Raw genomic sequence first — 111,882 nt, 5'->3', positions numbered from 1 at the left:
CCGACGTGCCCTATGGCGACAAGGTCTTCCATTTCGGCGAGCCGTTCGCCCGCCTGTCCGTGTTCGATGCCATCCTCAAGTACAACCCGGAAATCACCGCGGCTGACCTGAACGACATCGAAAAGGCCCGCGCCATCGCCAAGAAGGCCGGCGCCAAGGTCCTCGGCCATGAAGGCCTGGGCAAGCTGCAGGTGATGATTTTCGAAGAGCTGGTGGAGCACAAGCTGGAGCAGCCGCACTTCATCACCCAGTATCCGTTCGAAGTGTCGCCGCTGGCGCGCCGCAACGACAACGATCCGAGCGTCACCGACCGTTTCGAGCTGTTCATCGGTGGCCGCGAGATCGCCAACGCTTACTCCGAGCTCAACGACGCCGAAGACCAGGCCGAGCGCTTCATGCTGCAGGTCAAGGAGAAGGACGCCGGTGACGACGAGGCGATGCACTTCGACGCGGATTTCGTCAACGCGCTCGAATACGGCATGCCGCCTACCGCCGGCGAAGGCATCGGCATCGACCGCCTGGTGATGCTGCTGACCAACTCGCCGTCGATCCGTGACGTCATCCTGTTCCCGCACATGCGCCCGCAGGCGTAAGCGCTGGAACCGGTGAGAAAGGCCGCCTCGGGGCGGCCTTTTTCGTTTTTGCGATGTGGCGGCGGGGCTGCTCCGCGTTGCCGTTCCACTGCTGGCCTGGCGAGCCGACGAGATGCAGGTGCTGGCGGGTGGCTCGAACGCTGTGTAGCACGTCATATGGCCAAGCCGGAGCTTCAGCCGTCCGCTGCGCCGTATCCACCCTGCGGTGGCTTGCTGTCGCACGGGAGTGGCGGCGATTGATTCCCTGTCCAAAAGCCCGAACAATGCCCCATCAGGCCGCGCCGCCGGAGGTAATGCCAGTGTCCCACGTGTCCCCGCGAGACAGCGCCGCGCAAGTCGCCAGCGCCATCGCCGAAAGTGTGAAGTACCAGGGCCGCAAGGCCAGCCGCCAGGGTAGCGAACAGCGTCGCCAGGCGATCCTAGACGCTGCGCTGCGGATCATCGTCCGCGACGGCGTGCGAGCCGTTCGCCACCGAGCCGTGGCAGCCGAGGCCGGCGTGCCGCTGTCGGCCACCACCTATTACTTCAAGGACATCCAGGACCTCATCACCGACACCTTCGCGCTGTTCGTCGAGCGCAGCGCCGAGGCGCTCTCGGCGTTCTGGGCAAGCGTGGAGGGTGACTTGCAGGCGATGGCCGCCAGCCTCGGCCAGGATGACCCGCAGGCGCGCCGCGCGCTGACCGACAATATCGTCGAGCTGGCGATCAAGTACGTCCACGTGCAGCTCACCGAGCGCCGCGAGCATCTGCTGGCCGAACAGGCGTTCCGCCAGGAAGCGCTGCTCAACCCGAGCCTCAACGACCTGGCGCAGCGCCATCGGCGCATCCTCTCCCTTGGTGTGGTGCATTTTTTCGAAGTGCTCGGCTCCCGGCAGCCGGAACAGGATGCCAAGGTGTTGACGGCTATCATCCTGCAGATGGAGTATCAGGGCCTGCTGGATGGGGCCGATCACCTGAAGGTCGACGAGATGCGCGCGATTCTCAGCCGCTATCTCGATCTGGTGATGGGCCTCTAAGCGCAGCAGCATTCCAACCCCGCCGGCCGGCGGGGTTTTCGTGTGGGAACTCCCGATGCCTTTTTCCATCGCATGTGAAGGGCTTCGGGACCTAAGGAGGGCGTGATGAAAGTCTGGCGTGCACTGCTGCTGTTGAGCATCTGCCTGCTCAGTGGCTGCCTGGTGACGTTCAAGGACCCGATTCCGGCCAACGAGGCCGCGCCGGCCCACCTGCTGGGCCAGTGGTCGCGGGTGAACGAGTACGGCGAGGAGCAGTTCCTCGAAGTCACTCGCTCCGGCTCCAACCTCTACCGCGCGGTCAGCTACGTCGACAGCAAGGACAACACCGACAGCGTCGAGGACTTCGGCTTCACCGTTGCCCACCACGGCAAGCGCTGGTACCTCTCCGCCGGGCTGCCCAGGAGCATGGGCGGCAATTTCGCCCTGGCCGGCTTCGAGATCACCGACAAGGACGAACTGGTGATCTATAACCTGGATGTCGAGCAGGTCCTGCAGGACATGGGTAAGGGAGCGTTGAAAGGGCAGAAGGTTGACTCCGAGCAAGGTGCCGGTGCCCTGGTCACCAGCCCGCTGGCCGAGGTGGTCGCCTACCTGAACGATCCGGCCAACTCGGATGTGTTCGTCGAAGCCCTGCGTTTTTCGCGCGTGACTCCGGGAGAACGGCAATGACGCCGCGCCGCAAGAAGTCCTCGCCCAGCGAGTACCAGCAGATTATCCGCGGTCTGTCCGACCGCATCGTCGAGGCGCAGACGCCGATCCGCGTGCTCGATGCCATCAAGTGGGACGACGGCATCCGCGACGACTTCCTCAAGGGCCGTGGCAAGCACGCGCCCAAGGTCGACCGTGCCTATTACGACGGCCGGCCGCTGTCGTTCGACAGCAGTGCCAAGAAGCAGGAATTCCAGAACATCGAGCGCGACATCACTCGCCACCTGGGGCAGTTCAACCCGGTCGGGCAGATCATGCGGCGCATGTGCAAGGAATACCGCATGGTGATCCGCATGCTCGAAGCGCGCGGCACCCAGGACTTCGGCCTGATCTCCCAGGAGCTGTACGGCTCGGCCTCCGATGCTTTCCATGCCGGCGACCCGACGCTGGCCGACCTGGGCCTGATGCTCTCGGACTACCTGAACAACATCGCCGACCGGGGCGACCTCAAGGACGAGCCGAAGACGCTCACCGCCGGCGATGTGGTGACGATGCTGCAGGAGCGCCTGAACAAGGTGTTCGGCGAGGAGGAAGACACCATTCGCGTGTTCGAGTCCGACGGTATCGTCGCCGACGCGGCGGCGGGCGCGGACTACATCAAGGTGCGCGCCGACGCGTTGTTCAATGAACGGGACGTGCGCGCACTGGAAGTGCACGAAGGGCTGGTGCATGTCGGCACCACGCTCAATGGCCTGAACCAGCCGATCTGCACCTTCCTCGCCAAGGGGCCGCCGTCGTCCACGGTGACCCAGGAGGGCCTGGCGATCCTGATGGAAGTGATTGCCTTCGCCTCCTACCCGACCCGCCTGCGCAAGCTCACCAACCGTACTCGCGCCATCCACATGGCCGAGGAGGGCGCGGATTTCCTCGAAGTGTTCAACTTCTACCGCGAGCAGGGCTACAGCGTGGAAAGCAGCTACCAGAACTCCAGCCGGGTGTTCCGCGGCTCGACGCCTTCCGGCCTGCCGTTCACCAAGGACCTGTCCTATCTCAAGGGTTTCATCCTGATCTACAACTACATCCAGCTCGCGGTTCGCAAAGGCAAGCTGGAGCAGATCCCGCTGCTGTTCTGCGGCAAGGCGACCCTGGAAGACATGCGCACCCTGCGCCAACTGGTGGACGAGGGCCTGGTGGTACCGCCCAAGTACCTGCCGCCGCAGTTCCGCGATCTCAACGCGCTGTCGGCGTGGATGTGCTTCTCCAACTTCCTCAACCACCTCAGCCTCGACCGCATCGAGGCGGACTACGCCAATATCCTCTGAACCAAGCCGCCCGCAGGGATCCGCTCGGGCGGCCAGGAGTGCCCGCAATGCCCAGCCATGACCTCGATTACCGCATCCTCGGTGAATCCATGCAGACCGTGGAGATCGAGCTGGACCCCGGCGAGACCGTCATCGCCGAGGCCGGGGCGATGAACTACATGACCGGTGGCATCCAGTTCACCGCGCGCATGGGCGATGGCTCCGACAGCGGCCTGCTGGGCAAGCTGTGGAGCGCCGGCAAGCGCAAATTCAGCGGCGAGTCGGTGTTCATGACCCACTTCACCAACGAAGGGAACGGCAGGCAGCAGGTGGCCTTCGCCGCTCCCTACCCTGGCAGCGTGGTGCCGGTGCGGCTGGGTGAAGTTGGCGGCAGGCTGATTTGCCAGAAGGATTCCTTCCTGTGCGCGGCCTATGGCACCAAGGTCGGCATCGCCTTCGCCAAGCGCCTGGGCGCCGGCTTCTTCGGTGGCGAGGGCTTCATCCTGCAGAAGCTGGAAGGCGACGGACTGGTGTTCGTGCATGCCGGTGGCACGGTGATCCGCCGGGAACTGAACGACGAAACGCTGCGGGTCGATACCGGTTGCCTGGTGGCCTTCACCGATGGCATCGACTACGACGTACAACTGGCCGGAGGCCTGCGCAGCATGCTGTTCGGCGGCGAAGGCCTGCTGCTGACCACGCTCAAGGGCACCGGTACGGTCTGGTTGCAGAGCCTGCCGTTCTCACGCCTCGCCGAGCGCATCTACGATGCCACCTTCCGCGCTCGTGAAGAGGTAAGGACCAACGCCGAATGAGTATCCTGCGCCTCGCCATCCTGGCGCTGCTGGTCAGCCTGAGCGGCTGCAGCTCGCTGCTGTTCTATCCCAGCCCGGATGTCGCCATTACGCCCAAGCGCGCCAGCCTGGAGTACCGCGATGTCACCCTCACCACCGCCGACAGCGTGAAACTCGCCGGCTGGTGGCTGCCGGCCAAGGCCGGCGTGCCGGTCAAGGGCACCGTGCTGCACCTGCACGGCAACGGCGGCAACATGGCCTGGCACCTGGGCGGTGCTTTCTGGCTGCCCGAGCAGGGCTACCAGGTGCTGATGATCGACTATCGCGGCTACGGCAACTCCGAGGGCGAACCCAGCCTGCCGGCGATCTACCGGGATATCGATGCCGCGTTCGCCTGGCTAGACAAGGCGCCCGAGGTCCAGGGCAAACCGGTGATCCTGCTCGGCCAGAGCCTCGGTGGCGCAATGGCCGTGCATTACCTGGGCGAGCACCAGCAGCGGCAGAAGCAACTGCATGCCGTCGTGCTGGACGGCGTGCCTGCCAGTTACCGTGACGTGGCGCGCCATACCCTGAGCAACGCCTGGCTGACCTGGCCGCTGCAAGTGCCGTTGTCGTGGTTCGTGCCCGATGGCGACAGTGCGATTCGTTCGATCCCGCGACTTTCTGGCGCACCCGTGCTGTTCTTTCACAGCATCGACGATACCATCGTGCCCCTGGACAACGGCCTGAGCCTCTACAAGGCCGCGCCGCCACCCAAGGTCTTCCAGTTGACCCGCGGCAATCATGTGGAAACCTTCGGCGAGCCGGTGTGGCGTGAAGTGATGTTGCGTTTCCTCGACGATCCGCAGCGCTTCAGCGGGTTGCGCAGGCTGGCCGAAGTCCCGAATTCGTCAACGCCGGAACCCGCCAAGGCGGACTCCACACAACAAGGCAAACAATGAACGACCGTAATCCGATCTCGTACATCCTCACTGTCATCGCCACCATCTTCGTTTCGGTCGGCGCGCTCTGGTACTACGGCTACCTGCATTTCGCTAAGCCCGAGGACGCGCGCCTGCTGGCCGAGTTCACCATGCTCAAGAGCATCCCCGGCGAGGACGTCAAGCTGGCGCTGGAGCCGGCCGACCAGCAGGCCCAGTGCGTCGATGGCGTGCTGGTGATGTTCGACATGAGCCAGAAGGGGCTGACCGGCGTGCTGGTCGATAGCCGCAAGCGCGCCGTGCGCTGCATGGGTCAGGAGACTCCCCAGGAAGTCAAATGACCAAGCCAGCGGCGGAGGTATCGCAATGAGCCACCCGCAAATCCGTGTCTGGCTGGGCGACATCACCCGCCTGGATGTCGACGTCGTGGTCAATGCCGCCAATAGCTCGTTGCTCGGTGGCGGGGGTGTCGACGGTGCGATCCATCGTGTCGCCGGCCCCGAGCTGGTCGCTGCCTGCCGCATGCCGGGCGGCTGCAGGACCGGTGAGGCGAAGATCACTCCCGGTTTTCGCCTGCCGGCGCGTTTCGTCATTCACACCGTCGGGCCGGTCTGGCGCGGCGGCGAGCAGGGCGAGCCCGAGTTGCTTGCCGACTGCTACCGCAACAGCCTGCTGCTCGCCGAGCGGCGTGAGCTGTCAAGCATCGCCTTTCCCGCCATCAGTACTGGTATCTATGGCTATCCCGCCGAGGCGGCGGCACAGATTGCCGTCGATGAATTGCGCTGCCTGCGTCCGCCGGCCAGTTCGCTGAAGGAACTGGTGCTGGTGGCATTCTCGGAAGAGATGGCCGAGTTGTATCGGCGCCTGTTGGGCTGAGGGGGATACGCCGGCCGTTCCTGCCGGCGCCGAAGGCCCTCGAACGCAGGATGGCGTGGAGCGAAGCGATACCCACCGCGGCGGATAACGCTGCGCGTTATTCGCCCTACAGGTTGTGCTCTTCGTAGGAGCGATGGCGTCCCCCTCGCTCCTGCCCAAAGGCAGGAGCGAGCGTAAGGCCGAGGAAGCTCAGCCCTGATGACGCAGCAGGCGCAGGCCGTTGAATACCACCAGCAGGCTGGCGCCCATATCGGCGAACACCGCCATCCACAGGGTGCCTTCGCCGGCCAGCGTCAGGGCGAGGAACACCGCCTTGATGCCCAGAGCGAGTGTGATGTTCTGGATCAGCACGCGGTGAGTCTGGCGCGACAGGCGGATGAACGACGGCAGCTTGCGCAGGTCGTCGTCCATCAGCGCCACGCCAGCGGTTTCGATGGCCGTGTCGGTTCCGGCGGCGCCCATCGCAAAACCGATGTCCGCGCGGGCGAGGGCCGGGGCGTCGTTGATGCCGTCGCCAACCATGCCCACGCGGCTGCCACCAGCCTGGCGCTGTTTCACTTCGCGCAGCTTGTCTTCCGGCAGCAGGTTGCCCTGTGCAGCATCGATGCCCACCTGAGCACCGATGGCGGCGGCGGTGTGCGGGTTGTCGCCGGTCAGCATCAGCGTCTTCACGCCCAGCTCATGCAGTTGGGCGACGGCCTCGCGGCTGGTTTCCTTGACCGCGTCGGCCACCGCGAAGAGTGCCAGCGCGCCGCCGTCGTCCAGCAGCACGATGACTGTCTTGCCCTGCTGTTCTAGGGCGTCGAGGCGTGCCTCCAGCTCCTTCGAGCACAATTGCAGCTCTTCCACCAGGCGGTGGTTGCCCAGGTGATAGGTGCGTCCGTCGATCTCGCCCTTCACACCGCGCCCAGGCAGGGCTGTCAGTTCACCCACGCCGTATAGCGCCAGGTTGTCCGCTTCGGCCGCCCTGGCCACCGCCTGCGAAACGGGGTGGTCGGAGCGTGCCGCCAGGCTTGCCGCGAGGGTGCGTACGTCGACGCCGGGCAACTCGCGCAGGGGGGCATAGTCGGTCTGGCGTGGGCGGCCCTCGGTCAGCGTGCCGGTCTTGTCCAGGGCGATCCAGCCGAGCGACCGCCCCAGTTCGAGGAACACGCCGCCCTTGATCAGGATGCCCATGCGCGCCGCCGCCGAGAGCCCGCTGACGATGGTGACCGGTGTGGATATCACCAGCGCACAGGGGCAGGCGATCACCAGCAGCACCAGCGCGCGGTATATCCAATCCAGCCAGGCCCCACCGAAGAACAGCGGCGGCAGGAGGGCGGTGGCGATGGCGATGAGGAACACTACCGGTGTGTAGATGCGCGAGAACTGATCGACGAAGCGCTGGGTCGGTGCCCTCGAGCCCTGGGCCTCCTCCACGGCGTGGATGATCCGTGCCAGGGTGCTGTCGTCCGCCACGCGGGTGACGCGGTATTCGAGTGCACCTTCGCCGTTGATGGTGCCGGCGAACAATGTGTCGCCGGGCTGTTTCTCCACGGGCAGGCTCTCGCCGGTGATGGGCGCCTGGTTGACGCTGGAGCGGCCATCCAGCACTTCGCCGTCCAGCGCGATGCGCTCGCCTGGACGCACGCGCACGCGGGCATCCAGAGCCACCGATTTTGCCGGCACATCGCTCCACTGTCCGTCGATCTGTATGGTCGCCAGTTCAGGCGCCAGTTGCAGCAACCCGCGGATGGCGTTGCGGGCGCGATCGAGGGATTTCGCCTCGATCAGTTCGGCCACCGCGAACAGCACGGCGACCATCGCCGCCTCCGGCCACTGGCCGATCAGCATGGCGCCGGTCACCGCGATGCTCATCAGTGCGTTGATGTTGAGGTTGCGATTCTTCAGCGCGATCCAGCCCTTCTTGTAGGTTGGCAGGCCAGCGCCGAGAATCGCCGCGATGGCCAACGCAGCCACCAGCCACTGCGGGCCGACGGCGAACCACTCGAAGAACTCCGAGGCTGCCGCTGCGACACCCGCCAGCGCCAGCGGCCACCACGGCTTGTGCTGGGTGGGCGGTGCGCTAGACGGGGTGCTTTCGTCGATGGGCTCGGCCTGCATGCCCAGCGAGGCGACCAGCTTCTGCAGTGGATCGATGCTGTCGAAGCGATGCTGTACGCGCAGCAGGCGCTGCATCAGGTTGAAGTCGAGATTTTCCACCGCCGCGACCCGACCCAGGGCGTCGCGCAACAGGCGCTCTTCGGTAGGGCAGTCCATCGCTTCGATGCGCAGGCTGGTCCAGCGCAGTTCACCGCCAGCCGCGCCGCTCGCCGCACTGGCGGCGTCACGGGCCAGCGCGCTGCGATCCTTGCTGTGGTCATGGTCATGGTCATGGTCATGGTCATGGTCATGGTCGTGACCATGCTCATGGGTATGCTCTCGGGCCGGTGCTTGCAGCAGCGCGTCTTTGTCGCAGCCACAGCCGCTGCCGGCGCTGTGTTCCTGGTCCTGGACGGGACCGTGGATGATCGGGCCCTGGCGATTGGCAGTCATGTCGTCCGTTCCTGTTTGACGAGTTGCTGCTGATTGCACACCCTGTAGTAACTACAGAGTCAAGCCTGTCTTTCGAGGAGAGCGCAGATGAAGATCGGTGAACTGGCAAAGCTGACCGGCTGCCCGGTGGAAACCATCCGCTACTACGAGCGCGAAGGACTGTTGCCGGAGCCGTCGCGCAGCGAGGGCAACTATCGGCAATACGATGCGGCCCATGTGGAGCGCCTGTCGTTCATCCGTCATTGCCGGTCGTTGGACATGACCCAGGAGGAAATCCGCATCCTGCTCGGCCTGCGCGATCGTCCGGAGTCCGACTGCGGTACCGCCAACCGGCTGATCGACGAACACCTGCATCATGTCGAGGTGCGCATCGCCGAGTTGCAGTCGCTCAGCCAGCAGTTGCGCGACCTGCGCGCCCGCTGCCGTGGCGAGGGCAACAGCGAGGACTGCGGCATCCTGCGGGAACTGGAGCAGCCGGCGGAGCCGTCGGTGACTCCGGAAGCCTGTGCCGAGGCCGGGCATCTGCATGTTCCCGGGGTGCACGGCCGCCACTGAGCGAGCCTGTTCCGGCGCCGGGCCGGGGCATGGGGCATCGGCGAATGCCGGGCGCCGGTTGCAGCCTATGTGGGGCTCTTCTGCCCGTCCGCTTCGGTCAGCTCATGCAGGTACTTGCGCGATAGCTGCAGGAAGCGCGGCGTAGGGCCGATGTCCTCGTAGATCGGGTCGCCCTGTTCATCCTGCGCCACTACCTTCTGGCCCTTCACGTAGGGGAAGCTCGCTTCGAGTTCCTCCAGCGCCGAACCGACCAGTTCCCCCAGTATCTCCTCGACGCTGCGCTTGGGATACATGTCGTGCAGCGCCGCCAGCCGTGCAGCGGTCTCCACATCCAGCGGGATGCTGTAATGGTGGCTGGTCATGCGCCCCCTGGCGCTTTGCTCCCAATGGCGTACCAGATCGCGGATTTTCATGATCACCTCGTTGGCCTGCCCGTAGCGGGCTGGTGGGGCGCCCCTCGTGGGAGCGCCTGCCGGTTTTCCCGATACCTTCGGGATATCTTTGAGCCTAGACGCTGTCGGAGCTGCAATGCTGGCGTTCGTCGCGCGCTTGTCAGCCGTGGCCGCCGGCGGCACTGTAGAACTCTCTAGCTAGGAGACTCCGTCATGCCGGATATCGACGCGCGCCTGCGCGAGGACGTTCACCAGTTGGGCGAGTTGCTCGGGCAGACCATCCGCGACCAGTACGGCCAGGGCTTTCTCGACAAGATCGAGCTGATCCGTACCGGAGCCAAGGCGGCGCGGCGAGGGTCGGCGGACGGTGCCCGGCAACTGACGGCAACGCTGGACGCGCTGGGCGAGGACGAGCTGCTGCCGGTTGCGCGGGCGTTCAACCAGTTCCTCAACCTGGCCAACATTGCCGAGCAATACCATCGCATCCGCCGGCGCAAGCCGAACGAGGCGGAGGCCTTCGAGAACCGCGTGCTCGGCGAGTTGCTCAGCCGCCTGCGCAAGTCCGGCCTGAGCGCCGAGGGGCTCGCGCGTCAGGTGGCGGAGCTGGAGATCGAGCTGGTGCTTACCGCGCACCCGACCGAAGTAGCTCGCCGCACCTTGATCCAGAAGTACGATGCGATGGCGGCGCAACTGGCCGCCGGTGATCACAGCGACCTGCTGCCCGAGGAGCGCGAGGCTGTGCAGGAACGCTTGAAGCGTCTGGTCGCCGAGGCGTGGCACACCGATGAGATTCGTCGTACCCGACCGACGCCGGTGGACGAGGCGAAGTGGGGCTTTGCGGTTATCGAACACTCCTTGTGGCAGGCACTGCCGGCGTTCCTTCGGCATGTCGATGCGACCTTGCAGCAGACGCTGGGCGAGCGTCTGCCGCTGTCCGCCGCACCGATTCGCTTCGCTTCCTGGATGGGGGGCGACCGCGACGGCAATCCCAATGTCACCGCCGCAGTCACCCGCGAAGTGCTGCTGCTGGCGCGCTGGATGGCGGCGGACCTGTACCTGCGCGACGTCGACAGCCTGGCGGCGGATCTTTCCATGCAGCAGGCCAGCGGTGAGCTGCGCGCGCAGGCCGGTGATGTCGCCGAACCCTACCGGGCGTTGCTCAAGCAACTGCGCGAACGCCTGCGGGCTACGCGAGCCTGGGCCGAGCGGGCGATCCAGAGCGGCGAGGCACCGTGCGCGCAGGTGTTGCAGGACAACCGCGAACTGCTCGAACCCCTGCAGCTCTGCTATCGCTCCCTGGTGGAGTGCGGCATGGGAGTGATCGCCGATGGCGCGCTCCTCGATACGTTGCGCCGCGCCGCCACCTTCGGCCTGTTTCTCGCGCGCCTGGATGTGCGCCAGGACTCCAGCCGGCATGCCCGGGCAATGAGTGAAATCACCGGGTACCTGGGGCTGGGCGACTACGCCCAATGGGATGAAAGCGTGCGCCAGGAGTTTCTCCTGGAAGAGTTGGCCAGCCGCCGCCCATTGCTGCCGGCGAACTTCCAGGCCACGGCGGATACCGCCGAGGTACTGGAAACCTGCCGGGTAGTGGCGCAGGCTCCGGCTGCGTCGCTGGGCTCCTACGTGATCTCGATGGCAGGGCAGCCTTCGGATGTGCTAGCGGTGCAGTTGCTGCTCAAGGAAAGCGGTCTGCAGCGGCCGATGCGTGTGGTGCCGCTGTTCGAGACGCTGGACGACCTGGACAACGCCGGCCCCTGCATCGACCGCCTGCTCAGCCTGGACAGCTACCGCACCGGCCTGGCCGGCCCGCAGGAAGTGATGATCGGCTACTCCGACTCGGCCAAGGACGCCGGCACGCTTGCGGCGGCCTGGGCGCAGTACCGGGCGCAGGAGGCGCTGGTGGAAATCTGCCGCCAGCACGGTGTCGAACTGCTGCTGTTCCACGGTCGCGGCGGCACTGTTGGCCGGGGCGGCGGCCCTGCCCATGCGGCGATCCTGTCGCAACCGCCGGGCTCGGTGGCGGGGCGCTTCCGCACCACCGAGCAGGGCGAGATGATCCGCTTCAAGTTCGGCCTTCCGGGTATCGCCGAGCAGAATCTCAACCTCTACCTGGCCGCCGTGCTGGAGGCCACCCTGCAGCCGCCGCCCGTACCGGAAACGGCCTGGCGCGAGGAAATGGACCGCCTGGCTGCCGATGGCCTGGCGGCCTACCGGGCCGTGGTGCGGGATAATCCACAGTTTGTCGCTTACTTCCGCGAGGCCACGCCGGAGCAGGAGCTGGGCCGCCTGCCGCTGGGCAGCCGTCCTGCCAAGCGTCGCGAGGGCGGGGTGGAGAGCCTGCGGGCGATTCCGTGGATTTTCGCCTGGACCCAGACTCGCCTGATGCTGCCGGCCTGGCTGGGATGGGAGAGTGCGCTGCTCAACGCCATCGAACGTGGCGAGGGGGCGTTACTGGGGCGCATGCGCAAGGAGTGGCCGTTCTTCACCACTCGCATCGACATGCTGGAAATGGTTCTGGCCAAGGCCGACCGGGAAATTGCCCAGCTATATGACGAGCGCCTGGTGCAATCGGAACTGCGACCATTAGGTGCATATTTACGCGACCTATTGTCGCAGTCGGTGCGCGTGGTGCTCGGATTGACCGGCCAGTCCCAGCTTCTCGGTCACGCTGCGGAAACCCGCGAGTCGATTGGCGTGCGCAACACCTATCTCGATCCGCTGCATCTGCTCCAGGCCGAATTGCTGGCACGCTCCCGACGCTGCACCGGAGAAGCCTGCGGCGGTCTGGAACAGGCCATGCTGGTTACGGTGGCGGGTATCGCGGCGGGGCTTCGCAATACCGGCTGAGGCGCCGCCACCCCCACCAATGGCGGATTGCACGGTGGTGGAATGGTATTACCTTTGAGGGCTGATCGTGGGAGATTCGACCTCCAGCGATCGGCCCTTGCGGTCGCCAACCGCGTCTTGTGTGGTGTGGGGCCGCTGTGTATCTTGGACACCCTTTCGGCGCAGGTCTGCGCCATTCCAAGCATGATGAGATTGGCCCCACGAGGCGGATCCGTGATTTCGCTTAACAAGTATTAAGGAGCATATCGATGCGTGTGATTCTGCTCGGGGCGCCCGGTGCCGGCAAAGGTACCCAGGCTCGCTTCATCACAGAGAAGTTCGGCATTCCGCAGATCTCCACCGGCGACATGCTGCGTGCGGCGGTCAAGGCAGGCACCGAGCTGGGCCTGAAGGCCAAGAGCGTGATGGATGCAGGTGGCCTTGTATCCGATGACCTGATCATCAACCTGGTCAAGGAGCGCATCGCTCAACCCGACTGCGCCAATGGTTTCCTGTTCGACGGCTTCCCGCGCACCATTCCGCAGGCCGAAGCCATGAAGGAGGCCGGTGTCACCATCGACAACGTCGTCGAGATCGCAGTGGATGACGAGGAAATCGTCAGCCGCATCGCCGGCCGCCGCGTTCACCCGGCCTCGGGCCGTGTCTACCACGTCGAGCACAACCCGCCGAAAGTGGCCGGCAAGGACGACGAGACCGGTGAAGACCTGATCCAGCGCGAAGACGACAAGGAAGATACCGTGCGTCACCGCCTCTCGGTCTACCATTCGCAGACAAAGCCGCTGGTCGACTTCTACCAGAAGCTGGCCGCTGCCGAAGGCACCCCGAAGTACACCTGCGTCGAAGGTGTCGGCTCGGTGGAGCAGATCACCTCCAAGGTGCTCGCTGCCCTCAGCTGATTGCTCCGCGCAATGCCAAAGGCCCGCACAATGCGGGCCTTTGGCGTTTATAATGCCCGCCCTTTCTCATCACCCTGGATTAGCCCCATGCCCACGCTGCTGGCCCTGGATACCTCCACCGAAGCCTGTTCCGTCGCGCTGTTGCACGACGGTCGGCGCTACAGCCGCCATGAGGTGATCCCGCGTCTGCACGCCCAGCGCCTGCTGCCGATGGTCCAGGACGTTCTCAGCGAGGCGGGCATCGTGCTGTCTGCGCTGGATGCCATTGCCTTCGGTCGCGGCCCGGGTGCGTTCACCGGCGTGCGCATCGCCATTGGCGTGGTCCAGGGCTTGGCGTTCGCGCTGCAGAAACCGGTATTGCCGATCTCCGACCTGGCCGTGCTGGCCCAGCGCGCTTACCGCGAACATGGCGCTAGCCAGGTGGCCGCAGCCATCGATGCGCGCATGGATGAGGTGTACTGGGGCTGCTATCGCCTGGAGCAGGGCGAGATGCGCCTGGCCAGCGCCGAAGCGGTGCTGCCGCCGGAGCGCGTGGAGCTGCCTAGCGACGCCGCTGGCGAGTGGTTCGGTTCCGGCACTGGCTGGGGTTTCGAAGCGCGCCTGGCGGTAAAGGTGGCTGCCCACGATGCCAGCCTGTTGCCCCACGCCGAAGATCTGCTGACGCTCGCCGAGTTCGCCTGGGCGCGCGGAGATGCCGTTGACGCAGAGCAGGCCCAGCCGGTTTACCTGCGCGACAACGTGGCGACCCCCAAGGGTGCCTGACTCATCTCAATTGACCGGCTCGGCGCCCGGTCGCTAGAGTTACAGGCATTCCCACCGAGTTTTTGCCATGCGTATCGACGGTCTCATCTCCACCTCCCAGGCGCCAGAGCGCGGAACCCGCACGGGGACTGCGGTTACGCCGTATCGGGACGTGCAGCGCGACGTCGAAGCCCGCCGCGAGCAGCCCGCACCGGCCTCGGCGACCCAGGGGCTGGAGTCCCAGCCACAGGCGCGCCGTGTCGAAGCGTCCGGTGCCAGCAGTTACGGCGTTCCTGCGAACCTGCGTGACGCCAGCCTCGAGTACCAGCGCCCACTGAGTTCCCGCGCCGCCCAGGCGCTGGCCAGCTACACCAGCACCGCCGGTATGGTCGGCCAGTACGAGGGCCAGGAAGTCCTGGGTCTCGACCTCTACGCCTGATCCGATGTCGCTGCCGTATTTCCTCGGCTGTCCTTCCTGGAACGAGCCTGCCTGGCGTGGCACGTTCTACCCCGCCGACCTTCGCCCGGCCGATACCCTGGGTTTCTACTCCCAGGTCTTCAATGCCGTCGAAGGCAACACCACCTTCTATGCCCGCCCCAATGCCGACACACTGGCGCGCTGGGCGCAGACCATGCCGGAGAACTTCCGCTTCTGCGCCAAGCTGCCGCGCGATATCAGCCATGAAGGCGACCTGCGCGGCCAGTTCGAGGCCACCCGGGATTTCCTCGACCTGCTGAGCCCGCTGGGCGCGCGCGTGGCTCCGCTGTGGCTGCAGGTTTCCGCCGGCTTCGGCCCGGATCGCCTCGGCGAGCTGGCCGCCTGGCTGGATGCTTTCGCCGAACGGCGCATCGCCGTGGAAGTCCGCCACCCGGCCTTCTTCGCCAAGGGCGACGAGGAGCGGGCGCTGAACCGCCTGTTGCTGGACCGTGGCGTCGAGCGCATCTGCCTGGATTCGCGCGCGCTGTTTGCCGTGCAATCCGACGATCCGGCCGTACTCCATGCCCAGTCGAAGAAGCCCAAGGTGCCGGTGCGACCGGCGGCATTCAGCGGCAGCCCGCAGGTGCGCTTCATCGGCGGGCCAGACCTGGAGGCCAATGCCACCTTCCTCATGCCGTGGGTCGCCAAGGTGGCCGAGTGGATCGAACAGGGCCTCACGCCCTATGTGTTCCTGCACACGCCGGACAACCAGCGCGCCGCCGAGCAGGCGCGGCGCTTCCACGCCTTGCTGCGCGAGCGCTTGCCAGGACTGCAGGCGCTGTTGGAACCGAAGCCGGAAGTGGAGCAGCTCGGCCTGCTGTGAGCCGACAGCGGTGCATGGCGGGGGAGCGCCGGTGGGACTAACCTGCTCCTTCCCCCGATCGGCAAGGAGACCGCCATGACGACTCAACAGCAACGCGGTGAAGCGTTCCGCGACCTGCACCGCCGCGACGGTCTGTTCGTTCTGCCCAATCCCTGGGATGCCGGTTCGGCCAGGATGCTCGCCCACCTGGGTTTCGAAGCGCTTGCCAGTACCAGCGCCGGGCTTGCCTTCTCCCTCGGCCGGCGCGATGCCGAAGGCGCGGTGAGCCGCGAGGAAACGCTGGCCAATGCACAGGCGATCATCGAGGCGACGCCGCTACCGGTGGCCGCCGACCTGGAAAATGGCTATGGCGATACGCCGGAGGATTGCGCGGAGACCATTCGCCGTGCCGCCGCGTGCGGCCTGGTCGGAGGCTCCATCGAGGATGCGACCGGGCGCGTGGATGCGCCGATCTATCCACTGGAACTGGCGGTGGAGCGGATCAGCGCCGCAGTGGAGGCGGCGCGCCAATTGCCGTTCCCATTCACCCTGGCGGCGCGTGCGGAGAATTTCCTGCATGGTCGTGTCGACCTCGATGACACCATTCGCCGCCTGGTGGCATTCGCCGAGGCTGGCGCCGACGTTCTTTACGCGCCGGGCCTGAAGACCCGCGCGGAGATCGCCGCGGTGGTCGCCGCCGTGGCGCCGCGTCCGGTGAATGTGCTGGTGGGTTCGCCGGCGCTGGAGCTGGATCTCGTACAACTGGCGGAGCTGGGCGTGAAGCGCGTCAGCGTCGGCTCGGCCCTTGCCCGGGTGGCCTACGGCGCATTCTTCCACGCCGCCCAGGCGTTGGCCGGCAGCGGCGACCTGCGGCCAATGGGCGAGGCGATTCCGTTCGACCGGATCAACCAGTTGTTCCGGCGCTGATCCGGCACCACCGCCATTCAGCCGATACCCGGCGGGCTGCGCTAGAATCGCGGTTTTTTCCAGGATCTGCCGCCATGACTGACTCTTCGACTCCGCCGCGTATCGTGGTCCAGGCGCTGCAGCCCGCCTGGCAGGCTGGCGCCGAACAGTGGGCGCAGCGCCTGGGGCTGGAGCTGGGAGAGGGAGAGGGAGATGCTGACTTCGCCCTGCAACTGGGCGAGCACGGCCTGCAGTTGCTGCAGTTGGGGCCGGACTCACCCGGTCCGGTACGGGTGGACTTCCTCGAAGGCGCCACGGCCCATCGCCGGCAGTTCGGCGGTGGCAGCGGGCAGATGATCGCCAAGGCGGTTGGTGTGCAGTCCGGTGTTCGCCCGCAGGTGCTGGATGCCACGGCGGGCCTGGGGCGCGATGCGTTCGTGCTGGCGACTCTGGGCTGCGAGATGCAACTGATCGAGCGCCAGGCGATCATCGCCGCGCTGCTGGAAGACGGCCTGAGACGCGCTGCGGGGGATTTCGAAGTCGGCACCATCGTCGCGCGGATGCGCCTGCGGCAGGGCAATGCCATCGAGCTGATGCGCGCGTGGGCAGGTGACGCGCCCCAGGTGATTTACCTCGACCCGATGTTCCCGCATCGCGACAAGAGTGCGCTGGTGAAGAAGGAAATGCGCCTGTTCCGTCCACTGGTGGGCGATGACATGGACGCGCCCGCGTTGCTGGAAGCGGCGCTGAAACTGGCCAGCCATCGTGTGGTGGTCAAGCGCCCGCGCAAGGCGCCGATCATCGAAGGGCAGAAGCCGAGCTATAGCCTGGAAGGCAAGTCCAGCCGCTATGACATCTATCCGCTGAAAAGCCTGAAGGGCTAGTTCAGCCTCGCAGCGTACCCCGCCAGACGGGCAGCTCCAGGCGAACCCCTTCCCACCGCACGGTCAGGGGCGGAATGCCTTGAGGAACAGCGCCACCACTTCTTCCACGTGGCGTTCGCTCACCACTTCGTCTTGCGGCACGTCGCAGCCGATCATCAGCCGGAAGTGCACGCAGCCCTGTACCAGCATGAGGAAGTGCTCGGCGGCGCGGCGCGGGCAGTCCATCTGCAATTTGCCCTGCTGGCGGGCTTGCTCCAGCAGCCGTTCCATCTGGTCCAGCACGCGTTGCGGGCCGGCTTCGAAGAACAGTTGCGAGAGGTGCGGGTTCTGCCCGCCCTGGGCGACCATCAATCGGCTCAGGGCGATGGCCTCGGGGCTGTTGATCAATTGGTTGAAGCCGCGCGCCAGGTTCAGCAGCAGGATTTCCAGCGGCGCGTCGGCCGGTGGCTCGGCGAACAGCTCCGGCATGCGTTCGGCGCACTTGGCCTGCACGGCCTCGGCGAACAGCGTCTCCTTGTCGGTGAAGTGGCTGTACACCGTGAGCTTCGATACGCCGGCTTCGGCGGCGATGGCTTCCATGCTGCTGCCGTCGTAACCGTTGCGGACGAACAGTTCCTTGGCGGCTTCCAGGATGGCCTGGCGCTTGGCCGGGTCCTTCGGGCGACCCGGTCCATTGGAAGAGGACGATGGCGACATGATTTTACAATTCAAATACTGGACTGATGGGTTTTGTATTTTTACTATACCGCAGAGTATAAGAATTCAACCGCGCTTTGCGAAAGGTCACACATCATGTTCCGCCATGCTCTGTCTGTCGCGCTTCCTGCTGTCCTTTCCCTTTCTCTCGCTGCCTGCGGCTCCGGCGAACCGCCCAGGCCGGCGATACGCCCTGCGATGGTGGTCCAGCCGCTACCGGCGCGGGATGTCACCGAGGCCTATCCGGGCGAAGTGCATGCTCGCCACGAGCCTGAACTGGCGTTCCGCATCGGCGGCAAGGTCAGCAAGCGTCTGGTTGAAGTCGGCGAGCGCGTGAAGAAGGACCAGCCTCTGGCAGAGCTGGACCCCGAGGATGTGCGCCTGCAACTGGAAGCCACGCGCGCCCAGGTGGCCGCCGCCGAAGCCAACCTGCAGACCGTTCGCTCCGAATACACCCGCTACAAGACGCTGCTCGAACGCCAACTGGTCAGCCAGTCGCAGTTCGACAACATCGAGAACACCTACCGCGCCGGCGAGGCGCGAGTGAAACAGATTCGCGCCGAGTACGACGTGGCCCGCAACCAGGCGGACTATGCGGTGCTGCGTGCGCCCCAGGACGGTGTGATCGCCACCCGCCGGGTGGAAGTCGGCCAGGTGGTCGCCGCCGGCCAGACCGTCTTCACTCTGGCCGTCGACGGCGACCGCGAGGTGCTGATCAGCTTCCCCGAACATGCCATCGATCGTTTCCGTGTCGGCGAAGCGGTGAGTGTCGAGCTATGGTCGCAGCGCGACAAGCGCTTCAGCGGCAAGATTCGCGAGCTGTCGCCGGCGGCCGATCCGCAGTCGCGCACGTTCGCCGCGCGGGTAGCGTTCGACGACGCCAAGGTGCCCGCCGAGCTGGGCCAGAGTGCGCGGGTCTACATCCATGCCGAGGGCTCGGTGCCGCTCGCGGTGCCGCTTGCCGCGCTGACTGCGGAGGGTGGCCAGCCCTTCGTCTGGGTGGTCGACCCGAAGAGTTCCACCCTGCAGCGCCGCCCGGTGCGCATCGGGCCCTACGCGGAGGACCGCGTGCCGGTGCTCGAAGGGCTGAAGAGTGACGACTGGGTAGTGGCTGCTGGCGTGCAGGTACTGCGTGAAGGGCAGGAGGTGCGCCCGGTCGATCGGGAAAACCGTTCGGTCAAGCTGGTGGCGAAGGAGTAACGCCCGATGCAATTCAACCTCTCCGCCTGGGCGTTGCAGAACCGCGCAATCGTCCTGTACCTCATGTTGCTGCTGGGTATCGTCGGCGCACTGTCCTATACCAAGCTGGGGCAGAGCGAAGACCCGCCGTTCACCTTCAAGGCGATGGTGGTGAAGACCAACTGGCCGGGCGCAACCGCCGAGGAGGTTTCCAGGCAGGTCACCGAGCGCATCGAGAAGAAGCTGATGGAGACCGGCGACTTCGACCGCATCATCTCCTTCTCCCGTCCGGGGGAATCCCAGGTGACCTTCGTGGCCCGCGAGGATTTCCATTCCCGCGACATCCCCGAGCTCTGGTACCAGATCCGCAAGAAGGTCAGCGATATCCGCTATACGCTGCCGCAGGGTATCCAGGGGCCGTTCTTCAACGATGAGTTCGGCACCACCTTCGGCAACATCTACGCGCTGTCAGGCAAGGGCTTCGACTATGCGGTGCTCAAGGACTACGCCGACCGCCTGCAACTGCAACTGCAGCGGATCAAGGATGTCGGCAAGGTCGAGCTGATCGGCCTGCAGGACGAGAAAATCTGGATCGACCTGTCCAACACCAAGCTGGCGACTCTCGGCCTGCCGCTGGCGGCGGTGCAGAAAGCACTGGAAGAACAGAACGCGGTGACCGCCACCGGCTTCTTCGAGACTGCGACCGACCGCGTGCAGCTACGGGTTTCCGGGCGTTTCGATTCGGTCGAGGACATCCGCTCCTTCCCGATCCGCGTGGGCGACCGCACCTTCCGCATCGGTGACGTGGCCGACGTGCACCGCGGCTTCAATGAACCGCCGGCACCACGCATGCGCTTCATGAGCGAGAACGCCATCGGCATCGCCGTGGCCATGAAGGACGGCGGCGACATCCTGGTACTGGGCAAGGCGCTGGACGGCGAGTTCGAGCGTCTGCAGCAGACCCTGCCGGCAGGCATGGAGTTGCGCAAGGTTTCCGACCAGCCGGCGGCGGTACGCGAAGGCGTGGGCGAGTTCGTCCGCGTGCTGGCCGAGGCACTGGTCATCGTCCTGCTGGTGAGCTTCTTCTCTCTCGGCCTGCGCACCGGCCTGGTGGTGGCGCTGTCGATTCCGCTGGTGCTGGCGATGACTTTCGCCTGCATGTACTACTTTGGCATCGGCCTGCACAAGATTTCCCTTGGCGCCCTGGTGCTGGCGCTGGGGTTATTGGTGGACGATGCGATCATCGCCGTGGAAATGATGGCGGTGAAGATGGAGCAGGGCTACGACCGCCTGAAGGCGGCAAGTTTCGCCTGGACCAGCACGGCGTTCCCGATGCTCACCGGCACGCTGGTCACCGCCGCCGGTTTCCTGCCAATCGCCACCGCGCAGTCCGGCACTGGCGAATACACCCGCTCGTTGTTCCAGGTGGTGACCATCGCCTTGCTGGTGTCGTGGATCGCCGCTGTGGTGTTCGTCCCCTACCTCGGCGCGAAGCTGTTGCCCGACCTGGCCAAGCGCCACGCCGAGAAGCACGGTGGCAGCGGCACGGGGCACGACCCGTATTCGACGCCGTTCTACCAGCGCTTCCGTAGCCTGGTGGAGTGGTGCGTGCGCTACCGCAAGACGGTGATCACGCTCACCGTGCTGGCGTTCATCGCCTCGATCATGCTGTTCCGCCTGGTGCCGCAGCAGTTCTTCCCGCCGTCGGCGCGCCTGGAGCTGCTGGTCGACCTCAAGCTGGCCGAGGGCGACTCGCTCACCGCCACCACCGAGCAGGTCAACCGCCTGGAGAAAATGCTTGCCGAGCATCCGGGCATCGACAACTACGTGGCCTACGTCGGCACCGGTTCGCCGCGCTTCTATCTGCCGCTGGACCAGCAACTGCCGGCGGCGAGCTTCGCGCAGTTCGTGGTCCTGGCGAAAAGCCTGGAGTCGCGCGAGGAAGTTCGGCAGTGGCTGATCAAGCACATGAACGAAGACTTCCCGACGTTGCGCACCCGCATCAGCCGTCTGGAGAACGGTCCGCCGGTGGGGTACCCGGTGCAGTTCCGCGTCTCCGGCGAGCACATCCCGGAAGTCCGCGCGCTGGCGCGCAAGGTCGCCGACAAGATGCGCGAGAACCCCCATGTGGTGAACGTGCACCTGGACTGGGAGGAGCCGAGCAAGGCGATCTTCCTCGACATCGACCAAGAGCGCGCCCGCGCCCTCGGCGTGAGCACGGCGGATATCTCGCAGTTCCTGCAGAGCTCGCTGACCGGCTCGACTGTGAGCTACTACCGCGAGGACAACGAGCTGATCGAAATCCTCCTGCGCGGCGATGAGCGTGGCCGTCACGACCTTTCGCAACTGCCCAGCCTGTCTATGCAGACCAGCAGCGGACGCAGCGTGGCGCTGTCGCAGGTGGCGACCCTGGAATACGGCTTCGAGGAAGGCATCATCTGGCGGCGCAACCGTCTGCCAACCGTGACCGTGCGCGCAGACATCTACGACGACTCGCTGCCGGCCACCCTGGTGAAGCAGATCTCGCCGACCCTCGATCCGATTCGCGCCGAGCTGCCCGACGGCTACCTGCTGGAAGTCGGCGGCACGGTGGAGGATTCGGCCAAGGGCCAGAACTCGGTGAATGCGGGGATTCCGCTGTTCATCGTGGTCGTGCTCAGCCTGCTGATGATCCAGCTGCGCAGCTTCTCGCGGATGACGATGGTGTTCCTCACCGCGCCGCTGGGGCTGATCGGGGTGACGCTGTTCCTGCTGATCTTCCAGAAGCCCTTCGGCTTCGTGGCGATGCTCGGCACCATCGCGTTGGCGGGGATGATCATGCGCAACTCGGTGATCCTGGTAGACCAGATCGAACAGGACCGCGCCCACGGCCTGGATACCTGGCATGCGATCATCGAGGCGACGGTACGGCGTTTCCGTCCGATCGTGCTCACCGCACTGGCGGCGGTGCTGGCGATGATTCCGCTGTCGCGCAGCGTGTTCTTCGGGCCGATGGCGGTGGCGATCATGGGTGGCCTGATCGTCGCTACGGCGCTGACCCTGCTGTTCCTGCCGGCGCTGTACGCGGCGTGGTTCCGGGTGAAGAAGGAAGTCTGACAGCGGGCGAGGGCTCGATGGCGCAGGAGCATCGCGCCTGAGTCCGCCTGCGAAAGCAACGCACATCGGAGTCGAAGCCTGAGTTCAGACGTGCCCATGCGAGCATGCCCCCGCCCATGAAAAAGCCCGGCAGATGCCGGGCTTTTTCATGTCGCTGTGCCGCTGGGCTCAGAGCACCCCGAACACCTTCTTCGCCAGGCCGGTAGCCGCGGCGGTCGGGTTCTGGCGGATGTTCTTTTCCTGCTCGCCGATCACTTTGAACAGTCCGTCCAGCGCCTGTTCGGTCACATAGCCCTCGACGTTGGCGCTCTTCGCGTCGACCACGCCGAACGCCGCCGCCTGGCTGGCGAAGGCGTTGTACTGCTTGGCCAGGCCGACCTGGTCGGTGGCCTGCTTGATGATCGGCAGGAACTTGGCGCGCAGTTGCTCGCGGCTGCTGCGGTCGAGGTATTCGGTCGCGGCGTCGTTGCCGCCCTGCAGGATGCCCTTGGCATCCTTCACGGTCATTTTCTTCACTGCATCCACCAGCAGTGCCTGGGCCTGCGGCATCGCAGCTTCGGCGGCCTTGTTCATGCTCGCTTCGAGCTGGTCGACCTGTGCGCCCATGCCGAACTGCTTCATGGTCTTGGCGGCTTTGCCCAACTTGCCCGGCAGCTCGATACGCACCTGCGGGTCATCGCTGAAGCCACCGGGCTGGCTGAGCTGGCGGACGGCGATCTGGGCGCCCTGGGTCAGCGCGTCCTTCACGCCGCCGGTGGCGTCGCTCTGGCTAAGGTCGGAGAGGGACAGGGCGAAGGCGTTGGCCGACAGCAGGACGCCAGCCAGCAGAGCGGGAATTCGCAACATCGAAACTTCCTTGAACGGGGCGCGGCGAGCGGATCGTTCGCCGTGGTGGAGAATGGAACGGGGAGATTAACGGACCAGGGCCGCCGGGGAAAACCCGGCGGCGCGGTCAATCAGCGCACCGGGTCGACGCGAACGCGCAGCGGCTGCGGGTCGCTGCCGTCGAGTTTCACGCTGTGGCGCTCGGTGCTGATGAACAGCAGGCGGCCATTGTCTTCGACGCGCGCGCTGACGGCGTAGCTGTGGCCCGGCTTGACCTGGGCGCGGTCGTACTCCAGATGGAAGGCCAGCGGCACCTGGCGACCCGACTCCAGCGTCTGCCGGGCCAGCTCCTGCGAGGGGGCATCGGCCAGGGAAACATCCTGCAGGCTGACGGTGACTTGCGCGCTCGGTGGCAGCGCGATGCGCTGCAGGTAGAACACTTCGCCATCCAGCGCGGCCTTGCCGGCCGGCGGTGTGGAGCTGCAGGCGGCGAGCAGGCCGGCCATCATGAGGAGGGGAAGGGCTTTCATCGAGTGGAACTCTCCTTGGAACGGTTCGCCTTGGAAACAGGCGGGGTATGACAAGCATGCCCAAGGATAGTTGCAGCCGTGCTGATCCCGGTCGGGATTAACTGTTGCAACAATCGTCAGCGGCTTGGCCGGGCCTCAGCGCGATGCTCGCAAAGGTTCAGTGTGCGGTTGTAGAACGCCGACAGGTCGCGGGCGAAGCGATCCGGTGCGAAGCGCTCGCGGACAAACTCGTGCAGCGCCTCGGGCGTGTGGCGGGCCGGCATGCCGAGCGCGTTGCGAACCTGCTCGACGATTTTCTCCGGCGAGGACAGGTCGGCGACCAGCCCAACGGGGGCGACGATTTCCGGCAGCGAGCCGGTACGGTTCACCAGCACCGGCGTTCCCCTGGCCAGCGACTCGATCGCCACCAGCCCGAAGCCTTCCCAGCGCGACGGCATGATGGTCAGCGCGGCGCGGCCGTAGAGCTCGAACAGGCTCTGTTGGTTCTGCCAGCCGAGGAAGCGGATGTTGGCGGTTTCGGCGTAGGTCGAGTCGGCCAGCACCGACGAGCCCGCTACCAGGAGTTGGCAATCTTTCAGCGCCGGATCGAGGAAGGCGCGATAAAGCACGTCGAACCCCTTCTGGTAGTCCAGGCGGCCCACGAACAATACGCTGTTGGCGGGGCGTTCGGCGGTGGCTGGCGGCGCTGCGATGTAGTGGGGATCGATAGGGTTGTAGACGATGGCCTGGTTGGCGTTGGGGATGAACGCCGCGCGCTCCTGTTCGGTGCCGGAGATGTGGATGATTCCACCTGACAGCCTCCCGGTGAGGTAGTCCAGGGCGCGGCACAGCCAGTGTTCGAGGCGTGAGGTTTCACGCAGGAACGACCAGCCGTGGGCGCAGTACACCGCCGGCGGAGACGGCAGCAGCATCAGTCGGCGGGCTGTGTAGACGTAGCCGGCCAGCGAGCTGTGCAGGTGCAGCAGGTCGTAGCGATCCCGCCGCAGGCTCTCGTGCAGGGCCTTGAAGAGGTGTATGGCGCGGCTGAGCCTGCCGTTACCCTTGAAGGTCAGCAGTTTCGCCGGGGCAATGGCCGTGCACTCGACCTGGCCGCCGGGAATCAGGAATCGGTTTTCGTGGTGCGATGTCTTGTCCAATGTTTCCAGGTAGGTGGCGACGCCGCCCTTGATGGTCTCGGCGACATGCAGTACCCGCAGCGTGCGCGCAGCGCTGGCGGCGCCGTCCGCCTGGGCGGCCCCGGCCTCGCTCGCCGGCGGACGGTGACTGGCCGGGCCAGGGCTGCCAAAGGACTCGGTGGTGTGCTGGATTTTCATGGACCGCAGTGGACTCCTGGAACTTCATGCACCGGGTGGCGACCAGTCAACCGTGCCTGGCCCTGTGAATGTAGCGCGGCTAGCCGGACGCCTGTTGCCTGCGCGGGCGCAGGCGGTCGGCCCAACTGGAGACCGCCTGCTCGATCAGCCCGAAGGTGCGCTCGAAGGCTTCCGGGCCCTGGCGGTAAGGGTCGGGGATTTCCATGTCATGCAGCCACTTGCCGAGCAGGAAGGTCTTGCCCCGCGCTTCGGGGGCCAGGCGGATGACCTCCTGGAGCTGGGCCTGCTCCATCACCAGCACGAGGTTGGCGTCGTGGACCTGTTCGGCGGTCAGTTGGCGGGCATGGTGTGGCTGTGGGCGCTGGCCGTGGCGGCCGAGAATGGCCAGCGCGGTGCTATCGATGGGATGGCCTACCAATGCGCCGAGGCCGGCCGAGGATACGGCGATGCCGCTGTCCTGCAGGGCTTCGCGCAGCAGGTGTTCGGCGGTGGGGCTTCGGCAGATGTTGCCGACGCAGACGAGCAGAATCCTGTTGAACACGGGAGCATCCCTGGCCGCGATCGATGGATGATGTGTCAGAAAACTATCGATCACGGCAGGGTGCGTCAAGTATTCGGCGTTCTTCGCCGACGGGCGCGCTAGCCCTTGGTGGCTGGCGGCGCTTCGGGGGGAGCGGGTTCTTCCTGGTTCGGGCGCTCCAGCGCCACCTGGCGGATCGACAGCCGGATTTCAGCAGGCAGCACACGCTTCGCGGCGCCTTCGGCCAGCTCGCCGAGCAGTTCGTGGTAGCTCAGCTTGCCATGCTCGTCCTTGCGCAGCACGCGCTCCTCCAGCAGGGTCTGGATGAAGTGGCGGAACAGGCTCTTGTCGAAGAACTCCGGCGCGTTCAACCCATGCAGGATCGACACGCGCTGGGCCATGACAGTACAGAGGTTCTCCAACTCCTCGGCGGTGAGCTGCTTCTGGCCGGCATTGAGCAGCAGGGCGATGGCCATGTAGAAGCGCTGCAGGGTCTGGGCGATGGAGCGGGCCAGCAGGGTCAGCAGCACGTACTGGCGGGAGCTGGGAGCCGGGCGCACATAGGTATCGTTTTCGCGCTTGAGCAGTTCGCGCTCCACCAGGGCGTCGAGCCACTGATCGACCACCGCGTCCAGCTCGTCCAGGTTCCAGCGAATGAACAGTTCGGCCTGCAGGTACGGATACAGCGCGCGGGTGTAGCGCAACAACTGTTCGCGGCTGATCCGCGAGTTGCTCTGGAAGAAGCTCGCGAGCAGTGCCGGCAGGGCGAAGATGTGCAGCACGTTGTTGCGGTAGTAGGTCATCAGCACCGCGTTCTGTTCGTCGAGATAACAGATGCGGCCAAGGGCGTCCTTCTGCTCGCTGAGCAGGTTCATGCTCTTCACGTATTCGATCTGCTGCTGGCCATCACCGTCGGGCAGGGTCGCGCTGGGCGAGTAGGGCACCTTGCGCAGCAGGTCCAGGTAGAGGTCGATCAGCCGCGCCAGCGCGGTCTCGTCCAGCGCCAGGCGCGTGGTGGAGAGCAGTGCCAGGGCCACCAGGTTCACCGGGTTGATGGCGGCGGCGTCGTTGAGGTGACGGGCGACGTCGCGGGCCAGCAGGTTGGTGGTGTCCGACAGCCATGCCGGACGGTACTCCGGGCCGAGTTCCTGCTGGCGCCATTCTGGCTGCTGCTGGTCGAGGAAACGGTCGAGGTGGATCGGTTCGCCGAAGTTCACCCAGACCTGGCCAAAGCGCTGTTTCAGCGCGCCGATGACCTTGAAGATGTCGAAGATCGACTCTTTTTTCTTCTCCGCGCCGCGCAGTTCGCCCAGGTAGGTGCGGCCTTCGAGTACGCGCTCGTAGCCGATGTACACGGGTACGAAGACAATGGGCCGGCGCGAGTCGCGCAGGAAGCTGCGCAGAGTGATCGCCAGCATGCCGGTGCGTGGGTGCAGCATCCGGCCGGTGCGCGAGCGCCCGCCCTCGACGAAGTACTCGGTGGAGAAACCACGGCTGAACAGGGTGTGCAGGTATTCGTTGAACACTGCGGTGTAGAGCTGGTTGCCCTTGAAGCTGCGGCGCATGAAGAAGGCACCGCCACGCCGCAGGATGGAGCCGACCACGGGCATGTTGAGGTTGATGCCGGCGGCGATGTGCGGTGGCGTCAGGCCGTTGCGGAACAGCAGGTAAGACAGCAGGAGGTAGTCGATGTGGCTGCGATGGCAGGGCACATAGACGATCTCATGGCCCTGGGCGACTTCCTGCACGCGCTCGATATGATTGACCTTAACGCCCTCGTAGAGCTTGTTCCAGAACCAGGTCAGGGTCACTTCGAGGAAGCGGATCACCGGGTAGGAAACGTCGGCGGCGATCTCGTTGGCATAGCGCAGGGCGGCGGCTTCGGCCTTCTCCTGGGAAATCTTCTGAGTATCGCACTCCTCCTGAATCGCCTGGCGCACCAGCGGGGCGCGTAGCAGGCCCTTGACGAGGGTACGGCGGTGGGAAAGGTCGGGACCGATCACCGCGGTCTTCTGGTTGCGGAAGTGCACGCGCAGGATGCGCTGCACCATGCGCTGGGTACGCTCGTGGCCCTTGCCCTGTTCGACCAGCTCGCGCAGGTGGATCGGCGCGGAGAACTGCACGCGGGTCTTGCGGCCGAGAATCAGGATGCGCGCCAGCTTGCGCAGGCGGCCAGTCACTGCCCAGTTGTCGGCGAACAGCAGTTTCCAGGCGCTCTTCTCGCTATCGGGCGACTGGCCCCAGAACACGCTGACCGGGACGATCTGCGCGTCGTCGATACCGTTCTGGCCAATGGCGCCGAGCATGCGCACCAACGCCGGCGGCGCGCCGCGTTTGTCCTGGCGGCCGAGCCAGTCGGGCTCCGGCGTCAGGTAGAAGAAGGCCGAGGGCTCGATGGATTCGCCCACGGCGACCGGCATCACCGGCCGGGGCAGGCCGGCCTTGCGGCATTCGGTGTCGACGACCGCCAGGTCGCTCACCGAGGGCTGCTGCAGAACGTAGAGGACCGGTTTGCTGCGGTCGATCTTCAGGCTGAAGGCCGACTGGTTGATGGTTTCCGAGCGCACCCAGAGGTACAGCAGGCGGCGCAGGGCACCGAAACCGAAGCGGCGGAACGGGTAACGAGGCATACAGGCCCTATAACTGGCAGAAGTAAAACGAGCGATTGCTCAGGTCCGATAGTGTGCCGGATCGGGCGGCAGGCGGCAAAGCGCGGTCGTTTGGTCGGCGCCGGGCGGGCATTGCGGCAGGCGGGACTATCCTGCCATTCATGGGGGTTCCATCGACGGAGGTGGAGCGATGCACAGATCGATGCTCGGATGCCTGCTGGCGCTGCTGGTGACGGTGCCAGTCCAGGCTCAATCGGTGGTTCCGCTCAATGGCCAGGGCAGCCAGCAGATGCAGCAGGACATGGACTACTGCAACGGTGTCGCTGCCAGTGCCGGAAGCAGCGCGGCCAGTTCCGACCCACATGTGGGCGGACGCGTACGCGGCGCGGCGAAGGGCGCCGCCGCCGGCGCGGTGGCCGCCGAGGTGCGTGGACGGCAACATGACGAGGTGTATGACCGCGTCAGCGACGATACCAAGCAGCAGTATCGGCAGAATCGCGCCGGAGAAGTCGCGGCCGCCGGTGCGGCGGTGGGTGGCATGCGCCAGCGCCAGGATCGTCGCCAGGATCGCCGCAGCGACCGTAATGCGCAGAGTTCTGCTACCAGTAGCGCTTACAGCAGTTGCCTGCAGGGGCGCGGCTACCAGGTCAGTCCCTGATGCCGGCGGCCGCCCGCCGGGTGGCCGTTCCCCGAGGTTTCCCACGTGCCCTGTAATTTTTCGTAAGGCACGCTGCCTTGCATTGCCCCGCCTGGCCTTCCTATAGTCCCCCGGCCATTTGGAGAGCCCGTCTCACTCCAGCGTTTCCGAGTTCCCGGGACGGGCGCACGGTGAGAGACCATGATCGAAATAACAAGACTCACAAAACGCTTCGGCCAGCAAACCGCCGTCGATGACCTGTCGTTCAGCGTGGCGCAGGGGGAGGTGCTGGGTTTTCTTGGCCCCAACGGCGCCGGCAAGTCCACCACCATGAAGATGCTCACCGGCTTCCTCGCGCCGACGTCCGGCACCGCGAGCATCCTCGGCCATGACATCCTCCGCCAGACGCTCAAGGCGCAGCGGCAGATCGGCTATCTGCCAGAAGGCGCGCCGTGCTATGGCGACATGACGGTGCGTGCATTCCTCGAATTCATCGCCGAGATCCGCGGTTTCCGTGGCGCGCAGAAGCGCGAGCGGGTCGGCCGGGTGGTCGAGCAACTGGAGCTTGAGCGCGTGGGCGAGCAGTCCATCGAAACCCTTTCCAAGGGCTTCAAGCGCCGCGTCGGCGTGGCTCAGGCGATCCTCCACGATCCGCGGGTGCTGATTCTCGACGAGCCCACCGACGGCCTTGATCCGAACCAGAAGCATCAGGTGCGCGAGCTGATCCGCAGCCTTGCCCACGAGCGCATCATCATCATTTCCACGCACATCCTTGAAGAGGTCGCGGCGGTCTGCACCCGCGCGGTAGTGATTGCCAACGGCCGCCTGGTGGCCGACGGCACGCCGCTGGAGCTGGAAAGCCGCTCGCGCTATCACCAGGCGGTGACACTGGTGGCCGAGGGCGAGCTCGACCGCGCAGCGCTGGCGGCGCTGCCGGGAGTGGCGGATGTCGAGCAGAACGCCGGGGACGGCAGCCTCACCGTACTGGCGCAGCCGGGGCAGGTGATCTTCCCGCAGGTCAACGCGCTGATCGCGGAGCGCGGCTGGCGCGTCCGCGAGCTGGATGTCGAGCGCGGCCGCCTCGACGAGGTGTTCCGCAGCCTGACACGGGGAGAAGCGGCATGACGCAGTTGCCAGTCATCTTCAGGCGCGAACTGGCGAGCTATTTCGCCACGCCGCTGGCCTACGTGTTCATCGTGATCTTCCTGGTGCTGTCGGGAGTCTTCACCTTCTATCTGGGCAGCTTCTACGAGCGTAACCAGGCCGATCTGAACGCCTTCTTCAACTTCCATCCGTGGCTCTACCTGTTCCTCATCCCGGCCATCGCCATGCGCCTGTGGGCGGAGGAGCGCAAATCCGGGACCATCGAGTTGCTGATGACCCTGCCGATCACCCGTGCCGAAGCGGTCACCGGCAAGTTCTTCGCTGCGTGGGCTTTCGCTGGGCTGGCATTGCTGCTGACCTTCCCGATGGTCATCACCGTCAACTATCTGGGCGAGCCGGACAACGGCGCCATCCTCGCCGGTTACCTGGGCAGTTGGCTGCTGGCTGGCGCGTACCTGGCCATCGGTTCGTGCATGTCGGCGCTGGCGAAGAACCAGGTGATCGCCTTCATCCTCGCGGTAGCGGTGTGCTTCGTGTTCATCGCTAGCGGCTTCCCGCTGGTGCTGGATCTGTTCAGTGCCTGGGCGCCGCAATGGCTGCTGGATGCGGTGGCTTCGATGAGCTTCCTGACGCGCTTCGACGCCATCAGCAAGGGTGTGATCGACCTGCGCGATCTGCTCTATTTCGCCAGCCTGATCACCGCCTGGCTGGCCGCCACCGCTGTGGTGGTCGACCTGAAGAAAGCCGACTGAGGACGCCCAGATGAAAAAGGTGATGTATTCCGGGGCCGGACTCGCGGTGATCGCGCTGCTGTTCCTGGCCTTCAACATGGTCTCCAGCCTGCTGTTCACCAGCGCGCGACTGGACCTGACCCAGCAGAAGCTCTACACCATTTCCAGCGGCACCAAGCAGATCCTCGGCGCCCTGGAAGAACCGGTGAACCTGTACTTCTTCTACTCCGACAAGGGCAGCCGCGACCTGGTACCGCTGCGCAACTATGCCAAGCGCGTCGAAGAGTTGCTGCGGGCCTACGAGCGCCAGGCCGGCGGCAAGATCCGCCTGCACCTGATCGACCCGCAGCCGTTCTCCGAGGACGAGGACAAGGCTACCGAGTTCGGCCTGCAGGGCGTACCGCTGCCGGGCGGTGGCGACTCGCTGTACTTCGGCCTCGCCGGTACCAACGCGCTGGACGACGTGCAGGTGATCCCGTTCTTCCAGCCTGACCAGGAACAGTTCCTCGAATATGACGTCAGCCGCCTGATCCAGGGGCTGGCGCAACCCAGGCGGCCAGTGGTCGGCCTGATCAGCACGCTGAACATGAACGGCGGTTTCGACATGCAGACCCAGCAGCCGACCTCGCCCTGGATGCTGCTGGAGGAAGTGCGTCAGCAGTTCGACCTTAAGAGCCTGAAGCAGGATGTCGACCGGATTCCCGATGACGTCAGTGTGCTGATGCTGGTACACCCCAAGCACCTGCCACAGCCGACGCTGTACGCCATCGACCAGTTCGTGCTGCGCGGCGGCAAGCTGCTGGTGTTCGTCGATCCCTACAGCGAAGCCGACCAGGCATCGCCGATGGCTGCGCTGGACGGTGGCGGCGAGCCGGCTTCCGACCTGGAGCCGCTGTTCAAGGCATGGGGCGTCGAGTTGCTGCCCGGGCAGGTGCTGGGCGACGGCACCTACGCCATGAATATCAGCATGGGTCAGGGGCAACGTGCGGCGCACCATCCCGCCTGGCTCAACCTGGACCAGCGTGCGCTGGACCCGGATGATGTGACCACCGCCGGCCTGAGCAGTATCACCCTGGCTACCGCTGGCATTCTCAAGCCGCTGGCGGGAGCAACGACTCGCTTCACTCCGCTGCTGCAAAGCTCGACCATCGCCATGCCATTCGAGGCCCGGCGCTTCGCCACGCTGCTGGAGCCGGGCATGCTGATGCGCGAGCTCAAGCCCAGTGGCGAGCGTTACACCCTCGCCGCACGTATCCAGGGCCCGGCCAGCAGCGCGTTTCCGCAGGGTATCGAAGGCATCAGGGATGGCTTGAGGAGTGCGCAGAACATCAATGTGATCGCCGTCGCCGATACCGACCTGCTCACCGATCGCATGTGGGTACAGGTTCAGGACTTCTTCGGCCAGCGCCTGCCGCAACCCTGGGCAGACAATGCCAACTTCGTGATCAACACCCTGGATAATCTGGCTGGCTCCGACGCCCTGATCAGCGTGCGTTCCCGTGGCCGCTTCAGCCGGCCTTTCACCGTGGTGGATGAGCTGCAACGCCAGGCCGAGTCGCGCTTCCGCGAGAAGGAGGACGTGCTCAAGCAGCGCCTGGCGCAAACTGAACAGAAGCTGGCGGCGTTGCAGAACCAGGATCCGAGCAAGGTCACGGAGCTCACGCCCGAACAGCAGCAGGCTGTGCAGCAGTTCGTCCAGGAGCGCGTGCGCATCCGCAAGGAATTGCGCGACGTGCAGTTCCAGCTCAATGCCGATATCGATGCCCTCGGCACGCGTCTGAAAGTCATCAATATCGCCCTGGTCCCGGTGCTGCTGACGGTCGCTGTTCTGGCCCTGTGGCTCTGGCGCCGCCAGCGCCGGCACGCCTGAGGAGGACACCATGCAGCGCAGGAGTCTGTTGTTGCTGATGGCACTGGCGGCGCTTCTGGGCGGGCTGTTCTTCTGGCTGCAGCGCGCGCCCGAGCCGCTGCCGGAGCAGGACACCCGCTATCTGCCGGGGCTCGACCCGCAGCAGGTCAGCGCCGTACGCATCGAGCGCCCCGGCCAGCCGCCCATCGAGGTGGCGCGCAAGGACGGTGGCTGGGTGATGCCGGCCAAGGAAGACTACCGGGCTGCAGGACGCCTGATCGGTGACCTGCTGCTGGAGCTGGCGCAAGCCCGCAAGGTCGAACCCAAGACCCGCGATCCGGCCAACTTCCCGCGGCTTGGCCTGGCGGAAAAGGGGGAGGGCGCCGCCGTGCGCCTCACCGTGCTGCGCTCGTCCGGCGCACCTGTCGACCTACTGCTGGGCAAGGCGGCGCAGCAGGGCGGGCGTTTGGTTCGGCAGCCGGGAAACGACCAGGCGTGGTTGATCGACCAGCCCCTGAACCTGCCGCCCGATGAGCTGGACTGGCTGGATCGGCGAATCACCGCCATCGCTTTCGAGGACATCGCCGAGGTATCGGTGCGCTATCCACAGGGCGAAACCCTTACCGTCTTCCGCGACCAGCCTGGCGAGCCCAACCTGCGGGTGCGGCAGTTGCCCAAGGGTACGAAACTGCCTGTCGAGGCGGCTGCGAACGGCATGGCGCTGCCGTTCGGTGATTTGCGCTTCAACGAGGTGGCGCCGCTGAGCCAGGTGCAGTTCAAGGGGCCGCCGCAGCTTTCTCTGACCGTGAAGACCCTGGATGGTGCACACCTTCTGGCGCACCTGCAGCGTCAGGGCGACCAACCCTGGCTGTTGCTGGATCGGATAGAAGGATTTGCCGAGGGGCAGGTCCTCGCGCGCAGCGACTGGGCATATCGCCTCGAGGCGGAGCAGGCCGACGCGTTGGCGCGCCGTCTGGCCGATTTCAAGGGGGAGCGCTGAGATGGCTCAAGGTGTTGCGAAAACGCCCGGAACCATCGTCCAAAATTGCGAGCAAGTCCACGTTCGAAACACTTTCGTTACGCAGGGTAACGAGCACCAAAATGGCTCTGCAGGCCCCGAAAAATGGCACTTTGGCTTGTTTGGTCATAGGGTCGCGGAGTTGATGAAAAAGTGCTTTCCACCTGTAACTTTTGGTTTATATACTCGGGATGGCGGTCGCCTTCTGGCGTTATTCGAATTACCTCCAACGAGGCTTTTGCCTGGGGCGGGATGAGGAAAACGTACTGACGGACGAACCGTTGAAGTCCTCATTCCCGGGGGCCATCCAAAAATAATAGGCAAGTTGGAGAGTGTGGTAATGGCTGATCGTGAGGTCGGAACCGTCAAGTGGTTCAATGACGCCAAAGGTTATGGATTCATTCAACGCGATAGCGGTCCGGACGTTTTCGTTCACTACCGTGCCATTCGTGGCGATGGTCACCGCTCCCTGGTTGAAGGCCAGAAAGTGGAGTTCTCGGTGATCCAGGGTCAGAAAGGCCTCCAGGCGGAAGACGTCGCCAAGGTCTGAGCCCCCGAAAACAAAGGCCCGTCCAATGGACGGGCCTTTGTTTTTCAAACCTTGCCAGGGGCGATTCAGCCCGTGCGCCAGGTGATCTCTTCGACGCCCGCGGCAGTCACTTTCAGCCAGCGGTCCGCGTCCTCTTCGCCTTGGTCCTCGCTCCAACTGCCTGGCGCGCAGCGTACTTCCACCTCCAGGGCCGCGCAGGCATCGCGCGCGCAGGCAACATCGTCGTCCCACGGGGTCTTGGCGCTGTCCAGGAACAGGCTGTTCCACTTGCCCACGGCTTTCGGCAGCCAGGTCACTGGAATGCTGCCGGCGGTGCACTTGAGCGTCTCGCCCTGGGCGCGCCATTCGGAGCAGGGGCCAAGTGCCCTTTCCAGCCAGGCGCTGACGGCGGCCTGGTCGGCGTCCTTGATATAGATCTCGATGTCCGGTTGGCGCATGGCGTCCTCGTAAGCCTGTTCAGGGCCGGTGTCGAACCGGCTTCAGGGTTTTTGGCGTTCCAGCCAATCGTAGCGTACCGCGACCGTGACCTCGAAGGGCTCGGCGAGGATGCGCTCGCGTCGCTCGGCGTTCACCCGCCAGCCGTGCGGGGTCATGGCCAGCAGGTGCTCGCGGGATTCGCGGGTTTCCAGCGGCAGCTTGAAGCTCAGTTGTTCGGTATGTGCCAGCTTGAGCTCTTCGGGCAGGTCGGCAAGGTGCTTGTCTTCGACGTACTCGCGAACTTCGTCGTACAGGCGCTGACGCAACTCCAGCAGATGATCGCGCGCCGGGCCCAGGCGCAGTACGCCGCCGCCGGGCGCGAGCAGGCGAGCCGCTTCCTTCCAGTCGATCGGGCTGAATACGCTGGCCAGTAGTTGGCAGGAAGCATCGGCCAGCGGCACGCGGGCCATGCTGGCGACCATCCAGGTCAGTTGCGGGGCGCGTTTGCAGGCGCGTTTGACGGCTTCGCGGGAGATATCCAGGGCATAGCCATCGGCGTCGGGCAGGGCTTCGCCCAGTTGCGCGGTGTAGTAGCCCTCGCCGCAACCGATGTCCAGCCAGTGCGACGGAGCGCGTTCGGCGGCCAGTTCGGCCAGGCGCCCGGCCAGCGGCGCGTAGTGGCCGGCACCGAGGAAGTAGCGGCGTGCCTCGACCATCGCGGCGTTGTCGCCCGGGTCGAGACTCTTCTTGTGCTGCACCGGCAGCAGGTTCAGATAGCCCTGGCGCGCGCGGTCGAAGCGGTGGCCGGCGGGGCAGGCCACGCCGTTGTCGACCACGCCGAGCGCCTCACGGCAGAGCGGACAGATCAGCATCATTTCTTTCCCTGGGATGGCCCCAGCGGTGGCGGCAGGTCGTTGCGCAGCACGGTCGGCAGCGAACGGCGGCGCTGGGCGATCTGGTAAACGCGCAGCGCATAGCGGCGCTCGGCGGCCGGGGCAGGGGGCGGGGTGTCGGGCTGGATGGCGCCCAGGCAGAAGCCTTTGTTCGGTCCACTCATGCCAGCAGTCGCACCAGGGTCTGGTAGTAGATTTCGGTCAGCACGTCGAGATCGCTGGCCAGTACGCGCTCATCCACCTGGTGAATGGTGGCGTTCACCGGGCCCAGCTCGACCACCTGGGTCCCCATCGTGGCGATGAAGCGGCCGTCGGAGGTGCCGCCGGAGGTGGACGGCGTGGTCTCGCGGCCGGTGACCGCGCGAATCGCCGCCGCTACGCCGTCGAGCAGCTCACCCGGTTGGGTGAGGAACGGCAGGCCGGACAGCGCCCAGTCGATGTGCCATTCCAGTCCATGCTTGTCGAGGATGGCGGCAACGCGCTGCTGCAGGCCTTCGACGGTGGATTCGGTGGAGAAGCGGAAGTTGAAGATCACCTTCAGCTCGCCGGGAATCACGTTGGTGGCGCCAGTGCCGCCGTTGATATTGGAGATCTGGAAGCTGGTCGGCGGGAAGTAGTCGTTGCCATCGTCCCAGTGCTCGGCGGCGAGCTCCGCCAGGGCGGGCGCGGCCAGGTGGATGGGGTTCCTGGCCAGGTGCGGGTAGGCCACGTGGCCTTGCTTGCCGCGCACGGTCAGGGTGGCGCCGAGGGAACCACGACGCCCATTCTTGACCACATCACCCACCAGGGTGGTGCTGGACGGCTCGCCGACAATGCACCAGTCCAGACGCTCGTTGCGCGCCTTCAGGCGTTCGACCACGGCCTTGGTGCCGTGGTGGGCCGGGCCTTCCTCGTCGCTGGTGATCAGGTAGGCGATGCTGCCGCGATGGTCAGGGTGGTCGGCGACGAAGCGCTCGGTAGCGATGATCATCGACGCCAGGCTGCCTTTCATATCTGCCGCGCCACGGCCGCAGAGCATGCCGTCGGCATCGATCAGTGCGTCGAATGGCTGGTGCTGCCAGGCCTGTTCGGGGCCGGTCGGGACCACATCGGTATGGCCGGCGAAGCACAGCACGGGGCCGTTGGCGCCGTCACGGCCCTGGCGCAGGGCCCAGAAGTTGTCCACCTCTTCGATGCGCATGGGTTCCAGGGTGAAGCCGCAGGCGTCCAGGCGCTGCATCATCATTTGCTGGCAGTCGGCATCGACCGGTGTGACGGAGGGACGGCGAATCAGCTCGCAGGCGAGGGCCAGTGTCGGCGAGAGGGACATTGAGGGCATCCTGGGGGTGGAACGGAAAGGCGCCCATCTTAAAGCAAAAACGCCGGCGCATGGCCGGCGTTGCTGCGAGGAGACGGATGGTCGGGCGCAGGAGCAGAGACCGCTACGCCCGCTTCGCCTTATGTGGTTGCCGGATTGGCGGCCGGCGCCAAATGCGGCTTGGGCGCGGACGACAGCAGCGCCATGACCAGCGCGGCCAGATAGGGCAGGGACTGCACCAGCAACATCGCCACCCAGAACATCATGTCGCGGCTCGGTACGCCCTGCACCAGCACGATACCCAGCGCAGCCCCCCACAGCAGGAGCATGATGAAGACTTCCTCCCGCGCTTCGGCGAGGGCGACGAGGATGCCATGGGTGGAGGCCATCTTCGGCGTACGGATGAACGGAATGGTCTTGGTGAACGCCCCGTACAGCACCGCCTTGGCAATCGTGTGCGAGAGCGCCAGCCCTGCCACCGCCGCCTGGAACGAGCGCAGCAGGTTCACGCCCACCGCGCGGCGGTAGAGGAACATGATCTTGCCGAACTTGAAGAAGAACAGCGCCAGCGGCGGGATGGCGAAGATCAGCAGCGGCGGGTCGACCCGTTTGGGCACGATGATCATCGCCGACGACCAGAGCAGTGCGCCGATGGTGAAGAAGATGTTCATGCCATCGGCTATCCACGGCAGCCAACCGGCGACGAAGTGGTAGCGCTGGCCGGTGGTCAGCTTGCTGTCCTTGCCCTGGAACAGCGCGCGGGCGTGGCCCTTCATGATCTGGATGGCGCCGTAGGCCCAGCGGAAACGCTGCTTCTTGTAGTCGATGAAGGTGTCTGGCATCAGGCCCTTGCCGAAACTCTGGTGCGAGTAGGCCGCCGAATAGCCTTTCTCGAACACCCGCAGGCCCAGTTCGGCGTCCTCGCAGATGGTCCAGTCGGCCCACTTCAGCTCGTCCATCACGGTGCGGCGGATCATGGTCATGGTGCCGTGCTGGATGATTGCGTCGCGGTCGTTGCGGGTGACCATGCCGATGTGGAAGAAGCCCTTGTACTCGGCGTAGCAGAGTTTCTTGAAGGTGTTTTCCTCTCCGTCGTAGTAGTCCTGCGGCGACTGCACCACGGCGATCTTCGGATCGGCGAAGTGCGGCACCATGTGCTTGAGCCAGTTAGGCTCGACGCAATAGTCGGCATCGATTACCGCGATGACCTCAACGTCGGGCGCGGTGTGCGGCAGGATGTAGTTCAGCGCGCCGCCCTTGAAGCCAGCCAGCGGTGCGACGTGGAAGAAGCGGAAGCGTGGGCCGAGCACTTCGCAGTAGTCGCGCACCGGCTCCCACACCGCCGGGTCTTTGGTGTTGTTGTCGATGATCAGGACTTCGAAGTCCGGATAATCGAGCTTCGCCAGGGCGTCCAGTGTCTTCTTCAGCATCTCCGGCGGTTCGTTGTAGCAGGGAACGTGCACCGAAACCTTGGGCCGATAGCCCTGGTCGGCGAGAATCGGATCGAACGGCCTGCGGCGCTTGCGGACCCAGACGGTCTCGGCCAGTTCATGGGCCTCGGTGAGCAGGACGATGAACACACCCAGCGCGCCGATGCCCAGCAGCCCGCCGACGGTCATGCTGAACCAGGTGCTGTATTGCTGGCTGTAGTCGTAGGCGATCCACACCAGCACCGAGCCGCCGGCGAAGGCGACTACCGAGAGGAATGTGCGGCCGCGCTGGCGCAAGGCGCTGCTGTCGATCATCAGCAGGGTCAGGGCCAGCAGCGCCATCACCACCGATGCTACCGCCAGGGCGCGCCATTGCGGGATGTTGACCACAGGGCCCTCGAAGTTGAACTTCGGCTGGCGCTGGGCGTTGTATACGCCCCAGTAGGCGCCGACCGAGCCTTCGTCGCTGACTTTCCACGGCTGGTCGAAGGCTTCGACGACGAAGTAGTTGTAGCCCTTCTTGTTCAGGGCATTGGTCAGGCGCCGCAGGTAGATGGCCTGGTCGGCCTGGGTGGCGTCGGCACCGCCGCGCATACGGCCGTTGCTCGGCCAGCCCACTTCGGCGAGCAGCAGCGGCTTGCGCGGGAACTTGGCGCGCAGTTCGCGGGCGCGGTCGAGGACGAACTGCACCGACTCGTCCATCGGGGTGAATTCCCAGTACGGCAGCACGTGGGCGGCGATCAGGTCGACGTGCCTGGCCAGTTCCGGGTACTTCTCGTAGATGTGCCATTGCTCGGCGGTGGTCACCGGTACCTTCACCGCCTTGCGCACACGGTCCAGGTAGGCGGTCATCTGCTCCACCGTGACCTCCCGGCGGAACAGTGCCTCGTTGCCGACGATCACCCGCACCACGCTGCGCGAGTTGTTGGCGATTTCGATGCCGCGGGCGATTTCCGCCTCGTTCTCCGCTTCGTCCGGGCCTATCCAGATCCCCAGGCTGACGCGCATGCCCAGTTCCTCGGCCAGGCGCGGGATGTCGGCCAGCGAACCTTTGACCGAGTAAGTACGGATGTTGTCGGTCCGCTTCGACACCAGTTCAAGGTCCGAGCGGATTTCGTCGTCGCTGGGGAACTGGTTCTTCTGCGGATTCTGGTTCAGGCGGAATGGCGAGAAGGAGAAACCGGAAATGCTTTCCGGCCAGTCGGGAACGCTGACAGGGCGGTTGTACAGGGCCCAGAAGCCGGTGAAGAGCGCCGCGAGGGCGACGAAGACCACCAGGTTGAGGCCGAACTTGCGTGCAGGCATGGTGCGATCGGGTTCCAAAGGGTGGAACGGGGAAGGCCGGAACGGCATCCGGTCGGGGCGCATCCTACCCCGCACTCCACGGGCTGTACAGGCTGCCGGCCGGGGGCGGGCAGGCTTGTTCCGCGAGTTTAGAATGAGGTCTGGATGCGTGCCTGGGGCTGCGCCGGATCAGCTTTGTTGCATGGCCTGGATGTGAAGAGGACGGCAGGTGGTCCGGCATCTCGATGCAGGGTGCGCCAAACGCGGGCAGACCCTATAGAATGCCGGCCGTTTCGATGCGAGGGCAGGGTGATGGAACTGGATGAACAGCGTTTCGGCGGCATTTCGCGGCTTTATGGCCGTGAGGGCCTGGAGCGGCTGGCGGCCAGCCACGTGGCGGTAGTGGGAATCGGCGGCGTTGGTTCCTGGGCGGCCGAGGCCCTGGTCCGTAGTGGCGTGGGCAAGATTTCCCTGTTCGACCTCGACGATGTCTGCGTCACCAACACCAATCGCCAGGTCCATGCCATCCAGGGCGCCGTTGGCAGGCCCAAGGTGGAGGTAATGGCCGAGCGCCTGAAGGCGATCAACCCGGCCGTGGTCGTCCATGCGGTTGCTGATTTCGTCACTCGTGAAACGATGGCGGAGTACATCACCACCGAACTGGATTGCGTGATCGACTGCATCGACAGCGTTGCCGCCAAGGCCGCGCTGATCGCCTGGTGCAAGCGCCGCAAGCTGCAGATCATCACCACCGGGGGCGCCGGTGGCCAGGTCGACCCGACGCAGATCCAGGTCGCCGACCTCAACAAGACTTTCAACGATCCGCTGGCCGCCAAGGTTCGCTCGACGCTGCGCCGCGACTACAACTTCTCGCGCACGCCGGGCCGCCACTACAGCGTGCAGTGCGTATTTTCCACCGAGCAACTGCGCTACCCGAAGCCGGACGGCACGGTCTGCCAGTCCAAGAGCTTCGTCGGCGAAGGGGTGAAACTGGACTGTGCCGGCGGCTTCGGTGCGGTAATGATGGTCACCGCTACCTTCGGCATGGTCGCGGCGGCGCGGGCAGTGGACAAGATCGTGGCCGGTGCACGGCGGCCGTCGGAGCGCTCTGGCGGCTGAATGCTTTGTGTGGGAGCGGACTTCGTCGGCAACGTGCCGGAAACGTCGTGGATGGAATCCGCTCCTGTGCATATGCCGTCACATCAGGTGCCGATCAGCTCCTGCATCCGCCTCAGCACGGCATTCAGCCCGTTGCTGCGTGATGGCGACAGTTGCCGGCCCAGGCCCAGTTGCTCGAACCAGCCTGGCAGATCGATGGCGGACAGCTCCTCCGCCGGCAGGCCGTCAACCCGGGCCAGCAACAGCGCCAGCAGGCCGCGCAGCAGGCGGGCGTCGCTATAGGCGCGGAAGTGCCAGCGGCCGGCGCGGGGTTCGGCGACCAGCCAGACATTGCTCTCGCAGCCGTGCACGCGCTGTTCGTCGCTGCGTTCGATGTCGCTCAGTGGTTCCAGGCTATCTCCCCACTGCATCAGCAGGCGTGCGCGCTGTTCCCAGCCGCCCAGCGCGGTGAAGGCCAGCAGCGCTTTTTCGGCAGCGCTTGGCAGGGTCATCGCAGCAGCTCCAGCGCGCCATCGAGGGCATTGAAGAAGCGTTCCAGGTCGCTGCCGTCGTTGTACAGGCCGAGGGAGACGCGCAGGGCGCCGGCGACGTCCAGGGTCTTCATCAGCGGCATGGCGCAGTGGTGGCCGGCGCGCACGGCGATACCCTGTTCGGTGAGCAGGTGGCCGAGGTCGGCGACGTGCACACCTTCGACCGTGAAGCTGGCCAGCGCCACTTCCGGTTCGCCCAGTACCAGTACGCCGTCGCGGGCACGCAGTCCGGCAAGCAGGCGGGCGTGGAGCAGGTCTTCGTGGGCGGCGACTTCAGCGCCGTCCTGCCCTCCGAGCCAGTCCAGGGTGGCGCCGAGGCCGATCACCGCGCCGATAGCGGGGGTGCCGGCTTCGAAGCCGATGGGCGCGTTGTGAAACTGGGCGTCGAAGTAGTCCGCCACGCGAACCATCTCGCCGCCGAACTGCCAGTGCGCCAGGCGCTCCAGCGCTTGCGGGCGGCCCCAGAGCAGGCCCAGTCCGTCCGGCCCGTAGAGCTTGTGGCTGGAGCAGACGTAGAAGTCGCAGCCCAGCGCCGACAGGTTGTGCCGTCCGTGTACTACGCCCTGGGCGCCATCCACGACGGTCAGCGCACCATGCTGTCGGGCCATCTGCAGCAGATCCGGCAATGGCTGCCAGGTGCCGAGCACGTTGGACAACTGGCTGACGGCGAGCAGCCGGGTGCGCGGGCCGATCAGGCCGGCGGCGCGGTTCAGGTCGACGCGCCCGGTGCTGTCCAGCGGGAGCACCACCAGCTTCAGGCCGCGGCGCTGCGCCAGTTGCTGCCAGGGCAGCAGGTTGGCGTGGTGTTCCAGGGCGCTGATGGCGATTTCGTCGCCCGCCTGGAACTGGCTTTCCAGCCCGTAGGCCAGCAGGTTCAGCGCTTCGGTGGCGCCACGGGTGAAGATGATCTGAGCCGGGCTGCCACCATTGAGCCAGTTGGCCGCAAGGGTGCGGGTCGCCTCGAAGGCGCGGGTGGCGCGTTCGCCGGGCAGGTGTTGGGCGCGATGCACGTTGGCGGCGCCGCTGGTGTAGTAGCCGGCCAGGGCGTCGATCATGGCGCGCGGTTTCTGCGCGGTGGCAGCGCTGTCGAGGTAGGTCTGGCCTTCTGCCTCGAAGGCGGCGAGGGCCGGGAAGTCGGAGCGCCAGGGCGAGGGAATGGACATGGGCGTGCGGCCGGTTGTGGAGAATGGAAAACGGGGGCCGCAGCCCCCGCTTCTCAAAGCTTAGTGCGTACCCCGCGCGAGCGGGGCGCCAAGCTTAGTTGTGTGCGTGCAGCGCTTCGTTCAGCTCGATCGCGGTCTTGTTGGTCTTGCACTCGACCGCACCGGTCTGGGAGTTGCGGCGGAACAGCAGGTCGGCCTGGCCGGCCAGGTCGCGCGCCTTGACCACTTTGACCAGGTTGTTCTGGTCGTCCAGCACGGCGACCTTGGTGCCGGCGGTGATGTACAGGCCGGACTCGACGATGTTGCGGTCGCCCAGCGGGATGCCGATACCAGCGTTGGCGCCGATCAGGCAGCCCTCGCCTACGCTGATGACGATGTTGCCGCCGCCGGACAGGGTGCCCATGGTGGAGCAGCCGCCGCCAAGGTCAGAGCCCTTGCCGACGAACACGCCAGCGGAGACGCGGCCTTCGATCATGCCGGGGCCTGCGGTGCCGGCATTGAAGTTGACGAAGCCTTCGTGCATCACAGTGGTGCCTTCACCGATGTAGGCGCCCAGGCGTACACGGGCGGTGTCGGCGATGCGCACACCAGCCGGCACTACGTAGTCGGTCATCTTCGGGAACTTGTCCACCGAGAAGACTTCCAGCAGCTTGCCTTTGAGGCGTGCTTCCAGTTGCAGTTCGGCCAGTTCGGTCAGGTCGACGGCGCCCTGGTTGGTCCAGGCGACGTTCGGCAGCAGCGGGAAGATGCCGGTCAGGTTGAGGCCGTGGGGCTTGGCCAGGCGGTGGGACAGCAGGTGCAGCTTGAGGTAGGCCTCGGGGGTGGAGCTGAGGGCGGCGTCTTCTGCCAGCAGGGTGGCGACCAGCGGCTTCTGGCTCTCGGCCAGGCGGTTCAGCAGAGCTGCCTGGGCAGCGTCCACGCTCTCGACAGCGTCGGCCAACTGATAGGCCTGGTGGGCGGTGAAGGCGATCGCCTGGTTGCCGCCTTCGTAGTTCAGCAGCGGGGTGATGGCGGCGACCAGTTCGGCGCTGGGGTTCAGCAGCGGCTGCGCGTAGAAGACTTCCAGCCAGTTGCCCTGGCGGTTCTGGGTGCCGACACCGAAGGCCAGGCTGAACAGGGATTTCGACATGTGGGGATTCCTTAAAAAGATATTCTCTAAGAACGAATTCGGTCAGGCCGGACGGCGGCTGAGCAGCAGGCCCAGCCCGGCGCTGCCCAGCAGCGCGGCACAACCACGGTTGAACAGACGCCGGACGCGTGCGCCGGCGAGCAGCTTGCCGAGGCGGACCCCGGCGAGCCCGTAGAGGGCAATGGCGAGCCATTCCAGCAGCAGGAAGGCTGCGCCAAGTTGGGCGAACTGGACACCCACAGGCTGGTGCGGGTCGACGAACTGCGGCAGGAAGGCGGTGAAGATGAGAATCGCCTTGGGATTACCGGCGGCTACCCAGAACTCCTGGCGAACCAGGCGCCAGAGGCTGGCGGTTGGCGCCGGGGCGCCGTCGACACCGAGGTTGGCGGCCGGTGCGCGCCAGAGCTGGATGGCGAGCCACAGCAGGTAGCCTGCGCCGACCACCTTGATCGCCAGGAACAACCAGGCCGAGGTCTGCAGCACCAGAGCCAGGCCCGAGGCCGCCAGTGCCAGCATCCCGGCGAAGGCAAGCAGGCGCCCGCCGCCGGCGAGGGTGGCCCGCAGCAGGCCGAAACGCGCGGCGTTGTTCAGCGACAGCAGGTTGTTCGGTCCCGGCGCCAGGTTCAGGGCGAAGCAGGCGGGGAGGAACAGGGCCCAGGCAATGCTCATGGCGGACGGCCTCAGGCCAACGCTGCGGCGTAGTTGTCGGGCTTGAAGCCGACCAGGGTACGACCACCGAGGTCGAGTACCGGGCGCTTGATCATCGACGGCTGGGCCAGCATCAGTTCGATGGCCTTGGCCTGGTCGAGATCGGCCTTCTGGGCGTCGTCGAGCTTGCGGAACGTAGTGCCGGCACGGTTCAGGATGGTCTCCCAGCCATGCTCGCCACACCATTGTTCCAGGTGCGCGCGGTCTATTCCGCTAGTCTTGTAATCGTGGAACGCGTACTCGACGCCATGCTCGTCCAGCCAGGTGCGGGCTTTCTTCATGGTGTCGCACGCTTTGATTCCATACAGCGTCCGCTGACTCACGGGGCGCATCTCCTTCTCGTGCTTTTTTACAGGCGCGGGATTATGCCATTTCCGCAGCGCTTGGGGGACGCCGGTGGGAGGCTGTCCGATTGCAACAATCTTTTGCCCGCCTTGCGGCTGATCCGTCGCGCGGGCGATGGTTCAATGGAGCGCTGTGCTGGGAGTTCGTCGATGCAAACCGTTTACACCGTGCTGATCCTGCTGTTGACCGTAGGGGGCACGCGGCTCGCCGCGCAACTGATCCCGTTACCTCTGCCGCTGATCCAGATCGCCGCCGGCGCAGCGCTGGCGTGGCCGAGCCTGGGCCTGCACGTGGCGCTTGATCCCGAACTCTTCATGTTCCTGTTCATTCCGCCGCTGCTGTTCGTCGACGGCTGGCGCATGCCAAAGGGCGAGTTCTGGAAGATGCGCGGGCCGATCCTGGCGCTGGCCTTTGCGCTGGTGCTGATGACGGTAGTGGTCGGCGGTACCTTCATCCATCTGATGATTCCGGAGATACCCTGGGCCGCGGCCTTCGCCCTGGCGGCGGTGCTGTCACCGACCGATGCCCTAGCCGTCTCGGCGATCGCCCAGAACCGGCTGCCCAAGCGCCTGATGCACGTCCTGCAGGGCGAGGCGCTGATGAACGATGCTTCGGGCCTGGTGGCGTTCAAGTTCGCCATCGCCGCCGCCATGACCGGGACTTTCTCGCTGATGGACGCCAGCCTGTCGTTCCTGCTGGTGGCCATCGGCGGCCTGGCCTGCGGTGTGCTGCTGAGCTGGCTGCTGGGGCGCATTCGGGGCTGGATGATCCGCCGTGGCTGGGACGACCCGGCGACGCATGTGGTGCTGATGCTGTTGCTGCCGTTCGCCTGTTACATGATCGCCGAGGAAATAGGCGTGTCCGGGATCCTGGCGGCGGTGGCCGCGGGCATGATGCAGAGCTGGGTCGACCTGTTGCCGCGGCAGACCAATACCCGCCTGCTCAACCGCAGTGTCTGGTCGATGCTGGAGTTTGCTTTCAACGGTGTTGTGTTCCTGCTGCTGGGGTTGCAGTTGCCGGACATTCTCAAGTCGGTGTCGCACCACGCCGACGACATGCTCTGGCGTTCATCGCTGTTGGCGTTCTACGTGCTGGCGGTGTTCGTCGCGCTGCTGTTGTTGCGCTTCGCCTGGGTCTGGTGCTACTGGAAGGTTTCGGTGCGCTTCGAGCGCTGGTGGGGCGTGGAGCTGGGCGGCCGGCCGGGCGAGCCGACCCTGCGGCTGTCGGCCATCTCGGCACTGGGCGGCGTGCGCGGTGCGGTGACGCTGGCGGGTGTGCTGTCGGTGCCGCTGCTGCTGGGCGATGGTTCGCCCTTCCCGCAGCGCGATCTGATCATCTTCATCGCCGCTGGAGTGATCCTGGTTTCACTGCTGGCGGCGACCATCGGCCTGCCGATCCTGCTGCGCGGGCTGCCGGTCGCCAGCAATGACCAGCGTGAAATCGAGGCCCAGGTGGTATGGCGCAAGACCGCCGCGGCGGCGATCCATATGCTGGAAAGCGAGGAGCTGCCTGTCGGCGAACATTCCGATGCGGAGGAAACGGCGCGCCTTGCCGAAGTGAAGGCGCGGCTGATGGCCGAGTACCGACATGAGCTGGACCCGGCGCCGGATAGCAAGGAAGCGCGCGAGCGTGCACGCAGCCTGGAGCTGGCCGACCAGGCATTGCGCATCAAGGCGTTGCGCGCCCAGCGCCTGGAGTTGTACCGCATGCGCCGTGAACACGAGATCGACGACGAGACCATGCGCGAGGTGCTGGGGGAACTGGACAACCAGGAGGCCTGGGTGACCAGCAAGGCGGCACGCTGGGTGTGACGAGCTCTTCGTAAGAGCGAGGATTGTTCAGGCTGTAGGGCGGATAACCTGGAACAGGTTATCCGCCGTAACCCGCGCGGCGGATAACGCTGGCGCGTTATGCGCCCTACGCAGGCAGCGTCAGAGGCCCTGCACGTAACGCTTGATGCGTTCTGCCGCTTCCACACATTCCGCCAGCGGGGCAACCAGCGCCATGCGCACGCGATTGGCGCCGGGGTTCTCGCCGTTCACTTCGCGCGACAGGTAGGAGCCCGGCACCACGGTGACATGCTGCTGGCCGAACAGGCCGCGGCAGAATTCGGTATCGGCGATGGGGGTTTTCGCCCACAGGTAGAAACTACCGTCGGGGCGCTGCACCTCAAGCACACCGGCGAGGATGTCGAGCACTGCATCGAACTTCTCCCGGTACATGTCGCGGTTGGCGCGTACGTGGTCTTCGTCCTTCCAGGCGGCGACGCTGGCCAGTTGGGTCTGAACCGGCATGGCGCAGCCGTGGTAGGTGCGGTAGAGGAGGAATTTCTTCAGTACCTCGGCGTCACCGGCGACGAAGCCCGAGCGCAGGCCTGGCAGGTTGGAGCGCTTGGACAGGCTGTGAAACACCACGCAGCGCGCAAAATCCGAGCGGCCCAGTTCGGCGCACGCGGTCAGCAGGCCGGCCGGCGGGTTCTGTTCGTCGAAGTACAGCTCGCTGTAGCACTCGTCGGCGGCGATCACGAAGTCGTGCTCGTCGGCAAGGGCGACCAGCTTCTTCAGGGTTTCCAGCGGTACCAGCGCACCGGTTGGGTTGCCCGGGGAGCAGAGGAAGAGAATCTGGCAGCGCGCCCATACATCTGCAGGCACGGCGTCGAAGTCCGGGTTGAAACCGTTGGCTTCCAGACACGGCAGGTAGTGCGGCTCGGCCCCGGCCAGCAGGGCTGCGCCTTCGTAGATCTGATAGAACGGGTTCGGGCTGACCACCAGGCCATTGGCGTTGCGGTCCACCACGGTCTGCGTGAAGGCGAACAGCGCTTCGCGGGTGCCGTTCACCGGCAGCACATGGCGCGCCGGGTCAAGCCAGCCCGCCGGCACTTTGAAGCGGCGCTCGCACCAGGCGGCAATGGCTTCGCGCAGGGTGGGGATGCCCAGGGTGGTCGGATAGACGGCGAGCTGGTCGAGGTTGGCGCTCAGCGCTTCGGCGACGAAGCTCGGCGAGCGGTGCTTGGGTTCGCCGATGGACAGTGCGATCGGCTTCATATGCGCTGGCGGCTGGGCGCCGGCGAGCAGGGCGCGGAGCTTCTCGAAGGGGTAGGGCTGGAGCGAGTCGAGGGCAGGATTCATGGGGGCAAGGCTCGTTTTCTAGATACTGATGCGGACCGGGATGGTGTCCTGTCCGCTGGCTTCTGAAAGGGTTTCCACCAGCGCGCCCTGGATGCGTTCGCACAGTTCGGGGTCGGAGAGCGGCTGGTTGTGGGCGTCGGTGACGAAGAAGACGTCTTCCACGCGCTCTCCGAGGGTGGCGATCTTGGCGTTCTGCACCGAGAGGTCGAAGTCGAGGAAGAGCCCGCCAATGCGCGCAAGCAGGCCTGGGCGGTCGGGTGCGATCACTTCCAGCACGCTGACCTGGCGCGCCGCGTCGGTGGAAATGGTTACCTGCGGGGCGAAGGCGAAGTGCTTGAGCTGGCGTGGCACGCGGCGCTGGATAATGTTCGGGTAGTCGTCCGGGTCCTTCAGCGCATTGACCAACCCTTCGCGAATTTCCGCAACTCTGGTTGGATTGTCTCCGATCGAGCCGCCATCGGCGTCAAGAACTATGTAGGTGTCGAGAGTGAACAGGCTGGTGGACGTGATGATCCGCGCGTCCTGAATGTTCAGGTTGAGCTGGTCCATCGCCGCCACGGTCACGGCGAAGAAGTCGTGCTGGTCGGCCGCGTAGATGAATATCTGGGTGCCACCCTCGAATTCGCGCTGGGCGGTTTCCTTGATCAACACCAGCGGAGTGCCGTCGTCGGGATGCTGGAGGATGGCTTCGGTGTGCCAGGCCACATCGGCGGCGGTATGGCGCAGGAAGTAGTCGTCGCCCAACTGGCTCCAGAGTTGCTCCGCATCGTCCTGGTCGATGCCGCCGCGCACCAGGATATCGATGGCCGCACTCTGGGTCTGGCGAATCTGCTCTTCGCGATCTACCGGGTTTTCCAGGCCGCGACGCAGGGCGCGCTTGGTCTCGGTATAGAGCTGCCGCAGCAGGCTGGCACGCCAGGAGTTCCACAGTGTGGGGTTGGTGGCGTTGATGTCGGCCACGGTCAGCACGTAGAGGTAGTCCAGGTGCGTCTGGTCGCCCATCAGTTGGGCGAAGTCGTAGATCACCTGCGGATCGGAGAGGTCCTTGCGCTGCGCGGTGGTCGACATGATCAGATGGTTCTGCACCAGCCAGGAGACCAGGTTGGTATCCCACGGTGGCAATTGGTGGAGCTGGCAGAATTGCTCGGCGTCTACCGCGCCCAGTTCGGAGTGGTCGCCGCCACGACCCTTGGCGATGTCGTGATAGAGGCCGGCGATGTAGATCAGTTCGGGCTTGGGCAGGCGCTCCATGATCTTGCTGGCCAACGGGTACTTCTCGGCCATGTCCGGGCGGCGCAGCTTGCGCAGGTGCTTGATCAGATTGAGGGTGTGTGCATCGACCGTATAGATGTGGAAAAGGTCGTGCTGCATCTGCCCGACGATCAAGCCGAACTCCGGCAGGTAGCGGCCGAGGATGCCATAGCGGTTCATCCGGCGCAGGTTGCGGTGGATGCCTTCCTTGCACTTGAACAGCTCGATGAACAGGCTGGTGTTGCGGATGTCGTGGCGGAAGTCGTCGTCGATCAGGTGCCGGCTGTCGCGCAGCAGGCGGATCGTGTCCGCGCGCACGCCCTTGATCTCCGGGTGTTGGGCCAGCAGCACGAAGATTTCCAGGAGAGCGAACGGCGTGCGCTTGAAGACGTTGGCGTGGGTGACCTCCAGGTAGCCGTCGCGCAGCTGGAAGCGGCTGTTGAGCGGCTGGATGTGGCCGTTTTCCCCGGCGCGCAGTATCACTTCCTCGAAGTGCTGCATGATCAGGTCGTTCAACTCGGAAACGGCCATCACCACGCGGTAGTACTTCTGCATGAAGCGCTCGACGGCCAGCTTGGCGTCGTTGCCTTCATAGCCGAGCAGGCCGGCGATGCGCCGCTGATGATCGAACAGCAGGCGGTCTTCGGCACGGCCGGCGAGCATGTGCAGGGCGTAGCGGACCTTCCAGAGGAATTCCTGGCTGGAGGCCAGGACCGAGCATTCGCTCTCCACCAGGAAACCTTCGCGCACCAGGGCGTGCAGGTTGAGGCTGCCGAAATGACGGCGGGCGACCCAGAGCAGCGTCTGGATGTCGCGCAGGCCGCCGGGCGAGCCCTTGACGTTGGGTTCGAGGTTGTATTCGGTATCGTTGTATTTGGTGTGGCGGTGAATCTGCTCTTTGCGCTTGGCCAGATAGAACTGGCCGCTTGGCCACATCTGCGCCGGGCCGGTGGCATCGAGCATGCGCTGGCGCAGGCTGTCCGGGCCGGAAATGGTGCGGCACTCCATCAGGTTGGTCACGACGGTCAGATCGGCACGCGCCTCGTCAGCGCATTCGGCCACCGAGCGCACGCTCTGGCCGACCTCCAGGCCGATGTCCCAGAGCAGGGTGAGGAAGCCTTCGATGGGTTGGCGGAAGCTTTCCTGGTCCTCGCTTTCGAGCAGGATGAGGATGTCGATGTCCGAATGCGGATGCAGTTCGCCTCGACCATAGCCGCCCACGGCGACCAGCGCGATGTCGGCGTCGTCGCCCCAGTCGAAGCGGTTCCAGGCCTGTTGCAGGATCTGGTCGATGAACCAGGCGCGGTCCTCGATCAGCCGGCGAATATCGCGGCCGCCGTTGAAGCGGGCGTCGAGCACTTCGTTGGCCTGGCGGATGGCCTTCTTGAAGGCGGCGATAGGGCTGGACTTGAGGGCCAGTTCCGCCTGGAACTGCCCGCGGTCGAACAACTCGGGATCTACCTGCGGCATGACAGCCTTCCTGATCAATGGCTTGGAACCCGTGCGCGAACTGCTGAACGTCGGCAGAACTGCGTTGAAAACAGGCTCGGAAGTCGCTTGCGGCTAACGCACTTCGGTACGGCCCCGAAGGGACGAGCGTAGCGAGTACTGCTCATTTACCCTCCGCGTCCTCGCATGTTTGATTCGCTGGCGCTCGCCTTCCGGGCCAGCCTGCGGCTGTTGTTCCCATTGGTCGTGGGCCTCGTTCTGCTCTGGCTCGCAAGGTTGCAATCAGTTTCCAGAGGGAGGGCAGGGGCAAAAGGCAATCGAGCCCGGGCGTTTGGCGCCAGGCCCGATGGCTGTGCCGGGCCGGGATTTCTATGTTCTACCCAGCCGTCGGCGATATTGCAAACCGCTCCCGGTCAGGCCGGCGTGCGCGGGAAGCTTTCGTCGTTGCGCAGGGTCAGGATCTCGTAGCCGTCGGCGGTGACCAGCACGGTATGCTCCCACTGCGCAGACAGCTTGCGGTCCTTGGTGATGGCGGTCCAGCCGTCGCCCAGCAGGCGGGTTTCCGGGCGGCCCTGGTTGATCATCGGCTCGATGGTGAAGATCATGCCTTCCTTGAGTTCCAGGCCGGTGCCGGCGCGACCGTAATGCAGGACCTGCGGCTCCTCGTGGAACACCTTGCCGATGCCGTGGCCGCAATACTCGCGTACTACGGAGAAGCCGTTCTTCTCGGCGAACTTCTGAATCACTTCGCCGATGTCGCCCAGGCGCGCGCCGGGCTTGACCACGGAGATACCCTTGTACATGCACTCCTGGGTGATCTGGCACAGGCGGTCGGCCCATTCCGGGGTCTTGCCGACCAGGAACATCTTGCTGGTGTCGCCGTGATAATCGTCCTTGATCACGGTGATATCGATGTTGACGATATCGCCTTCCTTGAGCGGCTTCTCGTTGGGAATGCCGTGGCACACCACATGATTGACCGAGGTACAGATCGACTTGGGGAAGCCCTTATAATTCAGGGGCGCCGGAATGGCCTTCTGCACGTTGACGATGTAGTCGTGGCAGATGCGGTCCAGTTCATCGGTGGTGACGCCGGGCTTGACGTGTTCGCCGATCATTTCCAGCACTTCGGCGGCCAGACGGCCGGCGACGCGCATTTTCTCGATGTCTTCGGGCGTCTTGATGGTGACGGTCATGCGAATTCTCTTGAGGCGCTGCGTTCGCGCGGGTAAATGAGATGAATACGCAAGTCTATCAGACTTGGCGCCCTCCTATTAAGGGTGCTGCCGGGGAGTCGAGGGTGTGCCGGACATCCGTGCGGGTTTCGTTGCGTCCAAGGTTGTGGTATAAAGCGCCCCGCTTCGAAGGCTACGGCCATTTCGAGGCATAACCCCACACATGCATCGACACGATGGCCTGGGTGCCCGGAAGGGTTGGCCGTTGGGGTGCATGGAGGCCTAACCCGACTTATCGAGGAACTATCATGTCCCAAGTCAATATGCGCGATATGCTGAAGGCCGGTGTGCACTTCGGCCACCAGACCCGTTACTGGAACCCGAAAATGGGCAAGTTCATTTTCGGCGCGCGCAACAAGATTCACATCATCAACCTCGAAAAAACCCTGCCGATGTTCAACGAGGCCCTGACCTTCGTTGAGCGCCTGGCCCAGGGCAAGAACAAGATCCTGTTCGTCGGCACCAAGCGTTCCGCCGGCAAGATCGTTCGTGAAGAAGCCGCCCGTTGCGGCATGCCGTACGTCGATCACCGTTGGCTGGGCGGCATGCTCACCAACTACAAGACCATCCGTCAGTCGATCAAGCGTCTGCGTGAGCTGGAAACCCAGGCTCAGGACGGCACCTTCGCCAAGCTGACCAAGAAAGAAGCCCTGATGCGCTCCCGTGATCTGGAAAAGCTGGATCGCAGCCTGGGCGGCATCAAGGACATGGGCGGCCTGCCGGACGCTCTGTTCGTGATCGACGTCGACCACGAGCGCATCGCTATCACCGAAGCCAACAAGCTGGGTATCCCGGTCATCGGTATCGTCGATACCAACAGCAGCCCGGAAGGCGTTGACTATGTTATCCCGGGTAACGACGACGCCATCCGCGCCGTACAACTGTACCTGGGCTCCATGGCCGATGCCGTACTGCGTGGCAAGAGCGCCGGTGGCGTGACCGCTGACGAGTTCGTCGAAGAAGCACCGGCCGAATCCGCCGAAGGCTGATTCCAGGACGTCCAGACGTCCTACGGTGAGCAGGAAGGGGGCTAGGCCCCCTTTTTGCCACCCCGAAAATTCCGCCCGGGCTTCCGGGCAATCTGGTTTTGAGAGCAACTCAAGAGGATTTCGAAATGGCAGAAATTACTGCAGCACTGGTCAAGGAACTGCGTGAGCGTACCGGCCAGGGCATGATGGAGTGCAAGAAGGCCCTGGTTGCCGCTGAAGGCGATATCGAGAAGGCCATCGACGATATGCGTGCTTCCGGCGCCATCAAGGCCGCCAAGAAGGCTGGCAACATCGCCGCCGAAGGCTCCATCGCCGTCAAGGTTTCTGACGACGCCAAAGCCGCTACCATCATCGAAGTCAACTCGCAGACCGACTTCCTGGCCCTGCAGGATGACTTCAAGGCTTTCGTTGCCGCCAGCCTGGACAAGGCTTTCGAGCAGAAGCTGACCGACGCTGCTCCGCTGATCGCCGAGCAGGAGTCTGCCCGTGAGGCCCTGGTCGCCAAGTGTGGCGAGAACGTCAATATCCGTCGTCTGGCCCGTTCTGAGGGCGACGTGGTTGGCGCCTATCTGCACGGCCACCGCATCGGCGTTCTGGTCACCCTGAAGGGTGGCAACGCTGAACTGGCTCGCGACGTCGCCATGCACATCGCCGCCAGCAATCCGCAGTTCCTGGATCCGTCGCAGGTTTCCGAAGAAGCCGTTGCCAAGGAAAAGGAAATCTTCCTGGCCCTGAACGCCGACAAGATCGCCGGCAAGCCGGAGAATATCGTCGAGAACATGGTCAAAGGCCGTATCTCGAAGTTCCTGGCCGAAGCCAGCCTGGTCGAGCAGGCATTTGTCAAGGATCCGGAAGTCAAGGTTGGTGACCTGGCCAAGAAAGCCGGTGCCGAGATCGTTTCCTTCGTTCGCTACGAAGTGGGCGAGGGCATCGAGAAGGTCGAAGCTGACTTCGCCGCCGAGGTTGCTGCTCAAGTAGCCGCTTCCAAGCAGTAATAGACGGTCCCAGGACTGTCGCCCCGCAAGAGGCTGCCCGCTAACGCGCGCGGCCTCTTTGCCAAACTGGGGAAGCCAAAAGGGGTGGTTTCCACGGGGCGGGCCCGCAAGGCGGGTTAAAGGCACCGTAAGCATGGCTGGTCCATGCTTCCGCAAAGCGCCCACAAGGCGCACAGCATTCAATCGCCGCAGGAGAAAAAGGTCATGGCTCAGCAGCTGAGCGCTCGTCAACCTCGCTATAAACGCATTCTTCTAAAACTGAGCGGCGAAGCCCTGATGGGGGCCGAGGAATTCGGCATCGACCCCAAGGTGCTCGATCGGATGGCCCTGGAAATCGGTCAACTCGTCGGTATCGGTGTCCAGGTTGGCCTGGTCATCGGCGGTGGCAACCTGTTCCGTGGTGCTGCCCTGTCTGCCGCTGGCATGGATCGCGTCACTGGCGACCACATGGGCATGCTGGCTACCGTGATGAACGGCCTCGCCATGCGTGATGCACTGGAGCGTTCCAACATCACTGCCATCGTCATGTCGGCCATCTCGATGGTTGGCGTTACCGATCATTACGATCGTCGCAAGGCCATGCGCCATCTGAACAGCGGTGAAGTCGTGATCTTCTCCGCCGGTACCGGCAACCCGTTCTTCACCACCGACTCGGCTGCCTGCCTGCGCGCCATTGAAATAGATGCTGACGTAGTGCTGAAGGCGACCAAGGTGGACGGCGTGTACACTGCCGACCCGTTCAAAGACCCGAATGCCGAGAAGTTCGAGCGTCTGACGTACGACGAAGTGCTCGATCGCAAGCTGGGCGTGATGGACCTTACCGCCATCTGCCTGTGTCGGGACCAGAAAATGCCGCTGCGCGTGTTCAACATGAACAAGCCCGGCGCGCTGCTGAATATTGTTGTAGGTGGTGCTGAAGGCACCCTGATCGAGGAGGATTGAGATGATCAACGAGATCAAGAAGGAAGCGCAGGATCGTATGGGCAAGACCCTGGAAGCCTTGGGCCACGCCTTCGCCAAGATTCGCACCGGCCGTGCGCACCCGAGCATTCTGGATAGCGTCATGGTGTCCTACTACGGTTCCGATACCCCGCTGCGCCAGGTTGCCAACATCACCGTCGAGGACTCCCGTACCCTGGCTCTGAGCGTCTTCGACAAGAGCATGATCCAGGCCGTCGAGAAGGCCATCATGACCTCCGATCTGGGCCTGAACCCAGCCACCGCGGGTACCACGATTCGCGTTCCGATGCCGGCTCTGACCGAGGAAACCCGCAAGGGCTTCACAAAGCAGGCTCGTGCCGAGGCGGAGCAGGCTCGCGTTTCCGTGCGCAACATCCGTCGCGATGCCCTGGCGCAGTTGAAGGATCTGCAGAAAGAGAAGGAAATCAGCGAGGACGATGAGCGTCGCGCCGGAGACGATATCCAGAAGATCACCGACAAGTTCGTCGCCGAGATCGAAAAGGCCCTTGAGGCCAAGGAAGCGGACCTGATGGCCGTCTGACGGCCGGACTCTCGTCTATGGAAAAGACCAAGCAGGTGACGCCCGTGCCCCGGCACGTGGCAATCATCATGGACGGTAACAACCGCTGGGCGAAAAAACGCCTGATGCCTGGCGTTGCCGGGCACAAAGCGGGTGTGGATGCCGTTCGCGCGGTGATCAAGACCTGCGCCGAGGCGGGCGTCGAAGTGCTGACGCTGTTCGCCTTCTCCAGCGAGAACTGGCAGCGCCCGGCCGATGAGGTCGGTGCGCTGATGGAGCTGTTCCTCATGGCGTTGCGCCGTGAAGTGCGCAAGCTCAGTGCCAATGGCATTCGCCTGCGTATCATCGGTGATCGCAACCGTTTCGCTCCGGAGCTGCAGGCCGCCATGCGTGAAGCCGAGGCGATGACTGCCGAAGGCAGCGCCATGCTGCTGCAGGTGGCTGCGAACTACGGTGGCCAGTGGGACATCACCCAGGCTGCGCAGCGTCTCGCTCGCGAGGTGCAGGCAGGCCATCTGGCGCCGGACGAAATCACCCCTGAACTGATCCAGGGGTGTCTGTCCACTGCGGATCAGCCTATGCCGGACCTCTGCATACGTACCGGCGGTGAGCACCGAATCAGCAACTTTCTCCTCTGGCAGCTGGCATATGCCGAGCTGTATTTCTCCGATCTCTACTGGCCCGACTTCAAGCGTGAAGCCATGCAGGCTGCGCTGGTCGACTACGCCTCTCGCCAGCGCCGTTTCGGCAAGACCAGCGAGCAGGTCGAGGCCGAGGCACCCCCGACATGTTGAAACAACGAATCATCACGGCGCTGATCCTGTTGCCGATCGCGCTGGGTGGTTTCTTCCTCCTCGATGGCGCGGCCTTCTCGCTGTTCATCGGTCTGGTGGTCAGTCTCGGCGCCTGGGAATGGGCGCGCCTGGCTGGTTATAACGAGCAGCCTGCGCGCATCGGCTATGCGGCTCTCGTCGCCGCATTGATGCTGGCTCTCTCCTGGCTGCCACAGTCGGCTGGCGCAGTCCTGATACTGGCTGTGCTCTGGTGGCTGCTGGCCACGGTCATGGTGCTGACCTACCCCGATAGCGCCTCCAGTTGGGGGGGGCGTTGGCGTCGGCTGCTGATCGGTCTGCTGATCCTGGTGCCAGCCTGGCAGGGGCTGGTGTTGCTCAAGCAATGGCCGCTGGCCAACTGGCTGATAGTTGCCGTGATGGTGCTGGTATGGGCGGCGGATATCGGCGCTTACTTCTCCGGCAAGGCATTCGGCAAGCGCAAGCTGGCACCGCGCGTCAGTCCCGGAAAGAGCTGGGAAGGTTTCTACGGTGGCCTGGCTCTGAGCCTGGCAATTACTGTCGCGGTAGCGATCTACCGTGACTGGAGTGTGCGCGAACTGCTGCTGGCGCTGCCTTGCGCGGCTATCGTGGTCGCGCTGTCGGTGGTTGGCGATCTGACCGAGAGCATGTTCAAGCGCCAGTCAGGTCTCAAGGACAGCAGCAACCTGTTGCCTGGGCATGGCGGTGTGCTCGATCGCATCGATAGCCTGACGGCGGCGATTCCGGTCTTCACCGTGCTGCTGTGGGCCGTGGGCTGGGGCGCGCCGTGAGTGCTCCGCAATGGATCAGTGTGCTTGGTGCGACCGGCTCCATCGGTCTTAGCACTCTGGACGTGGTCGGCCGGCATCCGGATCGCTATCGTGTCTTCGCCCTGAGTGGTTTCTCTCGGCTGGCGGAGTTAGAAGTGCTCTGTCTGCGTCATTGCCCCCGCTTCGCTGTGGTGCACGAGGCGGATCAGGCCCGGCATCTTCAGGGCCGCCTGCGGGCGGCGGGCCTGGATACCGGTGTACTCGTTGGTGAGGCAGGCCTTTGCGAGATCGGCGCGCATCCCGAGGTGGATGTTGTGATGGCGGCCATCGTCGGCGCGGCTGGTCTCAAGCCCACGTTGGCGGCGGTGCGGGCCGGCAAGCGGGTGCTGCTGGCCAATAAGGAGGCGCTGGTCATGTCCGGTGCGCTGTTCATGGATGCGGTGCGCGCTAGTGGAGCCGTGCTGCTGCCTATCGACAGCGAGCACAACGCAATATTCCAGTGCATGCCGGCGGACTACTCCCGTGGCCTTGTCAATGTCGGTGTGCGACGCATTCTGCTGACGGCTTCTGGGGGGCCGTTCCGTGAGACTCCCCTGGATGTTCTGGCAGATGTTTCCCCTGCGCAGGCGTGCGCCCATCCCAACTGGTCGATGGGGCGGAAGATTTCCGTGGACTCCGCCAGCATGATGAACAAGGGGTTGGAGCTGATCGAAGCCTGCTGGCTGTTCGATGCGCCGCCGTCGAAAGTCGAAGTGGTGATCCATCCGCAGAGTGTCATTCACTCGCTGGTGGATTATGTCGATGGCTCCGTCCTCGCCCAGTTGGGCAATCCGGACATGCGCACTCCCATCGCCCACGCGCTGGCATGGCCGCAACGTATCGATTCCGGCGTGTCCCCGCTGGATCTGTTCACTATCGCCCGGCTGGATTTCTGTCCGCCGGATGAGCAGCGTTTCCCCTGTCTGCGCCTCGCCCGACAGGCGGCGGAGGCGGGCGGCAGCGTCCCGGCAATGCTCAATGCGGCGAATGAAATCGCTGTGGCGGCGTTCCTCGACCGGCGCATCCGTTTCACCGAGATCGCGGTTATCATCGAGGAGGTGCTGAACCGCGAGGCGCATGTCCCGGTCGAATCCCTGGATGCGGTGCTGGCGGCCGATCAGTGTGCACGCAACGCCGCTCAGGCGTGGTTGCAGGAACGCGGGCGTTGATGCCCAGGAGATAGTGATGAGCGCCCTTTATATGATCGTCGGGCTGTTGGTCGCCTTGGGTGTCCTGGTCACCTTCCATGAGTTCGGGCATTTCTGGGTGGCGCGTCGCTGTGGCGTGAAAGTTCTGCGCTTCTCCGTAGGTTTCGGTGCGCCGCTTGTTCGTTGGCATGACCGTCACGGAACCGAGTTCGTGGTCGCTGCCATCCCGCTGGGTGGCTACGTCAAGATGCTCGACGAGCGCGAGGGCGATGTTCCGTCGGATCAGCTCGATTTTGCTTTCAACCGCAAGCCGGTGTTTCAGCGCATTGCCATTGTCGCCGCCGGTCCGGTGGCCAATTTCCTGTTGGCGATTCTGTTCTTCTGGGTGCTGGCGATGCTCGGCAGCCAGCAGATCAAGCCTGTCATCGGCTCTGTCGTCGCTGACAGCCCTGCGGCACTTGGCGGTTTGGCGGCCGGTCAGGAGGTCGTGGCTATCGACGGCGAGGCGGTCGATGGCTGGAATGGGGTCAGTCTGCAGTTGGTGCGGCGACTCGGAGAGACAGGCGAGCTGAGCGTGTCAGTGCTCGAACCGGGTTCTTCTGTCCCTGTGGCGCATCAGGTGCGCATCAATGCCTGGCTGAAGAATGCCGATAGTCCCGATCCCATTGGCGGGCTGGGTATTCAGCCCTGGCGCCCGGCGCTGGCCCCGGTGATCGCCGAGCTGGACGACAAGGGGCCGGCCAAGGCTGCTGGCCTGAAAGTGGGTGATCGTCTGCTGAGCGTCGACGGTCACGCGGTGGATGACTGGCAGCAGGTCGTGGAGAAGGTACGTGCGCGGCCAGAAGAAAAGATCGCGCTGGGCTTCGAGCGTGATGGCCAGCGGCAAGAGGTCGCGCTTACCCTGGCGGCGAAGGGGGAGGGCAAGGCTCGAACCGGTTATCTGGGGGCTGGTGTCGCGGGTGGCCAATGGCCGGCGGAAATGCTTCGCGAAGTCAGCTACGGCCCTGTCGCCGCGGTGGGGCAGGCGTTGTCCAGAACCTGGTCGATGAGCCTGCTAACTCTGGATTCTCTAAAGAAAATGGTGCTGGGTCAGCTCTCGGTAAAAAACTTGAGCGGGCCGATAACCATTGCTAAAGTGGCGGGCGCTTCGGCCCAGTCCGGCGTGGGGGATTTTCTGCATTTCCTCGCCTATCTGAGCATAAGCTTGGGGGTTCTCAACCTGTTGCCGATTCCCGTGCTTGATGGCGGGCATCTGTTGTTTTACCTGATCGAGTGGGCGCGTGGTCGTCCGCTGTCCGAGAGGGTCCAGGCTTGGGGGATGCAGATCGGCATCAGCCTGGTCGTCGGGGTCATGTTGTTGGCCCTGGTCAACGATCTGAGTCGTCTGTAGCTCACCGTTGAATTTCGGATCTGCCGCCTCATGCGGCAGATTCTTTATTTGTCAGTTGGAATAAAAGGACTCCATGAAACGCTTTCTGCTACCCGCGGCCCTTTCCGCGCTGATGATCGCCCAGGTTCACGCCGAGTCCTTCACTGTCTCCGACATCCGGGTCAACGGCCTGCAGCGCGTCTCCGCCGGTAGCGTGTTCGCCGCACTGCCGTTGAACGTGGGTGAGCAGATCGATGATCGTCGCCTGGTCGACGCGACCCGCTCGCTGTTCAAGACCGGCTTTTTCCAGGATATCCAGCTCAGCCGCGACGGCAACGTGCTGATCGTGAACGTCGTTGAGCGTCCGTCGATCTCCAGCATCGAGATCGAGGGCAACAAGGCCATCACCACCGAAGATTTGATGAAGGGTCTGAAGCAATCGGGCCTGGCCGAAGGTGAGATCTTCCAGCGTGCGACCCTCGAAGGCGTACGGAACGAACTGCAGCGTCAGTATGTCGCCCAGGGCCGCTATTCCGCCGAGATCGAGACCGAAGTGGTCCCGCAGCCGCGCAACCGTGTCGCGCTGAAGATCACCATCAACGAAGGCACCGTCGCTGCCATCGCCCACGTCAACGTGGTGGGTAACACCGTCTTCTCTGAAGAAGACCTCACCGATCTGTTCGAGCTGAAGACCACCAACTGGCTGTCCTTCTTCAAGAACGACGACAAGTATTCTCGCGAAAAGCTCTCCGGCGACCTCGAGCGCCTGCGCTCCTACTACCTGGACCGTGGCTATATCCACATGGATATAGCGTCGACCCAGGTATCCATCACGCCGGACAAGAAACACGTCTACATCACTGTCAACGTCAACGAAGGTGAGAAGTACACCATTCGCGACGTGAAACTCTCCGGCGACCTGAAGGTTCCGGAAGAAGAGGTCAAGAAGCTTCTCCTGGTCAAAGAGGGGCAGGTCTTCTCGCGCAAGGTGATGACCACCACCTCCGACCTGATCACCCGCCGCCTGGGTAACGAAGGCTATACCTTCGCCAACGTCAACGGCGTACCGGAGCCGCATGACGACGACAAGACCGTATCGATCACCTACGTGGTCGACCCGGGTAAGCGTGCGTACGTCAACCGCATCAACTTCCGCGGCAACACCAAGACCGAGGACGAAGTTCTTCGTCGCGAGATGCGTCAGATGGAGGGCGGCTGGGCGTCCACCTACCTGATCGACCAGTCGAAGCAGCGTCTGGAGCGCCTGGGGTACTTCAAGGAAGTCAACGTCGAGACCCCCGCGGTGCCGGGCACCGACGACCAGGTCGATGTCAACTACAGCGTGGAAGAGCAGCCGTCCGGCTCCATCACCGCCAGCATTGGCTTCGCCCAGAGCGCGGGCCTGATCCTGGGTGGTTCGATCAGCCAGAACAACTTCCTGGGGACTGGTAACAAGGTCAGCATCGGCCTGACCAAGTCCGATTACCAGACTCGCTACAACTTCGGCTTCGTCGACCCCTACTGGACCGTCGACGGCGTGAGCCTGGGTTACAACGCCTTCTACCGCAAGACCGACTACAGCGACCTGGACGTCGACGTTTCCAGCTACTCGGTCAACAGCTACGGTGCTGGCGTCAGCATCGGCTATCCGATCAGCGAAACATCGCGCCTGACCTACGGCCTGACAGTGCAGAAGGACGAAATCGATACCGGCGTATACACCGTCGACGAGATTTTCGACTTCATCAAACAGGAAGGCGACAGCTTCACCAACTTCAAGGCATCCATCGGCTGGTCCGAGTCGACCTTGAACAAGGGCGTACTGGCCAACCGTGGCCACTCCCAGAGCCTGGTGCTCGAGTCGACTGTTCCGGGTAGCGACCTGTCGTTCTACAAGCTCGACTACCGCGGCCAGGTCTTCGCGCCGCTAACCGAAAACTACACCATGCGCTTCCACACCGAGCTCGGTTACGGCGGTGCCTATGGCTCGACCGATCGTCTGCCGTTCTATGAAAACTACTACGCGGGTGGTTTCAACTCCGTACGTGGCTTCAAGGACAGCACTCTTGGTCCGCGCAGTACGCCTAGCTCCGGCAACAACCCGGGTACCGACAAGGACCCGGATCAGGATCCGCAAGCCTTCGGTGGTAACATCCTGATCACCGGCGGTGCGGAATTGCTGTTCCCGTTGCCGTTCGTGAAGGATCAGCGCCAACTGCGCAGTGTCGTGTTCTGGGACGTGGGTAACGTGTTCGATACCGACTGCCCGCTGTCCACTACCCAGGGATGTGATGGTGTGGACTTCAGCAATCTTGCCAGCTCTGTGGGTGTGGGGCTGACCTGGATCACCGCTCTGGGTCCGCTGAGCTTCAGTCTCGGCACGCCGATCAAGAAGCCGGACAATGCTGAAACCCAGATATTCCAGTTCTCCCTGGGACAGACCTTCTAATTGGCCGTATCGTTGTAATGACAACCATGCTTTGTGCAGGAGTGCATCGTGCGTAAGTTGACCCAGTTCGTCCTGATCACCGCAGCCCTTGCGGCGAGCCCTGCGTTCGCCGACATGAAGATCGCGGTGCTCAACTATCAGATGGCACTCCTTGAATCGGACGCGGCCAAGCAGTATGCCGTTGACGCCGAGAAGAAGTTCGGCCCGCAACTGAACAAGCTCAAGGCCCTGGAGACCGATGCCAAGGCGCTGCAGGACAAGCTGGTTAGCGGCGGCAGCAAGATGTCGAACTCCGAGCGTGAAAAGGCCGAGAATGACTTCAAGCAGAAGGCTCGTGACTTCCAGTTCCAGTCCAAGGAGCTGAACGAAGCCAAGGCTGTCGCCGACCGTGACATGCTCAAGAAGCTCAAGCCGAAGCTGGACCAGGCTGTCGAGGAAACCATCAAGAAAGGCGGTTACGACCTCGTGGTCGAGCGTGGTGCCGTGGTCGACGTCAAGCCGCAGTACGACATCACTCGTCAAGTCATCGAGCGCATGAATCAGCTGCGTTGATGATGACCGAGCTGTCTTTTACCCTCGCTGAACTTGCCGCGCAGCTCGGTGCCGAGCTGCGCGGCGATCCCGCTCTGGTTATTCGGGGCCTGTCCACCTTGCAGGACGCGGCTGCCGATCAACTGAGTTTCCTGGCCAACCCCCAGTACCGCAAGTTCCTGCCCGAGAGCAATGCGGGGGCCGTGCTGCTGACCGAGGCTGACGCCGAAGGTTTTACCGGCAATGCGCTGGTGGTGCCCAATCCGTATCTTGCTTACGCAGGCCTGTCGCATCAGTTCGATCGCAAGCCCAAGGCTCCGGTGGGGATTCATCCCACTGCAGTGGTGGACGAGGGCGCGCAGGTCGATCCAAGCGCCAGCATCGGTCCCTACGTGGTGATCGAGGCAGGTGCGCAGATCGGTGCCGGTGTCACGCTCGGTGCCCATTGCTTCGTCGGCGCTCGCAGCGTCATTGGCGAAGGCGGCTGGCTGGCTCCCCGCGTCACCCTCTACCACGACGTGCGCATTGGCAAGCGCGTGGTCATTCAGTCCGGCGCCGTATTGGGTGGGGAAGGCTTCGGCTTTGCCAATCAAAAGGGTGTTTGGCAAAAGATCGCGCAAATTGGCGGTGTATCCGTGGGAGATGACGTCGAGATCGGCGCCAATACCACGATCGACCGTGGTGCGCTGTCCGATACGCTGGTGGGCAATGGCGTGAAGCTGGACAACCAGATCATGATCGCCCACAACGTGCAGATCGGTGATCACACCGCTATGGCCGGTTGCTGCGGGATTTCCGGCAGCGCCAAGATTGGCAAGCACTGCATGCTCGCCGGCGGTGTAGGTCTGGTCGGGCACATCGAAATCTGCGACAACGTCTTCGTCACCGGGATGACGATGGTGACTCGCTCGATTACCGAGCCAGGTTCCTATTCCTCCGGTACTGCGATGCAGCCGGCCGCCGAATGGAAAAAAAGCGCTGCGCGTATTCGCCAGTTGGATGACATGGCTCGTCGTCTGCAACAGCTGGAAAAGCGCCTGGCTGCCGTGACCCCAAGCGGAAACGCTCCATCAGATGCGTGATTCACGCATTTTTTGGCGTTTCCCTTTTCTGAACAGGCTCCCCTGAACATGATGGACATCAACGAGATTCGCGAATACCTGCCTCATCGCTACCCCTTCCTGCTGGTGGATCGGGTGGTGGAGCTGGACATCGAAGGCAAGCGCATTCGCGCCTACAAGAATGTCAGCATCAACGAGCCGTTCTTCAATGGCCACTTTCCGCAGCACCCGATCATGCCAGGCGTGCTGATCATCGAGGCGATGGCCCAGGCTGCCGGCATCCTCGGTTTCAAGATGCTCGACGTGAAGCCTGCAGACGGCACTCTGTACTACTTCGTGGGCTCCGACAAGCTGCGCTTCCGCCAGCCGGTGCTGCCGGGCGATCAGTTGCAGCTCAACGCCCAGTTCGTCAGCGTCAAGCGCGGTATCTGGAAGTTCGATTGCCATGCAACCGTCGATGACAAGCCGGTATGCTCGGCCGAAATCATCTGTGCGGAACGCAAACTATGAGTTTGATCGATCCTCGCGCCATCATCGACCCGCGCGCAAAACTGGCTGACGACGTTGAGGTGGGCCCCTGGTCCATCGTCGGGCCGGATGTGGAGATCGGCGAAGGTACGGTGATCGGTCCGCACGTGGTGCTCAAGGGCCCCACGAAGATCGGCAAACACAACCGCATTTTCCAGTTCTCCAGCGTTGGCGAGGATACTCCCGACCTGAAGTACAAGGGTGAACCCACCCGCCTAGTGATTGGCGACCACAACGTTATCCGCGAAGGGGTGACCATCCATCGCGGAACGGTGCAGGACCGTGCGGAAACTACCATTGGCGATCACAACCTGCTCATGGCCTATGTGCATATCGGCCATGACAGTGTGATCGGAAACCATTGCATTCTGGTGAATAACACGGCTCTGGCTGGCCATGTGCACGTGGATGATTGGGCGATCCTGTCCGGCTACACACTGGTGCACCAGTTCTGCCGCATTGGCGCACACAGCTTCTCCGGCATGGGCAGCGCTATCGGCAAGGATGTTCCGGCTTACGTGACCGTTTTCGGCAATCCTGCCGAGGCGCGCAGCATGAACTTCGAGGGCTTGCGTCGTCGCGGCTTCAGTGCCGAGGCCATCCAGGCGTTGCGCCGTGCTTACAAGGTGGTCTATCGCCAGGGGCTGACGGTAGACGAGGCGTTGGCCGAACTGGCCGAAGTTTCCGAGCAGTTCCCTGAGGTCGCTGTATTCCGCGACTCGATTCAGAGTTCTACTCGCGGCATCACTCGCTGATCATGCAATCCACCGCTCGCAAGCTGCGCGTCGCCCTGGTCGCGGGCGAGGCGTCCGGCGATATCCTAGGATCCGGCCTCATGCAGGCGCTCAAGCAGCGTCATCCCGACATCGAGTTCATCGGTGTCGGCGGCCCGCTCATGCAGGCTGAAGGGCTGCAGTCGCACTTCCCGATGGAGCGCCTTGCGGTAATGGGGCTAGTCGAGGTCCTCGGACGTCTGCGCGAACTGCTGCGCCGACGCAAGGATCTGGTGCAGATGCTGATCGTGGCCAGGCCGGACGTGTTCATCGGTATCGATGCCCCCGACTTCAACCTGAATATCGAATTGAAGCTGCGTGGCGCGGGCATTCGCACTGTGCACTATGTCAGCCCTTCCGTATGGGCCTGGCGGCAGAAGCGCGTGCTGAAAATCAAGGATGCCTGCGACCTGATGCTCGCGCTGTTCCCCTTCGAGGCGCGCTTCTACGAAGAGCATGCGGTGCCGGTGCGTTTCGTCGGCCACCCGCTGGCCAATACCATTCCTCTGGAAGCCGACCGAACTGGTGCGCGCGAGCGCCTGGGGCTGCCGCAGAGCGCCAGCGTTGTCGCGCTCCTGCCCGGCAGCCGGGGAGGTGAGGTAGGCAGGCTTGGTACGCTTTTCCTCGATACCGCTCAGCGTCTGTTGCAAGAGCGCCCCGGCCTGCGCTTCGTGCTGCCGTGCGCCAGCCCCGAGCGGCGTACCCAGATCGAAGAGATGCTCGCCGGTCGCGATCTGCCGGTGCAGTTGCTCGACGGCGCGTCCCACGAGGCGCTGGCTGCGTGCGATGCCGTACTGATCGCCTCTGGTACCGCAACGCTTGAAGCCCTGTTGTACAAGCGGCCGATGGTGGTGGCCTACAAGGTGGCGCCGCTTACATACCGCATTCTCAAACGGTTGGTGAAAAGCGCCTACATTTCCCTGCCGAATCTGATGGCGGGACGCTTGCTGGTGCCTGAGCTGATTCAGGAGGCCGCTACGCCTGACGCGCTGGCGCAAACGCTGTTGCCGCTGCTGGATGATGGTCGTGCGCAGACCGAATACTTTGATGCGATTCATCGCGCCTTGCGTCAGGATGCGTCCGCGCAGGCCGCCGAAGCGGTGCTTGCCCTGGTGGAGAAACGCTGATGCAGATGGGGCTGGATTTCGCACTGGTCGAGGAGTTGGTCGCGGGCGTGGATGAGGTCGGCCGCGGTCCGCTATGTGGTCCCGTGGTCACTGCTGCGGTAATTCTCGATCCGGCTCGGCCGATCAATGGGTTGAACGACTCCAAGAAGCTCAGTGAAGCGCGCCGCGAGGCTCTATTCGATGAGATTCGCGAGAAGGCCCTGGCCTGGTGCATTGCCCGAGCGGAAGTGCATGAGATCGACCAACTCAACATTCTTCATGCCACCATGCTGGCGATGCAGCGGGCAGTCGAAGGTCTGAGTGTCACTCCGAAGCTGGCGCTCATCGACGGCAACCGCTGCCCGAAACTCAAGGTGCCGGCAGCCCCGGTGGTGAAAGGGGATGGCCAGGTTCCGGCCATTGCCGCGGCATCGATCCTGGCCAAGGTCAGTCGTGACCGTGAGATGCAGCAGATGGAGGCGCTTTATCCGGGCTACGGCATTGGCGGCCACAAGGGCTACCCCACGCCGGTGCATCTGGAGGCGCTCAAGCGCCTGGGCCCCACGGCCATCCATCGGCGTTCCTTCGCACCTGTTCGCGAGTTGCTGGAAGGCTCCGGTGCAATTCTGTAATACCCTGTTATTACTGTGAAAATTCCCTCTGCCAGCTGTCGGTCGGTGCCTTGATGCGCACGGTGCGACGGCTGGCCCATTGATCCCTGTAGCTTTGCGGAGAGCCCCGGTACAATCCGGGGCTTGCCGTTTTTGAGCTCTATCAAGGACCACCATGACCGCCACCTTCGTTCACCTGCGTTTGCACACCGAATTCTCCCTGGTCGACGGCCTTGTACGGATCAAGCCGCTGATCAAGGCGGTCGGCGGAGCAGGAATGCCGGCGGTGGCGGTGACCGACCTGAGCAACATGTGCTCGCTGGTGAAGTTCTACAAGACTGCCCTGGGCGGCGGTATCAAGCCGATCTGCGGCGCGGACATCTGGCTCGCCAACCGCGACGAGGACGGTCCGTTGACCCGCCTGACGCTGCTGGCGATGAACGCCAAAGGCTATCGCAACCTCACCGAGCTGATTTCCCGTGGTTGGCAGGAAGGCCAGCGTAACGGCGAGATCATCATCGAGCGCGAGTGGGTCAAGGAGGCCGCGGAGGGCCTGATCGCGCTGTCCGGGTCGAAGGAAGGCGAAATCGGCCTGGCGCTGCTGGCTGGAGACAATACTCTTGCCGACTCGCTGCTCGCCGAGTGGCTGGAGGTATTTCCGGATCGTTTCTACCTGGATATCCAGCGCACCAATCGGGTCAACGACGAAGAGCACGTGCATGCCGCCGTGGCGCTGGCTGAACGCAGCGGCGCGCCGCTGGTGGCGACCAACGATGTGCGCTTCATCAAGCAAGGGGACTTCGAGGCCCACGAGACTCGCGTTTGCATCGGTGAGGGACGTGCACTGGATGATCCGCGTCGCTCGCGCAACTATTCCGATCAGCAATATCTGAAGAGCCCGGCGGAAATGGCCGAACTGTTCAGCGATATCCCCGAGGCTCTGGAAAACTCCGTCGAGATCGCCAAGCGCTGCAACATCGAGGTACAGCTGGGCAAGTACTTCCTGCCCAACTTCCCGATTCCCTACGACGACATGGACATCAACGACTACCTGCGCCATGTCTCCTACGAGGGTCTGGAGGAGCGCCTGGCAGTGCTTTGGCCCAAGGAAACCACGCCGAACTACGAGGAAAAGCGACAGCTCTACGTCGACCGCCTGGAGTTCGAGCTGGGCACCATCATCCAGATGGGATTCCCAGGCTACTTCCTGATCGTGATGGACTTCATCAAGTGGGCCAAGAACAACGGCGTACCGGTGGGGCCGGGGCGGGGCTCGGGTGCCGGCTCGCTGGTTGCCTATGTGCTGAAGATCACCGATCTTGACCCGCTGGCCTACGACCTGCTGTTCGAGCGCTTCCTGAACCCCGAACGTATTTCCATGCCCGACTTCGATGTCGACTTCTGCATGGAAGGTCGCGATCGGGTGATCGATTACGTGGCCGCCGCCTATGGCCGCAACGCCGTAAGTCAGATCATCACCTTCGGCTCGATGGCGGCGAAGGCAGTGGTCCGCGACGTGGCGCGTGTCCAGGGCAAGTCCTACGGACTGGCCGATAAACTGTCGAAGATGATCCCCTTCGAAGTGGGCATGACCCTGGAGAAGGCTTTCGAGCAGGAAGAGATGCTCCGCGACTTCCTCAAGTCCGACGAGGAAGCCCAGGAAATCTGGGACATGGCGCTCAAGCTCGAAGGTGTCACCCGTGGTACCGGCAAGCATGCCGGCGGTGTAGTGATCGCGCCAACCAAGCTGACCGATTTCGCCCCCATCGCCTGCGATGAAGAGGGCGGTGGCCTGGTGACCCAGTTCGACAAGGATGACGTGGAGGCTGCCGGCCTGGTGAAGTTCGACTTCCTCGGCCTGCGCACCTTGACCATCATCAAGTGGGCGATGGAGATCATCCATCGTATCCAGCGCAAGAACGGTGAGACCGAACTGGTCGATATCGACCGCATCCCGCTGGACGACAAGAAAACCTACGACTTGCTGCAGAAGGCGGAAACCACCGCGGTCTTCCAGCTCGAATCGCGCGGTATGAAGGAGCTGATCAAAAAGCTCAAGCCGGACTGCCTGGAAGACCTGATCGCACTGGTGGCGCTGTTCCGCCCCGGTCCGCTGCAATCAGGCATGGTGGACGACTTCATCAACCGTAAGCACGGTCGGGAGGAAATCTCCTACCCGCACCCCGACTACCAGTACGCCGGCCTTGAACCGGTGCTCAAGCCCACCTACGGCATCATCCTGTATCAGGAGCAGGTGATGCAGATCGCCCAGGTGATGGCGGGCTACACCCTCGGTGGCGCGGACATGCTGCGTCGTGCCATGGGCAAGAAAAAGCCCGAGGAAATGGCCAAGCAGCGCGGTGGTTTCATCGAAGGCTGCGAGAAGAACGGCATTGATGCGAACCTTGCGGGCAACATCTTCGATCTGGTGGAGAAATTCGCCGGTTACGGTTTCAACAAGTCGCACTCGGCCGCCTACGGACTGGTCTCTTATCAGACTGCCTGGCTGAAGACCCACTGGAAGGCCCCGTTCATGGCCGCGGTACTCACCGCGGATATGCAGAACACCGATAAGGTGGTCACGCTCATCGAAGAGTGTCGCCACATGAAGCTGCGCATCGTCGCGCCGGATGTGAACAACTCGGAATTCCGCTTTACCGTGGACGACGACGACCAGATCGTCTATGGCCTGGGGGCGATCAAAGGCGTCGGCGAAGGCCCGGTGGAAGCCATTACCGAATGTCGCAACGAGGGCGGGCCTTTCAAGACGCTGTTCGATTTCTGCGATCGCATCGACCTCAAGCGCGTCAACAAGCGCACGCTGGAGGCGCTGATCCGCGCCGGTGCGCTGGATCGTCTTGGCCCCTATTTCTACGATGAGCCCAAGGCTTACCAGGCCCATGTCGATATCAACCGTGCCGTGCTGCTGGCCTCGATGGAGGAAGCCGTCAAGGCCGCCGAGCAGACTTCGCGCAGCCACGACAGCGGCCATATGGACCTGTTCGGCGGTGTGTTCGCCGAGCCCGAGGCTGACGTCTACGCCAATCACCGCAAAGCCAAGGCGCTCAATCTCAAAGAGCGTCTGAAGGGCGAGAAGGACACCCTCGGCCTGTACCTGACCGGCCATCCGATCGACGAATACGAAGGCGAAGTGCGACGTTTCGCTCGTCAGCGCATCGTCGAGCTTAAGCCGGCGCGGGATACTCAGACCGTCGCGGGGCTGATCGTCAATCTGCGAGTCATGAAGAACAAGCGTGGCGACAAGATGGGCTTCGTAACGCTGGACGACCGTTCCGGCCGTATCGAAGCCTCGCTGTTTGCCGAGGCCTTCGCCGCCAACCAGGCGCTGCTGCAGACCGACGCTCTGGTGGTGATCGAAGGCGAAGTCAGCCAGGACGACTTCTCCGGCGGCCTGCGCCTGCGCGCCAAGCGTGTGATGGGCCTGGAGGAGGCACGCACCTCGCTGGCGGAGAGCCTGCGGGTGCGGGTACATGCCGATGCGCTCAAGGGTGACCGGCTGCGCTGGCTGGCCGATCTATGCACCCGCCACCGCGGCAATTGCCCGGTCACGGTCGACTACAGCTGCGAGCAGGCGCGTGCGCTGTTGCAGTTCGGCGAGCAGTGGCGGATCGACCCGGCGGACAACCTGATTCAAGCGCTGCGTGACCAGTTCGGCCGCGACAACGTCTTCCTGAACTACCGCTAGTGTGGCCGGCGACCGAATGCCGCCGGCCCGCCAGTCTCGACCCTCGGCGCCCGATACCGTAAGGTAGGGCGCTTTCAGGTCGCGGAAAACGTTACGAGCGATGGCCATGCGAGGCGATAGCGCTCGAAAAAAGCACAGTTTGCGACTGCAAATGAGCATTTTGAGAGCGGCTTCAACGCTGTTTGGTCTAGCGCAGTAGTTTTAACGGCCTGAAAACGGAAAGGCCCAGCCGCCATCAATACGACGGATAGCCCATGAACCCGAATTTTCTCGATTTCGAACAGCCCATTGCCGACCTGCATGCCAAGATCGAAGAGCTGCGCCTGGTCGGCAACGACAATGCCCTGAACATCACCGACGAGATCTCCCGTCTGCAGGAGAAGAGCAAGGCGCTGACCGAGAACATCTTCGGCAACCTGACCAGTTGGCAGATCGCCCAACTCGCGCGTCATCCGCGTCGTCCCTATACCCTCGACTACATCGAGCATATCTTCACCGAGTTCGAAGAGCTGCACGGTGACCGTCACTTCTCCGATGATGCAGCCATCGTCGGTGGCGTTGCGCGCCTGGAAGACCAGCCGGTGATGATCATCGGTCACCAGAAAGGCCGCGAAGTTCGCGAGAAGGTGCGCCGCAACTTTGGCATGCCGCGTCCAGAAGGCTACCGCAAGGCTTGCCGCCTGATGGAAATGGCCGAGCGTTTCAAGATGCCGATCCTGACCTTCATCGATACTCCCGGCGCGTACCCGGGGATCGACGCCGAGGAGCGCGGCCAGAGCGAGGCAATCGCCTGGAACCTGCGAGTCATGGCGCGCCTGAAGACTCCGATCATCGCTACCGTTATTGGCGAAGGCGGATCCGGCGGTGCACTGGCTATCGGTGTGTGCGACCAGTTGAACATGCTGCAGTACTCTACCTATGCCGTGATCTCGCCCGAAGGTTGCGCGTCGATTCTCTGGCGTACCGCCGAGAAGGCGCCGGAAGCCGCCGAGGCGATGGGCATCACTGCCAACCGCTTGAAGGAGCTGGGTATCGTCGACAGTGTGATCCCCGAACCGCTGGGCAGCGCCCATCGTGACCCGGCTGCCATGTCCGAGACCATCCGCAAGTCGTTGCTCGGCCAGTTGGATACCCTCAAGCAACTGAGCACCGAAGACCTGCTGGCGCGCCGCTACGAGCGCCTGATGAGCTACGGCGTCGCCTGACGCTGTCGGCGCAGCGCGGATGACGAGGTATCCTTGCCCCGTCATCCGTCCCGCTGATCTGCGCCATGATCCTCCCGACCCGCCTGCTTTCCCGACTAGCGCTCTGGCGTTCAGCACCCGCCTGGCGTGTGGCGCTTTCCGGTGGGCTTGACTCCACCGTACTGCTGCACCTGTTGGCGCAACTCGCCCGACATGAGCCGTTGCCTCCAGTCTCCGCCATCCATGTGCATCATGGTCTGCAGTCTGCCGCTGACGCATGGCCCGAGCATTGCCAGCGCCTGTGCAACAGTTTGGGCGTACCGCTGCGCGTGGAGCGTGTGCGGGTAGACGATCGCGCCAGCATTGAGCGCGCTGCGCGCGATGCGCGTTATGCGGCCTTTGCGGCATCCCTGGGGGCTGGTGAGTGCCTGCTGACCGGCCAGCATCGTGACGATCAGGCAGAGACCGTGCTGTTTCGCCTGTTCCGTGGCGCGGGCGTTCGCGGCCTTGCCGGTATGCCGATGGAGCGTCCGCTGGGGGCTGGGCGGCTGCTGAGGCCGCTGCTGGATTGTTCCCGTGTAGAGTTGGAGAGCTACGCGCGAGCCCACGGGCTGGAGTGGGTCGAGGACCCCAGCAACGCCTGCGATGATCTTGACCGCAACTATTTGCGCAACCGGGTTCTGCCGGCGGTTACCCGACGTTGGCCCGCCGCGGTGGATAGCATCGTTCGCAGCGCCGGTCATCTGGCCGAGTCGGAACAACTGCTGGCCGAGCTGGCTGGGTTGGACCTGGCTCGGGCCGATGAGCGGTACGAATACTCCGGCCTGCCTTTGCCATCGTTGGAGCTGGACGCGTTGGCGAGCCTTGGTGAGCCACGCCAGCGCAATGCTTTGCGTCACTGGCTGGCGCGTCATGCCCGGCTGCCGGACGCAGTGCATTGGGCTGGATGGCATGCGTTACGCGATGCGCGGGTGGATGCCGAACCGGTCTGGCGTCTTGCCGATGGCGAGCTGCGGCGCGCCGAAGGGCGGCTCTGGTGGCTGTCGAACGACTGGCTGGGTTTCTCGCCCGCGGCTCAGGATTGGATAGATACGGCTATGCCGCTGCACCTTGCCGGAAACGGTGTGCTGCGCTTCGAAGGTACCGCTCCCGACGCCCCCTTGCGGGTCGGTTACCGGCAGGGGGGCGAGGTGATGTCGATTTCAGGTCGTGGCCGGCGAGATCTCAAGCGACTGCTCAATGAAGCAGGTGTCCCAGCCTTCCTGCGTGCCCGGCTGCCGCTGCTCTGGCGGGGCAGCGAGTTGCTGGCGATCGCATCGCTGCCGGAGCTGCGGACGGAGGCTGCTCAGCACTGGACCTTGCGCTGGACACCGCCGACGAATGACTCGGGTTTGAGCTGAAAGCGGCTTTCCGGTAGACTACGCTCCCGTCTTGTACCGCTCCCGTCGATCCCTCTGGAATCAGCGGGAGTTCGCTATTGTTCACGGCAAGAGTCGTGGACCGGGCCTTGAGCCCGACCTTCGCTTCCCCGGCGGCCGAGCCGCCTAAACGCTGACATTCAGGGCTTTTCATGACGCGCTACATCTTCGTCACGGGTGGTGTTGTTTCTTCATTGGGGAAAGGCATCGCCTCGGCTTCCTTGGCTGCCATTCTGGAAGCGCGTGGCTTGAAGATCACGATGCTCAAGCTGGATCCCTACATCAATGTCGATCCGGGCACCATGAGCCCGTTCCAGCACGGTGAGGTGTTCGTCACCCACGATGGAGCCGAGACCGACCTCGACCTGGGCCACTACGAGCGCTTCGTGCGCACCACGATGACCCAGAACAACAACTTCACCACCGGCCGCGTCTACATGGACGTGCTGCGCAAGGAGCGCCGCGGCGATTACCTGGGCGCCACCGTGCAGGTGATTCCGCATATCACCGACGAGATCAAGCGTCGCATCATCAAGGGTGCCGGCGATGCCGACGTGGCCCTGGTGGAAGTCGGCGGCACCGTCGGTGACATCGAGTCGCAACCCTTCCTCGAGGCGATTCGCCAGCTTCGCGTGGAAATCGGTTCGCGTCGTGCGATGCTGATGCACCTCACGCTCGTACCGTACATCGCTACCGCCGGCGAAACCAAGACCAAGCCGACCCAGCACTCGGTCAAGGAGCTGCGCTCCATCGGCCTGCAGCCGGATATCCTTGTCTGCCGCTCCGACCACCCGGTGGACGTGTCTTCCCGCCGCAAGATCGCCCTCTTCACCAACGTGGAAGAGCGCGCGGTCATCTCGCTGGAAGACGTCGACACCATCTACCGCATTCCCTCCGTTCTGCACGCCCAGGGCGTCGATGATTTCGTCGTCGAGCGCTTCGGCCTGGAGTGCGGTCCGGCCGACCTGTCCGAATGGGATCGAGTGGTCGACGCCAAGCTCAACCCCGAGCGTGAAGTCACCATCGCGATGGTCGGCAAGTACATGGAGCTGCTCGACGCCTACAAGTCGCTGATCGAGGCCATGACCCACGCCGGCATCCAGAGCCGCACCAAGGTCAACCTGCGCTACATCGATTCCGAGGACATTGAGCAGCAGGGCACCGGCCTGCTCGAGGGCGCCGATGCCATCCTGGTTCCAGGCGGCTTCGGCCTGCGCGGTGTGGAAGGCAAGATCACTGCCGTTCAGTATGCCCGCGAGAACAAGGTCCCGTACCTGGGCATCTGCCTGGGCATGCAGGTGGCCGTCATCGAGTACGCCCGCAACGTGCTGGGCTGGACCGATGCCAACTCCACCGAGTTCGACAAGTCCAGCGGCCACCCGGTCGTCGGCCTGATCACCGAATGGCAGGATGCCACCGGCGCCACCGAAGTGCGCACCGAGGCTTCCGACCTGGGCGGCACCATGCGCCTGGGCGCCCAGGAATGCCTGCTGCAGGCCGGCACCCTGGTGCACGATTGCTACGGCAAGGATGTGATCGTCGAGCGTCATCGTCACCGCTACGAAGTGAACAACAACCTGCGTCCGCAACTGGAAGCCGCTGGCCTGAAGATTTCCGGCCGCTCCGGCGACGGCGCACTGGTGGAGGTCGTGGAAGCTCCGGACCATCCGTGGTTCGTGGCCTGTCAGTTCCACCCCGAATTCACTTCCACTCCGCGTGATGGCCACCCGCTGTTCAGCGGCTTCGTCAACGCCGCCCTGAAGCAAGCCGGGAAAGCCTGAGTATGAGTCAGAAGATCATCCGCGTCGGCGATATCCAGATCGGTAACGATCTACCGTTCGTGCTGTTCGGTGGCATGAATGTGCTGGAATCCCGCGATATGGCCATGCAGGTCTGCGAAGAGTATGTGCGGGTGACCGAGAAGCTCGGCATCCCCTACGTGTTCAAGGCCAGCTTCGACAAGGCCAACCGTTCGTCGATCACATCGTTCCGTGGTCCGGGCATGGAAGAAGGGCTGAAGATTTTCGAGGAGATCAAGAAGACCTTCAACGTGCCGGTCATCACCGATGTGCACGAGCCCTGCCAGGCCGCTCCGGTGGCCGAGGTCTGCGACATCATTCAACTGCCGGCCTTCCTGTCCCGGCAGACTGACCTGGTCGTGGCGATGGCCAAGACCCGCGCGGTGATCAACATCAAGAAAGCCCAGTTCCTCGCGCCGCAGGAGATGAAACACATCCTGCGCAAGTGCGAGGAGGCGGGTAACGACCAACTGATCCTTTGCGAGCGCGGTTCCTCCTTCGGGTACAACAACCTGGTGGTGGACATGCTCGGCTTCGGCATCATGAAGCAGTTCGAGTACCCAGTGTTCTTTGACGTGACCCACGCCCTGCAGATGCCGGGTGGTCGCGCCGATTCCGCTGGCGGCCGCCGTGCCCAGGTCACCGACCTGGCCAAGGCCGGCATGAGCCAGGGCCTGGCCGGTCTGTTCCTGGAGGCCCACCCGGATCCCGAGCACGCCAAGTGCGACGGTCCGTGCGCCCTGCGCCTGAACAAGCTCGAAGCTTTCCTGTCCCAGCTCAAGCAGCTGGACGACCTGGTCAAGAGTTTCCCCACCATCGAGACTGCCTGAGAATTCGCTCGATACCGACCGCGCTTCGCTCGGCCCGGTATCGAGCTGCTTCCCACGTCTCACCAGCCGCCCCGTTTATCTATCTTCGGAGTGTTATCAAGAATGGCAAAGATCGTCGACATCAAGGGCCGTGAGGTCCTGGACTCCCGCGGCAACCCGACCGTTGAAGCGGACGTGATCCTGGACAACGGCATCGTCGGCAGCGCCTGCGCCCCGTCTGGTGCTTCCACGGGTTCCCGCGAGGCTCTCGAACTGCGCGATGGCGACAAGAGCCGTTACCTGGGTAAGGGCGTGCTGAAGGCCGTGGCCAACGTCAACGGTCCGATCCGCGACCTGCTGCTGGGCAAGGACGCGACTGACCAGAAAGGTCTGGATCATGCGATGATCGACCTGGATGGCACCGAGAACAAAGGCAAGCTGGGCGCCAACGCCATCCTGGCCGTCTCCCTGGCTGCCGCCAAGGCCGCCGCCCAGGCCAAGGGCGTGCCCCTGTATGCCCACATCGCCGATCTGAACGGCACTCCGGGCCAGTACTCCATGCCGGTTCCGATGATGAACATCATCAACGGTGGCGAGCACGCCGATAATAACGTCGACATCCAGGAGTTCATGGTCCAGCCGGTTGGCGCCAAGAACTTTGCCGACGCCCTGCGCATGGGCGCCGAGATCTTCCATCACCTCAAGGCCGTGCTGAAGGCCCGTGGCCTGAACACCGCCGTGGGTGACGAAGGCGGCTTCGCGCCGAACCTGGCTTCCAACGAAGACGCCCTGGCCGCAATCGCCGAAGCTATCGCCAACGCCGGCTACAAGCTGGGCGACGATGTCACCCTGGCCCTGGATTGCGCTTCCTCCGAGTTCTTCAAGGACGGCCAGTACGACCTCGAAGGCGAGGGCAAGGTATTCAGCGCCGAAGGTTTCGCCGACTACCTGGCTGGCCTGACCCAGCGCTACCCGATCATCTCCATCGAAGATGGCATGGATGAGTCCGACTGGGCTGGCTGGAAAGTGCTGACCGACAAGATCGGTGAGAAGGTGCAACTGGTCGGCGACGACCTGTTCGTGACCAACACCAAGATCCTCAAGCGCGGCATCGAAGAGAAGATCGGCAACTCGATCCTGATCAAGTTCAACCAGATCGGCTCTCTGACCGAGACACTGGAAGCCATCCAGATGGCCAAGGCTGCCGGCTTCACTGCGGTGATCTCGCACCGTTCGGGCGAGACCGAGGACAGCACCATCGCCGACCTGGCTGTGGGCACTGCCGCTGGTCAGATCAAGACTGGTTCCCTGTGCCGCTCCGACCGCGTTTCCAAGTACAACCAGCTGCTGCGCATCGAAGAGCAGTTGGGCGCCAAGGCGCCGTACCGTGGTCGCGCGGAATTCCGCGGCTGAAGCTAGTCTGGTACGGTGAAGGGGTGGCAGGAGCCACCCCTTTGCGTATGGAGCTGAAGGTTTGAGGTTACGTAGCCCTTACTGGCTGTTCGTCGTGCTGATCCTGGCGCTGGCCGGTCTGCAGTATCGCCTGTGGGTCGGCGATGGCAGCCTGGAGCAGGTGCGCGACCTGCAGAAGCAGATTTCCGACCAGCAGGGCGAGAACGAGCGCTTGCTCGAGCGTAACCGCATCCTCGAGGCTGAAGTGGCCGAGCTCAAGAAAGGCACCGAGACAGTCGAGGAGCGTGCGCGTCACGAACTCGGCATGGTCAAGGACAAGGAAACCCTCTACCAGCTCGCGCAATGATGACTCCCGCCTTCTGGGCCGTGATCCCGGCCGCCGGTATCGGTTCGCGAATGCGCGCCGACCGCCCCAAGCAGTATCTCGACCTGGCCGGTCGCAGCATTCTCGAACGAACCCTCGACTGTTTTCTTGGCCACCCCCGACTGAAAGGCTTGGTGGTGTGCCTGGCTGTCGACGATCCGTGGTGGCCGACCCTGCCCAGCGCCAGCAACGAGCTGATTCAGCGTGCCGATGGTGGTAGCGAACGTGCCGATTCGGTGCTCAGTGGCCTGCTGCGTCTGACTGAGCTGGGTGCTTCCACCGATGACTGGGTGCTGGTGCACGATGCTGCCCGCCCGAATCTGGCCAGGGCCGATCTCGATCGCCTGCTGAACGACCTGGCGGACGACGCCGTAGGCGGCCTGCTTGGCGTACCCGCGCGCGATACCCTCAAGCGAGTTGGTGCTGACGGTCGCATTCAGGAAACCATCGACCGCAGCGTTGTCTGGCAGGCTTATACCCCGCAGATGTTTCGCCTTGGCGCCCTGCATCGTGCGCTGGCTGATGCCCTGGTAGCGGACGCCGCGATCACCGACGAAGCGTCGGCGATGGAGTGGGCAGGCTACTCGCCACGCATGGTCGAAGGCCGCGCCGACAACATCAAGGTCACCACGCCGGAAGACCTGCAGCGCTTGCTGCGCAACTTCCCCAGGCACTGAATCCCCTTCTATCTCGCCTGCATTGCCGGCTCTCCGGGAGATACTGCGGTTTGTGCCGGCACACTGTGCCACTCCCTGTGCGGGCTTCCGCGTTGATGAGGTCGGTGCATGACCGCTGAGGTCATGCACCGCGTACTTCAGCCCAGCAGCGGCACTTCGATCAGAAAGCGGAACAGCGCGCCGTGCTGCTCTACTGCCAGGCAGTGGTAGCCGTGGCGCTTGGTATCCTCCGGTATGCCGTGCACGGACTGCGAGCAGTCGGTGACCACCTCCAGCAAGTCGCCCGGCTTGAGCGTCTGCAGGGTTTCCAGGGTGGCGATGGCGTTGTACGGGCAGTGCTCGCCGCGCAGGTCAAGCGACAGCGTCGGCGTCTTGGTGTCGGGCATCGTTGGTCTTCCGTTTACGGGTGAATCGTTGCGCGTTCAGTTGCACCAGCAGCATGCACAGGGCCAGGCCGGCGAAGGTGACCAGCAAGCCGGCCCCTGGGCCGAACTCCTGCAGCAGGTTGAGCTTGGGATAGGGCAGGGCGAGGCTGGTGCCGAGCTGGTCCCAGAACACCGCGACCAGGGTTCCGCCTATCACATTGCCGATCCCCACCACCCAGAAATGCACCTGGCCTTCCATCGAGCGGTACATCCAGCCGGTCTCGCAGCCGCCGGCCAGCACGATGCCGATGCCGAACAATACGCCGCCGATCACGGCGTTCGGGCCCATCCAGAAAATCTTCGGCGGCAGGCCGTTGTGAATGGCGGCGAAGGTGCCGACACACGCAGCGGCCATGCCCAGCAGTATGCCCATCGCTGCCTGGGTCCGGCCGGTGGTCCAGAGATCGCGGGCGGCGCTGGTGAAACAGATCTGCGCGCGCTCTATCAGTCCGCCGAACAGCAGGCCGAACAGGCAGGCCATGCCCAGCACCAGCGAGACCTCGAAGCGCCAGGCGGCGAACAGCGCGGCAACGGCCAGCACGCCCATGCCTAGGCGCCATTGCAGCTTCGCGCGGTGAGCCAGGGCTTCGGGGCTGGGCAGCGCGGCAGGCTTGCCGCCGACCTTCAAGGGTATACGCAGGAATGGCAGCAGGCTGATCTTCACGCCGAACCAGGCGCCGAGCACAGTCGAGAACATGAATGCCCAGGCGTGCGCCGAGAACATTGGAATACCGGTGAAGAACGCCGCCAGGTTGCAGCCCATCGCCAGGCGCGCGCCGAAGCCGGCGATCACTCCGCCGATCAGGCCCTGCAGCAAACGGCGCTTGCTGGTTGGCCAGCGCAGGCTGACGTTGCCAGCCCAGAGCGCGCAGGCCAGCGCGCCAAGGAACATGCCAATGATCATCACGCCATCGATTCGATCCAGCGGCGTACCTTGCAGACCGATGATCTTGAAGTAGCTCCACTCCTGGGGTTGCAGGCCGAACCAGGACAGTACGTGCCCCCCCCAGCGGGTGAACTCACCAGTGACAGCCCAGAAGGTACCGGTCATGGCGAAGTAGTAGGCAGATGCGACGCCGAGGGCGATCAGCGTCGGCAGGGGAGACCAGAAGCGCAGGAGATAGCGCTCGCGAAAAGCGGAAAGGGCTGACATGTTTTGTCGTCCTTGAGCAGGGGCGAAGGTCGCCATTTTAGCCGCGCAGCCTGCATGGCGCTTGCTTTCCGGCAAGTCAGGGGGCCGAACCCGGCTGAAGATGCAGCAGCCCTTCCTTGAGGTGGTCCACCAGTTGCCGCGCCTTGGGCGACAGGTGCCGCTGCTGCGGGTAGAGTGCCCAGACACCGGTGTTCGGCGGTTGATGGTCGTCCAGCAGGGAGACCAGGCGCCCGCTGCGCAAGTGCTCCAGCACGTAGTAGTCCGGCAACTGGCACAGGCCGAAACCGCGCAGCGCCGCATCGAGCACTGCCTGGCCGCTATTGCAGCGCCAGTTGCCCTGCACGCGGTGCTGGGTTTCCCGACCGTCTTCGAGAAAGCTCCATTGGTCGCTGCTGCCGACCAGGCAATTGTGCTGCGGCAGTTCCGCCAGGCTCTGCGGCGTACCGTGGCGTTGCAGATATTGCGGGGTTGCGCAGAGGTACATCACCCGTGGCGCCAGCCGGGTCGCTACCAGTCGCGAATCACTCAGGCGGCCCAGACGGATCGCCAGGTCGAATCCTTCGTGGAGCAGATCGAGCTGACGATTCGACAGCTCAATCTCCACCCGCAACTGTGGGAACTGCGCCATGAATTCGTTCACCAGCGGCACCACGAAGCGTTCGCCATAAGCCACCGCGCAAGTCATGCGCAACAGACCCTTGGGTTCGGCGGAGAGATCACTCACCGCGCGTAGTGCTTCCTCGCGGGCATCCTGCAGGCGCCGGCAATGCTGCAGGAAGGTCTGGCCGGCTTCGCTCAGCGTGACCTTGCGGGTGTTGCGGTAGAGCAGGCGGGTCTGCAGCCGCTCTTCCAATCGAGCGACCTGGCGGCTGACATGGGACGAAGAAACGCCCAGGCGCTCGGCGGCAGCGGTGAACTGCCCGGTTTCGGCGACGGCGACGAATTCGTCCAGCCCTTCCCAGCGGTGCATCTGGATTATCCCTGTATGGCAATAATGTTTTGATTATTGCCCGATTATTCCCTGAAACGTGGTTTTCTACACTTCCAAGGCTTTGGGGTGCGCATTTGGCGCGTTGTCCCACAAGCCCCCGACGCGGTTCTGCCCCGTCCCGTTTTCTCGGCCAGTGCGCCGAACCCGTCCGCCCCAAGGCGGGCGTTGTCGTTTCTTTTCGTTCAGGAGTTTCTCGATGATCAAGTCCCGTGCCGCCGTCGCCTTCGCTCCCAACCAACCGTTGGAAATCGTCGAAGTCGATGTGGCGCCGCCGAAGAAGGGCGAGGTGCTGGTGCGCATCGTCGCCACCGGCGTATGCCACACCGACGCTTACACCTTGTCCGGCCAGGATTCCGAGGGCGTGTTCCCGTGCATCCTGGGTCACGAAGGTGGCGGCATCGTCGAAGCGGTAGGCGAGGGCGTAACCTCGCTGAAAGTGGGCGATCACGTGATCCCGCTGTACACCGCCGAATGCCGCGAGTGCAAATTCTGCAAATCGGGCAAGACCAACCTCTGCCAGGCTGTGCGCGCCACACAGGGCAAGGGTCTGATGCCGGACGGCACCAGTCGCTTCTCCTACAAGGGGGAGCCAATCTTCCACTACATGGGGTGCTCGACCTTCTCCGAGTACACCGTGTTGCCGGAAATCTCCCTGGCGAAGATTCCCCAGGAGGCACCGCTGGAAAAGGTCTGCCTGCTCGGTTGCGGCGTGACCACCGGCATTGGCGCGGTGCTGAACACCGCGAAGGTGGAAGAAGGCGCGACTGTCGCGATCTTCGGCCTGGGCGGCATCGGCCTGGCGGCGATCATCGGCGCCAAGATGGCCAAGGCGTCGCGGATCATCGCCATCGACATCAACCCGGCCAAGTTCGATATCGCTAGGGAACTGGGCGCAACCGACTTCGTCAATCCGAAGGATCACCAGAAGCCGATCCAGGATGTCATCGTCGAGATGACCGACGGCGGCGTGGACTACTCCTTCGAGTGCGTCGGCAACGTGCAACTGATGCGCGCGGCGCTGGAGTGCTGCCACAAGGGCTGGGGCGAATCCACCATCATCGGCGTCGCTGGCGCCGGCCAGGAGATCAGCACCCGTCCGTTCCAGCTTGTCACCGGCCGCGTGTGGCGCGGTTCCGCGTTCGGCGGCGTGAAGGGCCGCACCGAGCTGCCGAGCTACGTGGAAAAGGCGCAGAAGGGCGAGATCCCACTGGATACCTTCATCACTCACACGATGGGCCTGGAAAAGATCAACGAAGCCTTTGATCTGATGCACGAAGGCAAGAGCATTCGCTCCGTCATCCACTACTGACACGCAAGCCTGGGCGCGTGAGCGCCCAGGCGCACAGGAAGGAGGACTCCATGACGGATTCCATCGAACTCATCAGCAGCCAGAAGAGCTTCGGCGGTTGGCACCAGCGTTATCGTCATCGCTCCGAAACCCTTGGCTGCGAAATGGTCTTCGCGGTCTACCTGCCGCCGCAGGCCGAGCCCGAGGCGGGCCTGCCGGTGTTGTACTGGCTGTCCGGCCTGACCTGTACCGACGAAAACTTCATGCAGAAGGCGGGCGCACAGCGCATGGCGGCTGAGCTGGGGTTGGTGATCGTCGCGCCGGATACCAGCCCGCGCGGTCCCGAGGTGCCAGGCGACCCGGATGGCGCGTGGGACTTCGGCCTCGGCGCCGGCTTCTATGTCAATGCCACCCAGGAGCCCTGGGCGCGTCACTACCGCATGCACGACTACGTGGTGAGCGAACTGCCGGCGCTGATCGAGGCGAATTTCCCCGTGTCCCAGCGCCGCGGCATCAGCGGTCACTCGATGGGCGGGCACGGCGCGCTGGTCTGCGCCTTGCGCAATCCCGGGCGCTACCTGTCGCTGTCGGCTTTCGCACCAATCACCCATCCGAGCGATTGCCCCTGGGGGCAGAAGGCCCTGGGCCGTTTCCTCGGCGAGGACCCTTCCGCCTGGCGCGAGTGGGATGCGGTGGAACTGCTGGCGGGGGCAGGCGAGCGGCTGCCGATCCTGGTGGACCAGGGGGAGCGCGACGATTTCCTCGCCGTCCAACTCAAACCCGAGGCCCTGCGCGAAGCGGCGGCCGCGGTCGGACACCCGTTGGAGCTGCGTTTTCAAGCGGGCTACGACCACAGCTACTACTTCATCGCCAGCTTCATCGAGGACCACCTGCGCCATCACGCGGCGGCGCTCTGTGGCTGACACCCAGACCTCAGTGATCCGGTAGAATCGACGCCCTGACTCCTACAGGGCGTTTTTTCATGCGAATCGGACATGGCTACGACGTACATCGCTTCGGCGAGGGCGACTTCATCACTCTCGGGGGGGTACGCATTGCCCACAAGTTCGGGTTGATCGCCCACTCCGACGGCGACGTGCTCCTGCATGCGCTCTCCGATGCGCTGCTGGGTGCCTGCGCGCTGGGTGACATCGGCAAGCACTTCCCCGATACCGACCCGCGCTTCAAGGGGGCCGATAGCCGCGCACTGCTGCGCCACGTGCTGTCGCTGGTGGAGGCCAAAGGCTGGAAGGTGGAGAACGTCGATACCACCATCATTGCCCAGGCGCCGAAGATGGCTCCGCATATTCAGGCCATGCGCGAAACCATTGCGCAGGACCTGAAAGTCGAGCTCGATCAGGTCAACGTCAAGGCCACCACCACCGAAAAGCTCGGCTTCACTGGCCGCGAAGAGGGTATTGCGGTGCACGCCGTAGCCCTGCTGGCTCGCGCATGACCGAGCTGGAACTGCTGGGGCCGCGTGCCCACGGGGAACCTTGCGGGCGCGGCGTGCTGAAGGCTGTGGCCGAAGATTTCCAGGTCGACGAAGTGCTGGATATTCCTCTGTCGGGCGATGGCGAGCATCTCTGGCTGTGGGTTGAAAAGCGTGGCCTGAACACCGAAGAGACCGCGCGGCGGCTGGCCCGGGCCGCCGGCGTGCCGCAGAAAATGATCAGCTACGCCGGGCTCAAGGATCGCCAGGCACTGACCCGCCAGTGGTTCAGCCTGCACCTTCCGGGGAAGGACGATCCTGATATGTCCGCCGCCGAGGACGACAGCCTGCGGATTCTCCAGCGCAACAGGCATCGTCGGAAACTGCAGCGCGGCGCGCACTCCGCCAACGGCTTCACCCTGCGGCTGACCCAGTTGCAGGCGGACCGCGAGCTGCTCGACACGCGCCTGAGCTCCATTGCGGCAGTTGGCGTGCCCAACTACTTCGGTACCCAGCGTTTCGGCCATGATGGCGGGAATCTCTTCGATGCCCGTGGTTTCGCTGAGCGTGGCAGGTTGCCGGAACAGCGCAACCTGCGTTCGCGCCTGCTCTCCGCTGCGCGTAGCTTCCTGTTCAACCAGGTGCTGGCCAGGCGTGTCGCCGATGGCACCTGGAACCGTGCCCAGGTCGGCGACCTGCTGTCCTTTACCGACAGCCGCAGCTACTTCCCCGCCGGAGAGGCGGAATGTGATGATCCGCGCCTCGCCGCTCTGGACCTGCACCCCACCGGGCCGATGTGGGGTGAGGGTGATTCGCCCGCGACTGGCGCGGCCGGCGAGATCGAGCGTGCAGTTCGGAACGCCGAAGTGGCACTTTGCCAGTGGCTTGGTGGTGCGGACCTGGCGCACGAACGGCGCATTCTGCGCCTCCCCATCACGAGCCTGGCATGGCATTATCCCGCCCCTGACATTCTGCAACTGGAATTCGTCCTGCCGGCTGGCTGCTTCGCCACCGTTGTAGTGCGCGAGGCGCTCGACCTCGTGCCGGCAGGGCAGACGGAAAACCCATGCGCATATTGATTGCCAACGACGACGGGGTCACAGCACCCGGTATCGCCGCGCTACACGACGCTCTGTCCGATCATGCGGACTGCGTCGTGATCGCTCCGGAGGCCGACCGCAGTGGCGCCAGCAGCTCGCTGACGCTCGATCGGCCGCTGCATCCCCACCGCCTGGGCAATGGCTTCATCAGCCTCAATGGCACGCCGACCGACTGCGTGCACCTGGGGCTCAACGGCCTGCTCGACGAGCTGCCGGACATGGTGGTATCGGGCATAAACCTGGGGGCCAACCTGGGGGATGACGTACTTTATTCGGGAACCGTCGCGGCGGCGCTGGAAGGACGCTTCCTGTCGCGTCCGGCCTTCGCCTTCTCGCTGATTTCGCGGCTGCCCGACAACCTGCCCACTGCGATGCATTTCGCGCGCCTGCTGGTTGAGTCCCATGAAAAGCTCGACCTGCCGCCGCGCACGGTGCTCAACGTGAACATCCCCAACCTGCCGCTGGACCGCATTCGCGGCATTCAGATGACCCGCCTCGGGCACCGTGCCCGTGCCGCCGCGCCGGTGAAGGTAGTCAATCCGCGAGGCAAGGAAGGGTACTGGATCGCCGCTGCAGGCAACGCTGAGGATGGCGGCGAGGGTACCGATTTCCATGCGGTGATGCAGGGCTACGTGTCCATTACGCCATTGCAGATGGACCGGACCTTCCGAGAGGCGTTCAATGTCCTTGGCGACTGGATCGGAGGGCTCGACCTTGGCCAATGAACTGTCCCGCCGGGGCATCGGCATGACTTCTCAGCGCACTCGCGAGCGCCTGATACAGCGCTTGTACGAAGAGGGACTGTCCAACGCCCACGTGCTCGAAGTCATCCGCCGCACACCGCGTCATCTGTTCGTCGATGAGGCGCTGTCGCACCGGGCCTACGAGGACACTGCACTGCCGATCGGCCACAATCAGACGATCTCGCAGCCATTCATGGTCGCTCGGATGACCGAGCTGCTGCTCGCGGCCGGCCCGTTGGACAAGGTGCTGGAGATCGGTACCGGTTCCGGCTACCAGACCGCCGTACTGTCGCAACTGGTCGAGCGAGTGTTCTCGGTCGAGCGTATCCAGGCTCTGCAGGATCGTGCGAAAGAGCGGCTTGCGGAGCTAAACCTGCGAAATGTTGTCTTTCGTTGGGGCGATGGCTGGGAAGGTTGGCCGGCGCTGGCGCCCTACAACGGCATCATCGTGACCGCGGCTGCCGCCGAGGTCCCGCAGGCCCTGCAGGAACAGCTCGCTCCCGGCGGGCGACTGGTAATCCCGGTAGGCAGTGGCGAGGTCCAGCAGTTGATGCTGATCGTCCGCACCGAAGACGGCTTCCAGCGCCAGGTGCTGGACTCCGTGCGCTTCGTCCCGCTGCTCAACGGCCCTCTGGGCTGAAACGCCCCGGGGCTTGCGACTGCAGGTAGAATACCAGCCCAAGGCTGGGCGTAATTCATGGATAAGGGGGATGGGTGAGCCTGACAGCGACCCTGCGACAACGGAACTGGATCAAGGGCCTGGGCCACGCCGCGCTGGTCATTGCCGTCTGCTCTCTGCTGGCGGCCTGTACATCCTCGTCGCGGAGCGGAACCACGGTTGTCGATCGCAGCAACGCATCGGCACGAAAACCCGCGGTCACCACCGGCCAGTACGTGGTTCGCCCCGGCGATACGCTGTATTCCATTGCCTTCCGCTATGGCTGGGACTGGAAAGCTCTGGCCGCCCGCAACGACATTTCCGCTCCCTACACCATCCGTCCGGGGCAGGCGATTCGCTTCGATGGCGGTCAACCGTCTGTCGTCAGAAATACAACGCCCGTCGCGCCAGTAGTCGTCAACAAACCGGCTTCCACGACCTCCAGCGCCAGTAAACCGACCCAGTCGACCGCCGCATCTTCGACGCAATCCACCTCTAGCACTGCAACTCCGGCAGCCTCGGGAGGGGGAAGCAGTGGTTGGATATGGCCAACTAATGGCACTTTGATTGGGCGTTTTGCATCAAACGGCAGTTTGAATAAAGGGATTGATATAGCCGGACAATTGGGCCAGCCTGTCTTGGCTGCGTCCAATGGCACGGTGGTATACGCCGGTAGTGGTTTGCGGGGCTACGGCGAACTCGTGATCATCAAGCACAGCGATACCTACGTAAGCGCCTACGGTCACAACCGCAGGTTGCTGGTGCGGGAAGGGCAACAGGTCAAGGTCGGGCAGAACATTGCCGAGATGGGCTCCACAGGGACTGACCGGGTGAAGCTGCACTTCGAGATTCGCCGCCAGGGTAAGCCTGTAGATCCGCTGCAATACCTGCCAAATCGTTGACGGTTGCTGTTCCCCTGCGTGGGTGGCGGGCCTAGGTGTCCCAAGGATAAGGACACGCCTGGGCTTGTTGTCGAACTCAGCAAGGGATAACGACATGGCACTTAAAAAAGAAGGGCCGGAGTTTGACGTCGATGATGAAGTGCTCCTTTTGGAGCCGGGCATCATTTTTGAAGAGTCACTTGCCGAAGAGCAGGTATCGCTTCAAGTCACTCCCAAAGCCACCTCTCTTTCCTCTCTCAAGCAACACAAACACATCGATTACAGTCGGGCGCTCGACGCTACCCAGCTGTATCTGAATGAAATCGGCTTTTCCCCCCTGTTGACCCCGGAAGAAGAGGTCCACTTCGCGCGTCTTGCGCAGAAGGGCGATCCGGCCGGTCGACGCAGGATGATCGAAAGCAACCTGCGCCTGGTAGTGAAGATCGCGAGACGGTATGTCAACCGCGGCCTTTCGCTGCTCGACCTGATCGAAGAGGGCAACCTCGGACTGATCCGGGCAGTGGAAAAGTTCGACCCGGAACGTGGCTTCCGCTTCTCCACCTATGCGACTTGGTGGATTCGTCAGACCATCGAACGGGCCATCATGAACCAGACCCGTACCATTCGACTGCCGATCCATGTGGTCAAGGAGCTCAACGTCTACCTGCGGGCGGCGCGCGAATTGACCCACAAGCTGGATCACGAGCCTTCCCCGGAAGAAATCGCCAATCTGCTGGAGAAGCCGGTGGATGAGGTCAAGCGTATGCTCGGCCTCAACGAGCGAGTGACTTCCGTGGATGTTTCGCTCGGCCCGGACTCAGACAAGACGTTGCTCGACACCCTGACAGACGATCGGCCCACCGATCCGTGCGAGCTGCTACAGGACGATGATCTCAGCGAGAGTATCGACCTGTGGCTATCGGAGCTGACCGACAAGCAGCGGGAAGTCGTCATTCGCCGCTTTGGTCTGCGCGGCCATGAAAGCAGCACGCTGGAGGAGGTCGGCCAGGAGATCGGGCTCACCCGTGAGCGGGTACGCCAGATCCAGGTCGAAGCGCTAAAGCGTCTGCGTGAGATCCTGGAGAAGAATGGTCTTTCCAGCGATGCCCTGTTCCAGTAGGCATTTGGACGACCTGAAGAAGCCCGGATGATTCCGGGTTTTTTTATGTGTTCTCATGTAGGCATTTGCTTACACGACGTGTGAGCGTTGAGCTTGAAAGGCTGCTCGCTTAATCCCTGTTTGAATTTATCTTATTGTTTTTAAAGGAGTTAATTGCGCTGGGTCAGTATGGCGATGTGCTAAAGGGGCGAAGATGCCTCACTTGCTGCGCGGCGGGAGTCGAGTAACATCACTCCTGCGTACACGGAAGGGCGCAAGCTGGCAGGATGCTGGTTAGGACGTCGCTGGATGCGACTCATCAGGATGATGAGTTAAGGAAAAAAGAGTGGGCGGGTTATCCCGCCCCTTTTTTTTGCCTGCAGAAAAGTGTTTCCGCAGATAGACGAAGGCCCGCGCCAGGCGGGCCTTCGTGGAGATCAACGCTCCAGGTACTGCAGCTTGTTCGGCTTACCGTCCCACTCTTCGGCGTCCGGCAGAGAATCCTTCTTCTCGGTGATATTCGGCCAGACTTCAGCCAGATCCTTGTTCAGCTCGATGTACTCCTGCATGTTCTCCGGGACCTCGTCCTCGGAGAAGATCGCCTGTGCCGGACATTCCGGTTCGCACAGGGCGCAGTCGATGCACTCATCCGGGTGAATCACCAGGAAGTTCGGGCCTTCGTAGAAGCAGTCCACCGGGCAGACTTCCACGCAGTCGGTGTATTTGCACTTGATGCAGTTGTCGGTGACGACGAAGGTCATTTTCTAATTCTCTCCTCAGGCGGGCGGCGAAGCGCGCGCGATTCTAACAGCTTGTTCCGCGGTCCGTCAGACTCGCATCTTCCATGCATATAACAAATCGAGAGCCTGGCGTGGCGTCAGATCATCCGGACTGATGCGAGTCAATTCATCGACGACCGGGTGCGGAAGACTGGCAAAAAGGTCGCTCTGCATGGGCGCAGGGCCTTTGGCGTTGCCGGTGCGTGGCGCCTCGTGCGGTAGGCTTGTCGTCTCGAGGCGGGCCAGGTGTTCACGGGCGCGCTGAATTACCGCACCCGGGACGCCAGCAAGCTGCGCCACTGCCAGGCCATAGCTCTGGCTTGCCGGGCCAGGCAGCACGTGGTGCAGGAAGACGATTCGCTCGTTGTGCTCGGTGGCATTGAGATGCACATTGGCCACCGCTGGCTCGCTTTCGGGGAGCACGGTCAGCTCGAAATAGTGGGTAGCGAACAGAGTGAACGCCCGCAGTCTGGCCAGGTGCTCGGCTGCGGCCCATGCCAGCGACAGGCCATCGAAGGTGCTGGTGCCGCGGCCCACTTCGTCCATCAGCACCAGGCTGCGATCACTGGCGTTGTGCAGGATGTTCGCGGTCTCGCTCATCTCGACCATGAAGGTCGAGCGACCTCCGGCCAGGTCGTCCGAGGATCCAATGCGGGTGAAGATGCGGTCTACAAGAGACAGCTCACAGCGAGCCGCCGGCACGAAACTGCCAATGTGTGCCAGTAGGACTATCAGCGCTGTTTGCCGCATATAGGTAGATTTACCGCCCATGTTCGGACCGGTTATCACCAGCATGCGAGTATCTTCATCGAGATTCAGATCGTTGGCGACGAACGGGGTTTCGAGTACCTGCTCGACTACCGGATGACGGCCCTGCTCGATCAGGATTCCCGACTCTTCGACGAAGTGCGGGCGGTTAAGGTCAAGATTCAGTGCGCGTTCGGCGAGGTTGCTCAGCACATCCAGTTCGGCGAGCGCCGCGGCTGTATCCTGCAGCGGAGCCAAATGGGCGATCAGCAGTTCCAGCAGCTCTTCATAGAGCTGCTTCTCCCGCGCGAGGGCACGGCTCTGGGCGGACAGGGCCTTGTCTTCGAAGGCTTTCAGTTCTGGGGTGATGAAGCGCTCGGCGCCTTTCAGAGTCTGCCGGCGGATGTAGTCGGCGGGCGCCTGCTCGGCCTGTACGCGGGGCAGTTCGATGTAGTAGCCATGAATGCGGTTGTAGCCGACCTTGAGGTTCGGCAGGCCGGTACGAGCCTTTTCACGGGTTTCCAGGTCCATCAGGTACTGCCCGGCGTTTTCGCTGAGCATCTGCAGCTCATCCAGTTCGGCGTCGTAGCCGCGCGCGATCACGCCGCCGTCGCGGATGACCGCGGGCGGATTTTCGATCACGGCGCGGGCCAGCAACTCCGCGAGTTCCGGATAGGTGCGGATGCTGATGGCCAGTCGACCGAGGTGCGGTGCTTCCAGTTCGGTCATGCCACGCTGCAGTTCCGGCAGGGCAGCGAGCGCATCGCGCAGACGGGCGAGGTCGCGCGGACGGGCGTTGCGCAGCCCGATACGGGCCAGGATGCGCTCGACGTCGCCGATTTCCTTGAGCTGTGGTTGCAGATTCTCGAAGCGGTAGCGCTCCAGCAGACAGGCGATGGACTCCTGGCGCGCCTCCAGTACCGCGCGGTCGCGCAGTGGGCGGTTCAGCCAGCGGGTGAGCAGCCGGCTGCCCATTGCGGTCTGGCAGCGGTCCACCACCGATTGCAGGGTATTGTCGCGGCCGCCTGCGAGGTTGGTATCGAGTTCCAGGTTTCGGCGGCTGGCGCCATCGAGTATGACGGTATCGTCGATGCGCTCGTGACGCAGGCTGCGCAGGTGCGGTAGCGCGGTGCGTTGGGTTTCCTTGGCGTAGGCCAGCAGACAGCCGGCTGCGCCGATGGCGAGGGTCAGTTCCTGGCAGCCGAAACCCTTGAGGTCCTGGACGCCGAACTGTTGGCAGAGACTCTTGTTCGCGGAATCGCGGTCGAAGTCCCAGGGCGCGCGACGCCGAACGCCACGGCGTTTTTCCGCGGGCAGCCCTTGGGGCCAATCATCGGGAATCAGCAGCTCGGCGGGATTCATGCGCTCCAGCTCGGCCAGCAGGTTTTCCCAGCCTTTGATCTCCTGAACACTGAAGCGACCGCTGGTGATATCCAGGACGGCCAGGCCGAACAGGCGTTCATCGCCCAGCACAGCGGCGAGCAGGTTGTCGCGGCGTTCATCCAGCAGCGCCTCGTCGCTGACGGTGCCGGGAGTGATGATGCGCACGACCTGGCGCTCCACCGGCCCCTTGCTGGTGGCTGGGTCGCCGATTTGCTCGCAGATCACTACCGACTCGCCGAGCTTCACGAGTTTGGCCAGATAGCCCTCGGCGGAATGGAATGGAATTCCGGCCATCGGAATCGCGTTGCCGGCGGATTGGCCGCGCGCGGTCAGGGTGATGTCCAACAGCTTGGCAGCCTTCTTGGCATCTTCGTAAAACAGCTCGTAGAAGTCGCCCATGCGGTAGAACATCAACTGATCCGGGTGCTGATTCTTCAGTCGCCAGTACTGTTGCATCATCGGGGTGTGGGCGGAGAGGTCGCTCTGGCTCATGGCTTCTGGCTGTCCGGCTTCAACATGCAAAAGCGCCTAGTGTACGGTATCGGCCTGGCCTTCTTTAACCCCGGAGCACATTGTGTCCGTCACCGATTCCTCGATTACCGAACTCTCCGCATTGCTCGGCGCGCGGCTTGCGGCCAACGGACTGCGTGTCACTACCGCCGAATCCTGCACCGGCGGCGGGATTGCCGAGGCGATCACGCGTATCTCCGGAAGCTCGGCCTGGTTCGAGGCGGGCTATATCACCTATTCGAATGAGCAGAAAACCCGGCAACTGGATGTGCCGGCTGAGCTGTTCCCCAAGGTTGGTGCCGTGAGCCGAGAAGTGGTTGAGGCGATGGTGGCCGGAGCCTTGCCTCGCAGCGGCGCGGATATTGCCGTTGCAGTGAGCGGAATTGCCGGCCCCGATGGCGGATCGGCGGAAAAGCCCGTAGGGACAGTCTGGTTGGCATGGAGGAAAGGTTCACAGACCTTCAGTGTGTGCCGTCTATATGCCGGCGATCGCGCGGCAGTGCGCCGCCAGACAGTGGCGACCGCTCTGGCAGGGGTCTTGCGACTGGCTGGCGGGGAAAATCCGATCGAGGGGTAGGCGAGCGGCTTGCCCTGTGGAATAATACTGTCTACTTATACAGTTGTTCGTGGCCGTCCGGCCCCCTGACTTCGCGAGGATTTCAATGGACGAGAACAAGAAGCGCGCCCTGGCCGCGGCCCTGGGACAGATCGAGCGCCAATTCGGCAAAGGCGCTGTCATGCGCATGGGCGACCATGAGCGCCAGGCCATTCCGGCCATCTCCACTGGCTCCCTGGGGCTGGACATTGCGCTCGGCATCGGCGGCCTGCCGAAAGGTCGTATCGTCGAAATCTACGGCCCGGAATCCTCGGGTAAGACCACCCTGACCCTGTCGGTCATCGCCCAGGCCCAGAAGGCTGGCGCTACCTGCGCCTTCGTCGATGCTGAGCACGCGCTGGACCCGGACTACGCTGGCAAGCTGGGCGTCAACGTCGACGACCTGCTGGTCTCCCAGCCGGATACTGGCGAACAGGCCTTGGAAATCACCGACATGCTGGTGCGCTCCAATGCGGTGGATGTGATCATCGTCGACTCCGTGGCTGCTCTGGTTCCGAAGGCTGAGATCGAAGGCGAGATGGGGGATCAGCACGTTGGTCTGCAGGCCCGTCTGATGTCGCAGGCTCTGCGCAAGATCACCGGCAACATCAAGAACGCCAACTGCCTGGTTATCTTCATCAACCAGATCCGTATGAAGATCGGTGTGATGTTCGGCAACCCGGAAACCACCACCGGTGGTAACGCACTGAAGTTCTACTCGTCCGTTCGCCTGGACATCCGCCGTACCGGCGCGGTGAAAGAGGGCGACGAGGTGGTCGGTAGCGAAACCCGCGTCAAGGTTGTGAAAAACAAGGTCGCCCCGCCGTTCCGCCAGGCCGAGTTCCAGATTATGTACGGCCGTGGCATCTACCGTACCGGCGAGATCATCGACCTCGGTGTACAACTGGGACTGATCGAGAAGTCGGGCGCCTGGTACAGCTATCAGGGCAACAAGATCGGCCAGGGCAAGGCCAATGCCGCCAAGTTCCTGGAAGAGAACACTGAAATCTGCAACACCCTCGACAAGGCCATTCGCGAGCAACTGCTGACCAACCAGCCGGCTCCTACCAAGGCTGAACTCGCGGCGGCGGAAGCCGAAGCAGAAGCGGAAGCCGACTACTGATAGGCATGGCGGTCGAGCTCGATAACCTCGTCGCTGTGCGGCGGGTCGCTATGGACCTGCTGGCTCGGCGCGAGCATGGCCGGGCTGAGCTATCGCGCAAGCTACGTCAGCGTGGTGCCACACAGGAACTGATCGACCCCGCCCTCGACCGTTTGGCCGAGGAGGGGTTGCTCAATGAAAGTCGTTATCTGGAAAGCTATATCTCCAGCCGGGCGCGGGCCGGGTACGGCCCGGTGCGGATTCGTGAGGAGCTATCCCAGCGTGGATTGCCTCGCGGCGAGATCGACTCGGCCCTCTCCGAGTCGGATGTCGACTGGAACGAAAATCTGCGAGAAGTCTGGCGCCGCAAGTTCGCGCGACTGCCGCAGGATGCTCGTGAACGGGCCCAGCAGGGGCGGTTCCTGAGCTATCGAGGTTACTCGATGGAGTCGATCAGCAGATTGTTAAGCGGTCGACACGCAGAGGATTGAAGCAAGGCACCCCACAAGGGTGCCTTGTTCGTTTCAGGCTCAGCGTTCCCAGTTTTCTGGCTGGTTGATGTAGTTCAGCAACTCGCGCAGACGCCCCTGGTCACGGCCGTTGAAGGCGAAAGCCAGGCGAGTGAGGTGAGCGAACTCCGGCTCATCCAGTTCCGACTCGCTATAGGGTTGCTGGTGGAAACCGTCAGTCACGCAAAGGTTACCGAACTCCTTTTCCAGCAACTTCAGGGCATGCTGACTCAGTGGGTGATTCAGGCGAATCACGAAGCGGTCCTTCAGCCAGCGGCTGGAGTGGAAGTTGCTATAGAAGTGCGCAATCTCATCTGCTGCATCTTCCGCCGAGTGCACGAGCTTCATCAGGTTCATGTCGCTGGGCAGGATGTAACCATTGTCCTGGAGCTGTTCCTTGATGAACTCAAGCGCATGATCCCAATAGTGCCCGCCAGGCTGGTCGAGCAGTACCACCGGGACCAACGGACTCTTGCCTGTCTGGATCAGGGTCAGCACCTCCAGTGCTTCGTCCAGCGTGCCGAAGCCGCCAGGGCAGAGCACCAGGGCGTCGGCCTCCTTCACGAAGAACAGTTTGCGCAGGAAGAAGAAGTGGAACGACAGCAGGTTGCTCGTTCCGTCGACGATGCGGTTGGCGTGCTGCTCGAAGGGCAGCGTGATGTTGAATCCCAGGCTGTTTTCCAGCCCTGCTCCTTCGTGAGCCGCGGTCATGATGCCTCCGCCTGCGCCAGTGATGACCATCAGGTCGTAGCGTGCCAACGTCTGGCCTAGCTGGCGGGCGAGGGCGTAGACCGGATGGTCCGCCGGGGTCCGTGCCGATCCGAATACCGTGACTTTGCGTCGGCGCTTGAACTGTTCCAGGGTGCTGAAGGCGTGCTCCATCTCCCGCAAGGTTTGCAGCATGATCTTGGCGTCCCAGCGATTGCGGTCGGCCTGGGCCATGCGTGCAACGGTGGTGAGCATTTCGCGGTAGAGCGGCAGGTTCGGACTGCCGCCAGGAGCGGCGAGGGCGGCGAGCTCTTCTATTTTCTGCGCCAGGTCAGTGCCGCTGGTCTGGAAGTGTCTGGAGAGATAATCGTCGGGCTCATAGGGCATGTTGATACTCCTTGTTCATCAACCCCTGTGGCTTGTGCATGTGCCAGGGCCAGGCGTGCACGGTGTCGCCGAGGCACGTGCCGTGCTGCGCCATGCACAGGCCCATGCGGGAGGGCTGGCAGTCTGGCAAGTGGGATGTGGCAGTCCGGCAAGCCATGTTTCAGATCGCTATCCGGTCCCCCGGCTCCGGTATGTTCGCGTTCCAGCCAAGGCGATCGCCGAGCGCCTTCTGCAGGGCGTCCATTTTCTCTCGTTCGCCATGTATCAGGTATAGCTCGGGTTTGTGTTCGAAGTGGCCAACCCACTGAATTAATTGCGATTGTCCCGCGTGAGCGGAGAACCCGCCCAGGGTGTGGATTTTTGCCCGGACGCTGATGCGCTGCCGCAGGATCCGCACGGTTTCTGCACCGTCGACAATGGCGCGGCCCAGCGTACCTTTGGCCTGGAAGCCGGGGAAGACGATATGGCATTCCTCGCGCCAGAGGTTGTGCTTGAGGTGGTGGACTATCCGCCCTCCAGTACACATGCCACTTCCGGCGATGATGATCGCGCCGCTCTGGATACGGTTGAGCGCCATCGATTCGTCGACGCTCTGGGTGGTGCGCAGTATCGGCAGCCATTCGTCCAGACGCGTTGTGCCCGTGCCGCGGATGTATTCGCGGTCGGCGTCGGCGAACTCATTGGCGTGGCGCAGGTAGATGTTGTTCGCCTGGGCGGCCATCGGGCTGTCGAGGTAGACCATCTTCTGCGGCAGTCGACCCTCCTGGTAGAAACGCCCGAGGTAGTAGAGCAGGTCCTGGGTACGACCGACGGCGAAGGAGGGGATGAGTACGTTGCCTCCGTCGCGCTGTGCCTGTTCGAGGATTCCCGCCAGCTCCAGCAGTGTTTCGTTGCCATCGCGGTGATCGCGGTCGCCGTAGGTGGACTCCAGCAGGACCACATCGGCCCGGTTCAGCGGTGTTGGTGTGCGCATCAGCGGGGAGCAGGTACTGCCGAGATCGCCGGAGAACACCAGGCGGCGTGTGAGGCCGAATTCGTGAATCTCGATTTCGACGATGGCCGAGCCCAGGATGTGCCCGGCGTTGTGGAAGGTGACGCGGATGCCGCGGGCGACTTCCACGGTGCTGCCGTAGCTGACTCGGCGCCGCAGATTCAGGGCGCGGGAGGCATCTTCCAGGGTATAGAGCGGCTTGACCGGCGGGCGGTTGAGCCGCGCTCGCCACTTGTTCTCCCACTCGGCGTCCTTCTCCTGAATATGCGCCGAGTCCATCAGCATCAGTTCAAGCAGGTCGCAACAGGATTCAGTGGCATAGATCGGTCCGGAATAGCCCTCCTTCGCCAGGCGGGGCAGCAAGCCGCTGTGGTCCAGGTGCGCGTGGGAAATGACCACGGCATCGAGTTGTTTCGGGTCGAACGGGAAGGGCGCCGCATTGCTGGCCTCATTATCGCGAGTGCCTTTGCTCGCGCTGCGCCCCTGGCGCATTCCGCATTCGAGCAGCACGCGCATGCCGTCGCGGGTTTCCAGCAGGTAACAGGAGCCGGTGACCTCCTGGATCGCGCCAATGAAAGTGAGCAGGGCCATGATGCCTCCAATATCCGCTAATGATTCAGCCTCGCGTACTCCCGTCCGGGTGGCCTTGATACAAGTCAGCGACGGTCCGGGCTGGGCGCCTAGACTTGCCTTGTACCCAACGGAGAGCCGACGATGCCCCAGATCCTGCCCAGCCCGGAAGAACTCGCCGCTCACGCGGCCGCAGAACCGGCGTACGCCCAGTGGCTGCGTGGCCGAGGTCCGCTTCAGCATAGCCCGCAGACCCAGGCGGCGGTCTTTCGCGTCGCTCACCAATTAGTCCAGTACGGTTTGCAGCCGGATCTGGACAGCGTCTACCGGATGTTCATCGCCCTCGACCGGCTGACCTGCGCCGGCCTCTGGCTGGTGGCGCACATGACTTATGCCCGGCGTGTGCGTCTGGACGGTTCGCCCCTGCAGAGCGACGACTTCAAGACCATTCCGGAAGGCCACACTGGCGGTGCATTGAACATGGTGCCGGCCTATGCGGGCTACCTTGCGCTCAATGCGCTCAGTGGCAAGACCCGTGGCTGGCTGATGGGGCAGGGGCACTGCGTGGCGGCGATCGATGCGCTGAACGTGCTGACCGGAAACCTTCATCCAGAGCAGTCTGCTGCGTACGAGCAGGGCGAGGAAGGGCTCAATCGTCTGGTTCGGGATTTCTACAGCTATGTCCAGGCCGCGGACGGCACGGTCGCCGCGCCGCTGGGTAGCCATGTCAATCCGCATACCGCCGGTGGCATTGCCGAAGGCGGCTATCTCGGGTTCGCAGAGTTGATGTACGCGCACATGCCGCTTCCTGGCGAGACGCTGGTGGCGTTCCTGTCCGACGGCGCTGCCGAGGAACAACGCGGCAGTGACTGGATTCCGCGCTGGTGGCGGGCCGAGGACTGTGGCACGGCCCTGCCGGTGATGATTGCCAATGGCCGGCGTATCGAGCAACGCACCGATCTTGGCACTCATGAAGGCCTGGAGGGGTTCAAGCAGCATCTGCGCCGCTGCGGATTTGATCCGATCAGCTTCGACGGCCGGGATCCGGCTGCATTCGTCTGCACACTGTGGGAAATGGAGGAGCGCCTGCAGCATCGGATAGAGGAACTGGGGCGGGGGATTCTCAGCTATCCGTTGCCGATTCCCTACGGCATCGCCGAGACGGTCAAGGGTTACGGCTTCTATGGCGCCGGCAGCAATGCCGCGCATAACCTGCCGTTGCCGGGGAATCCGAGCAGTGATTCCGTGGCGCGCGAGCTGTTCAACCAGCACGCCGCTCCGCTCTGGGTCGACCCGCAGGAGCTGGCGCAGGCCTGCGCTCTAATCGGTGCGTCCCGCAACGGACGTGTTCTGGAGCGCGATAACCCGCTGGCAGTGCGTCGCCCCATCGAGCCTTCGATCCCCGAATTGCACTATCGCAGCGACCTGTGCTCGCCAATGGCGGCGCTGGACCGCTTTTACGTCGACCTGTGCGCGGCGAACCCCGACTTGCGCGCACGGGTGGGTAACCCGGATGAGCTTGCCAGCAATCGCCTGGGTGGCGTGCTCAAGGCGCTCAAGCATCGCGTCGCCGAGCCGGAGAGCGAGTTGGAAGCCGTGGATGGCCGAGTCATCACCGCCCTCAACGAGGAGGCCGTGGTTTCTGCCTGCCTGGCCAACCAGGGCGGTCTCAACCTTGTGGCGAGTTACGAGGCGTTCTGCGTGAAGATGCTGGGCGCGGTGCGCCAGACGATCATCTTCGCCCGCCAGCAGAAGGAAATCGGTCGCCCCGCCGGCTGGCTCGGCTGGCCCCTCGTGGCGACCTCACACACGTGGGAGAATGGCAAGAACCAACAGTCGCACCAGGACACGACGTTCTGCGAAGCGTTACTCGGGGAGATGAGCGACATGGTCCGGGTGGTATTCCCCGCCGACCATAATAGTGTGCTGGCACTGCTTCCGGAGATCTATCGTAGCCGCGGTCAGTTGACCTGCATGGTGGTGCCCAAGCGCGAGCGGCCATCGGAGTTCAGTCAGGCCCAGGCCGAGCAGTTGGCCCGCGAGGGTGCGCTAGTGCTGGAAGAGCACCCGGGTAGCGATCCGTTGTTGCTGATCGCCAACGGCAGCTATCAACTGGCGGAGATGCGGCGGGCGGCAATACGCCTGGAGGAAGCGGGCTATCCGTACCGTCTGGTGTATCTGCAGGAGCCCGGCCGCTTCCGTGCGCCGCGCGACAATTGGGAGTTGCAGGTGGTGGCTGACGAGGCGCTGACCGCCAGGCTGTTCCCGGATCATTGCGAGCGGCGCGTGCTGTTGACGCACATGCGCCCGGAAGTAGTCCGCGGGCATCTCTGGCCGATCCTGCCGGATGCCTTGAAAACTTCGGTTCTGGGATATCGCAACCAGGGCGGAACGCTCGACGAAGCCGGCATGCTGTTCGCCAACCGCGCAAGCTGGGCCAATGTGCTGGCTGCCTGTGCACGGCTGATGGATGTACCGCGTACCGCGCTTCTGACGCCCGACGAAGCGGCTGCGGTGGCGGGCAAGGGCGATCCGGCGTTGCTGCGCTGAAGCGATCCGGGCAACCGTCTGCGCGGTTGCCCGGTGTCAGCGTTTCAGCGGTTTGATCAGGCCGTCGAGGCCGTCGATCTTGAGCTCGAGGGTCAATTGCATCAGTTGGCCCAACTCACCCTTGGGAAACTCGCCCTTGCGGTGGAACCACAGCAGGTATTCTTCCGGCAGGTCCACCAGCATGCGCCCCTGGTATTTGCCGAAGGGCATCGGGGTGCGTGCGATCTTCAGCAACTGCAGTTTGTCGAGCATGTGGAGGGGAGTTACTTCTGCGGCTTGATCTTGCAACTGCCGGCGTCGAAGCGCTCGGTGGCTACCGGGGCGTTGGTCTTGTACTCGGTGAAGCTGTAAGTGAGGATCGCGCCCTTGGCCAGCAACTGGCGGTAGCCGGTGTTGCTGCAGACGCTGTCGCCCAACTGGCTGCGTACGCTGTCCGGATTGGCGCGCATGCGCTCGGCGTGGCTGGCGCGGACGCTGAGGTGGTTGATCAGTTGATTGCCATCGACGGTGTAGCCCTGGTCGAGGATGTCCTCATTGATCGCGCGCGGAGTGCCTTCGCTGCTTTCCTTGGCGACCTTGTCCAGCATCTGGGACAGTTCGTAGTTCTTGAGCGAAGCGGCGTGCGCTGCGGGAAGGGCGAGGCAGAGGGCGAGGGCGGTGAGGCGCAGCATGGGCATCTCCTGACAATGTTGCCGATATCGACCGTACGGACCTGCTGGGGTTCGCCGGTTGTTCCAGCCCGCCATTGTCCCTGAAAAGCGCTCCCGTGCCGAGAATCTATTGTCGCAGTGACGACGCGCTGCGCGCGCCTTGCGGCGGAGCGGCGTAGCAGCTCTGTTACAATCAGCAATCCGCTCCCCTTCTGCTGTCCGAGTCCCCGATGTTCCGATCGCCTGTTCGCTTCCTGGAGGCGCACTCATGAGCCACGCCGTTGCCCGTCTTCGCGACGAACGGCTTGCCCGTTGCGTCAAGCCGTTCGTGGCCCGTGGTTCGCGCTCGCCGCGTTGCCCAGGCTGCCGCTTGCGGCCGAACTACTGCATGTGCGGCCTGCGCCCGCAGGTAGAGGCCAATGCTGGGATGTGCCTGGTGATGTTCGACACCGAGCCGCTCAAACCCAGCAATACCGGCTGGTTGATCGCCGAAACGGTTCCCGATACCTGGGCCTTTGGATGGTCGCGCATCGAGGTCGACCCGGCCCTGCTGGCGCTGCTCGATGATCCGCAGTGGCAGCCGTATGTGGTGTTTCCCGGCGAGTTCGTGCAGCCGGAGCGGGTAGTCACCGAGGTGCTGCCCGAGGCGGGCAGGCGGCCGCTGTTCATCCTGCTGGATGCGACCTGGAACGAGGCGCGCAAGATGTTCCGCAAGAGCCCGTACCTGGACCGTTTCCCGGTGCTGAGCATCACGCCGGATGCACTGTCGCGCTATCGCCTGCGCCGTTCCAAGTTCGACGAGCATCTGTGCACCGCGGAAGTCGCAGCGCTGTGCCTGGGGCTGGCAGGCGACCGCCGCGCCGGCGATGCGCTGGATGCCTATCTGGATGTGTTCAGCGAACGCTACCTGGGCTCCAAGTGCCAGCAGCCACTGGACCAGCAGAGCCCGGCGCATCAGGCACTGATGCCGTTCACCCGGCGCTCTGATTCCTAGACGGGGCGCTGCCTGAAACGCTCCCGAGTCGATGCCCGGGAGCGCGATAGATCAGGCCGGCTTCGCCTCGGCCTTCTTCGGCCACAGTTGTGCTACCAGCATGCCCAGGAGCATCAGCCCACAGCCAATGTAGCCGCGCATGTGCAGCGTTTCGTCGAGGAAGACGGCGCCGGCGATGGCAGCGAACACCGCTTCCAGCGAGAGGATGATCGCCGCATGCGACGCGATGGCGTGCTTCTGCGCCACTACTTGCAGGGTGAAGCCGGTACCGACTCCGAGCAGGCCGCCATAGAGCAGCGCAGGGCCGGCCTGGGCGATGGCGTCCCAGTGGATTTCTTCGAAAATCACCGCCAGGGCCAGGCTGACCACCGAACAGGTCACGAATTGCAGGAAGGCCAGGCGAATCGGGTCGTAGCGGCTGGCGAAGAGGCCCACCAGCAGTACGTGGCAACCCCAGACCAGTGCGCCGGTGAGTTGCAGCCAGTCGCCGGAGGCGACGTGGAAGTTCGGACCGATGCTGAGCATCGCCATGCCGATCACCGCAAGGGCCGCGCCGAGCCAGGTACCCAGGCCGGTGCGATGGCCCAGGAACAGCCCCAGCAGCGGCACGATGATCACGTACAGGCCGGTGATGAATCCGGAGTTGGTGACGCTGGTGAACAGCAGGCCGACCTGTTGCAGATTGATCCCCAGGGTCAGAGCGATGCCGATTGCCAGGCCCGCCAGCAGCAGGCCACGGTTGAACGGCTGGGCGCCGCGCTTGCTCGACCAGGCCAGCAGCGGCAGCAGCACCAGCGCGCCGAGCGCGAAACGCAGGCCGGTATAGAGGAACGGGCCGATGGCGTCCATTCCCAGGCGCTGTGCGACGAAGGATACCCCCCAGATCATCGCGGTAATCAGCATCAGGATATCGGCGCGCAAGGCGTGGCTTTTCATCTTGTTGTTCTCGAACGGCGGGAAAAGAGCGGAACTCTGCCGCAAGCCCGGCCCGTTGGAAAGGGGCATGCCTTGCCAGCGGGCGCAGTGACAGGGTCGACTCCCTCGCATTGGCGCGGACACCGGGGGCTGTCTTTGCGTACAATGCACTGGCAGTGTCCTATCCATGCTCGACCTTCCCGCGCAGGCAGGCTGTTACCCACGGCAAGACCCCAGGCGCGGCTTTCAAGGAATTTTCATGGCTTCCTACGAGATCCTGATCGCTGACGATCACCCGTTGTTCCGTGGTGCCCTGCACCAGGCCCTTACCCTTGGCCTGGGACCCGATGCTCGACTGGTGGAGGCGGCTAGCATCGCGGAGCTGGAAGCCAGGTTGAATGAAAAGTCAGATTGGGATCTGGTCCTGCTGGATCTGAACATGCCCGGTGCCTACGGCTTCTCCGGCCTGGTGCTGCTGCGCGGGCAGTATCCGCAGATTCCCGTGGTGATGGTGTCGGCCCAGGAAGACGCGGCAGTGGTGCAGCGCTCTCGCGAATTCGGCGCCAGCGGCTTCATCCCTAAATCCAGCGAACTGACCACCCTGCAGCAGGCCGTACGCGCGGTGCTCGACGGCGACGTCTGGTGGCCGCCGCAGGTGGACGCCGTAACCGAGATGAGCGATGAGGTGCGTGCGGCGAGCGCGGGCCTTTCCAGCCTTACTCCGCAGCAGTTCCGCGTCCTCACGATGGTGTGCGAAGGCCTGCTGAACAAGCAGATTGCCTTCGAGCTCAACGTCTCCGAGGCCACGGTGAAGGCCCACGTTACTGCGATCTTCCGCAAACTCAACGTGCGCACCCGTACCCAGGCCGCGCTGCTGCTGCAACAGATGGAGACAGTACCTGGCGCCTGATGCCAGCGTCACATCCCGTAGAACCGCTTGATCCCTTTTTGACGAACGCTGGTATAGAGTGCCGCGTCCTTTTGTGTGAGAAACGCCTGTGTCCGCTTCCCCCTTCAAAGGCCAGACCGGCCTGAAACGCATCCTCAACGCTACCGGTTATTCCCTGGCCGGTTTCGCCGCCGCCTTCAAGGGCGAGGCGGCCTTCCGTCAGTTGGTGCTGATCAACGTCATTCTCATCCCGCTGTCATTCTTCTGCGACGTGACCCGCGGCGAACGCGCGCTGCTGATCGCAGTGTGCCTGCTGGCCCTGATTGTCGAGCTGCTCAACTCCGCCATCGAGGCCGTGGTCGACCGCGTTTCGCTGGAACGCCATCCGTTGTCGAAGAATGCCAAGGACATGGGCAGCGCAGCCCAGTTCGTTGCGCTGACCATCATCACCGTCACCTGGGCTGGCATTCTCCTGGGCTGATATCGCAAGGCGTGTGCCGCCTCCCGGCCACACGCCGTCCTGCCGCTCCGCTGTTCGCGCGGTATTCGCAGCCAAGTGACGTTCCTGCGCGAGCGCAGCGTCAGGGAATCATCGGCAGCACGATATCGTCGCTGCGCGTGACGCCGGCCGTTTCGCTGCGGCACAGCTCCAGAAACTCGCGCATGGTCGCGGTCTGATATTTCTGCCGGTGCCAGATGAAGTAGAACTGCCGGCGCAGGTCCAGGTCAGGTGTCTCCACCGCCACCAGGCTGCCGCGGCGGAACGCGTCGCGCAGCGCCAGGCGCGAGATGCAGCCGATCCCCAGGCCCGACTCCACCGCACGCTTGATCGCCTCGGTGTGCTCCAGCTCCAGCCGCACATTCAGCGGCTCGACGTGGTGCCGCATGGCCTGGTCGAAGGTCAGCCGTGTGCCGGAGCCCTGCTCCCGGAGAATCCACGCTTCTTCCGTGAGCCGCGCCAGATTCGCGCGGCCTTCGCGCGCCAGAGGATGCTGCGGGGCGCAGAACACCACCAGTTCATCCTCCATCCACGGCTGCACTTCGATATCCGGGTGCTGGCAGTCGCCCTCGATCAGCCCCAGGTCCAGTTCGTAATGGGCGATGCGCTGCACCACATGGGCGGTGTTATGCACGTGCAGGCGTACCCGACAGTCCGGCTGGCGCTGCATGAAGGTGCCAATCAGCAGGGTCGCCAGGTAGTTGCCGATGGTCAGGGTTGCTCCGAGATCCAGTGAACCGAAGGCACTCTTGCCGTTAAGCATGTTCTCGATCTCGCTGCCCCGGTCGAGCAGCGCAACCGCCTGCGGCAGCAACTGGCGGCCAAGGGCGTTGAGGGTCAGGCGCTTGCCGGAGCGGTCGAACAGCTTGCAGTCGAACTGCCGCTCCAGCTCGCCCAGCGACGTGCTGGTGGCCGACTGCGACATGGCCAGGGCTTCGGCGGCGCGGGAGACGCTTTCCTGCTGGGCGACGGCGACGAAGACTTCCAGTTGACGCAGGGTGAATTTCATCTGTCGGCTCTCGGTAAGCGCCGCGACATTCGGTCGCCCCGGCGTGGAAGGACTCTGGCGCTATCCTTGCGCGTCGACATGACGCGGCTTATCTGCATTCTGGATTAGCAATATCCAGATAATTTATTTTGCGGATATTGTCGCCGCCTATAAAATGTCGCGCAATCGCGCTACGTCCGGGATCTGCTGGGGTGCGCCACGATTTTCCTAGGAGTCCTCGATGAGCAATCTGTACACCGAACGCGTTCTCAGCGTGCACCACTGGAACGACACCCTCTTCAGCTTCAAGACCACCCGTAACCCGGGCCTGCGCTTCAAGACCGGTCAATTCGTGATGATCGGCCTGGAAGTCAACGGTCGTCCGCTGATGCGCGCGTACAGCATTGCCAGCCCGAACTACGAAGAGCACCTGGAATTCTTCAGCATCAAGGTACCGGACGGCCCGCTGACTTCGCGTCTGCAGCACTTGAAGGAAGGCGACGAGCTCATGGTCAGCCGCAAGCCCACCGGTACCCTGGTGCTGGACGACCTCAAGCCCGGCAAGCACCTCTACCTGCTGAGCACCGGTACCGGCATGGCGCCGTTCCTGAGCGTCATCCAGGACCCGGAAGTCTACGAGAAGTTCGAGAAGGTCATCCTCGTCCACGGTGTTCGCTGGGTCAGCGAGCTGGCTTATGCTGACTTCATCACCAAGGTTCTGCCGGAGCACGAGTACTTCGGCGACATGGTGAAAGAGAAGCTGATCTACTGCCCGCTGGTCACCCGCGAAGAATTCCATAGCATGGGGCGCCAGACTGACCTGATGCGCAGCGGCAAGCTGTTCGCCGATATCGGCCTGCCGCCGATGAACCCGCAGGACGACCGCGCCATGATCTGCGGCAGCCCGAGCATGCTGGACGAAACCAGCGAAGTGCTGAACAGCTTCGGCCTGCAGATCTCCCCGCGCATGGGTGAGCCGGGCGATTACCTGATCGAGCGCGCTTTCGTCGAGAAGTAATCCGCGCTTACCGGCCGAACCAAAGAACGCCGCGACTCCCTTGGGAGTCGCGGCGTTTTTTTATGGCTCGAATTTCCGATGCCTGGATTTGCTATGGAATACCTGCCTTGGCGAGGGCGAAGGGATGCCCGGTGGGCGTCGGTAACTTGCCTGCCATCAGGTGCCGTGCAGGAACCATTGCGGACAGAATCCGCCCCTACAGAAGGCGCTGCCCGGAGATCGCCGGGTGATACAGCGGCTGCACCTTGTTGCCGGCCGGATCGAGCAGGTGAAAGCTGCGCGCCCCGTCGCCGTGATCGAAGGGGCGATCCAGCAGCGTCACGCCGCGCGCCTTGAAGTACTGGTACCAGGCATCCAGCTCCGCCACGCTGTCGACGATGAAGCCATAGTGGTCCACGGTCTGCAGGCCGTTGGCGGCGCCGAAGCCTCGCCCCAGCGACAGGTTGTCATTGCCACAGGTGAGGTAGACGAGGTCCTCGTTGGCGCGGTGCAGTACTTCCATGCCAAGCACATCGACATAGAAGCGCTCGCACTCTTCGAGGTTCGGCACCAGCATGGCGAGATGGCGCAGACCGTTGAGGCGACCGGGGCGGGTGGGGATATCGGACATGAATGCGGTTCCTTTATTGTATACAATTTTATTTCAAATTTAAAACAAAAGGATTCGCCTGTGTACAGTCTCTTTATCAAGACCCGCGTGAAGTCGGGCCGCGCCGATGATTTCCTGGCTGCGATCAAGGTCAACGCCGCCGCCTCGGTGGCCAGCGAGCCGGGTTGCCTGGTGTTCGACGTGTCGCTGGACCGGGTCGATCCGGATGTGGTCTATCTCTATGAGATCTACCGCGACGACGCGGCTTACGAGGCACACACGAAAACTGCGCACTTCCGCGACAGCCGCCCGCTGGTGGAGCCGCTGATCGTCGAGCAGGAGTGCTTCGAAAGCGACGTGATTGCCCTCAATCCGGTGGATTGAGTCGCTCAGCCTTCGCCGCGAGCGAGGTCCAGTACACGGATTTCGCCGTCGGCGGGGTAGTGCCAGTGCACGTCCAGGTCCCACAGGCGCACGCCATAGCGTCGCTCCGGTGGCGGCTTCTGGTAGGCCGGGCGAGGGTCCTGGGCGAGGCACTGTTCGATCAGTTCGCGTACCGGCTGGCCAAGGCGTAGCGCGTGCTCGTGGGCCTGGCGTAGCGCTTCGTCGCTCCAGTGCACGGAGATAGGGGCGGGAGGAGCGTCGGCGATGGCGTTGTGGGCGTCGGCGACGATGTCCGCGTAGGGCACGTAGGGCTTGATGTCGATGACTGGCGTGCCATCCAGCAGATCGATGCCCGATAGCCAGAGGCGGCCGGGTTCCACTTTTTCCAGCTTCACTGCCGACTGGCCGATACCGTTGGGGCGGTGGGTGGCGCGGGTGGCAAATACGCCCAGCGAACGGTTGCCGCCCAGGCGCGGCGGGCGCACCTTCAGGCGTGGCCGGTCTTCCAGTGCCTGATGGAAGAGGAAGATCAGCCAGACATGGCTGACCTGCTCCAGGCCCTCCACCGCCTCGCCGGTGTCGAACGGCGGCAGCAGTTCCAGTACGCCGGTCGCCGCCGGAGCCAGTTGCGGCTGGCGCGGGATGGCGAACTTTTCCTTGAAGCAGGAGCGGACGTGGCCGATGGGGATGACGGAATGGGGCATGGCGGCGGAGGCTGTTGCTGGGGCCGTCATGGTACCCGATCCGGCGTGGCGATCAGAGCCTGCGTCGAAACCGCCGCGCCGGGACACTGCGTGCTTTCAGAGGTGGAAACCGCCGTCGATGGGAATGATGTTGCCGGTCATGTAAGCCCCGGCGGTGCTCGCCAGGCTGATGGCCAGGGCTGCCATCTCCTCTTCGCGGCCCCAGCGGCGCATCGGGATCAGCGCGGTGTCTTCGGCGAGGGCGTCGGCATCGTTGGCGATGTGCCGGGTCATCTTGCTGGGGAAGCGGCCGGGGGCGATCACGTTGACGTTGATGTGCTCGCGCACCAGCTCGTGGGCCAGCATCCGCGACAACTGATGCAGCGCCGCCTTGCTCGGGCCGTAGGCGTAGGCGTTCTCGCCGTGGGAAGTGATCCCCGCCACCGAACCGATGTTGATGATTCGCGCCGGGTTTTGTGCGCTGCCGGCCTTCTTCAGCAACGGTAGCAACTGCTGGATGCAGCTGAACACCGCAGTGACATTGAGCTGCATGACCTTTTCCCAGCCGGCCGCGGGATAGCTTTCCAGCGCCGCGCCCCAGGTGGTCCCGGCGTTGTTGACCAGGATGTCCAGGCATTCCAGATGCTCGTTCAGTTCGGCGGCCAGCGCGCGGGCGCCGTCTTCGCTGGCGAGGTTGGCTGGCAAGCCGAGGCATTCGCCATATTGCGACAGCTCCCTGGCTGTTTCGGCACAAGCCGCGCCATCGCGGGCGCAGATGATCACCCTGGCGCCGGCTTCGAGCAGACCCTGGGCGATCATCCGGCCGATGCCGCGGGTGCCTCCGGTGACCAGTGCGGTCCGTCCGGCAAGGGAAAAGTAGCGGTGCATGTGCGTCTCCTGGGGGCGAGGTCGGGTCACCCTAGCCGGATCGACGATGCGCTCCGAGCACTATCGAGAAAGCAAATGACTGCGCATCACGGGAATCCGGCAATTCCTTAACGGCGACATAACCTTCGGTTGCCTAGTGTCGGCCGGCGCGAATAGGGCGCTGTGATTGCGGAGACATGGCGATGCTGGAGTGGAAGGGGGAGCGCAGGGCGCTGGCGATATTGCTCGGCGTCTCGGCACTGCTGCTGTTTTTCGGCCTGGGCGGCCGCGAAGTCTGGGGCCCGGAAGTGCGCTGGGCGGACATCGTGCTGCAGATGCTGCAATCGCACGACTACTTCGATCCCTACCTCAATGGCGCGCCCTACTACGACAAGCCGCTGCTGTCGTACTGGTTGATCACGGCTCCCGCCAGCCTGTTCGGTCTCAACCACTGGACATTGCGGGCCAGTAGCGTTCTCTCTGCGCTGGGCAGTATCTGGCTGGTCTGGTGGCTGGGCGAGCATCTGCTGCGCAAGGGCACCGGGTTGCTGGCCGGCTGGCTGCTGGCGACTACCTTCTATTTCCTTTTCTGGGCGCGGGTGGCCACCGCCGATGTGCTCACCGTGTTCGGAGTGCTGGCCGCCGTGGCCTGGTACTGGCGCGGCCCCGACGATACCCGCTTCTCCCGCTACCTCGGCTTCTGCGTGATCCTTTCGCTGACATCATTGTGCAAGGGCCTGATCGGCTTCATCCTGCCGGCCCTGGTACTTGCGCCTCACCTGTTCAGCGCAGGCCGCTGGCGCCGACATCTCAATCTCCGGCTGCTGGCGGCGCTGCTGCTGGCCGGCGGCGTATACGCCATCCCGTTCCTGCTGTCCCACCTGTATGGCCAGCCGAGTTATGGCGAAAGCGGCCTGGCGCTGGTGTTCCGGGAGAACGTGGTGCGTTTCTTCCAGCCCTTCGATCACCAGGGGCCGATCTACAGCTACCTGATCTATCTGCCGGTCTACACCTTGCCGTGGGCGCCGCTGTGGATCGCAGGTCTGTGGTTTGCCGCGCGGCGCTGGAAGCAGTTGGAGCCGAATGCGCGCTGGCTGGTCTGGGCGCTGGTGCTGTTGTTCCTGTTCTTTACTGCCAGCGGCAGCCGCCGCAGTTACTACGTCCTGCCGCTGGTGCCGTTCGCCCAGTTGCTGGGTGCCTGGTGGGTGATCGAATACCGCCACGCTCGCGGTCGGACGGGTATTGGTCGTCCGTGGGGGCGGGCGCTGGCGGTGGCTGCCGTGTTCATGTGGCTGGTGCTGGGGATCGCCTATCCGTGGAGTAATGACGGTGGCGGGGTGATGACTTTTGCCCGGGAGGTGCGCAGCCAGGCCGAGCGCGCCGCACCCTGGTCGCAGTGGCGCGTGTTGGTGCTCGGCGACAGCGATGCCAAGCTGCCGATGTACCTGAACAGCCGAGATGAGCCGCAGGCGCACCCATTCTTCTATCTGCGTTCCGGCTATCCGCAGAGCGGCAGCGCCGCGCTGTTTGCCTGGCTGCACGAACGCACCGGCGAGGACTGGAATCCGCAACGAACGGTGATCGTCACCCAGGCTGCCTCGCACAAGGATCGCCCCCTGGCGTGGCTGGGGGCGGACCACCGGATTATCGAGGCACAGCCGAACAACGGCCAGCGCCTGGCGCACCGGCCTGGCGAGGGCAGCCTGGCATACCTGCCGGTCAGCACCGGCGCCGCAGTCGTCGAAGCAGCAACAGGTAAGGCGGCAGATTGACCGCCAGCACCACCAGGCCGAGGGCGACCTGGATCGCCTCGGTGAGGCCGGCGGGGTAGATCAGAGGCATCAGGTAGTGCTCGATGAAGCCGCCGCTGTAGCCCTGATCGCCTGCGGCCTGGCGGAAGCGGTTCTCCAGTGGGGTCAGTGGGCAATACAGATGGAGGAACTCTACGGCCATGCCCCAGGCAGCCGCCGGCACGTGCAGCCAGGCCACGCGCGGCCAGCGCAGTACCAGCAGGCCGCCGAGGAGCACGAAGAGGATGAACCCCAGGTGCGTCAGCACCACGGCGTCGGCGGCCAGGCGATAGATCATGCTGGCCTCAGCGCTGCTGACGCTGGGTCAGCCCTTTGAGGAAATTGCGCAGCAACTGATCCCCGCAGGGGCGGTAGTTGCTGTGGCCGGGCTTGCGGAACAGCGCGCCCAGCTCGCCCTTGGTCACGATGAAGCCCACGCTGTCGAGGATCGCGAGGATGTCGTCGTCGCGCAGCTCGAAGGCGACGCGCAGTTTCTTCAGGATGATGTTGTTGGTCAGCGGCAGTTCCACCGGCGGCAGCGGGCGAGAGTCGTCGCGGCCGCGACGATGCACGATCAGGCCGTCGAGGAAGTGCGCCAGCACACGGTCGCTGCACGGCTTGAAATCCGGCTCGTCATCGCGGGCGAGGAAGGCGCCGATCTCCTCGGCACTCACGCTGAACCCGGCCAGCGCGGTGATCTCGGCGACCTGGGCATCGCGGATGTCGAGCAGGTAGCGCAGGCTGCGCAGTACATCGTTGTTGGTCATGTTCTTACCCTGCAAATGAAAAGCCCCGCTCGGGCGGGGCTTTGCGGATCAGACCAGTTCGGCCCAAAGGTCGTATTCGTCGGCGTCGGTGATTCGCACTCGGACCTTGTCGCCCGGTTTCACGTCGAAGGTGTCGACATAGACGGCACCGTCGATTTCCGGGGCGTCGGCGAAGGAGCGGCCTACAGCGCCTTCGTCGTCCACTTCGTCGATCAGTACCTCGATTTCCTTGCCGATCTTCAGTTGCAGACGCGCGGCGGAGATTGCCTGCTGATGCGCCATGAAACGCTCCCAGCGCTCCTGCTTGATGTCGTCCGGTACCGGCTCCAGGCCCAGGTCGTTGGCCGGCGCGCCGTCCACCGGGGAATACTGGAAGCAGCCGACGCGGTCGAGCTGCGCCTCGGTCAGCCAATCCAGCAGGTACTGGAAGTCCTCCTCGGTCTCGCCCGGGAAGCCGACGATGAAGGTGGAGCGGATGGTCAGTTCCGGGCAGATCTCGCGCCACTTCTTGATGCGCGCGAGGGTCTTGTCTTCGAAGGCCGGGCGCTTCATCGACTTCAGCACCTTCGGGCTGGCGTGCTGGAACGGGATGTCCAGATAGGGCAGCAGCTTGCCTTCGGCCATCAGCGGGATCACGTCATCGACGTTGGGGTACGGGTATACGTAGTGCAGGCGCACCCACACGCCCATCGCCGAGAGCGCCTGGCACAGCTCCAGCATGCGGGTCTTGACCGGTTGACCATCCCAGAAGTCCATCTTGTACTTGAGGTCCACGCCGTACGCGCTGGTGTCCTGGGATATCACCAGCAGCTCCTTGACGCCGGCCTTCACCAAGCGCTGGGCCTCGCTGAGCACGTCGCCCACCGGGCGGCTGACCAGCTTGCCGCGCATCGACGGGATGATGCAGAAGCTGCAGCTATGGTTGCAGCCTTCGGAAATCTTCAGGTAGGCGTAGTGGCGCGGGGTGAGCTTGATACCCTGCGGCGGCACCAGGTCGACGAAGGGATCGTGGTCGGCCTTGGGCGGCACCACTTCGTGGACGGCGCTGACCACCTGTTCGTACTGCTGCGGACCGGTCACCGCCAGCACGCTGGGGTGTACGTCGCGGATGCTGTCTTCGGATACGCCCATGCAGCCGGTGACGATTACCTTGCCGTTCTCGGCGATGGCTTCACCGATGGCATCCAGGGATTCGGCCTTGGCGCTGTCGATGAAGCCGCAGGTGTTCACCACCACCACGTCTGCGTCCTGATAGGTGGGGACGATCTCGTACCCCTCCATGCGCAGCTGGGTGAGGATGCGTTCGGAATCGACAGTCGCCTTTGGGCATCCGAGCGATACGAATCCGACTTTGGGGGTGGCGGTGGACATGTGCGGCTAACCTCGAAGGGCGCGCTGGCGGCGCCTCTGATCAAAAAGTGCGCAATTCTAGCGGCAGGTCGCGCGCTTGACCAGCCTCTCTGGGACAAGCTGTCGCACACCGCTGGACAGCCCGGATTGCCCGGTAATTCCGGACAACAGGCTCTATAGTCATTCAGAACGAACACACTCGGCTCTTGCATCGACGAAAGGGTCGGAGCAGGATGCGCCGAATTTTTCCTGAGGAATTTTGTTACATGTCCGATGCAAGCGCCGGCACCGTTGAGCATGAGCAGCCCCATTCCAGCTCCGCTATCGGCCTGATGGTCGGTGCCGTGGGCGTTTGCTACGGCGACATCGGCACCAGCCCGCTGTACACCCTCAAGGAAGTCTTCATCGGCGGCTACGGGGTGCAGGCCAACCACGACGGCGTGCTCGGCGTGCTGTCGCTGATCTTCTGGTCGCTGATCTGGGTGGTGTCGATCAAGTACGTGATCTTCGTGCTGCGCGCCGACAACCAAGGCGAGGGCGGGGTAATGGCGCTGTCGGCGCTGGCCCGCCGCGCGGCCACCGGGCGACGCAAGCTGCAGGCGATGGTGGTGATCGCAGGCCTTATCGGCGCTGCGCTGTTCTATGGCGACAGCATGATCACCCCTGCGATCTCGGTGCTGTCGGCCATCGAGGGCCTTGAGATCGCCTTCGACGGTCTTGAGCACTGGGTGGTGCCGCTGTCGCTGATCGTGCTGGTCGGCCTGTTCCTGATCCAGAAGCACGGCACCGCGCGCATCGGCATTCTGTTCGGCCCGGTGATGGTGGCATGGTTCGTGGCGCTGGCGGCCCTGGGAGCCTATGGCGTCTCCCGCGAGCCGGAAGTACTCAAGGCGATGAACCCGGCCTGGGCTTTCAACTTCTTCGTGTCCCACCCCGGCATCGGCGTGGCGATCCTCGGTGCCACCGTCCTGGCGCTGACCGGTGCCGAAGCGCTGTACGCGGACATGGGCCATTTTGGCCGCAAGCCGATCGCCCGCGCCTGGTTCGCCCTGGTGCTTCCGGCGCTGGTGCTGAACTACTTCGGCCAGGGCGCGACCATCCTGGTCAACCCCGAGGCGGCGCGTAATCCGTTCTACCTGACCGCGCCGGCCTGGGCGCTGCTGCCGATGGTGGCGCTTTCCACCGCCGCCACCGTGATTGCATCGCAAGCAGTGATTTCCGGCGCCTTCTCCCTGACTCGCCAGGCCATCCAGCTCGGCTACGTGCCACGCATGGTGATCCAGCACACCTCCAGCCACGAGCAGGGGCAGATCTACATCTCGATGGTGAACTGGGCGCTGATGGTCGGTGTCGTGCTGCTGGTACTGGGCTTCGAGTCCTCCGCCGCACTGGCGTCGGCCTACGGCGTAGCGGTGACCGGAACCATGTTGATGACCACGCTGCTGATGGGGGTGGTGATCTGGCTGCTGTGGAAATGGCCGCTGTGGCTGGCCATTCCGTTCTTCCTGCTGATGCTGCTGGTGGATAGCCTGTTCTTCACCGCCAACCTGCCGAAGGTCGTCCAGGGTGGTGCCTTCCCGGTGGTTGCCGGTATCGGCCTGTTCATCCTGATGACCACCTGGAAACGGGGCCGCCAGTTGCTGGT

At 63.9% G+C, this 111,882-nt stretch carries 106 protein-coding genes (2 of these 106 only partly in view); 68 read left to right on the top strand and 38 right to left on the bottom strand.

Features of this window, described 5'->3' with window-relative positions; genetic code table 11:
• From lysS to OU419_RS21545, 8 genes are all read left to right on the top strand, one after another.
• A protein-coding gene (gene lysS, locus OU419_RS21580) for a lysine--tRNA ligase (protein ID WP_254470707.1) crosses the window boundary here: on the top strand, positions 1-593 show its 3' end. 928 nt of this gene lie to the left of the window's left edge; only the last 593 of its 1,521 coding nucleotides appear in the window; the start codon falls outside the window, past its left edge; the stop codon is at positions 591-593.
• Between the two features lie 299 nt (positions 594-892).
• Positions 893-1,609: a TetR/AcrR family transcriptional regulator gene (locus OU419_RS21575; protein WP_254470708.1), complete on the top strand. Its 717-nt coding sequence runs from the start codon at positions 893-895 to the stop codon at positions 1,607-1,609.
• A gap of 105 nt (positions 1,610-1,714) precedes the next feature.
• On the top strand, positions 1,715-2,278 hold the full coding sequence (locus tag OU419_RS21570) for a hypothetical protein (protein ID WP_254470709.1): 564 nt from the start codon (positions 1,715-1,717) through the stop codon (positions 2,276-2,278).
• Positions 2,275-3,579, top strand: coding sequence for a flavohemoglobin expression-modulating QEGLA motif protein (locus tag OU419_RS21565; RefSeq protein WP_254470710.1), 1,305 nt, complete (start codon positions 2,275-2,277; stop codon positions 3,577-3,579). The genes OU419_RS21570 and OU419_RS21565 overlap by 4 nt, the downstream gene beginning before the upstream one ends.
• Before the next feature lie 47 nt (positions 3,580-3,626).
• Positions 3,627-4,373, top strand: coding sequence for a TIGR00266 family protein (locus OU419_RS21560; RefSeq protein WP_254470711.1), 747 nt, complete (start codon positions 3,627-3,629; stop codon positions 4,371-4,373).
• Positions 4,370-5,293: an alpha/beta hydrolase gene (locus OU419_RS21555; protein WP_254470712.1), complete on the top strand. Its 924-nt coding sequence runs from the start codon at positions 4,370-4,372 to the stop codon at positions 5,291-5,293. Before OU419_RS21560 ends, OU419_RS21555 begins: the two co-directional genes overlap by 4 nt.
• Positions 5,290-5,613 carry a hypothetical protein gene (locus tag OU419_RS21550; RefSeq protein WP_254470713.1) on the top strand — a complete coding sequence of 108 codons (324 nt, stop codon included), beginning with the start codon at positions 5,290-5,292 and terminating at the stop codon, positions 5,611-5,613. Before OU419_RS21555 ends, OU419_RS21550 begins: the two co-directional genes overlap by 4 nt.
• Before the next feature lie 25 nt (positions 5,614-5,638).
• Complete coding sequence (locus OU419_RS21545) at positions 5,639-6,148, top strand: O-acetyl-ADP-ribose deacetylase (protein WP_254470714.1); 510 nt, start codon at positions 5,639-5,641, stop codon at positions 6,146-6,148.
• A gap of 189 nt (positions 6,149-6,337) precedes the next feature.
• On the opposite strand, the gene OU419_RS21540 is transcribed toward OU419_RS21545, so the two are convergent.
• On the bottom strand, positions 6,338-8,683 hold the full coding sequence (locus tag OU419_RS21540; RefSeq protein WP_254470715.1) for a heavy metal translocating P-type ATPase: 2,346 nt from the start codon (positions 8,681-8,683) through the stop codon (positions 6,338-6,340).
• 87 nt (positions 8,684-8,770) lie between these two features.
• Between OU419_RS21540 and cadR the strand changes: the two genes are divergently transcribed.
• On the top strand, positions 8,771-9,238 hold the full coding sequence (gene cadR / locus OU419_RS21535; protein WP_254470716.1) for a Cd(II)/Pb(II)-responsive transcriptional regulator: 468 nt from the start codon (positions 8,771-8,773) through the stop codon (positions 9,236-9,238).
• A 65-nt stretch (positions 9,239-9,303) separates the two neighbouring features.
• Here the strand turns inward: cadR and OU419_RS21530 are convergent, their stop codons facing one another.
• Positions 9,304-9,651, bottom strand: coding sequence for a pilin assembly protein (locus OU419_RS21530; RefSeq protein ID WP_254470717.1), 348 nt, complete (start codon positions 9,649-9,651; stop codon positions 9,304-9,306).
• 192 nt (positions 9,652-9,843) lie between these two features.
• On the opposite strand from OU419_RS21530, the gene ppc reads away from it, so the two are divergent.
• The 7 genes from ppc to OU419_RS21495 all read left to right on the top strand — a co-directional run bounded on the left by ppc (position 9,844) and on the right by OU419_RS21495 (position 17,187).
• Entirely contained in the window at positions 9,844-12,480 is a 2,637-nt protein-coding gene (ppc, locus tag OU419_RS21525; RefSeq protein WP_254470718.1) for a phosphoenolpyruvate carboxylase, read from the top strand.
• A gap of 248 nt (positions 12,481-12,728) precedes the next feature.
• Positions 12,729-13,376, top strand: a complete 648-nt coding sequence (gene adk, locus OU419_RS21520; protein ID WP_254470719.1) for an adenylate kinase — start codon at positions 12,729-12,731, stop codon at positions 13,374-13,376.
• Positions 13,377-13,463: 87 nt separating this feature from the next.
• Positions 13,464-14,138, top strand: coding sequence for a tRNA (adenosine(37)-N6)-threonylcarbamoyltransferase complex dimerization subunit type 1 TsaB (gene tsaB / locus OU419_RS21515; RefSeq protein WP_254470720.1), 675 nt, complete (start codon positions 13,464-13,466; stop codon positions 14,136-14,138).
• 67 nt (positions 14,139-14,205) lie between these two features.
• Positions 14,206-14,556: a hypothetical protein gene (locus tag OU419_RS21510; RefSeq protein WP_254470721.1), complete on the top strand. Its 351-nt coding sequence runs from the start codon at positions 14,206-14,208 to the stop codon at positions 14,554-14,556.
• A gap of 4 nt (positions 14,557-14,560) precedes the next feature.
• On the top strand, positions 14,561-15,418 hold the full coding sequence (locus OU419_RS21505; RefSeq protein ID WP_254470722.1) for a DUF72 domain-containing protein: 858 nt from the start codon (positions 14,561-14,563) through the stop codon (positions 15,416-15,418).
• 75 nt (positions 15,419-15,493) lie between these two features.
• The gene (locus OU419_RS21500) at positions 15,494-16,324 is read left to right on the top strand and encodes an isocitrate lyase/PEP mutase family protein (protein ID WP_254470723.1); all 831 of its coding nucleotides are present in this window, start codon (positions 15,494-15,496) and stop codon (positions 16,322-16,324) included.
• A gap of 74 nt (positions 16,325-16,398) precedes the next feature.
• Complete coding sequence (locus OU419_RS21495; RefSeq protein WP_254470724.1) at positions 16,399-17,187, top strand: class I SAM-dependent methyltransferase; 789 nt, start codon at positions 16,399-16,401, stop codon at positions 17,185-17,187.
• A gap of 63 nt (positions 17,188-17,250) precedes the next feature.
• On the opposite strand, the gene OU419_RS21490 is transcribed toward OU419_RS21495, so the two are convergent.
• Positions 17,251-17,883, bottom strand: coding sequence for a TetR/AcrR family transcriptional regulator (locus tag OU419_RS21490; RefSeq protein WP_254470725.1), 633 nt, complete (start codon positions 17,881-17,883; stop codon positions 17,251-17,253).
• 96 nt (positions 17,884-17,979) lie between these two features.
• Between OU419_RS21490 and OU419_RS21485 the strand changes: the two genes are divergently transcribed.
• Both OU419_RS21485 and OU419_RS21480 read left to right on the top strand, forming a co-directional pair.
• Positions 17,980-19,083: an efflux RND transporter periplasmic adaptor subunit gene (locus tag OU419_RS21485; RefSeq protein ID WP_254470726.1), complete on the top strand. Its 1,104-nt coding sequence runs from the start codon at positions 17,980-17,982 to the stop codon at positions 19,081-19,083.
• A gap of 6 nt (positions 19,084-19,089) precedes the next feature.
• Positions 19,090-22,158, top strand: coding sequence for an efflux RND transporter permease subunit (locus OU419_RS21480; RefSeq protein ID WP_254470727.1), 3,069 nt, complete (start codon positions 19,090-19,092; stop codon positions 22,156-22,158).
• 168 nt (positions 22,159-22,326) lie between these two features.
• Here OU419_RS21480 and OU419_RS21475 read toward each other — a convergent pair whose 3' ends face one another.
• The 5 genes from OU419_RS21475 to plsB form a co-directional block, all read right to left on the bottom strand.
• Entirely contained in the window at positions 22,327-23,004 is a 678-nt protein-coding gene (locus tag OU419_RS21475; RefSeq protein ID WP_254470728.1) for a DUF4197 domain-containing protein, read from the bottom strand.
• Positions 23,005-23,114: 110 nt separating this feature from the next.
• Positions 23,115-23,513 (bottom strand): YbaY family lipoprotein, encoded by a 399-nt coding sequence (locus tag OU419_RS21470; RefSeq protein ID WP_254470729.1) that lies wholly within the window; start codon positions 23,511-23,513, stop codon positions 23,115-23,117.
• A 116-nt stretch (positions 23,514-23,629) separates the two neighbouring features.
• Complete coding sequence (locus tag OU419_RS21465) at positions 23,630-24,826, bottom strand: glycosyltransferase family 4 protein (protein ID WP_254470730.1); 1,197 nt, start codon at positions 24,824-24,826, stop codon at positions 23,630-23,632.
• Positions 24,827-24,905: 79 nt separating this feature from the next.
• The gene (locus tag OU419_RS21460; RefSeq protein WP_254470731.1) at positions 24,906-25,367 is read right to left on the bottom strand and encodes a low molecular weight protein-tyrosine-phosphatase; all 462 of its coding nucleotides are present in this window, start codon (positions 25,365-25,367) and stop codon (positions 24,906-24,908) included.
• 98 nt (positions 25,368-25,465) lie between these two features.
• Positions 25,466-27,976 carry a glycerol-3-phosphate 1-O-acyltransferase PlsB gene (gene plsB, locus OU419_RS21455; RefSeq protein WP_254470732.1) on the bottom strand — a complete coding sequence of 837 codons (2,511 nt, stop codon included), beginning with the start codon at positions 27,974-27,976 and terminating at the stop codon, positions 25,466-25,468.
• 169 nt (positions 27,977-28,145) lie between these two features.
• Between plsB and OU419_RS21450 the strand changes: the two genes are divergently transcribed.
• The 6 genes from OU419_RS21450 (at position 28,146) to OU419_RS21425 (ending at position 33,844) form a co-directional block, all read left to right on the top strand.
• On the top strand, positions 28,146-28,613 hold the full coding sequence (locus OU419_RS21450) for a YMGG-like glycine zipper-containing protein (RefSeq protein WP_254470733.1): 468 nt from the start codon (positions 28,146-28,148) through the stop codon (positions 28,611-28,613).
• Positions 28,614-28,793: 180 nt separating this feature from the next.
• Complete coding sequence (locus tag OU419_RS21445; protein ID WP_254470734.1) at positions 28,794-29,717, top strand: ABC transporter ATP-binding protein; 924 nt, start codon at positions 28,794-28,796, stop codon at positions 29,715-29,717.
• Positions 29,714-30,448 (top strand): ABC transporter permease subunit, encoded by a 735-nt coding sequence (locus OU419_RS21440; RefSeq protein WP_254470735.1) that lies wholly within the window; start codon positions 29,714-29,716, stop codon positions 30,446-30,448. Before OU419_RS21445 ends, OU419_RS21440 begins: the two co-directional genes overlap by 4 nt.
• A gap of 10 nt (positions 30,449-30,458) precedes the next feature.
• A complete protein-coding gene (locus OU419_RS21435; protein ID WP_254470736.1) occupies positions 30,459-32,297 on the top strand; it encodes a GldG family protein in 1,839 nt (612 codons plus the stop codon).
• 10 nt (positions 32,298-32,307) lie between these two features.
• Complete coding sequence (locus OU419_RS21430; RefSeq protein ID WP_254470737.1) at positions 32,308-33,276, top strand: DUF4340 domain-containing protein; 969 nt, start codon at positions 32,308-32,310, stop codon at positions 33,274-33,276.
• Between the two features lie 358 nt (positions 33,277-33,634).
• Positions 33,635-33,844 (top strand): cold-shock protein, encoded by a 210-nt coding sequence (locus tag OU419_RS21425; protein WP_015476243.1) that lies wholly within the window; start codon positions 33,635-33,637, stop codon positions 33,842-33,844.
• Positions 33,845-33,909: 65 nt separating this feature from the next.
• Here the strand turns inward: OU419_RS21425 and OU419_RS21420 are convergent, their stop codons facing one another.
• From OU419_RS21420 to OU419_RS21400, 5 genes are all read right to left on the bottom strand, one after another.
• Entirely contained in the window at positions 33,910-34,281 is a 372-nt protein-coding gene (locus OU419_RS21420) for a hypothetical protein (protein ID WP_254470738.1), read from the bottom strand.
• Between the two features lie 42 nt (positions 34,282-34,323).
• Positions 34,324-35,133: a putative RNA methyltransferase gene (locus tag OU419_RS21415; protein ID WP_254470890.1), complete on the bottom strand. Its 810-nt coding sequence runs from the start codon at positions 35,131-35,133 to the stop codon at positions 34,324-34,326.
• A complete protein-coding gene (locus OU419_RS21410) occupies positions 35,133-35,318 on the bottom strand; it encodes a hypothetical protein (RefSeq protein WP_254470739.1) in 186 nt (61 codons plus the stop codon). Before OU419_RS21410 ends, OU419_RS21415 begins: the two co-directional genes overlap by 1 nt.
• Positions 35,315-36,472, bottom strand: a complete 1,158-nt coding sequence (gene dapE / locus OU419_RS21405; protein ID WP_254470740.1) for a succinyl-diaminopimelate desuccinylase — start codon at positions 36,470-36,472, stop codon at positions 35,315-35,317. Before dapE ends, OU419_RS21410 begins: the two co-directional genes overlap by 4 nt.
• A 119-nt stretch (positions 36,473-36,591) precedes the next feature.
• Entirely contained in the window at positions 36,592-39,186 is a 2,595-nt protein-coding gene (locus tag OU419_RS21400) for a glycosyltransferase (protein ID WP_254470741.1), read from the bottom strand.
• Positions 39,187-39,477: 291 nt separating this feature from the next.
• On the opposite strand from OU419_RS21400, the gene tcdA reads away from it, so the two are divergent.
• A complete protein-coding gene (gene tcdA, locus OU419_RS21395) occupies positions 39,478-40,284 on the top strand; it encodes a tRNA cyclic N6-threonylcarbamoyladenosine(37) synthase TcdA (protein ID WP_254470742.1) in 807 nt (268 codons plus the stop codon).
• 83 nt (positions 40,285-40,367) lie between these two features.
• Here tcdA and OU419_RS21390 read toward each other — a convergent pair whose 3' ends face one another.
• The 5 genes from OU419_RS21390 to OU419_RS21370 form a co-directional block, all read right to left on the bottom strand.
• Positions 40,368-40,775 (bottom strand): SufE family protein, encoded by a 408-nt coding sequence (locus OU419_RS21390; RefSeq protein ID WP_254470743.1) that lies wholly within the window; start codon positions 40,773-40,775, stop codon positions 40,368-40,370.
• A complete protein-coding gene (locus tag OU419_RS21385; RefSeq protein ID WP_254470744.1) occupies positions 40,772-41,977 on the bottom strand; it encodes an aminotransferase class V-fold PLP-dependent enzyme in 1,206 nt (401 codons plus the stop codon). Before OU419_RS21385 ends, OU419_RS21390 begins: the two co-directional genes overlap by 4 nt.
• Before the next feature lie 94 nt (positions 41,978-42,071).
• A complete protein-coding gene (dapD, locus tag OU419_RS21380) occupies positions 42,072-43,106 on the bottom strand; it encodes a 2,3,4,5-tetrahydropyridine-2,6-dicarboxylate N-succinyltransferase (protein WP_254470745.1) in 1,035 nt (344 codons plus the stop codon).
• A gap of 42 nt (positions 43,107-43,148) precedes the next feature.
• Positions 43,149-43,775, bottom strand: a complete 627-nt coding sequence (locus OU419_RS21375; RefSeq protein WP_254470746.1) for a LysE family translocator — start codon at positions 43,773-43,775, stop codon at positions 43,149-43,151.
• 11 nt (positions 43,776-43,786) lie between these two features.
• Entirely contained in the window at positions 43,787-44,146 is a 360-nt protein-coding gene (locus OU419_RS21370; RefSeq protein WP_254470747.1) for an ArsC family reductase, read from the bottom strand.
• A 162-nt stretch (positions 44,147-44,308) separates the two neighbouring features.
• On the opposite strand from OU419_RS21370, the gene OU419_RS21365 reads away from it, so the two are divergent.
• Entirely contained in the window at positions 44,309-45,970 is a 1,662-nt protein-coding gene (locus OU419_RS21365) for a Na+/H+ antiporter (protein WP_254470748.1), read from the top strand.
• A 120-nt stretch (positions 45,971-46,090) separates the two neighbouring features.
• Here the strand turns inward: OU419_RS21365 and dapC are convergent, their stop codons facing one another.
• The 3 genes from dapC to map all read right to left on the bottom strand — a co-directional run bounded on the left by dapC (position 46,091) and on the right by map (position 51,183).
• A complete protein-coding gene (dapC, locus tag OU419_RS21360; protein WP_254470749.1) occupies positions 46,091-47,287 on the bottom strand; it encodes a succinyldiaminopimelate transaminase in 1,197 nt (398 codons plus the stop codon).
• Between the two features lie 18 nt (positions 47,288-47,305).
• The gene (locus tag OU419_RS21355; protein WP_254470750.1) at positions 47,306-50,008 is read right to left on the bottom strand and encodes a [protein-PII] uridylyltransferase; all 2,703 of its coding nucleotides are present in this window, start codon (positions 50,006-50,008) and stop codon (positions 47,306-47,308) included.
• Between the two features lie 392 nt (positions 50,009-50,400).
• The gene (gene map / locus OU419_RS21350; RefSeq protein ID WP_254470751.1) at positions 50,401-51,183 is read right to left on the bottom strand and encodes a type I methionyl aminopeptidase; all 783 of its coding nucleotides are present in this window, start codon (positions 51,181-51,183) and stop codon (positions 50,401-50,403) included.
• 287 nt (positions 51,184-51,470) lie between these two features.
• Here map and rpsB point away from each other — a divergent pair, with 287 nt between their 5' ends.
• The 23 genes from rpsB (at position 51,471) to ispD (ending at position 77,253) form a co-directional block, all read left to right on the top strand.
• Positions 51,471-52,211 (top strand): 30S ribosomal protein S2, encoded by a 741-nt coding sequence (rpsB, locus tag OU419_RS21345; RefSeq protein ID WP_254470752.1) that lies wholly within the window; start codon positions 51,471-51,473, stop codon positions 52,209-52,211.
• A gap of 125 nt (positions 52,212-52,336) precedes the next feature.
• Entirely contained in the window at positions 52,337-53,206 is an 870-nt protein-coding gene (tsf, locus tag OU419_RS21340; RefSeq protein WP_254470753.1) for a translation elongation factor Ts, read from the top strand.
• Positions 53,207-53,410: 204 nt separating this feature from the next.
• Positions 53,411-54,148 carry a UMP kinase gene (gene pyrH / locus OU419_RS21335; protein WP_015476260.1) on the top strand — a complete coding sequence of 246 codons (738 nt, stop codon included), beginning with the start codon at positions 53,411-53,413 and terminating at the stop codon, positions 54,146-54,148.
• Between the two features lies 1 nt (position 54,149).
• Positions 54,150-54,707 carry a ribosome recycling factor gene (gene frr, locus OU419_RS21330; RefSeq protein ID WP_254470754.1) on the top strand — a complete coding sequence of 186 codons (558 nt, stop codon included), beginning with the start codon at positions 54,150-54,152 and terminating at the stop codon, positions 54,705-54,707.
• A gap of 17 nt (positions 54,708-54,724) precedes the next feature.
• Positions 54,725-55,480, top strand: coding sequence for a polyprenyl diphosphate synthase (gene uppS, locus OU419_RS21325; RefSeq protein ID WP_254470755.1), 756 nt, complete (start codon positions 54,725-54,727; stop codon positions 55,478-55,480).
• On the top strand, positions 55,474-56,289 hold the full coding sequence (locus OU419_RS21320) for a phosphatidate cytidylyltransferase (protein WP_254470756.1): 816 nt from the start codon (positions 55,474-55,476) through the stop codon (positions 56,287-56,289). The genes uppS and OU419_RS21320 overlap by 7 nt, the downstream gene beginning before the upstream one ends.
• A complete protein-coding gene (gene ispC, locus OU419_RS21315; RefSeq protein ID WP_254470757.1) occupies positions 56,286-57,476 on the top strand; it encodes a 1-deoxy-D-xylulose-5-phosphate reductoisomerase in 1,191 nt (396 codons plus the stop codon). The genes OU419_RS21320 and ispC overlap by 4 nt, the downstream gene beginning before the upstream one ends.
• Before the next feature lie 16 nt (positions 57,477-57,492).
• Positions 57,493-58,845, top strand: coding sequence for an RIP metalloprotease RseP (gene rseP, locus OU419_RS21310; protein WP_254470758.1), 1,353 nt, complete (start codon positions 57,493-57,495; stop codon positions 58,843-58,845).
• Between the two features lie 73 nt (positions 58,846-58,918).
• Positions 58,919-61,273, top strand: a complete 2,355-nt coding sequence (gene bamA, locus OU419_RS21305; protein ID WP_254470759.1) for an outer membrane protein assembly factor BamA — start codon at positions 58,919-58,921, stop codon at positions 61,271-61,273.
• Between the two features lie 48 nt (positions 61,274-61,321).
• Entirely contained in the window at positions 61,322-61,825 is a 504-nt protein-coding gene (locus OU419_RS21300) for an OmpH family outer membrane protein (RefSeq protein ID WP_254470760.1), read from the top strand.
• Positions 61,825-62,886 carry a UDP-3-O-(3-hydroxymyristoyl)glucosamine N-acyltransferase gene (gene lpxD / locus OU419_RS21295; RefSeq protein ID WP_254470761.1) on the top strand — a complete coding sequence of 354 codons (1,062 nt, stop codon included), beginning with the start codon at positions 61,825-61,827 and terminating at the stop codon, positions 62,884-62,886. Before OU419_RS21300 ends, lpxD begins: the two co-directional genes overlap by 1 nt.
• A gap of 48 nt (positions 62,887-62,934) precedes the next feature.
• Positions 62,935-63,375: a 3-hydroxyacyl-ACP dehydratase FabZ gene (gene fabZ, locus OU419_RS21290; protein ID WP_254470762.1), complete on the top strand. Its 441-nt coding sequence runs from the start codon at positions 62,935-62,937 to the stop codon at positions 63,373-63,375.
• On the top strand, positions 63,372-64,148 hold the full coding sequence (gene lpxA, locus OU419_RS21285; RefSeq protein ID WP_254470763.1) for an acyl-ACP--UDP-N-acetylglucosamine O-acyltransferase: 777 nt from the start codon (positions 63,372-63,374) through the stop codon (positions 64,146-64,148). The genes fabZ and lpxA overlap by 4 nt, the downstream gene beginning before the upstream one ends.
• Before the next feature lie 2 nt (positions 64,149-64,150).
• A complete protein-coding gene (gene lpxB / locus OU419_RS21280; protein WP_254470764.1) occupies positions 64,151-65,293 on the top strand; it encodes a lipid-A-disaccharide synthase in 1,143 nt (380 codons plus the stop codon).
• On the top strand, positions 65,293-65,904 hold the full coding sequence (gene rnhB / locus OU419_RS21275) for a ribonuclease HII (protein WP_254470765.1): 612 nt from the start codon (positions 65,293-65,295) through the stop codon (positions 65,902-65,904). Before lpxB ends, rnhB begins: the two co-directional genes overlap by 1 nt.
• Positions 65,905-66,058: 154 nt before the next feature.
• Positions 66,059-69,589 (top strand): DNA polymerase III subunit alpha, encoded by a 3,531-nt coding sequence (gene dnaE / locus OU419_RS21270; protein ID WP_254470766.1) that lies wholly within the window; start codon positions 66,059-66,061, stop codon positions 69,587-69,589.
• Positions 69,590-69,843: 254 nt separating this feature from the next.
• Positions 69,844-70,794 (top strand): acetyl-CoA carboxylase carboxyl transferase subunit alpha, encoded by a 951-nt coding sequence (accA, locus tag OU419_RS21265; protein WP_254470767.1) that lies wholly within the window; start codon positions 69,844-69,846, stop codon positions 70,792-70,794.
• Between the two features lie 65 nt (positions 70,795-70,859).
• Positions 70,860-72,173: a tRNA lysidine(34) synthetase TilS gene (gene tilS, locus OU419_RS21260; protein WP_254470768.1), complete on the top strand. Its 1,314-nt coding sequence runs from the start codon at positions 70,860-70,862 to the stop codon at positions 72,171-72,173.
• A gap of 170 nt (positions 72,174-72,343) precedes the next feature.
• On the top strand, positions 72,344-73,972 hold the full coding sequence (locus tag OU419_RS21255; RefSeq protein WP_254470769.1) for a CTP synthase: 1,629 nt from the start codon (positions 72,344-72,346) through the stop codon (positions 73,970-73,972).
• Positions 73,973-73,974: 2 nt separating this feature from the next.
• The gene (gene kdsA / locus OU419_RS21250) at positions 73,975-74,820 is read left to right on the top strand and encodes a 3-deoxy-8-phosphooctulonate synthase (protein ID WP_254470770.1); all 846 of its coding nucleotides are present in this window, start codon (positions 73,975-73,977) and stop codon (positions 74,818-74,820) included.
• Between the two features lie 102 nt (positions 74,821-74,922).
• The gene (gene eno / locus OU419_RS21245) at positions 74,923-76,212 is read left to right on the top strand and encodes a phosphopyruvate hydratase (RefSeq protein WP_254470771.1); all 1,290 of its coding nucleotides are present in this window, start codon (positions 74,923-74,925) and stop codon (positions 76,210-76,212) included.
• A 61-nt stretch (positions 76,213-76,273) separates the two neighbouring features.
• Positions 76,274-76,558, top strand: a complete 285-nt coding sequence (ftsB, locus tag OU419_RS21240; protein ID WP_254470772.1) for a cell division protein FtsB — start codon at positions 76,274-76,276, stop codon at positions 76,556-76,558.
• On the top strand, positions 76,555-77,253 hold the full coding sequence (ispD, locus tag OU419_RS21235) for a 2-C-methyl-D-erythritol 4-phosphate cytidylyltransferase (protein ID WP_254470773.1): 699 nt from the start codon (positions 76,555-76,557) through the stop codon (positions 77,251-77,253). Before ftsB ends, ispD begins: the two co-directional genes overlap by 4 nt.
• A gap of 137 nt (positions 77,254-77,390) precedes the next feature.
• Here ispD and yedF read toward each other — a convergent pair whose 3' ends face one another.
• From yedF to OU419_RS21220, 3 genes are all read right to left on the bottom strand, one after another.
• Entirely contained in the window at positions 77,391-77,639 is a 249-nt protein-coding gene (gene yedF, locus OU419_RS21230; protein WP_254470774.1) for a sulfurtransferase-like selenium metabolism protein YedF, read from the bottom strand.
• Positions 77,605-78,831, bottom strand: coding sequence for a selenium metabolism membrane protein YedE/FdhT (yedE, locus tag OU419_RS21225; protein ID WP_254470775.1), 1,227 nt, complete (start codon positions 78,829-78,831; stop codon positions 77,605-77,607). Before yedE ends, yedF begins: the two co-directional genes overlap by 35 nt.
• Positions 78,832-78,907: 76 nt before the next feature.
• Positions 78,908-79,801 (bottom strand): LysR substrate-binding domain-containing protein, encoded by an 894-nt coding sequence (locus OU419_RS21220; protein WP_254470776.1) that lies wholly within the window; start codon positions 79,799-79,801, stop codon positions 78,908-78,910.
• 217 nt (positions 79,802-80,018) lie between these two features.
• Here OU419_RS21220 and OU419_RS21215 point away from each other — a divergent pair, with 217 nt between their 5' ends.
• From OU419_RS21215 to rpoS, 8 genes are all read left to right on the top strand, one after another.
• Positions 80,019-81,131, top strand: a complete 1,113-nt coding sequence (locus OU419_RS21215) for an S-(hydroxymethyl)glutathione dehydrogenase/class III alcohol dehydrogenase (protein WP_254470777.1) — start codon at positions 80,019-80,021, stop codon at positions 81,129-81,131.
• A 50-nt stretch (positions 81,132-81,181) separates the two neighbouring features.
• A complete protein-coding gene (fghA, locus tag OU419_RS21210; RefSeq protein ID WP_254470778.1) occupies positions 81,182-82,033 on the top strand; it encodes an S-formylglutathione hydrolase in 852 nt (283 codons plus the stop codon).
• A 59-nt stretch (positions 82,034-82,092) separates the two neighbouring features.
• A complete protein-coding gene (ispF, locus tag OU419_RS21205) occupies positions 82,093-82,566 on the top strand; it encodes a 2-C-methyl-D-erythritol 2,4-cyclodiphosphate synthase (protein ID WP_254470779.1) in 474 nt (157 codons plus the stop codon).
• Positions 82,563-83,621, top strand: coding sequence for a tRNA pseudouridine(13) synthase TruD (gene truD / locus OU419_RS21200; RefSeq protein ID WP_254470780.1), 1,059 nt, complete (start codon positions 82,563-82,565; stop codon positions 83,619-83,621). The genes ispF and truD overlap by 4 nt, the downstream gene beginning before the upstream one ends.
• Positions 83,609-84,367 carry a 5'/3'-nucleotidase SurE gene (gene surE / locus OU419_RS21195; protein ID WP_254470781.1) on the top strand — a complete coding sequence of 253 codons (759 nt, stop codon included), beginning with the start codon at positions 83,609-83,611 and terminating at the stop codon, positions 84,365-84,367. The genes truD and surE overlap by 13 nt, the downstream gene beginning before the upstream one ends.
• A 22-nt stretch (positions 84,368-84,389) precedes the next feature.
• Positions 84,390-85,025 carry a protein-L-isoaspartate(D-aspartate) O-methyltransferase gene (locus tag OU419_RS21190; RefSeq protein ID WP_254470891.1) on the top strand — a complete coding sequence of 212 codons (636 nt, stop codon included), beginning with the start codon at positions 84,390-84,392 and terminating at the stop codon, positions 85,023-85,025.
• A 134-nt stretch (positions 85,026-85,159) separates the two neighbouring features.
• On the top strand, positions 85,160-85,945 hold the full coding sequence (locus tag OU419_RS21185) for a peptidoglycan DD-metalloendopeptidase family protein (protein WP_408004961.1): 786 nt from the start codon (positions 85,160-85,162) through the stop codon (positions 85,943-85,945).
• A gap of 94 nt (positions 85,946-86,039) precedes the next feature.
• The gene (gene rpoS, locus OU419_RS21180) at positions 86,040-87,044 is read left to right on the top strand and encodes an RNA polymerase sigma factor RpoS (RefSeq protein WP_254470782.1); all 1,005 of its coding nucleotides are present in this window, start codon (positions 86,040-86,042) and stop codon (positions 87,042-87,044) included.
• Positions 87,045-87,460: 416 nt separating this feature from the next.
• On the opposite strand, the gene fdxA is transcribed toward rpoS, so the two are convergent.
• Both fdxA and mutS read right to left on the bottom strand, forming a co-directional pair.
• Complete coding sequence (gene fdxA, locus OU419_RS21175; RefSeq protein ID WP_254470783.1) at positions 87,461-87,784, bottom strand: ferredoxin FdxA; 324 nt, start codon at positions 87,782-87,784, stop codon at positions 87,461-87,463.
• A gap of 66 nt (positions 87,785-87,850) precedes the next feature.
• Entirely contained in the window at positions 87,851-90,424 is a 2,574-nt protein-coding gene (gene mutS / locus OU419_RS21170; RefSeq protein ID WP_254470784.1) for a DNA mismatch repair protein MutS, read from the bottom strand.
• An 82-nt stretch (positions 90,425-90,506) separates the two neighbouring features.
• Here mutS and OU419_RS21165 point away from each other — a divergent pair, with 82 nt between their 5' ends.
• From OU419_RS21165 to recX, 3 genes are all read left to right on the top strand, one after another.
• Positions 90,507-91,019 (top strand): CinA family protein, encoded by a 513-nt coding sequence (locus OU419_RS21165; RefSeq protein WP_254470785.1) that lies wholly within the window; start codon positions 90,507-90,509, stop codon positions 91,017-91,019.
• An 85-nt stretch (positions 91,020-91,104) separates the two neighbouring features.
• Positions 91,105-92,160 (top strand): recombinase RecA, encoded by a 1,056-nt coding sequence (gene recA / locus OU419_RS21160; RefSeq protein ID WP_254470786.1) that lies wholly within the window; start codon positions 91,105-91,107, stop codon positions 92,158-92,160.
• A 5-nt stretch (positions 92,161-92,165) separates the two neighbouring features.
• A complete protein-coding gene (gene recX, locus OU419_RS21155) occupies positions 92,166-92,630 on the top strand; it encodes a recombination regulator RecX (protein WP_254470787.1) in 465 nt (154 codons plus the stop codon).
• Positions 92,631-92,669: 39 nt separating this feature from the next.
• Here the strand turns inward: recX and OU419_RS21150 are convergent, their stop codons facing one another.
• Both OU419_RS21150 and OU419_RS21145 read right to left on the bottom strand, forming a co-directional pair.
• Positions 92,670-93,743 (bottom strand): LOG family protein, encoded by a 1,074-nt coding sequence (locus OU419_RS21150; protein ID WP_254470788.1) that lies wholly within the window; start codon positions 93,741-93,743, stop codon positions 92,670-92,672.
• Between the two features lie 160 nt (positions 93,744-93,903).
• On the bottom strand, positions 93,904-95,325 hold the full coding sequence (locus tag OU419_RS21145) for an MBL fold metallo-hydrolase RNA specificity domain-containing protein (protein ID WP_254470789.1): 1,422 nt from the start codon (positions 95,323-95,325) through the stop codon (positions 93,904-93,906).
• Positions 95,326-95,448: 123 nt separating this feature from the next.
• Here OU419_RS21145 and OU419_RS21140 point away from each other — a divergent pair, with 123 nt between their 5' ends.
• A complete protein-coding gene (locus OU419_RS21140; RefSeq protein WP_254470790.1) occupies positions 95,449-97,854 on the top strand; it encodes a phosphoketolase family protein in 2,406 nt (801 codons plus the stop codon).
• Positions 97,855-97,890: 36 nt separating this feature from the next.
• On the opposite strand, the gene OU419_RS21135 is transcribed toward OU419_RS21140, so the two are convergent.
• Positions 97,891-98,106: a DUF3820 family protein gene (locus OU419_RS21135; protein ID WP_152224960.1), complete on the bottom strand. Its 216-nt coding sequence runs from the start codon at positions 98,104-98,106 to the stop codon at positions 97,891-97,893.
• An 11-nt stretch (positions 98,107-98,117) separates the two neighbouring features.
• Entirely contained in the window at positions 98,118-98,525 is a 408-nt protein-coding gene (locus tag OU419_RS21130; protein ID WP_254470791.1) for a quorum-sensing-regulated virulence factor family protein, read from the bottom strand.
• Positions 98,526-98,772: 247 nt separating this feature from the next.
• Between OU419_RS21130 and OU419_RS21125 the strand changes: the two genes are divergently transcribed.
• Entirely contained in the window at positions 98,773-99,498 is a 726-nt protein-coding gene (locus tag OU419_RS21125) for a tRNA-uridine aminocarboxypropyltransferase (protein ID WP_254470792.1), read from the top strand.
• A 51-nt stretch (positions 99,499-99,549) separates the two neighbouring features.
• Here the strand turns inward: OU419_RS21125 and OU419_RS21120 are convergent, their stop codons facing one another.
• Positions 99,550-100,434 (bottom strand): DMT family transporter, encoded by an 885-nt coding sequence (locus tag OU419_RS21120; RefSeq protein ID WP_254470793.1) that lies wholly within the window; start codon positions 100,432-100,434, stop codon positions 99,550-99,552.
• A gap of 238 nt (positions 100,435-100,672) precedes the next feature.
• Here OU419_RS21120 and erdR point away from each other — a divergent pair, with 238 nt between their 5' ends.
• Both erdR and OU419_RS21110 read left to right on the top strand, forming a co-directional pair.
• On the top strand, positions 100,673-101,323 hold the full coding sequence (erdR, locus tag OU419_RS21115) for a response regulator transcription factor ErdR (RefSeq protein ID WP_254470794.1): 651 nt from the start codon (positions 100,673-100,675) through the stop codon (positions 101,321-101,323).
• 88 nt (positions 101,324-101,411) lie between these two features.
• Positions 101,412-101,783 carry a diacylglycerol kinase gene (locus OU419_RS21110; protein WP_254470795.1) on the top strand — a complete coding sequence of 124 codons (372 nt, stop codon included), beginning with the start codon at positions 101,412-101,414 and terminating at the stop codon, positions 101,781-101,783.
• A gap of 100 nt (positions 101,784-101,883) precedes the next feature.
• Here the strand turns inward: OU419_RS21110 and OU419_RS21105 are convergent, their stop codons facing one another.
• Positions 101,884-102,810: a LysR family transcriptional regulator gene (locus OU419_RS21105; protein WP_254470796.1), complete on the bottom strand. Its 927-nt coding sequence runs from the start codon at positions 102,808-102,810 to the stop codon at positions 101,884-101,886.
• Between the two features lie 220 nt (positions 102,811-103,030).
• Here OU419_RS21105 and fpr point away from each other — a divergent pair, with 220 nt between their 5' ends.
• The gene (gene fpr, locus OU419_RS21100) at positions 103,031-103,807 is read left to right on the top strand and encodes a ferredoxin-NADP reductase (RefSeq protein WP_254470797.1); all 777 of its coding nucleotides are present in this window, start codon (positions 103,031-103,033) and stop codon (positions 103,805-103,807) included.
• 196 nt (positions 103,808-104,003) lie between these two features.
• Here the strand turns inward: fpr and OU419_RS21095 are convergent, their stop codons facing one another.
• Positions 104,004-104,417: a VOC family protein gene (locus OU419_RS21095; protein WP_254470798.1), complete on the bottom strand. Its 414-nt coding sequence runs from the start codon at positions 104,415-104,417 to the stop codon at positions 104,004-104,006.
• A 60-nt stretch (positions 104,418-104,477) separates the two neighbouring features.
• On the opposite strand from OU419_RS21095, the gene OU419_RS21090 reads away from it, so the two are divergent.
• Positions 104,478-104,780, top strand: coding sequence for a putative quinol monooxygenase (locus tag OU419_RS21090; protein WP_254470799.1), 303 nt, complete (start codon positions 104,478-104,480; stop codon positions 104,778-104,780).
• 5 nt (positions 104,781-104,785) lie between these two features.
• On the opposite strand, the gene tsaA is transcribed toward OU419_RS21090, so the two are convergent.
• Positions 104,786-105,484, bottom strand: coding sequence for a tRNA (N6-threonylcarbamoyladenosine(37)-N6)-methyltransferase TrmO (gene tsaA, locus OU419_RS21085; RefSeq protein ID WP_254470894.1), 699 nt, complete (start codon positions 105,482-105,484; stop codon positions 104,786-104,788).
• A 96-nt stretch (positions 105,485-105,580) separates the two neighbouring features.
• Positions 105,581-106,351, bottom strand: coding sequence for an SDR family oxidoreductase (locus OU419_RS21080; RefSeq protein ID WP_254470800.1), 771 nt, complete (start codon positions 106,349-106,351; stop codon positions 105,581-105,583).
• Between the two features lie 182 nt (positions 106,352-106,533).
• Between OU419_RS21080 and OU419_RS21075 the strand changes: the two genes are divergently transcribed.
• Positions 106,534-108,102, top strand: coding sequence for an ArnT family glycosyltransferase (locus OU419_RS21075; RefSeq protein ID WP_254470801.1), 1,569 nt, complete (start codon positions 106,534-106,536; stop codon positions 108,100-108,102).
• Here OU419_RS21075 and OU419_RS21070 read toward each other — a convergent pair.
• The 3 genes from OU419_RS21070 to rimO are packed head-to-tail and all read right to left on the bottom strand — an operon-like array spanning position 108,050 to position 110,258.
• Positions 108,050-108,418 (bottom strand): DUF2784 domain-containing protein, encoded by a 369-nt coding sequence (locus OU419_RS21070; protein WP_254470802.1) that lies wholly within the window; start codon positions 108,416-108,418, stop codon positions 108,050-108,052. The genes OU419_RS21075 and OU419_RS21070 overlap by 53 nt on opposite strands.
• A gap of 7 nt (positions 108,419-108,425) precedes the next feature.
• Positions 108,426-108,887, bottom strand: a complete 462-nt coding sequence (locus tag OU419_RS21065) for a YehS family protein (protein ID WP_254470803.1) — start codon at positions 108,885-108,887, stop codon at positions 108,426-108,428.
• Between the two features lie 48 nt (positions 108,888-108,935).
• Positions 108,936-110,258, bottom strand: a complete 1,323-nt coding sequence (rimO, locus tag OU419_RS21060; protein ID WP_254470804.1) for a 30S ribosomal protein S12 methylthiotransferase RimO — start codon at positions 110,256-110,258, stop codon at positions 108,936-108,938.
• A gap of 245 nt (positions 110,259-110,503) precedes the next feature.
• Here rimO and OU419_RS21055 point away from each other — a divergent pair, with 245 nt between their 5' ends.
• Positions 110,504-111,882, top strand: partial view of a potassium transporter Kup gene (locus OU419_RS21055; RefSeq protein ID WP_254470805.1) — the 5' portion only. It continues 526 nt past the right edge of the window; only the first 1,379 of its 1,905 coding nucleotides appear in the window; the start codon lies at positions 110,504-110,506; its stop codon lies beyond the right edge, outside the window.

This window comes from Pseudomonas triclosanedens, from assembly GCF_026686735.1.
GTDB lineage: Bacteria > Pseudomonadota > Gammaproteobacteria > Pseudomonadales > Pseudomonadaceae > Pseudomonas > Pseudomonas triclosanedens.
Note: the sequence above shows the minus strand (reverse complement) of the source record. Positions and strands in the feature narration are given on the sequence as shown.

What these genes read in the sequence shown, in the direction of transcription:
- OU419_RS21570 (WP_254470709.1), top strand. Translation starts at nt 1,715, where the DNA reads ATGAAAGTCTGGCGTGCACTGCTGCTGTTGAGCATCTGCCTGCTCAGT.
- OU419_RS21565 (WP_254470710.1), top strand. Translation starts at nt 2,275, where the DNA reads ATGACGCCGCGCCGCAAGAAGTCCTCGCCCAGCGAGTACCAGCAGATT.
- OU419_RS21560 (WP_254470711.1), top strand. Translation starts at nt 3,627, where the DNA reads ATGCCCAGCCATGACCTCGATTACCGCATCCTCGGTGAATCCATGCAG.
- OU419_RS21555 (WP_254470712.1), top strand. Translation starts at nt 4,370, where the DNA reads ATGAGTATCCTGCGCCTCGCCATCCTGGCGCTGCTGGTCAGCCTGAGC.
- OU419_RS21550 (WP_254470713.1), top strand. Translation starts at nt 5,290, where the DNA reads ATGAACGACCGTAATCCGATCTCGTACATCCTCACTGTCATCGCCACC.
- OU419_RS21545 (WP_254470714.1), top strand. Translation starts at nt 5,639, where the DNA reads ATGAGCCACCCGCAAATCCGTGTCTGGCTGGGCGACATCACCCGCCTG.
- OU419_RS21540 (WP_254470715.1), bottom strand. Translation starts at nt 8,683, where the DNA reads ATGACTGCCAATCGCCAGGGCCCGATCATCCACGGTCCCGTCCAGGAC.
- cadR (WP_254470716.1), top strand. Translation starts at nt 8,771, where the DNA reads ATGAAGATCGGTGAACTGGCAAAGCTGACCGGCTGCCCGGTGGAAACC.
- OU419_RS21530 (WP_254470717.1), bottom strand. Translation starts at nt 9,651, where the DNA reads ATGAAAATCCGCGATCTGGTACGCCATTGGGAGCAAAGCGCCAGGGGG.
- ppc (WP_254470718.1), top strand. Translation starts at nt 9,844, where the DNA reads ATGCCGGATATCGACGCGCGCCTGCGCGAGGACGTTCACCAGTTGGGC.
- adk (WP_254470719.1), top strand. Translation starts at nt 12,729, where the DNA reads ATGCGTGTGATTCTGCTCGGGGCGCCCGGTGCCGGCAAAGGTACCCAG.
- tsaB (WP_254470720.1), top strand. Translation starts at nt 13,464, where the DNA reads ATGCCCACGCTGCTGGCCCTGGATACCTCCACCGAAGCCTGTTCCGTC.
- OU419_RS21510 (WP_254470721.1), top strand. Translation starts at nt 14,206, where the DNA reads ATGCGTATCGACGGTCTCATCTCCACCTCCCAGGCGCCAGAGCGCGGA.
- OU419_RS21505 (WP_254470722.1), top strand. Translation starts at nt 14,561, where the DNA reads ATGTCGCTGCCGTATTTCCTCGGCTGTCCTTCCTGGAACGAGCCTGCC.
- OU419_RS21500 (WP_254470723.1), top strand. Translation starts at nt 15,494, where the DNA reads ATGACGACTCAACAGCAACGCGGTGAAGCGTTCCGCGACCTGCACCGC.
- OU419_RS21495 (WP_254470724.1), top strand. Translation starts at nt 16,399, where the DNA reads ATGACTGACTCTTCGACTCCGCCGCGTATCGTGGTCCAGGCGCTGCAG.
- OU419_RS21490 (WP_254470725.1), bottom strand. Translation starts at nt 17,883, where the DNA reads ATGTCGCCATCGTCCTCTTCCAATGGACCGGGTCGCCCGAAGGACCCG.
- OU419_RS21485 (WP_254470726.1), top strand. Translation starts at nt 17,980, where the DNA reads ATGTTCCGCCATGCTCTGTCTGTCGCGCTTCCTGCTGTCCTTTCCCTT.
- OU419_RS21480 (WP_254470727.1), top strand. Translation starts at nt 19,090, where the DNA reads ATGCAATTCAACCTCTCCGCCTGGGCGTTGCAGAACCGCGCAATCGTC.
- OU419_RS21475 (WP_254470728.1), bottom strand. Translation starts at nt 23,004, where the DNA reads ATGTTGCGAATTCCCGCTCTGCTGGCTGGCGTCCTGCTGTCGGCCAAC.
- OU419_RS21470 (WP_254470729.1), bottom strand. Translation starts at nt 23,513, where the DNA reads ATGAAAGCCCTTCCCCTCCTCATGATGGCCGGCCTGCTCGCCGCCTGC.
- OU419_RS21465 (WP_254470730.1), bottom strand. Translation starts at nt 24,826, where the DNA reads ATGAAAATCCAGCACACCACCGAGTCCTTTGGCAGCCCTGGCCCGGCC.
- plsB (WP_254470732.1), bottom strand. Translation starts at nt 27,976, where the DNA reads ATGCCTCGTTACCCGTTCCGCCGCTTCGGTTTCGGTGCCCTGCGCCGC.
- OU419_RS21450 (WP_254470733.1), top strand. Translation starts at nt 28,146, where the DNA reads ATGCACAGATCGATGCTCGGATGCCTGCTGGCGCTGCTGGTGACGGTG.
- OU419_RS21445 (WP_254470734.1), top strand. Translation starts at nt 28,794, where the DNA reads ATGATCGAAATAACAAGACTCACAAAACGCTTCGGCCAGCAAACCGCC.
- OU419_RS21440 (WP_254470735.1), top strand. Translation starts at nt 29,714, where the DNA reads ATGACGCAGTTGCCAGTCATCTTCAGGCGCGAACTGGCGAGCTATTTC.
- OU419_RS21435 (WP_254470736.1), top strand. Translation starts at nt 30,459, where the DNA reads ATGAAAAAGGTGATGTATTCCGGGGCCGGACTCGCGGTGATCGCGCTG.
- OU419_RS21430 (WP_254470737.1), top strand. Translation starts at nt 32,308, where the DNA reads ATGCAGCGCAGGAGTCTGTTGTTGCTGATGGCACTGGCGGCGCTTCTG.
- OU419_RS21425 (WP_015476243.1), top strand. Translation starts at nt 33,635, where the DNA reads ATGGCTGATCGTGAGGTCGGAACCGTCAAGTGGTTCAATGACGCCAAA.
- OU419_RS21420 (WP_254470738.1), bottom strand. Translation starts at nt 34,281, where the DNA reads ATGCGCCAACCGGACATCGAGATCTATATCAAGGACGCCGACCAGGCC.
- OU419_RS21415 (WP_254470890.1), bottom strand. Translation starts at nt 35,133, where the DNA reads ATGCTGATCTGTCCGCTCTGCCGTGAGGCGCTCGGCGTGGTCGACAAC.
- OU419_RS21410 (WP_254470739.1), bottom strand. Translation starts at nt 35,318, where the DNA reads ATGAGTGGACCGAACAAAGGCTTCTGCCTGGGCGCCATCCAGCCCGAC.
- dapE (WP_254470740.1), bottom strand. Translation starts at nt 36,472, where the DNA reads ATGCCCTCAATGTCCCTCTCGCCGACACTGGCCCTCGCCTGCGAGCTG.
- OU419_RS21400 (WP_254470741.1), bottom strand. Translation starts at nt 39,186, where the DNA reads ATGCCTGCACGCAAGTTCGGCCTCAACCTGGTGGTCTTCGTCGCCCTC.
- tcdA (WP_254470742.1), top strand. Translation starts at nt 39,478, where the DNA reads ATGGAACTGGATGAACAGCGTTTCGGCGGCATTTCGCGGCTTTATGGC.
- OU419_RS21390 (WP_254470743.1), bottom strand. Translation starts at nt 40,775, where the DNA reads ATGACCCTGCCAAGCGCTGCCGAAAAAGCGCTGCTGGCCTTCACCGCG.
- OU419_RS21385 (WP_254470744.1), bottom strand. Translation starts at nt 41,977, where the DNA reads ATGTCCATTCCCTCGCCCTGGCGCTCCGACTTCCCGGCCCTCGCCGCC.
- dapD (WP_254470745.1), bottom strand. Translation starts at nt 43,106, where the DNA reads ATGTCGAAATCCCTGTTCAGCCTGGCCTTCGGTGTCGGCACCCAGAAC.
- OU419_RS21375 (WP_254470746.1), bottom strand. Translation starts at nt 43,775, where the DNA reads ATGAGCATTGCCTGGGCCCTGTTCCTCCCCGCCTGCTTCGCCCTGAAC.
- OU419_RS21370 (WP_254470747.1), bottom strand. Translation starts at nt 44,146, where the DNA reads ATGCGCCCCGTGAGTCAGCGGACGCTGTATGGAATCAAAGCGTGCGAC.
- OU419_RS21365 (WP_254470748.1), top strand. Translation starts at nt 44,309, where the DNA reads ATGCAAACCGTTTACACCGTGCTGATCCTGCTGTTGACCGTAGGGGGC.
- dapC (WP_254470749.1), bottom strand. Translation starts at nt 47,287, where the DNA reads ATGAATCCTGCCCTCGACTCGCTCCAGCCCTACCCCTTCGAGAAGCTC.
- OU419_RS21355 (WP_254470750.1), bottom strand. Translation starts at nt 50,008, where the DNA reads ATGCCGCAGGTAGATCCCGAGTTGTTCGACCGCGGGCAGTTCCAGGCG.
- map (WP_254470751.1), bottom strand. Translation starts at nt 51,183, where the DNA reads ATGACCGTCACCATCAAGACGCCCGAAGACATCGAGAAAATGCGCGTC.
- rpsB (WP_254470752.1), top strand. Translation starts at nt 51,471, where the DNA reads ATGTCCCAAGTCAATATGCGCGATATGCTGAAGGCCGGTGTGCACTTC.
- tsf (WP_254470753.1), top strand. Translation starts at nt 52,337, where the DNA reads ATGGCAGAAATTACTGCAGCACTGGTCAAGGAACTGCGTGAGCGTACC.
- pyrH (WP_015476260.1), top strand. Translation starts at nt 53,411, where the DNA reads ATGGCTCAGCAGCTGAGCGCTCGTCAACCTCGCTATAAACGCATTCTT.
- frr (WP_254470754.1), top strand. Translation starts at nt 54,150, where the DNA reads ATGATCAACGAGATCAAGAAGGAAGCGCAGGATCGTATGGGCAAGACC.
- uppS (WP_254470755.1), top strand. Translation starts at nt 54,725, where the DNA reads ATGGAAAAGACCAAGCAGGTGACGCCCGTGCCCCGGCACGTGGCAATC.
- OU419_RS21320 (WP_254470756.1), top strand. Translation starts at nt 55,474, where the DNA reads ATGTTGAAACAACGAATCATCACGGCGCTGATCCTGTTGCCGATCGCG.
- rseP (WP_254470758.1), top strand. Translation starts at nt 57,493, where the DNA reads ATGAGCGCCCTTTATATGATCGTCGGGCTGTTGGTCGCCTTGGGTGTC.
- bamA (WP_254470759.1), top strand. Translation starts at nt 58,919, where the DNA reads ATGAAACGCTTTCTGCTACCCGCGGCCCTTTCCGCGCTGATGATCGCC.
- lpxD (WP_254470761.1), top strand. Translation starts at nt 61,825, where the DNA reads ATGATGACCGAGCTGTCTTTTACCCTCGCTGAACTTGCCGCGCAGCTC.
- fabZ (WP_254470762.1), top strand. Translation starts at nt 62,935, where the DNA reads ATGATGGACATCAACGAGATTCGCGAATACCTGCCTCATCGCTACCCC.
- lpxA (WP_254470763.1), top strand. Translation starts at nt 63,372, where the DNA reads ATGAGTTTGATCGATCCTCGCGCCATCATCGACCCGCGCGCAAAACTG.
- lpxB (WP_254470764.1), top strand. Translation starts at nt 64,151, where the DNA reads ATGCAATCCACCGCTCGCAAGCTGCGCGTCGCCCTGGTCGCGGGCGAG.
- rnhB (WP_254470765.1), top strand. Translation starts at nt 65,293, where the DNA reads ATGCAGATGGGGCTGGATTTCGCACTGGTCGAGGAGTTGGTCGCGGGC.
- dnaE (WP_254470766.1), top strand. Translation starts at nt 66,059, where the DNA reads ATGACCGCCACCTTCGTTCACCTGCGTTTGCACACCGAATTCTCCCTG.
- accA (WP_254470767.1), top strand. Translation starts at nt 69,844, where the DNA reads ATGAACCCGAATTTTCTCGATTTCGAACAGCCCATTGCCGACCTGCAT.
- tilS (WP_254470768.1), top strand. Translation starts at nt 70,860, where the DNA reads ATGATCCTCCCGACCCGCCTGCTTTCCCGACTAGCGCTCTGGCGTTCA.
- OU419_RS21255 (WP_254470769.1), top strand. Translation starts at nt 72,344, where the DNA reads ATGACGCGCTACATCTTCGTCACGGGTGGTGTTGTTTCTTCATTGGGG.
- kdsA (WP_254470770.1), top strand. Translation starts at nt 73,975, where the DNA reads ATGAGTCAGAAGATCATCCGCGTCGGCGATATCCAGATCGGTAACGAT.
- eno (WP_254470771.1), top strand. Translation starts at nt 74,923, where the DNA reads ATGGCAAAGATCGTCGACATCAAGGGCCGTGAGGTCCTGGACTCCCGC.
- ispD (WP_254470773.1), top strand. Translation starts at nt 76,555, where the DNA reads ATGATGACTCCCGCCTTCTGGGCCGTGATCCCGGCCGCCGGTATCGGT.
- yedF (WP_254470774.1), bottom strand. Translation starts at nt 77,639, where the DNA reads ATGCCCGACACCAAGACGCCGACGCTGTCGCTTGACCTGCGCGGCGAG.
- yedE (WP_254470775.1), bottom strand. Translation starts at nt 78,831, where the DNA reads ATGTCAGCCCTTTCCGCTTTTCGCGAGCGCTATCTCCTGCGCTTCTGG.
- OU419_RS21220 (WP_254470776.1), bottom strand. Translation starts at nt 79,801, where the DNA reads ATGCACCGCTGGGAAGGGCTGGACGAATTCGTCGCCGTCGCCGAAACC.
- OU419_RS21215 (WP_254470777.1), top strand. Translation starts at nt 80,019, where the DNA reads ATGATCAAGTCCCGTGCCGCCGTCGCCTTCGCTCCCAACCAACCGTTG.
- fghA (WP_254470778.1), top strand. Translation starts at nt 81,182, where the DNA reads ATGACGGATTCCATCGAACTCATCAGCAGCCAGAAGAGCTTCGGCGGT.
- ispF (WP_254470779.1), top strand. Translation starts at nt 82,093, where the DNA reads ATGCGAATCGGACATGGCTACGACGTACATCGCTTCGGCGAGGGCGAC.
- truD (WP_254470780.1), top strand. Translation starts at nt 82,563, where the DNA reads ATGACCGAGCTGGAACTGCTGGGGCCGCGTGCCCACGGGGAACCTTGC.
- surE (WP_254470781.1), top strand. Translation starts at nt 83,609, where the DNA reads ATGCGCATATTGATTGCCAACGACGACGGGGTCACAGCACCCGGTATC.
- OU419_RS21190 (WP_254470891.1), top strand. Translation starts at nt 84,390, where the DNA reads ATGACTTCTCAGCGCACTCGCGAGCGCCTGATACAGCGCTTGTACGAA.
- rpoS (WP_254470782.1), top strand. Translation starts at nt 86,040, where the DNA reads ATGGCACTTAAAAAAGAAGGGCCGGAGTTTGACGTCGATGATGAAGTG.
- fdxA (WP_254470783.1), bottom strand. Translation starts at nt 87,784, where the DNA reads ATGACCTTCGTCGTCACCGACAACTGCATCAAGTGCAAATACACCGAC.
- mutS (WP_254470784.1), bottom strand. Translation starts at nt 90,424, where the DNA reads ATGAGCCAGAGCGACCTCTCCGCCCACACCCCGATGATGCAACAGTAC.
- recA (WP_254470786.1), top strand. Translation starts at nt 91,105, where the DNA reads ATGGACGAGAACAAGAAGCGCGCCCTGGCCGCGGCCCTGGGACAGATC.
- recX (WP_254470787.1), top strand. Translation starts at nt 92,166, where the DNA reads ATGGCGGTCGAGCTCGATAACCTCGTCGCTGTGCGGCGGGTCGCTATG.
- OU419_RS21150 (WP_254470788.1), bottom strand. Translation starts at nt 93,743, where the DNA reads ATGCCCTATGAGCCCGACGATTATCTCTCCAGACACTTCCAGACCAGC.
- OU419_RS21145 (WP_254470789.1), bottom strand. Translation starts at nt 95,325, where the DNA reads ATGGCCCTGCTCACTTTCATTGGCGCGATCCAGGAGGTCACCGGCTCC.
- OU419_RS21140 (WP_254470790.1), top strand. Translation starts at nt 95,449, where the DNA reads ATGCCCCAGATCCTGCCCAGCCCGGAAGAACTCGCCGCTCACGCGGCC.
- OU419_RS21135 (WP_152224960.1), bottom strand. Translation starts at nt 98,106, where the DNA reads ATGCTCGACAAACTGCAGTTGCTGAAGATCGCACGCACCCCGATGCCC.
- OU419_RS21130 (WP_254470791.1), bottom strand. Translation starts at nt 98,525, where the DNA reads ATGCTGCGCCTCACCGCCCTCGCCCTCTGCCTCGCCCTTCCCGCAGCG.
- OU419_RS21125 (WP_254470792.1), top strand. Translation starts at nt 98,773, where the DNA reads ATGAGCCACGCCGTTGCCCGTCTTCGCGACGAACGGCTTGCCCGTTGC.
- OU419_RS21120 (WP_254470793.1), bottom strand. Translation starts at nt 100,434, where the DNA reads ATGAAAAGCCACGCCTTGCGCGCCGATATCCTGATGCTGATTACCGCG.
- erdR (WP_254470794.1), top strand. Translation starts at nt 100,673, where the DNA reads ATGGCTTCCTACGAGATCCTGATCGCTGACGATCACCCGTTGTTCCGT.
- OU419_RS21105 (WP_254470796.1), bottom strand. Translation starts at nt 102,810, where the DNA reads ATGAAATTCACCCTGCGTCAACTGGAAGTCTTCGTCGCCGTCGCCCAG.
- fpr (WP_254470797.1), top strand. Translation starts at nt 103,031, where the DNA reads ATGAGCAATCTGTACACCGAACGCGTTCTCAGCGTGCACCACTGGAAC.
- OU419_RS21095 (WP_254470798.1), bottom strand. Translation starts at nt 104,417, where the DNA reads ATGTCCGATATCCCCACCCGCCCCGGTCGCCTCAACGGTCTGCGCCAT.
- tsaA (WP_254470894.1), bottom strand. Translation starts at nt 105,484, where the DNA reads ATGCCCCATTCCGTCATCCCCATCGGCCACGTCCGCTCCTGCTTCAAG.
- OU419_RS21080 (WP_254470800.1), bottom strand. Translation starts at nt 106,351, where the DNA reads ATGCACCGCTACTTTTCCCTTGCCGGACGGACCGCACTGGTCACCGGA.
- OU419_RS21075 (WP_254470801.1), top strand. Translation starts at nt 106,534, where the DNA reads ATGCTGGAGTGGAAGGGGGAGCGCAGGGCGCTGGCGATATTGCTCGGC.
- OU419_RS21070 (WP_254470802.1), bottom strand. Translation starts at nt 108,418, where the DNA reads ATGATCTATCGCCTGGCCGCCGACGCCGTGGTGCTGACGCACCTGGGG.
- OU419_RS21065 (WP_254470803.1), bottom strand. Translation starts at nt 108,887, where the DNA reads ATGACCAACAACGATGTACTGCGCAGCCTGCGCTACCTGCTCGACATC.
- rimO (WP_254470804.1), bottom strand. Translation starts at nt 110,258, where the DNA reads ATGTCCACCGCCACCCCCAAAGTCGGATTCGTATCGCTCGGATGCCCA.